This window comes from Pseudomonas sp. BC42 (assembly GCF_021560055.1).
Classification (GTDB): Bacteria; Pseudomonadota; Gammaproteobacteria; order Pseudomonadales; family Pseudomonadaceae; genus Aquipseudomonas.
The window spans coordinates 4,349,017-4,462,919 of record NZ_CP091067.1; the positions used below are offsets into that span (position 1 = coordinate 4,349,017).

Consider the following 113,903-nt stretch of genomic DNA (forward strand, 5'->3'; position numbering starts at 1 on the left):
ATGGTGATGCAGGCGGGAGTCGAGGCGGAAAAAATTCATGGCGCATCCTGCCACGCGACCCAAGTGCCTGACAAGCCGCCCAATCATCCGGCACTCGCCGACGAAGAGGCCTGTGGGTCCTGCTGCGCTCTCAAGGACGCCTTCGCTGGCAAGCCAGCGCCTACGGCAGCCAGGAACACCTCAGCGCCCAATCGTAGGAGCCGGCTGGCCGGCGAACAGGACCGCAAGCCTTGCATCGTCCTGACGGACGCCTTCGCTGGCAAGCCAGCTCCTACGGCAGGCAGGAACACCTCAGCACCCAACCGTAGGAGCCGGCTGGCCGGCGAACAGGACCGCAAGCCTTGCATCGCCCTGACGGACGCCTTCGCTGGCAAGCCAGCTCCTACAACGGGCAGGCCCTTGGGGTTACAGCGGCCTTTTCAGGCAGCGCTGGTAGCGTTCATCCACGCGCTTGGCGAACCAGGCGGTGGTCAACTGGCGGGTGATCTTCGGGCTCTTGAGTTCGATGCCCGGCAACTGCTGGCGTGGCACGGGCCGGCCGGCGGCTCGATCGGCCAGGGCAAACACCTGGCGGTACAGCTCGGTCTGGGCGAAGTCCTGGCGGTCGCCCTGTTCCAACTGCTCACGGATCTGCGGGTTACGCAGCCCCAGTTGCTTGCCCAGGGTGCGCACCGCCAGTTCGGTACTGCCGGGCAGGAGCGAGTCGTAACGGATCAGGTCGCCGTCCAGGGCCAACTTGATCCCGCTGAGGCGGCTGACCGCAGCCTGGAAGGCAGCGTTGCGGCTGGCGTACCAGCCGGCGTTGAAGTCGGCGAAGCGGTACAGCGGTTGCGGGTAGTCCACCGGGTAGCCCAAAAGGTGGGCGATGCCGAAGTACAGGCCGCCACGGCGACTGAAGACTTCCTGGCGAATGGTGCCCTGCACCGGGTAGGGATAGCCCTGGGCATGCTGCTGGGCAAACTCGATGCTGACCTGCATCGGCCCGCCGGTGTGCACCGGGTTGAAACGGCCGAACAGGGTCTGGCCCAGGGGCACCTGGCCGATGAAGTCGTCGAAGATCGCGCTCAGCTCCTTCTCGCTGCGGGCCCGGGCCAGGCGCTGGCTGTAGGACTGGCCGTCCGCGCCGCGCACTTGCAGGGCGGCGCTGACCAGCAACGCCGGCACATGCACCTTGGCCGCGCGGCGGTCGATTTCCTCTCGGGCAATGCGCCCCAGGCCCGGCACCGTCGGGTCGACCTGGAAGGTCGATTCCTGCTCGGTCACCGCCAGCACCGCGCACAGGTTGCTCGGGCTCGGTTCCAACCCCTGGGCGCTGAAGGCCACCTGGATGTCCCGGGCCCAGCCCTGGCGGTCGCCGACCTGGGCCGGCAGCAGGCGCATGATCCGCGCTTGGGTCTGCTCCGGGGTCAGCGTCGGTGCCTGGGGGCCACGTGGGCTGGCGCAACCGGCCAGCAGCGACAGGCCCAGGCAGCAACTGAGAAGACGAGAGGAAATCATGGGACTCCGCAAGATGGCTGGACGAGGGCCGTGCAAGTAAAGCAGCGGCTGGGGCCTTCGACCAAAGAATGCGAGCGCTGTTCCCGCCACGCCCTGTAGCCGCTGCCGCAGGCTGCGAAAGGCTGCGGACCCTGAGGCCTCTGCGTGATCGACGGGAGTTCGCCAGGCAAGGTCCTGCGGACCTTCGCGCAGCTTCGCAGGCTCAGCAGCGGCTACGGCCAATGCCGATCCGGGATTTGTGTCACCGCTGCCGGAGGCTGCGAAAGGCTGCGGACCCTGAGGCCTCTGCGCGATCGACGGGAGTTCGCCAGGCAAGGTCCTGCGGACCTTCGCGCAGCTTCGCAGGCTCAGCAGCGGCTACAGGCTAAAATCCTTCTATTGGCGGTGTGGCTGGGTGTACTTTGATGACCCCGCCCTCAATGGAGTGACACCCGGATGTTGACCCTGGATTTTCTGCTTACCAGCCTGATTGTCGTGCTGATTCCCGGCAGCGGCGTGATCCTGACCATTTCCACCGCCCTGGTGGCCGGCAAGCGCGCCAGCCTGTTCACCGCCATCGGCTGCACCGCCGGGATCGTCCCGCACCTGCTGGCCTCGATCCTCGGCCTGTCGGCGATCCTGCACACCAGCGCCCTGGCCTTCCAGGGCCTGAAGTTCGCCGGGGTCGCCTATCTGCTGTACCTGGCCTACGCCACCTGGCGTGATCGCTCGGCCTTTGCGGTGGACAGCAAGGCGGTGAGCCACGGCGCCGGCGCGCTGATGCTCAAGGCCTGCCTGCTGAACATCCTCAACCCCAAGCTGACCATTTTCTTCCTGGCCTTCCTGCCCCAGTTCATCGCCCATGACGGCAGCGACCCGATCCCGCAGATGCTGCTCCTGAGCGGCGTGTTCATGGCCATGACCTTCTTCGTGTTCGTGCTCTACGGGCTGCTGGCCAATCTGTTCCGTACTGCGGTGATCGAGTCGCCCAAAGTCCAGAACTGGTTGCGCCGCAGCTTTGCCGCAAGCTTCGCGGGGCTGGGCCTGAACCTGGCCTTCGCCCAGCGTTGACCCCGCGGCAGGCGCCGTCCGCAGTCCGATGCATAACGTTGATCTCTTAGCGAGGGCAAACACATGAACTGCAGCGACGTACTGATCATCGGCGCCGGCCCCACCGGCCTGGTGCTGGCGCTCTGGCTGCGCCGGCAGGGGATCAAGGTACGGATCATCGACAAGACCCTCGGCCCGGGCACCACCTCCCGGGCTCTGGCGGTGCAGGCCCGGACCCTGGAGCTGTACCGCCAGCTGGACCTGACCCAGGCCATCGTCGAACGCGGCCACCACGTGCCGGCGGTCAACCTCTGGGTCCGCGGCGAACGGGCCGCGCAACTGCCGTTCAACGCCATCGGCGAAGACCTGACGCCCTACCCCTTCCTGCAGATCTTTCCCCAGGACGAACACGAGCAGCTGCTGATCGAGCGCCTGGCGCTGCTGGGGGTGGAGGTCGAGCGGGGCACCGAACTGCTGGCCTTCACCGACCACGGCCACCTGATCAACGCTCGCCTGCGCGGCCCCGACGGCCGCGAGGAACACTGCCAGGCCTTCTACCTGGCCGGCTGCGACGGCGCCCGCTCCACGGTGCGCAAGACCCTGGGCAGCGGCTTTCCCGGCGGCACCTACCAGCAGGTGTTCTATGTCGCCGATGTCGAGGCCAGCGGCCCGAGCATCGACGGCCAGTTGCACGTGGACCTGGACGACGCCGACTTTCTCGCGGTGTTTCCCCTGGCCCACAGCGGCCGCGCGCGGCTGATCGGCACGGTGCGCGACGAACGGGCCGAACACCCGGAAAACCTGCGTTTCGAAGACGTCAGCCAGCGCGCCATGCGCCAGCTCAAGGTCGAGGTGAACCAGGTCAACTGGTTCTCCACCTACAAGGTGCATCACCGGGTGGCCGAGCAGTTTCGCTGCGGCCGGGTGTTCCTGCTGGGGGACGCCGCCCATGTGCACAGCCCGGCCGGCGGCCAGGGCATGAACACCGGGATCGGCGACGCCATCAACCTGGCCTGGAAACTGGCGGCGGTGCTCAGCGGCCGGAGCGCCGAAAGCCTGCTGGACAGCTATGAGATCGAACGCATGGAGTTTGCCCGGCGCCTGGTGGCCACCACCGATCGGGTGTTCAGCTTCGCCACCGCCGATGGCCCGGTCGCCTACCTGGTACGCACCCGCCTGGCGCCCCTGCTGCTGCCGAAGATCGCCGCCTTCGACAGTGCCCGGGAATTTCTCTTTCGCACCGTGTCGCAGATCACCCTCAACTACCGGGGCATGCCCCTGAGCGCCGGTGGCGTCGGCCCGGTGCACGGCGGCGACCGCCTGCCCTGGGTCCGCGACGGCGAGCACGACAACTTCGACAGCCTCGATCATCTGGGCTGGCAGGTGCACGTCTACGGCGTCACCAGCAACGCGGTACAGGACTGGTGCGCCGAACACCGGGTGCCGTTGCGCCTCTTCGACTGGCGCCCGGCCCACGCCCACGCGGGGCTGGCGCGCAACGCCCTGTACCTGCTGCGCCCGGACACCTACGTGGCCCTGGCCGAACGTTCGGCCGATCCGCGGGTGCTGGAGCGTTATTTCCGCGAACGCGAGATCTCCCCGCAGAACAGCCCGGCCGCCCTCAAACCGCGCTGATCCGCGCTCGGCGCACTGCGCAGCCGGGGCCGGGCATCGGGTTGCACATGCATGGGCGCCGCCCTCCCCCCTAGCCGCGGTTACGACGCGTCATGGCTCCGCTCGACGCCGCACCGCCCAAGGCCTGAAGCGAGCGCGCAGAAAGCCTGCCCGAGCGCCAGGGCCCTTAGAAATCGGCCTTGACCGACAGGGTGAAGTTGCGCGGGTCGCCGTAGAAGTTGCCGAAGCCTTCGGTGCCGATGGTGGTGTAGTAGCGCTTGTCCAGCAGGTTGTTGCCGTTGAGCGCCAGGGACCAGGTGTCGTCGATGCGATAGCCGATGCGCCCGTTCCAGATCGCATAGCCGGCCTGGCTGATGTGCTTGCCGCTGGTGGGCGAGACCCGGTAGTTGTCGCTTTGCGCGTTGACCCCAGCCCCCACATTGAAGCGCTCCAGGGCACCGCCCAGTTGGTAATCGCCCCAGACCCGTAGCAGGTGCCGCGGCACGTAGGAGTTGAACGACTGGCCGTTCTTGCTGCTGTCGGCATCCTCCAGGGTCTTGGTCTGGGTGTAGGTGTAGCCGGCCAGCAGTTGCAGGCGTTCGATCACCTCACCGCTGACTTCGGCCTCAAAGCCCTGGGCGCGGACCTTGCCCGAATTCAGCGAGCAGGTGCTGTCCGGGCAGGCCGGATCGTCCTGCTGCGCATCCTCCTGAATCGTGCGGAACAGGCTGAAGGCGCTGTTCAGGCGACCGTCAAACCACTCGCCCTTGATCCCCGCTTCGTAGCTCTTGCCCACCAGCGGCTTGAGAGACGCACCGTCCAGGGTCCGATAGCTGCCCTGGGGGGTGAAGATGCTGGAGTAGCTGGCGTAGGCCGTGAGGTTGTCGTTGAGGTCGTACAGCACCCCGGCGAACGGCGTGACCTCGCCGGTTTCCTTGGAACGGGCGCTGCTGGGGGTGCGGGTGTCGCGCCAGTAGGCCACGGCATCGTTCTGCGACTTGTACCAACTGACCCGGCTGCCCATGACCAGGGTCAGCGGGTCGGCCAGTTTCAGGCGCAGGGTGGAATACAGCCCCTGCTGCTGGATCCGCAGATCAGAGGGGCCGCCCCGGGTGGAATTGCTTTCGTAGTAGCTGGCATCGGGCTTGGGCAGGTGGTGATCGGGGTCCAGCACGTTCTGCCGCTGCGGCAAGCCGGCCACGGCGTAGAAGTCGTCCTTGATCGAGCGGCTGGCGTTGGCACCGACGACCAGTTCGTGCTCCCGGCCAAAGGCCTGGAAGCGGCCGTCGACATAGGCGTCAAAGCCGTAGTCCACCTGATCGTAGTCATAGGTGCTGCCCAGCATCAGGGTGCTGGAACGGTTGGCCCCCACCGGCACCGAACCGCTGGGGAAGGCGTACTCGATGTCCTGGGTGTTGCGGCTGTAGACCCCGGCCACCTTCAGCGCCCAGTCGTCGTTGAGCTGTTGCTTGAGGTCGGCGAAATAGGTCGCGCGCTTGCTGCGCGAGTTGTTCCAGGCGGTGTTCAGGCAGGTGGAACGGCCGAGCTTGAGGTCGCTGCCGTCGCTGTAGCGCGGCAGGCCGCCCCAGCACGGGCGCGAGTCGACGTCTTCATAGGCCATGCCCAGGCCCAGGGTGGTGGCGTCGCTGAGGTCGAAGTCCAGGGCGCCGTAGTAGACCTGATCCTTGCGCTCGCCCAGGTCGTAGAAATACTGCCGGGTCTGCTGGGTGACCACCGCCCGGCCACGGACGGTGCCGGCATCGTTCAACGGCCCGCCAGTGTCCACCTGGGCCCGGTAGTTGTCCCAACTGCCAGCGGACATCGTCAGCTCGGTGTGGGGCGTGGCCTGGCCGCGCTTGCGCACGAAGTTCACCGAGCCGGCGGTGCCGCCCGCACCCTTGAGCATGCCGGCGGCGCCGCGCAGGATCTCCACCCGGTCATAGAAGGCCATGTCGCTGCTGAAGCTGTCGGCCTGCACGTAGCTGCTGCCCATGTCCAGGGGCACGCCGTCGTACTGGTACTGGCCGGTCATGCGAAAGCCCCGGGAATAGAAATACTTGCCGCCCATGGGCGAGTCGTAGAGGGTGATGCCCGGGGTCTTCTCCATCACCTGGTCGATGGTGTTGAGGTTCTGGTCATCGAGCATCTTGCGAGTGATCACGGTCACCGACTGCGGGGTGTCCTTCAGCGAGTGCTGGCCCTTGCCGATGGTCACCGCGCCGGTGGTGTAGGAACCGGAGTACTCGGTGGTAGCCCCCAGCTCCTGGCCTTGCACCTGGGTGGTGCCCAGCTCCAGGGTGCCATTGCCCTTGGGCACGGGGCGCAGCACATAGCTGCCGTTACTCTGCGGTTCGGCCTGCCAGCCACTGCCGGCGAGAATCCGCGCAAAGCCTTCCTGCACCCCGTAATCCCCCTGGAGCCCCGCCGAACGCTGGCCGGCGGTCTGTCGCGCGTCGAAGGAAATCGCCGCCCCAGCAGCGCTGGCGTAACGGCTCAGCACCTCGGTCAGATTCCCTGGGGCAATGTCGAAGCGGCGCACGGCGCTCTGCTCGCTGGCCGCCAGCGCGGTCAACGGCAACAGCGTCGCCCCGTAAACCGCCAGTGCACCCCAGAGCCCGAGCTTGATTGCCCGGGCCAACGTCGACTTGTGAACATCAGACATGCTTTGCCTTCCCCGCTAACGAAAATGAATCCACTGGGGGATAAGCCGGACCAGGGCTGGCCAACCTGCAAGGATCACGAAATTTTTTTCCGACGCTTCAGCCCAGGTGGCTGTCGGAGACTCGCACCCAGTAACGGGTATAGCGCTTGATCTGCAGCGAGAAACCGCTTTCCAACGCCGCCAGGGCACGGTCGGTGTCGTCGATGGGGAAGGCCCCGGAGATCTTCAGCCCGGCGATCTGCGGATCGCACTGCAGCACCCCGCGCCGGTAGCGCGACAGGTCGGCCAGCAAGTCCCCCAGGGGCCGGTCGATGGCGATGATGCTGCCCTGGCGCCAGGCGCCCACCGAAGCATCGTTGGGCCGCAGCGCGGCAAAGCCCCGGCCGCTGAACGCCAGTTGCTGGCCGGCCTCGACCCGACGCGGCGCGCTGCCATCGCCCAGGCTGACCTGCACCGCGTGCTCCAGCACCGCCACCTGCTCCTCGCGCTCGTCGCTGCGCAGCACGAAGCGCGTCCCCAGGGCCAGCACCTCGGCGTGTCGGGTCCGCACCCGGAACGGCCGCTGCAGCGGGTCGGCACCGGTGCTCACCAGCATCTCGCCCCACAGCAGCTGGACCTTGCGCTGCTGGCCGTCGAACTGCACGTTGATCGAGGTGTTGGTATTGAGCAGCAGCGAACTGCCATCCGCCAGGCGCACTTGTCGGCGCTCGCCGATCTGCGTCCGGTAGTCCGCCAGCAACTGCTGGGCGCTGTCGCTGCGCCAGCCCAGCCAGCCCAGGGAACCGGCCGAGGCCAGCACCACCAGATTGCGCATCAGCTCGCGACGCGAGCGCCCGGCCCCGCGCAAGGTCGAACCGGCCAGGCCGCCGGGCAGCGCCGAGATCTGCTCGCCCAACTGCTGCATGCGCTCCCAGGCCTGGCGGTGCAAGGGGTCGGCGGCCAGCCACTCGCGCCAGGCCGCCTGCTCCTGCTCGGAGGCGCTGCCGGAACGCAATTGCGCGTACCAGCGCGCCGCGCCGCTGATGGCCTGACGCTCGGCGACGCTCAGTTGCAGGCCGGCAAAGCTCATGACAGCTGCATCCGCATCTGCATCAGGCAGCAGTGCTCCATGGCCTTGGCCATGTAGTTGCTCACACTGCGCACGGAAATCTGCAGGCGCTCGGCGATCTGCTCGTAGGTCAAGCCGTCGCACTGGGACAGCAGGAAGGCCTGCTTGACCTTGGGCCCCAGGCCATCCAGCAGACGGTCGATTTCCATCAGCGCCTGGAACAATACGCTCTGCTCCTCCGGCGACGGGTGCTCGCCCTCGGGCACCCGGGCCAGGGCTTCGAGGTAGGCCTGCTCCAGGGAGCGGCGGCGAAACAGATCGATCAGCAGGCCCCGGGCAATGCGCGACAGGTAGGGCCGCGGCTCACGGATGTCCTGTGCGTTGCGGGCCTTGAGCACCCGCACGAAGGTGTCCTGGGCCAGGTCGGCGGCATCGAAGCCATTGCCCAGGCGCTGGCGCAACCAGCCCTGCAACCAGCCATGGTGATGGGTGTAGAGATCGGTGACGGCGCAGCGCAGGGATAAGTCGTCGGCGGGCATGACAGTAGGGATTCATATTTGATAATGAATCGCATTGTCATGTAGAGGCGGAAGTCTTGGCAATAGCCACGAACGCCGGGCGGCGTTCGTGGAGGGACGGTTTGGCCCGGTGCGGGATCAGATCCCGGCCAGGGCCAGGTCCATGGCGAAGTAGGTGAAGATCAGGTCGGCGCCGGCGCGCTTGATCGAACCCAGGCTTTCACGCACCACCCGCTGCTCGTCGATGGCCCCGGCCTGGGCGCCGAACTTGATCATCGCGTACTCACCGCTGACCTGGTACGCCGCCACCGGCAGGCGCGAGGCCTCGCGGATGTCGCGGATGATGTCCAGGTAGGCCCCGGCGGGCTTGACCATCAGCGAGTCGGCGCCTTCCTGCTCGTCCAGCAGGGATTCGCGCACCGCTTCGCGGCGGTTCATCGGGTTCATCTGGTAGCTCTTGCGGTCGCCCTTGAGCGCACTGCCGCCCGCTTCGCGGAACGGGCCGTAGAGCGCCGAAGCGAACTTGGTGGAATAGGCCATGATCGGCGTCTGGGTGAAACCGGCGGCGTCCAGGGCGCGGCGGATGGCCTGGACCTGACCGTCCATGGCCGCCGACGGCGCGATCACGTCGGCGCCGGCACGGGCCGCAGCCACTGCCTGCTTGCCGAGGTTGATCAGGGTCTGGTCGTTGTCCACTTCATGGCCGTGCATCACGCCACAGTGGCCGTGCTCGGTGTATTCGCAGAAGCAGGTGTCGGACATCACGATCATCTCCGGCACCGCGTCCTTGGCGATGCGCGACATGCGCGACACCAGGCCGTTTTCCTTCCAGGTATCGCTGCCGTCGCAGTCCAGGTGGTGCGACACACCGAAAGTCATCACCGACTTGATCCCGGCGCGGGCGTAACGCTCGATCTCGCCGGCCAGCTTGGATTCGGGAATGCGCATCACCCCGGGCATGCTCTTGATCGGCACGAAGTCGTCGATTTCCTCCTCGACGAAAATCGGCAGCACCAGGTCATTGAGGGTGAATTCGGTTTCCTGGAACAGACTGCGCAGTTGTTCGGAGCGACGCAGGCGACGGGGACGGGCTTCTGGGAACTGGCTGGACATGATTTTTCCTAAGGCTGAGCGCGGGACAACACGAGCGATGGCGAAAAAAGGCTGAAAGCTTATGCCCAGAGCCGCCGTGGTACAAACCCGCACGGCTCAAGAGAGTCTTGCGAATCTGCTAACAATCAGCGCCAGGCCCGCTATTCATGGGCTTGGCGAGGGCCCGCGCAGGCCGGCCTGCGACCATCTGACGCAAGACAGAGGAGCAGCAACAAGCAACAAGCAACAAGCAACAAGCAACAAGCTTCGAGCGGCAAGCGGCAAGCGGCAAGCGGCAAGCTTCGAGTGGCAAGCGGCAAGCGGCAACAGCGCCGGGCTGGGCTTGGAGCTGGAAACTTGCCGCGGCTTTACCCCGCGAGAAACTTGCCTTCAATACAGGTGACGGCAGAGCCGCCGATCCACACCTCATCGCCCACCTGCTCCACATCGATGGACCCAGCGCGGCCCATGCTCAGGCCCTGGCTGACCCGATAGCGCGACGGCGCCTGCCCGGCCCCCAGCAGCCACTGGGCGATCCCGGCATTGAGGCTGCCGGTGGCCGGGTCTTCGGGCATGCCATCACCGGCGATAAAGGCCCGCACCTCGAACTGCGCATCGGTGTCATCGCGCTCGGGGTCACAGGGCGCGATCACCCCTACGGCCAGACCGATCAGTGCCGGGTAGTCCGGTTGCAGATCCAGCACCTGCTGGCGCTCGGCGAGCATCACCGCCAGCCAGCCGGCGCCGTTGTCGACCCACTGCGCCTGGACGATATCCCCGGCTTTCAGGCCCAGGCCACGGCGTACCTGCTCCAGCACCTCGGGCTCCACCGGGCCGGACTTGAGCAACGGCGGCGCGAGAAAGGCCAACTTTTCGCCCTGACGACGAATGCGCACCAGACCGACTTCACACTCCTGAATGATCTCCTCGCCCCGGGGCACCCCACCGGCTTCAAGCCAGGCGTGGCAACTGCCCAGGGTCGGGTGACCGGCAAACGGCAGCTCCTGGAGGGTGGTGAAGATCCGCAGACGGTAGTCGGCGCGGGGGTCGCGGGGCTTGAGCAGGAAGGTGGTTTCGCTGAGGTTGGTCCAGGTGGCGAACGCGGCCATGCGTTCGTCGCTGAGATTGTCGGCGTCGAACACCACGGCCAGGGGGTTGCCCTTGAGGGGGGTGGCGCTGAAGACGTCGATTTGTTTGAAGTTCAGGGCGGGCATTTAGAGGGAGCCTGGGGTCGGTGGGGGGCTGGGGGTGAAGTGTACATATTCGTTGCTGCGGGTGTGGCGGTTGGTGGTTTCGCTCTTACAGCGGTGGGTTGGGTACATCTCCGGTGCTGCGGTCAGGGCTACTTGGGGTTCCGCTCTTACAGCGAGTGGGAGGGGGTACATATCCATTCCTGCGGGTGCGGCCGCTGGCGGTTTCGCTCTTACAGCGAGTCACTTTGAAAAGCCCAAAGTAACCAAAGGCTCCTGCCCCTCCACTCGGTGCCTCGCTGGGGCTCGGCATGCCCGAACTCCGGCATTGATCCGTGGGCCGCCGCAATGGGCCATCCATGGCCCAGTGCGGCTAACCCGGCATCCCTGCCGGGTTACCCACGGCTCAATGCCTGCGTTCGGCCATCGTGTCTAAGGGGGCAGGAAGATCAAAAGCAAGATCAAAAGCAGAATCTGACGGCGGCCTGTTTCATTGCCGTTCGCGTTAATGTAGCCGCTGCCGAAGGCTGCGACCGGCTCCGCAGGAGACGCTAAACCTGCCTCCCCGATATTCCTGACCTATCGCGCCGCCTGGTTTTGCGAGCGCGAGCGCTCGTTCGCAGCCTGCGGCAGCGGCTACAGGGAACCAGCCTGCGCACCTTGGTTTTGGCTTTTGATCTTGATCTTCCGGCCCCTTCCCAGCAGGCCGAGCGTAGGCGTTGCGTAGGGGGCAGCTCGGCATGGATGCCGAGCTAGCCGCCGCCCGGCCATGGATGGCCGGTTGGCGGCGGGCCCCCGGAGCAATGCCGGAGCTCGGGCACCCCGAGCCTCAGCGAGGGGCCGTATGGAGGGGCAAGACTTTTTGCTTACTTTTGTGTCGTTTGACAAAAGTGAGTCGCCGTAAGGGCGAAACCCTAAGTGGCCGTGACCGCAGCACCGGATATGTACCCCGTCCCACTCGCTACAAGAGCAAACCCCTAAGTAGCCACACCCGCAACACCGAAGATGCCCCCCTTCGCCCCCCCCTAGAAAAACACCTCAAACCACCTTGGGAATCTCCAACCCACGAATCACCGCCGGCCGCGCCACAAACTTGGCCAGCACCCGCTGCACATCGGGGAAACTGTCGATCCCCACCAACCCACCCGCCTCATAAAACCCGATCAAATTGCGAATCCACGGAAAGGTCGCAATATCGGCAATGGTGTAGCGCTCGCCCATGATCCACTCGCGCCCTTTCAGGTGCTTGTCCAGCACCCCCAGCAAACGCTTGGCCTCATTCACGTAACGCTCCAGCGGCCGCTTGTCCTCGTAGTCCTTGCCGGCGAATTTGTGGAAGAACCCCACCTGCCCGAACATCGGCCCGATGCCGCCCATCTGGAACATCAGCCACTGGATGGTTTCATAACGCGCCGCCGATTCCTGGGCCAGCAGTTGCCCGCTCTTGTCAGCCAGGTAGATCAGGATCGCCCCCGACTCGAACAGCGCCAGGGGCCGGTCGCCCGGGCCGTGGGGGTCGAGAATCGCCGGGATCTTGTTGTTCGGGCTGACGCTGAGGAACTCAGGGGTCATCTGGTCCTGGGTCTCGAAGCTGACCCGATGCGCTTCGTACGGCAGGCCGATCTCTTCGAGCATGATCGAGACCTTGACCCCGTTGGGGGTCGGCAACGAGTACAGCTGAATCCACTCGGGGAATTGCGCAGGCCATTTCTGGGTAACGGCAAAGGCGGAAAGATCGCTCATGACAGGCTTCCAGTCTCAATCAAAGGGGGCGACGCCACAGAGGGGCAACGGCGGGAGATTATCCGCCGGGCTTTCTTAAATCGGCAACATGCGGCGCTTAAGCTGCGGGCAATCGAACCAAATGCCGTTCAGGGACTCAGAAACCACGGCCGCGACAGGCCACGTTCGATGACAGGGAACACCGGTTTGTCAGCCGCGCCCCATTGCCCCGAAGAATCGCCACGCCATGAAACTGCTCCGCCGCCTTGCCCGCTCCTTCAAGCACCGCCGCTACCTGCCGCTGCCCGCCCTGTTGCTGGGCAGCGCCCTGTGCCTGTCGCTGGAGTCCAGCGTCAGCCGCGCGCAACCGGTGGACGGCACCCAGACCCTGGTGTTCCTGCGCCATGCGGAAAAGCCCGCCGGCGGCCTCGGCCAGCTCAACTGCCAGGGCCTGAACCGGGCCCTGGACCTCGCCACGTTGCTGCCGGAAAAATTCGGCAAGGCGCAGTACGTGTTCGCCGCCGACCCGACGCGCAATGTCGAGGAAGGCGAGCTGGACAACTCCTACAGCTACATCCGCCCCCTGATGACCATCAGCCCCAGCGCCATCAAGCTCGGCCTGCCGGTGAACATCGATTTTGCCGCCAACGACACCAGCGACCTGGCGGACGAGCTGCTGCACGACCGCTACCACAACTCGATCATCTACACCGCCTGGTCCCACGGTTACCTGCCGGAGCTGATCAACAAGGTCGCCGAAGAGGCCGTGGGCCAGAAGCGCCCGATCACTGAGGACTGGGCCTCCAGCGACTTCGACTCGCTGTACGTGCTGACCCTGACCTGGCGCAACGGCAAGGCCAGCCTGCACAGCCAGAGCTACAAGCAGGGCCTGGACGGCGGCGAGCAGGATTGCCCGAGCTGATCAGCCCAGGGCGTCGAGCAACCGGTACCAGGCAATCCCCGCCCCCAGGTAGAGGCGTTGCAGGCCATGCAGCGGAATCGGCCGCACGGGCGTGAGCGGAAACGGAAAGGCCTGCCCCGCTCCCGTCAGCCGCGCCGCCAGGTGCTTGCCCAGCAGGGTCGACAAGGCAATGCCGCGCCCGTTGTAGCCCAGCAGGATCGACAGCCCCGGCGCCGGTTCGTGCAACTGCGGCAGAAAGCTCGGGGTCAGGGCCACGCGCCCGCTCCAGCGGTACTCGATGGGGGTGCCCGCCAACTGGGGAAACAGGTTCAGCAACGAGCGCTCCAGATGGTTCCAATCGGCATCCCGACGCGGCTCGGAAAACGGTCCGCGCCCGCCCAGCAGCAGGCGTCCCTGGGCGTCCTGCTTGAAATACAGCAGCAGGCGCCGGGCATCGGAACACACCTCGCCGCCCGGCAGGATGCTCTGGCGCAGCTCGGCGGGCAGTGGCCGGGTGGCGATGATGAAACTGTTGGCGGCGATCACCGTCTGGCGCAGCCCCGGCCACAAGCCGTCGGTGTAGCCATTGGTGGCCAGCAGCACCTTCGGGGCGCGCACCCGCGCGCCACAGTCGGTTTCCAGGGTCCAGCGCCCGCCGTCGCGCTGCAGTTGCCGGACCCGGCTCTGGCCGTGAATGCTCACCCCCAGCCCCATCGCCACCCGGGCCAGGCCCCGGGCGTAGTTCAGCGGGTGCAGGCTGCCGGCCCGTGGGTCGACCCAGCCGCCCAGGTACTGCGGGCTGCCGATGCGCTGGCTTACCGCCGCCTTGTCCAGCAACTCCACGGCCACGCCGCGCTGGCGCCACTGCTCGGCGCGCTGCTCCAGGGTGCGCATCGCCGCGCCGGAAAACGCCGGCTGGATCCAGCCCTTGCGCGTGGCGTCGCAGCGGATGCGGTGTTCCTTGATCAGCTCGAACACTTCATCGGCCGCCGAGCCCACGGCTTCGATCAGTGCCTCTCCCCGCACCTGGCCGAATTTGGCCAGCAGTTGCTCGGGGTCGAACTTGAGCCCGGGGATCACCTGCCCGCCATTGCGCCCGGAGGCGCCCCAGCCGGGTTCGCCGGCATCCAGCACACACACACGAGCACCGCTCTGGGCCAGGCGCAGGGCACTCACCAGCCCGGTGTAGCCGGCACCGACAATCGCCACATCGACCTCCCGGTCCTCGGTCAGCGCCGGGGTGTGCTCGGCCGGCATGGCCGTGGCCGCCCACAGCGAGGGCGGCATGCGCAGAGGCTGGGACGCACTCATGCCTGCACCTCCGCGCCCTGGTTGAGCAGACGCCGCAGGAAGTCCTGGGTGCGCGGGTGGCTCGGGGTGCTGAGCACGGTGCGCGCCGGCCCGGCCTCGACGATGCGCCCGCTGTGAAGGAAGCACACCTGGTCCGCCACGTCCTGGGCAAAACCCATTTCATGGGTGACCACGATCATGGTCATGCCCTCGTCGGCCAGCTTGCGCATCACCGCCAGCACCTCGCCCACCAGCTCCGGGTCCAGCGCTGAAGTGGGCTCGTCGAAGAGAATCGCCTCCGGGTCCATGGCCAGTGCCCGGGCAATCGCCACCCGTTGCTGCTGTCCGCCAGAGAGCTCGTCCGGGTAGGCGTGCATGCGATGGGCCAGGCCGACCTTTTCCAGCAGGGCCTCGGCCCGCAGGCGTGCTTGCCGGGGGTCCTGCTTCTTGACGTAGATCGGCCCCTCGGTGACGTTCTGCAACGCCGTGCGATGGGGGAACAGGTTGAAGCGCTGGAACACCATGGCCACCCGGGTACGCAGCTCGTGGATGCTCTTGGCCTGCCGCTCGACCCGCGCCCCGCTCACCAAGATGTCGCCCTGCTCGTAGCTTTCCAGGCCGTTGATACAGCGCAGCAGGGTCGACTTGCCGGACCCCGAGGGGCCGATCAGGCACACCACCTCGCCGCTGCGCACCTCAAGGTCGATGCCTTCGAGCACCGCCACGTTGCCAAAGCTCTTGTGTACGCCCTTGATCTGGATCATGGCTTTCTCCGGGTGCTGATGCGCGCTTCCAGGCGGCGCAGGGCAAAGGACAGCGGCAGGCTCAGGGCCAGGTAGAGCAAGGCCACCAGGGTGTAGACGGTCATGTTCTCGAAGGTCGAGGACGCAATCAGCTGCCCGGCCCGGGTCATCTCGGCCACGGTGATGGTGGACACCAGGGACGAGTCCTTGAGCATCATCACCAGGGTGTTGCCGTAGGGCGGCAAGGCGATGCGCAGGGCCTGAGGCAGCACCACCCGACGCATGATCATCGGCCCGCGCATGCCGATGGATTCGGCGGCCTCGATCTGCCCCTGGTGAATGGCCTGGATGCCGGCGCGGAAGTTTTCCGCCTGGTACGCCGAGTAGGCGATGCCCAGGCCGATCACCCCGGCCTGCATGGCGGTGAGCTGGATGCCGAAATCCGGCAGCACGAAGTAGATGTAAAACAGCTGGACGATGATCGGCAGTCCGCGAATGACGTTGACCACGCCGATGGCGAACAACGCCACCGAGCGCACCTTGGACACCATCATCAAGGCGAAGACCAGGCCGATCAGCGAACTGAGCACGAATGAGCCAACAGTGACCTGCAGGGTGACCACTGCGCCTTTCAATAGAATGGGCAGGAAGTCCAGAGCGTTCTGGAGAAACATGGAGAGACCCGTTTAATCAGCAAGAAAGGGACCCGGGCCAGGTGCCGGGCCGCGACTGGATCAGTTGAGCTTCCAGCGCTCGATGATGCGCTCCAGGGTGCCGTCGGCCTTGATCGCGGCGATCCCGCGATTGACCTCGGCCAGGGTCTGGGCATCGCCCTTGCGCACGATCAGGCACACATCGCCCATGACCACCGGCTGGTAGCCCTTGACCAGCCGCACCTTGTTCTGGGTGCCCTGGGCCAGTTGGTAGGCGAGGATCGGCCGGTCGGCGAAACCGGCCTTGATCCGCCCCAGGGCCAGGTCGCGCATCAGGTCGGGAATCGAGTCGTAGCCGCGTACTTCCTTGAAGATCCCGCGCTTGTTCAGCTCGTCGATAAACACCGTTCCGACCTGGGCGCCGACGGTTTCCCCGGCCAGGTCCTCCATGCGGCGGTAGTCGCCGGTGTCGTCGGCCTTGACGATCAGGCCCTCGCCGTAGCTGAACACCGGGTCGGAGTACTGCACCACTTTCTCGCGCACCGGGGTGCGCAGCATGGCGGCGGAGATGATGTCGATCTTGTTCGAGGTCAGGGACGGGATCAGCGCGGCGAAGGTGGTCTGCTGGATGTCCACGGCGAAACCGCCAGCCTTGCCCACGGCCCGGGCGGCATCGATCATCATGCCCTCGATGCTCTGGCTCTTGACGTCAAGAAAGGTGAAGGGAATGCCGGTGGCGGTGGCCCCGACCTTGTACAGCGGCTCGGCCTGGGCCGACAGCGAGAGGCCCAGGGCACAACAGAGTGCGAATACAGCGGGCGCAAGGACACGAGTGCGGGTATGCATGGCGAATCTCCCATTGGACGGTTTTATTGTTTGAAGTCCGTGATGGATAGCCTCTGGTGTGGAAGGCAGGAGGCATGGACCCGACTATAAACAATTTACAAAAATCGTAAAGAGATTTATAAATATCGAATATCGATATTCAAAACATGAAATAGCCAGACAGGACTGTCATGAGCGATAACAACAATTCCCTATTCAACCAGTCGCTGGAGAAAGGCCTGGCAGTGCTGCGGGCCTTCAACGCCGCGCAACGAACCATGAACCTGGCGGAAATCGCCGCGGCCGCCGACATCAACAAGAGCTCGGCGCAGCGCATGATTCACACCCTGGAACAGCTGGGCTACGTGCGTAAGCACCCGCAGACCAAACGCTTCCAGCTGACTCCGCGGGTGATGGAGATCGGCTACAACTACCTGGCTGCCGACACCCTGGTGGACGTGGCCAACCCGTTCCTCGCCGAACTGGCGCAGATCACCGGAGAAACCACCAACCTCACCGAGCCCGATGGCCTGGACATGGTCTATGTGGCGCGCTTCGTGGCGCCCAAGTTCATCCCCATCCACATGCCCATCGGCAGCCGCATCCCCATGTACTGCACCGGCTCCGGGCGCGCCTACCTCAGCGCCCTGCCCGCCGCCGAGGCCACACAGATCCTCGAAGCCAGCGAGCGCAAGGCTCATACCCGGCACACCCTGACCGAGCTTGCGGATATCCAGCGCGAGATCGAGCTCACCCAGCGCCGCGGCTACGCCCTGAACCCGGAGGAACTGTTCCTGGGTGACATGAGCATTGCCGCACCGATCCTCGGCAGCCAGGGCCTGCCGGTGGCCGCCGTGCACGTGGTGGTGCCCAGCAGCCGCTGGACCCTGGAGGAAGCCGAACGCAAGCTCGCGCCTTCAGTGATCGAATGCGCCCGGGCCATCCGCACCTCGATTCGCACCCTCTGAAAATCGCTCCCCTGTGGCCGCTGCCACAGGCTGCGAACGGCCCGCAGGGACGCGGCCTTCTCAAAACCGATGAACTCCGACGGGGGATCGCCAAGCAAGGCCCTGCGGGCCTTCGCGCAGCCTCGCTGACGCTCGGCAGCGGCTACAGTCCAATGCCGATCCGAGATGGGTGTAGCCGCTGCCGCAGGCTGCGAACGGCCCGCAGGGACGCGGCGCTCTCAAGACCGACAGAGCTCCGACACGAGATCGCCAAGCAAGGCCCTGCGGGCCTTCGCGCAGCCTCGCTGACGCTCGGCAGCGGCTACAGTCCAATGCCGGGCGAGATCGGTTCGCGGCGCACCGGCGCCAGCGGCTACAATTCGCGCTTATTGTCTTGTGCGGAATTCCCTTCATGTCCAACCTCGCCTCCACCCAGCCCACCCGCGGCTGGGCGTTCTGGTGCAAACCCCTGCTGTTCCTGCTGGTGGCCGCCATTGGCCTGTATTACGTGAAGTGGTCGCCCTACTACCTCAAGGCCTTTGTCGCCGCCGACAGCCACAGCATCGGCGCGTCGATCCTCAACGATCAGCAAAGCTCGCCCTGGAGCGCCGCCCTGGCCTATTCCCAGGTGTACTTCCTGGCCATCTGGAAAGCCGCGGTGCTGGCGGTGATCTTGGGCTCGCTGTTGCAGGTGCTGATTCCAAGGGACTGGCTGCTGCGCCTGTTCGGCCGCGCCGGTTTCGGCTCGACCCTGCGCGGCGGGCTGTTCGCCCTGCCGGGCATGATGTGTTCCTGCTGCGCCGCACCGGTGGCCGCTGGCCTGCGGCGGCAGAAGGTTTCGGTGGGCGCGGCCCTGGCGTTCTGGATCGCCAACCCGGTGCTCAACCCGGCGACCCTGGTGTTCATGGGCTTTGTTTTGGGCTGGGGGTTTTCCGCCCTGCGCCTGGTGGCGGGCATCGTCCTGGTGCTGGGCGTGTCGCTGGTGGCGCAGCGGGTCGCCGGCCCCGAGCAACTGCCGGAAGCCGCGGTGGATGCGGTGGTGGAAGCCAGCACGGTGAACGAGCAGTCGTTCCTCAGCCGCTGGGGCAAGACCCTGTGGCAACTGTTCTGGAGCACCATTCCGATCTATGTGCTGGCAGTACTGGTGTTGGGCGCGGCGCGGGTCTGGCTGTTCCCGCACATTGACGGTGCCATGAGCGACAGCCTGTGGTGGCTGGTGCCCCTGGCGATTGCCGGGACCCTGTTCGTGATCCCTACGGCGGCAGAGATTCCCATCGTCCAGACCATGATGACCCTGGGTTTGGGCACCGGTCCGGCGGTGGCGCTGTTAATGACTCTGCCGAGCATCAGCCTGCCTTCGCTGCTGATGTTGCGTAAGGATTTCGATGCCCGGGTGCTGGTGACCGTGGCCGTGCTGACCATGCTGGTGGGGATTGTCTGCGGATTGATTGGTGCGGTGTTGTTGTAGAACCCTGGTGGTCGCTGCCTCCGTTTCGGGCCCGCCCCGGATAGGCAGCGACACATCGACTCCTGGCATTGGCATCGACTGGATCTCGGCGCAATGTGCAACCTGCACAAAGCGCACCCCGGTCCTGAGCTAAAGACCGCGATACGTCGCCACGTCATCGAACAACGCAGACTCGGAGGCCTTGCTACCGTGAACAACTTGCTGCAACACAAGGGCGTCTAGAGCTCTATCGAAGTCAGCCCCGAGGATCACTGCCTCTTTGGCAGGCTCCAGTTCATCAAAGCCCTGGTGAGCTATGAAGGGCAAACCCTGGCTGAGCTGGAGGTCGCGTTCAAAGAGGCGGTCGATGACTATTTGAGCACCTGCAAACACTCGGCTGTCCCCGCTCAACTCCGTTGAGCACAGGTTTCCAATCGAAGCACCACCCCTCCGCCACAGCATCGTCTTGAAACACATTGATCAGGGAATGCCGCTCCCGAAACCAGAGTTTTCGCTTTGTTTTGTAAGGCTTGTCCGAGAGAATCGCCAACGCCTTTGAGCGGCTTGTGCCCTGGGTGTTCGTCAGGCAGTCTCCCCCGGTCGCTGCACCATCAGCGACTCGGATGTGGAAGTCCGGACATGAAGAACGTGCAACTTGCCTCAATGGGAACACCTGTATTTTTCAATATGGGTGACCTCGCTCTATGGCGGCTGTACGTGGGGCACTCTCGGGTGCGCCGGATCCTTCAGTCCCGGTCTTCCACACCTGCGTACAGCTGCCACCCTCTCATGTGGAAGTGAGTTCCGGCAGTTCTTGAACGACTGGAGGACCCAACTCATGAAAAAGCTCGTCCCCGATCCACCCCGCCCCCTGCGCGATCCCGAGCTGGATCGCGCCAACGCCAACCTGCTCGCCGCGCTGAAACCTACCCAGGCACGCCCGTTCGGCCTGCGCGATGCCCAGGGCAATGCCCTGTTCAGCGTGCAAGCCGGGGTCAACGCCGAACAGGCCTTGAGGCACGTCGCCCTGCTGCTCAAGTGCGCCGAGGAGGTGTCCGATGAAATCACCGAGCGCGCCAGCGGCATCGAGCGTGGCCTGATCTGGTCCATGGTGCATTCCGTGGAAATGGCCCGGGCCGTGGTCGAGGCCTTGCTCGACCGTCCACGCCCTGCCGGCTGAGGCCCGCGCACACCGCGCGCTCAGGTGCTGTGAGCGCGCGGATCATTGAGCGCTAGCGCGAGGGCGACTGGCGCTGGCGCAGGTAATCGAGCACCGCGCCGTGCTCGCCGCTGAACTCGATCCGCGCGCCCTTGCTCTCGCGTTGGTAGGCGTACATCGGATCGTAGTACTCGCCGAGCAAGCCTTCGATCCAGGCCCGGTGCCGTTCCACATCGCCGCTGCGGGCCTGTTCCGCCAGCGCCGCTTCCATCAGCAGGAACAGGCGCTGGTGACGCTCGCCCCCCAGGCGCTTGTGGATCTTGTTCAGGCTCTCCAGCAGGCGTTCGGCAAACAGGGCAAACCCTTCCTCGCCATGCACGGCCACGAACTCGGCGCTGAGGTTGACCACGTAATCGTCAAGGATGCGCTGTACCCGGCTGTCGAGGCGGTCTTCCAGCCAGACCATGGGCAGGCCCTGCATGCTCTGGTACAGCGGCAGCGGCAAGGCGCAGCTGCCGATCATGCGGTTTTCGTCTTCCAGGACAAAGCTCTGCACGCCGCGCTCACGCTTTTTCAGCAGGTCCACCGCCAGGCGGTTTTCGAAGTCGATGTTGCTCGGCTGCCCGGTGGCGCGGCGGCCGAAGCTGGAGCCGCGGTGGTTGGCGTGGCCTTCCAGGTCCAGGGCGTTGTCCAGCTGGCCCAGCACTTCGGTCTTGCCGGTGCCGGTCATGCCCCCCAACAGGACGAAATCACACTGCTGCAACGCCTGCTCGGTAGTGTCCAAAAGGAAGGTCCGCATGGCCTTGTAGCCGCCGCCGACCCGCGGGTAGTCGATGCCCGCTTCCCTGAGCCACTGCTGGACGATCTGCGAGCGCAGGCCGCCACGGAAGCAGTACAGCAGGCCGTTGGGGTGAGCCCGGGCGAAATCGGCCCAGGCCTGGACGCGCTGTTGCTTGATATCGCCGGACACCAGCTGATGACCCAGGACAATCGCCGCCTGCTGGCCCTGCTGCTTGTAGCAGGTGCCGACCCGCTGGCGTTCCTGGTCGGTCATCAGCGGCAGGTTGAGCACCCCGGGAAAGGCGCCCTTGGTGAATTCGATCGGCGCCCGGGTGTCCATCATCGGCCGGTCGTTGAGGAAGATCTCGCGGTAGTCGGTGCAGTCCAGAGGCATCAGAACACCTCGACCGCGTGGCTCTGTCGCTCCACCAGTTCACCGATGGGCGCCAGTTCCAGGCCCAGCTCCGCCGCCAGGGCGAGGAACTCGGCATTGCCTTCAGGCGTCACCGCCACCAGCAGGCCGCCGCTGGTCTGCGGGTCGCAGAGCACGCGCTTGTGCAGCTCCTGGACCCGGCCAATCTTCTCGGCGTAGCTGCTGTAGTTGCGCAAGGTGCCGCCGGGCACGCAGCCCTGATCCAGGTAGTACTCAACCCCTGGCAGGCGTGGCACGCGGTCGTAATGGATCTGTGCGGTGAGGCCGCTGCCATCGGCCATTTCCACCAGGTGCCCGAGCAGGCCGAAACCGGTGACGTCGGTCATCGCGGTCACCCCTTCGAGCTTGCCGAAACGGCTGCCGGGCTTGTTCAGGGTGCACATCCAGTCGCGGGCCAGGCCGATGTCCTCGCTGCGCAGCTTGCCCTTTTTCTCGGCGGTGGTGAGCACGCCGATCCCCAGGGGCTTGGTCAGGTACAGCAGGCAACCGGCGGTGGCGGTGTCGTTGCGTTTCATGAAGCGTTTTTCCACCAGCCCGGTCACCGCCAGGCCGAAGATCGGCTCCGGTGCGTCGATGGAATGGCCGCCCGCCAGGGGAATGCCCGCCGCGTCGCACACGGCGCGGCCGCCGCGGATCACTTCCCGGGCGATTTCCGGGGCCAGCACGTTCACCGGCCAGCCAAGAATGGCGATGGCCATCAGCGGGTCGCCGCCCATGGCGTAGATGTCGCTGATGGCGTTGGTGGCGGCGATGCGGCCGAAGTCGAAGGGGTCGTCAACGATGGGCATGAAAAAGTCGGTGGTGGAGACCACGCCGCGCTCTTCATCGATGGCGTAGACCGCCGCGTCATCGCGCGAAGCGTTGCCGACCCACAGCTTGGGGTCGAGGTTCTGCGCCCCGCTGCCGGCCAGGATCACCTCCAGTACCTGGGGGGAAATCTTGCAGCCGCAGCCGGCTCCGTGGCTGTACTGGGTCAGGCGAATCGGCTCGCTCATGGGGCACCTCGTCAAGTTCGGGACGCAGGATTCTAGCAGAGGGGGTCAGGCCCCGGGCCGGGGCGTGCCCTGGTGGAACAGCATCTGCCAGCGCCCTTCGCGGCAGCGCCACAGCGAACTGCGCCAGGCGCTGCCGGCCGCGCGCCCGCCGGCTGCGGCGTTATGGCACAGGTAAGTGACCTGGGCCAGGTCGGCCGCGAGAAGCTGCAACGAGAACTCGCTGATGCTGCGCTCGATGAAGTCCTGCTGGGGCAGGCTTTGCAGCACCTGGGCCTTGTTCCAGCGTCCGCCGCTGGCGCCGAACTCGAGAAAGTCGTCGGCCAGCAAGGCCTCCAGCGCCTGGCGATCGGCGCGCACTTCGGCTTGTTGCAACTGGCGTTCGAGCATCAGCAGGTGGTCGGACAATTCCATGGTCACTCCCGAGGCGGCGGATCAGTGGCGCACTCTAGCATCCGCGCCCAGCCTCTCAAGACCGGACACCTGCGGTAGCGCATGAACCAAGCAAATGGGCCGGGCTTTGGTTAGGCTTGCAGCGCCCTGCCCGGGGCACGCTTGTCCTCACCCCAACAAAAGCGCCACCCCGCCCCTCAGCCGAGGCCCGGGCAAGACGCTGAAGGAGTCCGCCATGAAATTCACCACCCAGTCCATCGCCCGCAAGCTCAAGTTCCACCAGTTGGTGGTGTTCGAGCAGGTGCTGCAAAGCGGCTCGCTGGTGCGCGCCTCCCAGGCGCTGAACCTGACTCAGCCGGCGGTGACCAAGATCATTCACGAGCTGGAGTCCTACTTCGAGGCGCCGTTGCTGGTGCGCAGCAACCGCGGGGTGACCGCCACCGAGCTGGGCCAGGTGGTGGTGCAACGGGCCAAGTCGCTGCTGGCGGAACTGCGCGCCCTGACCGATGAGGTCAACGCCTTCCAGGAAGGCACCTCGGGGCAGGTGATGGTCGGCACCCTGATCTCGGCCTCGACCTCGCTGCTGCCCCGGGCCATCCAGTTGCTCAAGCAGCGCGCGCCGGGGGTGCTGGTGTCATTGCGGGTCGGGCAGATGGACCAGCTGTTTCCGGCGCTGGCGGTGGGCGATGTAGATCTGGTGGTGGGCCGGGTGCCGGACGACTGGCACCGGCGCAGCGAGTCGCTGGAAGTCGACGTGCTGTATCGCGAGGACCTGAGCATCGTCGCCGGCGTCCATCACCCGCTGCACCAGCAGACGCCGGTCAGCCTGGCACATCTGCACGCCTACCCCTGGGTGCTGCCGACCCGCGACTCGCTGCTGCGGCGCACCGCCGACCGGCTGTTCGCCGACAACGGTCTATCGACGCCGGACAATGTTGCCGAGTCGCTGTCGATCCTCACCAACATCACCCTGATGCAGGATCAGCGCACCGTGGCCCTGATGCCCTACGAGGCCTCGTTGCAGTTCATCCAGGCCGGCATGCTCCAGGCGTTCGATCTGGGGACGCCGCTGCAGTTCGGCGACATCGGTTGCTTCTACGCCGCCCAGCGCCATCTGGGTCCGGCGGCCCGGCTGTTTCGCGAATGCCTGGACCTGGCCCGGGCAGAGACCGCCAACGGGCAAGCGCCGATCCAGGCTGTGTCCTGATATTCCAATTGTTAATAGTTAGCGGCCGATCTTTGATTATTCACTAATACCAGGCCTTCCTACACTCGCCCCGAAACCCATGTTTCGGAGGTTCAAGTGTCCACAGTCCTGCTGCGTCATTTCATCGACGGCGAGTTCGTCGCCAGCCCCGCGACCTTTGCCAATGTCTCCCCGGTCGACGGCCGTGTGCTGAGCCAGGTCTGCGAGGCCGACCGGCCCCTGGTGGACCGCGCCGTGGCGGCGGCCAAGGCGGCGCAGTCCGGCCCCTGGGCCGATTACAGTGCCAGCCAGCGCGCCGACCTGCTGCTGCGGATTGCCGAAGGTATCGAGGCCCGTTTCGAGGCGTTCGTCGCCGCCGAAGTCGCCGACACCGGGCGCCCGGTGCAGCAGGCGCGGACCCTGGACGTGGCCCGCGCGGTGCAGAATTTCCGCACCTTCGCCGAGTTGCTGCGCCAGTCCGGCGGCGAAATCTTCGAGATGCGCGGCGCCGACGGCAATGACGTGTTCAGCTACAGCGTGCGCAAGCCCCACGGCGTGGTGGCAATCATCTCGCCCTGGAACCTGCCATTGCTGCTGCTCACCTGGAAAGTCGCCCCGGCCCTGGCCTGCGGCAACTCGGTGGTGGTCAAGCCCTCCGAAGACACCCCCTCCAGCGCCACCCTGCTGGCCGAAGTGATGCGCGACGCTGGGGTGCCGGCCGGCGTGTTCAATCTGCTGCACGGCTTCGGGCCGAACTCGGCCGGGGAATTCCTCACCGCCCATCGCGAGGTCGACGCCATCACCTTCACCGGTGAGTCCCGTACCGGCGCCACCATCATGAAAGCCGCCGCCGAAGGCGTACGCGAGGTGTCCTTCGAGCTGGGCGGCAAGAACGCCGCGGTGGTGTTCGCCGACTGCGATTTCGACGCCGCGGTGGCCGGGGTGCTGCGCTCCAGCTTCACCAACGCCGGGCAGGTGTGCCTGTGCTCGGAGCGGGTCTACGTCGAGCGACCGATCTACCAGCGCTTCGTCGCCGCCCTCAAGGCCGGCGCCGAACAGTTGAAGATCGGCTACCCCGATGAAGACGGGGTGAGCATGGGCTCGCTGATTTCCCACAAGCACCGGGACAAGGTCCTGGGCTACTTCCAACTGGCCCTGGAGGAAGGCGCGACCCTGGTCAGCGGCGGCGGCATTCCGCAGTTCGGCGATGCCCGGGACCAGGGCGCCTACGTCCAGCCGACGATCTGGACCGACCTGCCGGACCACGCCCGCTGCCTGCGCGAAGAGGTGTTCGGCCCGGTCTGCCACATCGCCCCGTTCGACACAGAGGACGAAGTGCTGCGCCGGGTCAACGACAGCGCCTATGGCCTGGCCACGGCCCTGTGGACCCGCGATCTGAAGCGCGCCCATCAGCTGTCGCGGCGCTTCCGTGTGGGCATGGTCTGGGTCAACACCTGGTTCCTGCGCGACCTGCGCACGCCGTTCGGCGGCACAAGGCTTTCGGGCGTGGGGCGCGAAGGCGGCCGCCATTCCCTGGATTTCTACTCCGAGATCACCACCATCTGCGTCAACCCTTGAGGGGCACCCCGACATGCATGCAGACCTGATTGAAGCGGCGCACCAGCTGCGCCAGGCCCAGCTCAACGGCCAGCCCTGCGCCCCGGTGCGCGAGCTGATTGCCCAGGCCCGGGCCGCACAACCCCACAGCTCACTGGCCGACCTGGCCTACCAGGTGCAGCGCTACAACAACCTGGCGGCCATGGATGCCGGACGCCGCCCGGTGGGCCACAAGATCGGCCTGACCTCCCACGCCGTGCAACGGCAGTTGGGGGTGGAGCAGCCGGACTTCGGCCAGCTGTTCGCCGACATGGCCCGCGGCGACGACCAGCCCATCGCCTGGAGCGACACCTGCCAGCCCAAGGTCGAGGCCGAGATCGCCCTGGTGCTGGAACGCGACCTGCCCCACGAGCGGCACACCCTGGCCGACCTGATCCGCGCCACGGCCTTCGCCCTGCCGGCCATCGAGATTGTCGGCAGCCGCATCGCCCAGTGGGACATCCAGCTGAGCGACACCATCGCCGACAACGCCTCCAGCGGGCTGTTCGTGCTCGGCAGCCGGCCGGTGCCATTGCAACAGCTGGACCTGGTGCGCTGCGGCATGAGCCTGACCCGTGGTGGCGAGCCGGTGTCGGTGGGCGCCGGCGCCGCCTGCCTGGGCAACCCGCTGAACGCCGCCCTGTGGCTGGCCGACACCCTGGCCCGCCTGGGCACGCCGCTGCGGGCCGGCGACATCCTCCTGACCGGCGCCCTCGGGCCCATGGTCGCGGTGCAACCGGGAGATCGCTTCAGCGCACACATCCAGGGCCTGGGCAGCGTCAGCGCCAGTTTCGCCAGAACCCAATGAACCGGAGCCACTCATGAACCCAACCCTCAAGGCCGCGATCATCGGCTCGGGCAATATCGGCACCGACCTGATGCTGAAAATCCTCCGCCAGGGGCAGCACCTGAGCCTCAGCGCCATGGTCGGCATCGACCCGGCCTCCGACGGCCTGGAGCGGGCCCGGCGCCTGGGCGTGGCCACCACCCACGAAGGCGTCGAAGGCCTGCTGCGCATGCCCGAGTTCGCCGCCATCGACATCGTTTTCGACGCCACCTCGGCCAGCGCCCACCGGCACCATGAGGCGCTGCTGCGCCAGGCCAAGCCGGGCATCCGCCTGATCGACCTGACCCCGGCGGCCATCGGCCCCTACTGCATTCCGGTGGTCAACTTGGAGCAACACCTGAACAGCCTCAACCTGAACATGGTCACCTGCGGCGGCCAGGCGACCATTCCCATGGTCGCCGCGGTGTCGCGGGTGGCCCAGGTGCACTACGCCGAGATCGTCGCCTCGATTGCCAGCAAGTCCGCCGGCCCCGGCACCCGGGCCAATATCGACGAGTTCACCGAGACGACACGCCACGCCATCGAAACCCTCGGCGGCGCCACCCGGGGCAAGGCGATCATCGTCATGAACCCGGCCGAACCGCCGCTGATCATGCGCGACACGGTGCTGATGCTGTCGGCCGCCGCCGATCAGCGGGAGGTCGCCGCCTCCATCGGCGAGATGGCCGCGGCAGTGCAGGCCTATGTACCCGGCTACCGGCTCAAGCAGCAGGTGCAGTTCGAGCCGATCCCGGCCTCGGCGCCGCTGCTGATCCCGGGCCTGGGGCGTTTTTGCGGGCTCAAGACCTCGGTGTTCCTGGAGGTCGAAGGCGCCGCCCATTACCTGCCCGCCTACGCCGGCAACCTCGACATCATGACCTGCGCCGCGCTGGCCACCGCCGAGCGCATGGCCCAGTCGCTGCTCAACCGCTGAAGGAGCTTCGCCATGACTTTCAACCCCGGCAACAAGCTCTACATTTCCGACGTGACCCTGCGTGACGGCATGCACGCCATCCGCCACCGGTACAGCCTGGATCAGGTCCAGGCCATCGCCCGGGCCCTGGACGCGGCCCGGGTCGACAGCATTGAAGTGGCCCACGGCGACGGCCTGCAGGGCTCCAGTTTCAACTACGGCTTCGGCGCCCACACCGATCTGGAATGGATCGAAGCCGCGGCCGATGTGCTCGAACACGCGCGCATCGCCACCCTGCTGCTGCCCGGCATCGGCACCGTGCATGACCTCAAGGCCGCCTACCGGGCCGGCGCCCGAGTGGTGCGGGCCGCCACACATTGCACCGAGGCCGATGTCTCGCGCCAGCACATCGAATTCGCCCGGGAGCTGGGCATGGACACCGTGGGCTTTCTGATGATGAGCCACATGACCAGCCCGGAAAATCTCGCCATCCAGGCGCAGAAAATGGAAAGCTACGGCGCCACCTGCATCTACGTGGTGGACTCCGGCGGCGCGATGAACATGCAGGACATCCGCCTGCGCTTCAGGGCGCTGAAGGCCGTGCTCAAGCCGGACACCGCCACCGGCATGCACGCCCACCACAACCTCGGCCTGGGGGTGGCCAACTCCCTGGTGGCGGTGGAAGAAGGCTGCCAGCGCATCGACGCCAGCCTCGCCGGCATGGGCGCCGGGGCCGGCAATGCGCCGCTGGAAGTGTTCATCGCCGCCGCCGACAAGCTGGGCTGGAACCACGGCACCGACCTCTATCGCCTGATGGACGCCGCCGACGATCTGGTGCGCCCGCTGCAAGACCGGCCGGTGCGGGTCGACCGCGAAACCCTGGCCCTGGGCTACGCCGGGGTCTACTCCAGCTTCCTGCGCCACGCCGAACTGGCTGCTCACAAGTACGGCCTGAAAACCGTCGACATCCTGGTCGAGCTCGGCCGCCGGCGCATGGTCGGTGGCCAGGAAGACATGATCGTCGACGTCGCCCTCGACCTGCTCGCTGCCCGGGAGTCCCGCCCATGAACCTCGATCTTGCCCCCATCGCCAGCGCCCTGGATCAGGCCGCGCGCAACGCTCGCGCCCTGCCCCAGTTCAGCCGGCACACGCCCTTCAACCTGGAGCAGGCCTACCAGATCCAGCGCGCTTCCATGGCCCATCGCTACGCCGATGGCGAACGTATGATCGGCCTCAAGCTGGGCTTCACCAGCCGCGCCAAGATGCTGCAGATGGGCGTCGACAGCCTGATCTGGGGCTGGCTCACCGACGCCATGCTGGAAGAGGACGGCGGCCTGCTGAACCTGGATCGCTACATCCACCCCCGGGCCGAACCGGAGCTGTGCTTTCTCACCCGGCGCGCCATCGACCGGCCACTGACCCAGCTCGAAGCCGTGGACTACCTGGAGGCCGTGGCCCCGGCCATCGAGATCATCGACTCGCGCTACGAGGCGTTCAAATTCAGCCTCGAAGACGTGGTGGCGGACAACTGCTCCTCGGCCGGGCTGGTGGTCGGCCCCTGGTCCCGGGATTTTTCCGCCCTGGCCAACGCCGGGGTGCTGATGCGCCTGGACGGTGCCCTGGTGGAGGCCGGTTCGACTGCGGCGATCCTCGGCCATCCGCTGCGCAGCCTGGTGCACGCCTCGCAACTGCTGGCCCGGGCCGAGATCAGCCTGCCCGCCGGCAGCCTGATCATGGCCGGCGCCGCCACCGCCGCCGTAGCCCTGACACCCGGCGCGCAGCTGTCGGTGGAGATCAATGGCTACGGCGAATGCGCCTTCACCTGCACCAGCCAGGCACAGGGAGAAGGCTCATGACCGTCAATCGCGCGACCCTGGTGCCGGGCAAGGCCAAGCCCCGGGGCCGCTTCCCCCATATCAAGCGTGCCGGCGACCTGCTGTTCATCTCCGGCACCAGCTCGCGGCGTCCGGACAACAGCTTCGACGGTGTCGAAGTGGACGAACTGGGCACCACCTGCCTGGACATTCGCGCCCAGACCCGGGCGGTGATCGAGAACATCCGCGATATCCTCGCCAGCGAAAACGCCGGGCTGCAGGACCTGGTGGACATCAGCGCCTTCCTGGTGGATATGAACGATTTCGGCCCCTACAACCAGGTCTACGCCGAGTACTTCGACGAACAGGGGCCGACCCGCACCACCGTGGCCGTGCATCAGTTGCCACACCCGCACCTGCGCATCGAAATCAAGGCGGTGGCCTACGCCCCGCTCAATCGCCGAGAACAATAACAATGGACAAGCACCACTACAGCGCACCGCTGAACTTCAACCGTTGGCTGGATGAACATGCCCATCTGCTGCAACCGCCGGTGGGCAACCGTCAGGTGTGGCAGGACGCCGACTTCATGGTCACCGTGGTCGGCGGCCCCAACCAGCGCACCGACTTTCACGACGACCCCATGGAAGAGTTCTTCTATCAGTTCAAGGGCAATGCCTACCTGAACATCTGGGACCGCGGCCGCTACGAACGCATCGACCTGCGCGAGGGCGACATCTACCTGATGGCGCCCCACGTCATCCATTCCCCGCAACGCCCGGAGCCCGGCAGCCTGTGCCTGGTGGTGGAGCGCCAGCGGCCCGTGGGCCTGCTGGACGCCCTGCAATGGTCCTGCGCCCGCTGCGGCACGCTGATCCAGCGCTATGAAATGCAGCTGCAGAGCATCGTCAACGACCTGCCGCCGGTCTACGAAGAGTTCTACGCCACCAGCCAGGAGCAGCGGCGTTGCAGCGGCTGCGGCGAAATCCATCCGGGCCGCGACTGGCAGACCTGGCACCACACCCTCAAGGCGGCGACCCCCTTATGAAAATCGACATGCATTCGCACTTCTTCCCCGACATCAGCCAGGCCGAGGCCGCACGCCTGGACCCGGTGCGCGCGCCCTGGCTGCACAAGGACGGCGCCCGGGGCCAGATCATGGTCGGCGACAAAGCCTTTCGTCCGGTGCACGACGTGCTCTGGGACCCGGCGCGACGTGTCGAGCACCTGGACGAGCAAGGCCTGGACCTGCAGATCATGTGCGCCACGCCGGTGATGTTCGCCTACGACGCGCCCATCGAACGGGCCCTGCCCTGGGCCCAGTTGATGAACGATCGGGCCATGGCCATGACCGCCGGCCACGAACCCCGGCTCAAGGTCCTGGCCCAAGTGCCACTGCAGGACCTGGACGCCGCCTGCGCCGAAGCCAGCCGGGCCCAGGCCATCGGCCACGTCGGCGTGCAGATCGGCAACCACGTGGGCAATCACGACCTGGACCACGATCATCTGGTGACCTTTCTCGATCACTGCGCCCGTAACCAGATCCCGGTGCTGGTGCACCCCTGGGACATGATGGGCGGCGAGCGCATGCGCAAATGGATGCTGCCGTGGCTGGTGGCGATGCCGGCGGAAACCCAGCTGGGGATTCTGTCGCTGATCCTCTCCGGGGCCTTCGAGCGCCTGCCCGAATCCCTGCGCATCTGCTTCGCCCACGGCGGTGGCGGCTTCGCCTTTCTCCTGGGCCGGGTGGACAACGCCTGGCGTCACCGCGACATCGTCCGCGAAGACTGCCCGCAGTTGCCGTCCAGCTACGTCAAACGCTTCTTTGTCGACTCGGCGGTGTTCGATCCCGGCGCCCTGAAACTGCTGGTGGAAGTGATGGGCAGTGAACGGGTGATGCTGGGTTCGGACTCACCCTTCCCCCTCGGCGAACAGCGTATCGGCAGCGGCATCGCCGACCACCCGACCCTGGCCGAAGCCGACAAGGCACGCCTGCTCGGCAGCAACGCCCAGGCCTTTTTCAACCTGTACTGAGTGCCCGCACTCGGCCCCCCATCCCCCTCGCTGCACCCGTCACCGTGGTCATCCGGCGGGCACCCCATGCCCGCCTCGAACAAAACCTATAAGGAGCCACCCATGTACGAGCGAACGCAACACCTGAGCGAGCTCATCGACCGCAGTCCATTGTCACCCCTGCAAATGCGGGTGCTATTGCTGTGCTTCCTGATCGTGCTGCTGGACGGTTTCGACACGGCCGCCATCGGCTACATCGCCCCGGAGTTGATCCAGCACTGGAACATCGAGCGGGCACAACTGGCCCCGGCCTTTGGCGCCGGGTTGTTCGGCATGCTCCTGGGCAGCTTCTGCTTTGGCCCCCTGGCCGACCGCCACGGACGCAAGGCCGTGCTGCTGACCTGCGTGGCGATCTTCGGCCTGGGCACCCTGGCTTCGGCCCTCTCGCCCAACATCGAAGTGCTGAGCCTGCTGCGCTTTGTCACCGGCATCGGCCTGGGCGGCGTGCTGCCCAACTGCATCACCCTCAGCTCGGAATACTCCCCGGCGCGGCGGCGCATGCTGCTGGTGACCCTGAGCTATTCCGGCTTCACCCTGGGCCTGGCCCTGGGGGGCGCGGTGGCCGGCGAACTGCTGCCCCGGGTGGGCTGGCAGGGCCTGCTGCTGATCGGCGGCCTGGCACCCCTGCTGCTCTTGCCGGTGCTGTACCTGGCGCTGCCGGAGTCGGTGTGCTTCATGGCCAACAGCCCGCGCCACACCGCCACCTTGCGCCGCATCGTTACCCGCATCAGCGGCCAGTCCGACTGGGAACGGGGGCGACTGGTGGGCGATAGCGGCGAGACCGGCGCACGCTCGCCGCTTTCAGCGTTGTTCAGCCCCGGCCAACTGGCCCGCACCCTGCTGCTGTGGCTGACGTTCTTCTGCTGCCTGTTCGTGTTCTACCTGCTGACCAACTGGCTGCCCACGGTGCTGCGGGCCAGCGGCTACGACACCGGCGGCGCGGCACGGATCAGCGCCATGATCCCCTTTGGCGGCGTACTCGGCGGCATCGCCATGGCCCTGCTGATGGACCGCATCGGCGCCCTGCGCATCCTGCCCTGGCTGTGCCTGATCGCCGCCTGCGCCCTGGCCCTGACCGGCAGCCAACTGCACAGCGCCGCCGGCACCCTGGCGATCGTGTTCCTGGCCGGCTTCAGCCTCACCGGCGCCCTGAACAACCTCAGCGTGGTCGCCGCCACCCTCTACCCCACCGCCTCCCGGGCCACCGGCGTGGCCTGGGCCCTGGCGGCCGGCCGCGCCGGCTCCATCGTCGGCTCGCTGCTCGGTGGCTGGCTGTTCAACCACGCTGGCGACCTGCAGCACTTCTTCGCCTGGATCGCGGTGCCGGTGGTGTTGGCGGGGGTGGCGCTGGGTACGATGCAACGTCTGCAGCAAAGGTTGCAGGCAGAACCCGAAGCGGCGCTGTAACCCTACTCCATGGCCGGCTCGGCGAGCCGGCCAGTCTGCGTCTTTCAAGCCGCTCGCAGCGCAGTGCAGCGCAGTGCACAGCACCGGCTCTCAGGTGACATTTCTACGCAGGATTAGAGAAATTCCTTATTTAAAAATCGATTGCGCTCAAGGAAAATCGCCCGGCTGTTTCAGGGCGACCTGAACAACGAGGCGCGTCATCGCCGTTGATTTTGCGTCGCGTTGACCTTCCACAACGTCAAAGCACTCGGTGCTTTTCCGTGTTTCAACGGTTTCAAAGACCTGCCGAGGATCATGGCAGCATCGTTCAGTAATGGAGTACGCATGCAGAGCAAGAGGTTTCAGAAGTCCCTCATCGCCTTGATGGTGGGAGCGGTAGGCACACAGGCCGCGGCCGTTGAATTCAATCTGGGGTCGGGGCAGAACAGCTGGACAGGCGGATCATTCAGCGAGTCGGTGACCTTGACCGGACAGGTCACCAAGACAGAGCCCCCCGCACCACAGGTGCCAGGGGGTGTTGCGGGAGCGACGTTCACCAGAACCGATATTCAAGGCTCGCTGATCAACCAGGCGGACATCACTTTCGACGGCGTGACCAACGCTCGTGGCCTTGAGATAGACAGCTTTGTCGCCAATCCCATTGCAACGGGTGGTTCCATCTCAGGAGATGTCAGGCAGGACGGCAAGCTGACCTTTATCAATGCGCACAATGTCAACGGCTTCGAAATCGGCGGCGTGACGATCGGCGCAAGCGTCATAAACTCCGGTTCGATCACGATTACCGCTCAAGACAATCCGGCTTTCACGCCGAATCTCGAAGGCATGTTCGTCAACAGGGCAAGGGTGATGGGCGACATTGCCAATACCGGGACCATTGATGTTTCCGGCGATGACGCCGTTGGGTTGATACTTGATGCCTCAGAAATGCAACCCATATTCATCGGCGGCAAGTTGCTCAACTCCGGCAGCATTCGTGTCAACGGCGCTGAATCCAACGCGATGGATATAGAAACCAAGACCAGCGCCCTGAAGATCGAAAACAGCGGCCTGATGTCAGCCACGGGTAGGGACGCTTCTTCGATTATTTTTTATGACGGCACCGTCGACTACCTGCTCAACACCGGCACGATTGAAGGCAAAGGCACAAACGCAGCAGCCATCGACCTCAGAGGCGCCACCTTTACCCAGACCTCCGCCGCGGGAGCCCGGGGCATCATCAACCGCGGCACAATCCTGGCTGACGGCGTCGCTATTTCCGTGAGCGCAACGGAGCAAACCTCGCCCCTGGAAATCAATCAGCAGGCGGGCGAGATTCGCAGCACCAGCGGTATCGCGATCAATGGCGCCAATGTGGCGCTACTGAACTGGACCGGCGGCCAGATTACCGGCGACCTGCTTGACCTCACGAGCATCAATGTTGCCGGACAGGCAAACTTCAACGGCCAGCGGATTGTCGGGCCGCTGTCGATCAGCTCGGGTTCCTTGAACCTCGCCGCCCAAGGCACCACCCTCACCGGCGATCTGTCGGTCAGCAGCGGCGCCGGTATCGATATGCGCCTGGCTGACAGTGTGCTGCCGGGTACGCCCTATCTGAATGTCAGCGGCACCGCGACCTTCGCCCAAGACTCGAAGCTGACGCTGAGCGCCAACCCCGGCGAATTCCAGGCCACTGCCGCAGGGACCCGGTACACCCTGCTCAAAGCCGGCAGCGTGCAAGACAACGGCCTGAGCGTGGCCAGCCAGTCGGCACTGCTGGACGTACTCAGCTATGCCTCGGATACCCAGACCGTCTCGGCCGTGGTGGGCTTGAAAAGCGACCAACAGATTCAACAGGCCCTGCTCGCCCAAGGTGCAGACCCGACCACGGCGGCGGTGGTGAACACGCTGAAGAACCAGATCCTGGGGCGGCTGAGCGAAAGCGATCCGGTGTTTCAAGCTCTGGCGACCCAGTCCAACGCGGCTGGCCTCGCCGCACAGGGCGAACGGCTGAAACCCGATGTGAATCGCGGTGTGCTGGATACAGCCGTGGAGGCGCAGAATCAGGTCAACAGTGCCATTTTCAACCGCCTGGATCACCAGCGCAGCGACGTGCTCGACAGCGCCCCAAGTCATGATCGCGGCGTCTGGGTACAAGGGCTGAGCAGCGACCTGGAGCAGGATCGCCGCGACCAGCGCAACGGTTACTCCGCCAACAGCAGCGGCGTGGTGGTCGGCGTCGATGGCCGGGTCAGTCCCACCACCACCCTGGGGGTCGCCTACGCCTACCACAATGCCAATATCCATTCGGACCTGAACAACAAGACCAATGCACAGGGCAATGCCCTCACGCTGTATGGCAACTGGGCGCTGCAGAACTGGTTCGTGGACGGCAGCCTGAGCTATGGCCAAAACGAGAACGACAGCAAACGTCATGTCGCCGGCACCACTGCCAAAGGCAGCTATGACAGCAACTTGCTGTCCATGAGCCTGCTCGGTGGCTACACCTTCACACTCAGCGACAACGCGCTGCTGGAACCTCGTGTGGCGGCTCGTTATGCCAACGTACGCATGCAAGGTTTCAAGGAGCATGGCTCCTCTGCCGCTCTTGATAACGACTCCCAACGTTATGAAATCGGCGAACTGGGGGCCGGCCTGCGCCTGGCCGGCAGTTGGCCGTTGGCCCAGGGGCGGCTTGAGCCCGAAGCCAGTCTGATGACCTACCACGACGTGATCGGCGACCGTGTCGCCCAGACTTCCAGCTTCGTGTTGGGAAGCTCATCCTTCACCGTGACCGGAGCCTCGGTGGCTCGTGACCGTTATGAAGCAGCGGTTGGCCTGAACTACGCCGTGTCGTCTCTGGTGATTGGCGCCAGCTACAACTATCAGGCCCGCAGCGGTTTCGACTCGAACGGCATGACCTTGAAGGCCAGCTACGCGTTTTAAACGACAAGCGCCGGGCCACCGTTCAGGTGGCCCGGCGCCCCTGCCCACTCGACGGGCCATGGCCTGGTTTCAGCTTGGCACCCTGCCCGAGCACGCGCACTCCAGACCGCCACCCGCTCAAAAGATATCGATCGGGTAATCGGTAATCAGCCGGAACTCATCGATATTGCCCTCGCCCTGCGCCACATTGGCCCGGTGCCAGGTCTGGCGCAGGCGAAAGCTCAGGTCCTTGAGCGGGCCGTTCTGCACCACATAGCGCGCTTCGAAGTTGATCTCGCGGTGCACGCCATCCCGGCCATACATCCCGGCGTAGGCGCTGCCTGCCGGAGTGTGCGTGCCGTCGATGCCGGAGCCGCGCAGGTAGCGGGTCATCAGGTTCCAGCCGGGCATGCCGTAGCCGGCCAATGACAGGTCGTAGCGCAGTTGCCAGGAGCGTTCGTTGGGGCCGTTGAAGTCCGAGTACTGCACCGAGTTGGGCAGGTAGATCGAGGCGCCCTGGTCGCGGCCATTGCGGCCGTTGCGGTCCAGGTCGCCCACCCCCAGGTAGTCGAACGGGGTGTTGCCGTCGACGTTCTGCAGCGCCAGGGTCAGGCGATGGGCGCCCAGGCCATAGAACACCGAGGCACCCAGGGTGGTGTTGTCGATGGCGCCGGCTCTGGCCCGGCCGGTGTCGAGGGTGCGGTAGAGGTTCAGGTCGAAACCGGCCTGCTGGCCCTGCCCCAGGTCGGTACGGCCATTGAGGTTGGCGTAGTACTGGTTCCAGATGTCGGCGAAACGCGCCGCATAGAAGCTGGCGCCCCAGTCAGGCGTGAACCGGTACTGGCCGCCCAGGTAATCCACCGAGGGTGTGGTGACGCCAGCATAGAAGGCCCAGAGATCGCCGTTGCTGTTGGTGGTGACGTGACCGGTGGCCGAGGTGAAATGCCCGGCCTGCAGCTTGAGTTTGTCCAGTTCCTGGCTGTCCAGGGCAAAGCCGGTGGCGGTTTCCGGAATCAGCCGGTTGTGGCCGACGGCGAACACCGGGGTGTCCACCGACTGTTCGCCGAAACGCAGCACGCTGTTGGAAACCTTCAATTTCAGCGCGGCCCCGGCCTTGGAATATTCGTCCGCCGGCTTGCCGTTGTCGTGAATCGGCAGGTTGTAGGTGCCGGTCTTGCCCCCGGAGGCATCCAGCTTGAGCCCGAGGGTGGCGAAGGCATCCACGCCGACGCCGACCGTGCCCTGGGTGAACCCGGATTCGAAGCGGCCGATAAAGCCCTGGGTCCAGTCCTTGCGGTCGGCACGGCCGTCCTGAACGCTGCGGTTGAGGTAGTAGTTGCGGGCTTGGATGCGCAGATGGCTGTCCTCGATGAAACCGGCCGGCTCCTCCTCGGCCCCGTGGACGGTCCAGGGCAGGCAACCCAGCAGCGGCAACAGCAAAAGCGGTGAACGGCGCATTACGTCAGACATGGCAAAACCCTTGTGGATTATTGTTTTTGTAGAAGTGGCGACAGGGATCGGCAGGGGTCCAAAGGTCCCGTAGGTGCCGGCAAGCCGGCGAAGGCGATCACACGGACCGCTTCGCCGACCAGACGGCTCCCGCGAACGAGGTGGTCCGGGACTCAGGGTTGGATCGGCAGCGGCTTGGGCGCCGCGGCGTCCAGCGGGCGCTTACCGCGAAAGCGCAGGTAGTAGATGAGCAGGATCAGCGCCAGGAACGGCAGCCCGCAGACCAGGGTCAGGAAGAACTGCTCGGTGAACAGCGTGGTGATCATCACCGCCAGCATCAGCAACAGCCCTCCCAGGCTGGTCCAGGGGTAACCCCAGAGCTTGAACGCCAGGGGTTCGGGGCCCTGTTGCCGGCGAAAGAACAGGTGGGTGAGGAAGATCCCGGCCCAGGTGAACATGGCGCCGAACATGGCGATCGACATCATCAGAGTGAAGGCCTGGTCGGCGTAGGCCAGGTACAGCAAGGTGGCCAGGGCAATCCCCAGGGACGACAGCAGCAGCGCCGCCAGGGGCACGCCGTTGCGGCTCAGGCGCCCGAACAGCGCCGGAGCCTGGCCGGCCCGGGACAGGCTGAACATCAGGCGCGTGGTGATGTACAGCTGGCTGTTCATCGCCGACAGCGCCGCCACCAGGATCACCGCATTGATCACCCCGCCGGCATAGGGAATGCCGGTGGCCGCCATGACCATGACGAAGGGGCTTTCGCCACCGGTGTTGCGGCTCCAGGGCACGATGGCCAGGACCAGGGCGATGGTCAGCAGGTAGAACACCACCAGGCGCACCACGGTGATGCGAAAGGCCCGGGTCACCGCACGTTCCGGGTCCTTGGCCTCGCCCGCGGCCACGGCGATCATCTCGATGCTCAGGTAACTGAAGAAGGCCACGATCACCGCCACCCAGGTGCCCCAGGCGCCATGGGGAAAGAAGCCGCCGTCGTTGCTGTAGTTGGCAAAACCGATGCCCGAGCCGGGCGCCGCGCCGTACACCACCCAGGCCCCGAGCAGGATGAACACCAGGATGGCGCACAGCTTGAGCAGCGAGAACACATACTCGATGCCGCCGAACACCTTGACGCTGAAGGCGTTGGCCAGGATCAGCGCCAGGGAGAAACCCAGCATCCAGTAACCGCCGGGGACGTCCGGGTACCAGTACTTCATGTACATCGCCGCGGCGGTGATTTCCGTGCCCACGGCAAACACGATGGAGGCCCAGTAGGCGTAGCGGATGGCAAAGCCGAACCAGGGCGCCACATAGAATTCGGCGAATGAACCGAACGAGCCGGACGTCGGATGGCGCACGGTCATTTCCGCCAGACAGCCCATCAGCAGCAGCGCGATCACCGCGCCGATGGCGTAGCTCACCAGCACGCTGGGGCCGGCAAAGCCGATGGCGAAACTGCTGCCCAGGAACAGCCCGGTGCCGATCGCCCCGCCGATGGCGATCATCGACAGCTGGCCACTGCTCAGGCTTTGCTTGAGTCCTTGTTCACGGTCTGCCACTTGTTTGAAGGTGCGTATTGTTTTTGTCATGACACTCTTGCTCCAAGGCTGGGCACGGGGTTCAGGTCACCGCTTTGCGGGCCAGGAACTGCGGCTGGTTCCACTCCTCGCTGACGAGGATCTCCCGCAGCGCGCCGACGCAGGCCCAGATGTCTTCAAAGCGGTTGTACAGCGGGGCAAAACCGAAACGCAGGAGGTCCGGCGCGCGGAAGTCGCCGACGATGCCCCGGGCGATCAGGGCCTGCATCACCGGGTAGGCCTGGGGGTGGCTCAGCGACACCTGGCTACCGCGCTGCTCGGCATCGCGCGGGGTCTGCAACTGCACGCCCAGCCCGGCCAGTTGCTCGTCACACAGGCGGATGAACAGCTCGGACAAGGCCAGGCTCTTGCTGCGCAAGGCCTGCAGGTCGATGCCGTCGAACACCTCCAGCGCCGCTTCCAGGGCCAGCACACCCAACTGGGGCGCGGTGCCCACCAGCATCCGGTCGAGGCTCGGGTGCGGCTGGTAGTCATGGCTGAAATCAAAGGGGCTGGCGTGCCCGTGCCAACCGGTCAGCGGCTGGCGCACTTGGGCGATGTGACGCTCGGCGACAAACACGAAGGCCGGCGCGCCGGGGCCGCCATTGAGGTACTTGTAGCCGCAACCCACGGCAAAGTCCGCGCCGGCCGCGTTCAGCTCCACCGGCATGGCACCGGCCGAGTGGCACAGGTCCCAGACCACCAGCACACCCAGCTCGTGGGCCCGCGCTGTGATCGCCGCCATGTCGTAGCGGCGGCCGGTCTTGTAGTTGACGTGGGTCAGGGAGAGGATCGCCACCTGGTCGCTGAGGGTGTCGAGGATCTGCTCCGGATCAACGCACTGCAGCCGGCAGCCGGTCAGTTCCGCGACGCCCTGGGCGATGTACACGTCGGTGGGAAAGTTGCCGTTTTCCGCCAGGATCACCCGGCGCGACGGCTGCATGCGCAGGGCCGCCACCAGCACCTTGAACAGGTTGATCGAGGTGGAATCGGCCACTATCACTTCGTGCCCCTGGGCCCCGATCAGTCCGGCGATGCGCGCCCCGGTGCGCTGTGGCGCGGGGTACCAGTCGGCGTCGTTCCAGGAGTTGATCAGGCCCTGGGCCCACTCCACCTTGAGCACCTGCTCCAGGCGCGCCGGCACGTGGGCCGGCATCGCCCCCAGGGAGTTGCCGTCGAGGTAGACCTTGTGTTGCGGCAAGGTAAAACGCTGGCGACAGAAGGCCAGCGGGTCGGACTGATCCAACAGCTGGATCTGCTCCCGGGTACAGGGCGCAAAATGGTGCATGACGATCCCTCGGTGTCGATGGTTGGGGCGCCGGGGCCGCAGCAAACGGCCGCCAGCGAGTCCGGATCCTAGCCAGGGTCGTCATTACTGGATAATAGAAAATACCGCCCTTTGTATTCCCATAGGTAATAGCCAATCCGATTCGCTCCCCAGGTTCTGACGGGGCTGCGCCCTGCTGTCCTCACCCCGGGGCCGCACTCACCACGCCCCGCCTTTCCCGGGCTGTTCGGAACTTTTGCATTCAAGGGTTATTTCAACTTGGTACGCCCTATGCAAACGTTTGCGAGTGGTAATTTTGTGGGTGTTCGCCACTTTCCTCCGCAGAGGGCGAACACCAGGGACTTCACACAACGGGAACAGGGACTTTCATGCACAACCCTCTGCGACGCCACGCGGCCCGCCGCGCCTTGGCCGTTTCGATATGGCTGGCCAGCGTTACCGGACTACCCAGCGCCTTGGCCCAGCCCCCCGCCGCCCCCATGGACGACTCCGCCCAGGGCGAAAGCCTGAGCGCCGATGTGCAACCGGGCAAAAACGGCGCCTACCTGTCCGACTGGTACAACCAGGACCTGATGCTGATCGGCAGCAAGGACATCAGCTTCGGCCCGCGCCCGGCGGACGACGTCTACCTGGAATACGAATACTTCGGGCGCAAGGGCCCCTTCGAGCTGTACGGCTACATCGACCTGCCGAAGATCCTCGACATCGGCAACAGCCACGACAAGGGCATCTGGGACCACGGCTCGCCGCTGTTCATGGAGCACGAACCGCGGATCTCCATCGATTACCTGGCCGGTCGCAGCCTGGCCATCGGCCCGTTCAAGGAGTGGTATGTGGCCTTCGACTGGATCTACGACCACGGCAGCCGCACCGCCAACCGCGCCAACACCCTGTACAGCGGCCTGGGCACCGACATCGACACCCATTCGCGGGTCAACCTCTCGGCCAACTTCTACGGCCGCTACCAGTGGGAAAACTACGGCGCCAGCAACGAGTATTCCTGGGACGGCTACCGCGCCCAGCTCAAATACATCGTGCCCATCGACACCTTCAGCAACGGCGCCTCGCTGACCTACATCGGCTTCACCAATTTCGATTTCGGCTCCGACCTGCACCAGGACAACCCGGCGCGCACCGCCAATGCCACGGTGGCCACCAACGTGCTGCTCTACTCCTTCACCCACCTGCGCTTCACCCTGGTGGGCCGCTACTTTCACAACGGCGGCAACTGGGAGGACGGCAGCGTGCTGAATTTCGGCGATGGCGAGTTTCGCGCCCGCTCCAACGGCTGGGGCTATTACGCGGGGGTCGGTTATCAGTTCTAGAGGCAGCGGCAAGCTTTGAGCGGCAAGCGGCAAGCGCCGTCTGTTTGTAGCTTGAGGCTTGTAGCTTGAGGCTTGATATTTCTGAAGATGAAGGAGGTTGTATGCGTGGGATTAAAACCGTTTCGTGGGTCTTGGGTTTGAGCGCGCTGATGGTCAGCGGGGCCTGGGCCGGCGAGGCACCAATCAGGCCCAAGGTGGTGCTGATCAGCATGTTCGCGCCGGAAGCGCAGCACTGGATCGAGCGCCTGGAGCTCAAGCGCGAGATCCGCGTGCCGGGGCTGGCGGCGGAGTATCCGGTCATTCGTTGCAACGACCGGGACGTGTGCCTGTTGACCACCGGCATGGGCCAGGCCAATGCCGCGGCGTCGACCCTGGCCCTGGCCCTGTCGCCGAAGTTCGACCTGCGCAAAAGCTATTTCCTGATTGCAGGGATCGCCGGCATCAGCCCGCACCAGGGCACCCTCGGCACCGCCGCCTGGGCCCATTACCTGGTGGAATTCGGCACCCAGTGGGAACTCGACTCCCGGGATGCACCCAAGGACTGGCCCACCGGCTACCTGGGGATCAACACCAAGGGGCCGAACGAAAAACCGCCCCTGGACTACAAGACCGAGGTCTTTGAGCTGAACCCGAAACTGCAAGCCAAGGCCTTCGCCCTGAGCCAGCGGGTGAGCTTGAGCGAAAGCCCGCAATCGGCGGCCTGGCGCCTGAAATACCCCAAGGCCCCGGCCAACCAGCCGCCGGTGGTGACCCGCTGCGACACCCTGGCCGGCAACACCTGGTTTTCCGGCACTCGCCTCAGCGAACGGGCCGAGGTCTGGACCCGCCTGCTGACCGACAACAAAGGCACCTACTGCACCACCCAGCAGGAAGACAACTCCACCTACGAAGCCTTGCTGCGGGCCAGCCGCGAGGGCCTGGTGGACATCCAGCGCCTGGCGGTACTGCGCGCCGGCTCCGACTTCGACCGCCCGGCGCCGGGGGCCAGTGAAGTGGACAACCTGCTCAAGTACGCCGACCAGGGCGGCTTTGTCCCGGCCCTGGAGAACCTCTACCGGGCCGGCAATCCGCTGGTGCAGGACATTCTCGACAACTGGTCGGCCTGGGAAACAGGCGTCCCCGAAGCCTGATCCCATGCCCCATAACCCGTAGGAGCCGGCTTGCCGGCGAAAGCAATCTCAAGCCCCACAACCCGTAGGAGCCGGCTTGCCGGCGAAGGCGCTCTCAGGGGCCTCTTCGCTGGCAAGCCAGCTCCTACGGGGCGCAGCTGCAGCGTGGGCGCTCAGGGGATGAGGATGACTTTCTCGCCACGCCCCTGGTTCACTTCGGCGTAGCGCTCCAGCCCTTGCTCCAGGGGCGATTCGACCAAGCCTTCCGGCAGCGGCAGCAGGCCTTCATCGAAGTAGCGGCCGAACTGCTCCAGCATCGCCGCGCACGCCTCTACGCCATACAACAGCGAGTTGATCCCCACCACCGAGCCGCCCTTGCGGTACAGGGCCAGGGCCGGCAGTTGCACATGCCCGTCCACCGGCGCGGCAATGATGGCGATGCGGCCAAAGGCGGCCAGGGCCGGCACTGCCGCCGGCAGCCAGAAGCCGGTGGTGTCGAAGATCACTTCGGCGCCGCCGGGATGCACCGCCTCCACCTGGGCCGCCAGGGTTTCCGGTTGTTGCAGGTGCAGGGTCGGATAGCCCTGGGCCGAAAGCGCCTGGACCTGCTCGGCCCGGCGCGCCGCCGCCAGCACCCGGGCCCCGCGCACCTTGGCCAGGGCCAGGGCCGCCGTGGCCACTGCACCGCCGCCGATCACCAGCAGCCGCGTACCGGCCGTCACGCCGCTGCGCTCCAGGGCATCCCAGGCGGTGGTGTACGGCACCCCGAGGCTCGCGGCCTGGGCAAAGCTCAGGTGCCGTGGCTTGCGGGCCACGCCCTGGGCGGACAGCACCACGTACTGGGCATGGCTGCCGTCGGCGAAAAAACCCAGCTCCTTGCCGGTGCCCCAGACCTCCTGGCCGATCAGCTCGGCCGGCCCCTGCTCCACCACCCCGGCGAAATCCCGCCCGGGAATCCGCGGCAGCGTGGTGTAGGGAAAGCGTCCGAGCACGTTCTTCACGTCGCTGGGGTTGAGGCCAGCGGCCTGGATGCGCACCAGCACCTGGCCGGCGCCCGGCAGCGGCGTGGGAAGGTCCACCACGTGCAGGGCAGCGAGGTCGCCGGTAGCGGAAAATTGCAGTGCTTTCATCATCGGTTCCATGGGTCAGGGGTTAAAAAGCGCGTGTTCAGGACAGCCAACTGCTCAACAACTGGCGCCCCAGCGGCCACAACTGCTCACCGCCGAGCATGCCCAGCAGGCCCACCAGGGCAATCGCCGGCGGCGCCGGGGAACGCACCTGCAAGGCGCCGTAAAGCAGGCCGACCAGCAGGCCGGCGGCCAGGGAGATCAGGTAATTCATATGGCGCTCCAGAAGCCGTGGCGTCCGTGCCGGGGTGATGTGGCGTGTGCGACAAAGTCTAGGTGGCGAGCGCTAGCGGCATCGGCCAAGTGCTTCAGGATTTCGGCCAAGACCGTAACCTGTAGCCGCTGCCGCAGGCTGCGAACGGGCCCGAAGGGCACGCTGGGCGGCCGCCGCGTTGTTTCAGTGAGGGATGAGAGGGCCTCTGCGCCGACGGCGTCGGCGGTCGCAGCCTCGCAGGCTCGGCAGCGGCTACAGGGTTGCCGGGGGCTCGCGGTTTATGTAGCCGCTGCCGCAGGCTGCGAACGGGACCGAAGGGCACGCTGGGCAGGCGCCGCGTTATTTCAGTGAGGGATGAGGGGCCTTTGCGCCGACGGCGTCGGCGGGCGCAGCCTCGCAGGCTCGGCAGCGGCTACAGGGTTGCCGAGGGCTCGCGGTTTGTGTAGCCGCTGCCGCAGGCTGCGAACGGGCCCGAAGGGCACGCTGGGCGGCCGCCGCGTTGTTTCAGTGAGGGATGAGGGACCTTTGCGCCGACGGCGTCGGCGGGCGCAGTCTCGCAGGCTCGGCAGCGGCTACAGGGTTGCCGAGGGCTCGCGGTTTATGTAGCCGCTACCGCAGGCTGCGAACGGGCCCGAAGGGCACGCTGGGCAGGCGCCGCTACCCCAGGTTGGCGCTGGCGTACTGGGAAGGCGCAACACCCAGTTCGCGACGGAACATGTCGCTGAAGCTGCTGGGGGAATAGCCCAGTTCGAGGGCAATGCGGCTCACCGGTACCCCCTGGATCAGCTCCGCGGCAGCGGTGGCCAGTTGCACCTGGCGCCGCCATTCGGCAAAGCCCAGGCCCAACTGTTCCTTGAACAGCCGCGCCAGGGTGCGCACGCTGGCCCCTGCAGCGTCGGCGTGCTGTTCAAAGGAAATGGCCAGGGACGGTGCCGCCATCACCGCTTGGCACAGGCTGCTCAGGCGCCGGTCGGAAGCGTCCGGCAGGGCGATCTTCAGCAGCGAGCGGCGGGCCCGTTGCAGCTCCAGCAAAGCCAGCGCGACCAGCGCCTCGTAGTACTCCGGCTGCGGCGGGTCGAGCTCCACCAGGCGCACGATCAGCTCCCGCAGCAGGTTGTCCACCTGCAGCACCTGGACGCTGGGGTCCAGGGTCGCCGCCAGGGACGGACGCAAGTAGATATTGCGCATCTGCAAGTCGCTGACCACACGAATCCCGTGCCGTACCCCGGGCGGCAGCCACACGGCCCGCTGCGGCGGCACCACCAGGGCCTCGGTGGGCGTCTCGACCCACATCACTCCGCTCATGGCGTACAGCAACTGGCCCCAGGCGTGTTCGTGGGGCTCGATGAACAACCCGCGCGGATAGGTGCGAGCCAGGGGTTGCACGGGGATCGCGGGGTCGCTCAGATCGGGAGGGGTGGCCAGGGCCATGACAAGCTCGCAACGGGTCGGCGGGGGCTCATGGTAACCAGCGTCTGCAGCGCCCGCCAGCCGCCGGAAAGCACCCCGGGAACAGGCAGCTTTCAGGGGCCCGGCGGCATCGCCTCGGCCTTGGGCCGGTCCACGCCCGGGCAACGACCGTTGGCGCCAGAGTCGGACAATCAAAGTGAATTTTTTGGTGCCCGCAGGATCACTCAAGAATCACAGGGAGGAAGAACGGCTCTATGAACAACGCAAAACTCTTCGTCATCGAATACACCCTTCACGGCGCGCCCAAGTCCTTCATCATCCGCCAGGACAAGATGGACAACGCCGAGGCCTGGCACTGGGCCAGTTGCGATGCCGGTGTCGGACGCATCGGCCGCTTCGGCCGGGAACGGGTAAAGAAAACCAGCAAGCCCATGGCCGAGAAGTTCGGCATCGAGAACGTCACCTGGCGCCCTTCGGTCTAGGCGCCGCCGATGCGGGTGGGGCCCTGTGGCTCCACCCGCCCTGCCCGCTTCAGCCGTGGGCGCCCTTGGCGCATTTGCAGCCGTCGGTGGAGGCACAAGGTTCACCGTGGGCGTGGTGATCGGCGCACGCCTGACAGCAGTAGTGCTTACCGTGACGGACGATCGGGTGGGCGCCGAGCTTGCAGGTGCAAGCCGGACAGGCACAGGTTTCATTGGACATGGCTGGGTTCCTCTTTCGGATGAGACTCGATCAGCGCAGCGCCTGAAACGGCGGCGCTCAGCGCAGGGTTCGAGTACTTGGAAAGGTTAGGTCAATCCGCTGCGCTTACCCGGCCACAAGCGACTAAAGTGGTGCAGCCAGCGCCAGCGCAGACGGACGGACACCAGACCCGCTGATAGCCCTGTCGCGACCTGATAAAAATCACTCAAGGTCCTTCGCCGCCATGACCATGCTCTACGACGAACGCCTCGACGGCGCCCTGCCCGAGGTCGACCGCCAGGCCCTGATCCAGGTGCTGCGCCAACAGCTTCCGGAGCTCGAGCTGCTGGACCAGGAGCAGCAGCTCAAGCCCTACGAGTGCGATGGCCTCAGCGCCTACCGCAGCACGCCGATGCTGGTGGCCCTGCCCCGGCACCTGGACCAGGTGCAGCGCATCCTGCAGATCTGCCATGTGCACCGTGTGCCGGTGGTGGCCCGGGGCGCCGGCACCGGCCTGTCCGGCGGCGCCCTGCCCCTGGAAAACGGCCTGTTGCTGGTGATGGCGCGCTTCAAGGACATCCTGCAGATCGACCCCGCCGCGCGTTGTGCCAGGCTCCAGCCCGGGGTGCGCAACCTGGCCATCTCCCAGGCCGCCGCGCCCTTCGGCCTGTACTACGCCCCCGACCCGTCTTCGCAGATCGCCTGTTCGATTGGCGGCAACGTCGCGGAAAACGCCGGCGGCGTGCACTGCCTGAAATACGGCCTGACCGTGCACAACCTGCTCAAGGTCCAGATGCTCAGCGTCGAGGGCCAGCCCCTGACCCTGGGCAGCGACGCCCTGGATTCGCCGGGCTTCGACCTGCTGGCGCTGTTCACCGGCTCCGAGGGCCTGCTGGGGGTGATCACCGAGGTCACGGTCAAGCTGCTGCCCAAGCCGCAGATCGCCAAGGTGCTGCTGGCGGCCTTCGATTCGGTGGAAGCCGCCGGCCGCGCCGTGGCCGAGATCATTGCCGCGGGGATCATCCCCGGCGGCCTGGAGATGATGGACAACCTGGCGATCCGCGCCGCCGAGGACTTCATCCACGCCGGCTACCCGGTGGACGCCGAGGCCATCCTGCTGTGCGAACTGGACGGCGTGGAAGCCGATGTCCACGACGACTGCGAGCGGGTGCGCCAGGTGCTGGAACGCGCCGGCGCCAGCGAGGTGCGCCTGGCCCGCGACGAAGCCGAGCGCGTGCGCTTCTGGGCCGGGCGCAAGAACGCCTTCCCGGCGGTGGGGCGCCTGGCGCCGGACTACTACTGCATGGACGGCACCATTCCCCGCCGGCAGTTGCCGAGGGTGCTGCGGGGCATCGCCCGCCTGGCCGAGGAGCACCAGCTGCGGGTGGCCAATGTGTTCCATGCCGGCGACGGCAACATGCACCCGCTGATCCTGTTCGACGCCAACCAGCCCGGCGAGCTGCAACGGGCCGAGGCCCTGGGCGGCAAGATCCTCGAACTGTGCGTGGCGGTGGGCGGCAGCATCACCGGTGAACACGGCGTGGGCCGGGAAAAAATCAACCAGATGTGCGCCCAGTTCAACCACCACGAACTGCACCTGTTCCACGCCATCAAGGCGGCCTTCGACCCCGGCGGCCTGCTCAACCCCGGGAAGAACATCCCGACCCTGCAACGCTGCGCGGAATTCGGCGCCATGCACATCCATCACGGGCAACTGCCCTTCCCCGAACTGGAGCGGTTCTGATGAGCACGGACAGCGATTTCGATGCCACCGAGGCGTGGCTGGAACAGGTGCGCGACGCCCTGCAGAGCCATACGCCGCTGCGCATCCAGGGCTCCAACAGCAAGGCCTTTCTCGGCCGCGAGTGCGCCGGGGAAATCCTCGACACCCGCAGCCATCGCGGCATCGTCAGCTATGACCCCACGGAGCTGGTGATCAGTGCCCGGGCCGGCACCCCGCTCAGTGAATTGCACGCCACCCTGGACGCCGCCGGGCAGATGCTGCCCTGCGAGCCGCCGTCCTTCGGCGCCGGCGCGACCCTGGGCGGCATGCTCGCCAGTGGCCTGTCCGGGCCGCGTCGACCCTGGGCCGGCGCGGTACGGGATTTCGTCCTCGGCACCCGGATCATCAGCGGCGGCGGCCAGCACCTGCGCTTTGGCGGCGAGGTGATGAAGAACGTCGCCGGTTACGACCTGTCGCGGCTGATGGCCGGCAGCTACGGCTGCCTGGGGCTGATCACCGAAGTCTCGTTGAAGGTCCTGCCCAAGCCCCGGCAATGCCTGAGCCTGAGCCTGGAAATGGACCGCCGGCGCGCCCTCGCGCAACTGGCCGAATGGGGCCAGCAGCCCTTGCCGATCAGCGCCGCCTGCCATGACGGCGAGCGCCTGCACCTGCGCCTGGAAGGCGGCGAAGGCTCGGTGGCGGCGGCCCATGAGCGCCTGGGCGGCGAGCCTCTGGATTCCGGCTACTGGAGCCAGCTCAATGAACAGCAGCTGGACTTCTTCAACCCCGGCCTGCCGCTGTGGCGCCTGTCGCTGCCGCACAACACGCCGCTGCTGGCACTGCCCGGCGAACAACTGCTGGACTGGGGCGGCGCCCAGCGCTGGCTGAAGACCGAGGCCACGGCCGCCGAGATCCGCGCCGCCGTCAGCGCCGTCGGCGGCCACGCCAGCTGCTACAGCCACGGCCTGCAAGACAGCCCGTTCCAGCCCCTGGCGCCGACCCTGCTGCACTACCACCAGCGGCTCAAGGCGCAGCTGGACCCGCAAGGGATCTTCAACCCCGGCCGACTCTACGCGGAGCTCTAGACCATGCAGACCACCCTCAGCCCCGAGGCCCGGCAACTGCCCCGGGCCGCCGAAGCCGAGCGCATCCTGCGCAGCTGCGTGCATTGCGGCTTCTGCAACGCCACCTGCCCCACCTACCAGTTGCTGGGCGACGAGCTGGACGGCCCCCGCGGGCGCATCTACCTGATCAAGCAGGTGCTCGAAGGCGCCCCGGCCACCGCCCAGGCCCAGCAGCACCTGGACCGCTGCCTGTCGTGCCGCAACTGCGAGAGCACCTGCCCGTCCGGGGTCGACTACCACAACCTGCTGGACATCGGCCGCGCCGTGGTCGATGCCGCCCTGCCCCGGCCCGTCGGCCAGCAGCTGCTGCGCCGCGGGCTGCGAGCCCTTAGCGCCAACCCGCGGCTGTTCAAGGCCCTGATCCAGGGCGGCAGCCGCCTGCGTCCGCTGCTGCCCCAGGCGCTGCAGGACAAGCTGCCGCGCCAGTTGCCCACAGCCAAGCCGCGCCCCGCCCCGCGCCATTCGCGGCGCGTGCTGTTGCTCGAAGGCTGCGTGCAGCCGGGGCTGTCGCCCAACACCAATGCCGCGGCGGCGCGGGTCCTGGATCGCCTGGGCATCAGCGTGCAGCCGGTCGCCGAGGCCGGCTGCTGCGGCGCCGTGGACTATCACCTGGACGCCCAGGCAGCCGGCCTGCAGCGCGCCCGACGCAACATCGACGCCTGGTGGCCGCACCTGCAACAGGGCGCCGAGGCGATCATCCAGACCGCCAGCGGCTGCGGCGCCTTCATCAAGGAGTACCAGCAGTTGCTGGCCCACGACCCGGCCTACCGCGACAAGGCCCGGCAGGTCAGCGCCCTGGCCCGGGACCTGGTGGAGGTGCTGCACAACGAACCCGTGGAACAGCTCGGCGCCCACAGCGAACAGCGTCTGGCCTTCCATTGCCCCTGTACCCTGCAGCACGCGCAGAAGCTCGGCGGCGCCGTGGAAAGCCTGCTGCAGCGCCTGGGCTTCAACCTCACCGCGGTGCCCGACAGCCACCTGTGCTGCGGCTCGGCGGGCACCTATTCACTGACCCAGCCGGCGCTGGCGCGGCAACTGCGGGACGACAAGCTGCGGGCCCTGGAAAGCGGCGGGCCGGAGCTTATCGTCACAGCTAATATCGGCTGCCAGACCCACCTCGATGGCGCCGGCCGCACCCCGGTCCGCCACTGGATCGAGGTGCTGGAGGATTCGCTTCGCTCATAAGCTGCAAGCTGCAAGCTTCAAGCTTCAAGCTTCAAGCTTCAAGCTTCAAGCTTCAAGCTTGCGGCTTGCGGCTTGCGGCTTGCGGCTTATGGCCGCGCATTGCTGCGGTACATGAACAGCAGCGCCAGGGCCAGGCACAGCATTGCCAGCAGGCGGCTGGAGGACAGCTCGATGGCCGGGTTGCCGAACCAGCCGAAGTTGTCGATCAGCATGCCCATGCCCAACTGCCCGAGAATCACCGCCACCGTGGCCACCGCGGTGCCCACCCGCGGCACCGCGCCGACCATCACCAGCATGTAGACCACGCCGAACAGCGCGCCGGTCAGTTGCCATTTCGGCGCCTGAAGCAAGGTCATGGCCTGGGGCGGCTGGAAAAACACGATCAACAGACCGGTGATCAAGGCGCCCACGGCAAAGGTCAGCAGGCTGCTGCGCAGCACCCCGACGCTTTCTCCCAGGCGGCCATTGATCGCCGCCTGCACACTGAGCACCGCACCCGCAGCCACCACCAGGACCAGCAAAAGAATCAGGTTCATGTTCAACCTCGGGCGATCAGGATCAGGGCCACGACAATCAGCACCAGGGCCAGCCAGCGTTCGCCATTGACCGGCTTGCGGGCACTGCCGAACCAGCCGTAATGGTCGATCAGCACGCTCTTGCCCACTTGCCCGGAGAGGATCGCGATCATGGTCATGGCAATGCCGATATGGGGCGTGGCCAGGGTCAGCACCACCACGTAGATCGGCCCCAGCACCCCGCCGAGCAGCTGCCAGCGCGGCAACTGGCTGAAGGCCGGCCCCGGCTGCGGGCCGCTGAACAACAGCAGCAGCAACAACAGCGCCGCGCCCACGCCGAAGATGCTCAGGGTGGCCCACAGATGCCCGACCTGGGCGCCCAGCGGGCCGAGCAAGCCGGCCTCCACCGACAGGCCCATGCCGGCCAGGATCACCAGCGGCAACAGTATCAGGCGCTGCCAGCCGGCAGCGGGCGCGGCGCCCGCCATCGGCTTCGGCAGCGGTGTATCTAGAGCTTCAGAGGACATGCGACACCTGCTCGACATCAAGGAATGGCCGGCATTATCGATTGCACGAGCTTTGCGATAAATGCCAGCATGCCGACAACTCTTTTGCGCAAAACGCACAGCAGGACGCCCCCATGCAAGGCTTCAACGATCTCGGTTTCAAGGCCCTGCGCCTGTTCATCGCGGTGCTCGACCAGGGCAGTTTCTCGTCCGTGGCACGCCGCGAGGGGCTGGCGCCCTCGTCCATCTCGCGGCAGATCCTGCTGATGGAACAGGCCCTGGGCCAGCAGTTGCTCTATCGCCACACCCGCGCCGTCAGCCCCACCGAGGCCGGGCGCCTGCTGGGCCATCATGCGCGGCGGGTGCTGGCGCAGTGGGAAGAAGCCGAACAGGCGCTGCAGGAACAGCAGGACGAACCGGCCGGGCTGGTGCGGATCAACGCCCCGGTGGTGTTCGGCCAGCGTCACCTGTCGCCCTGGCTTGGCGAGCTGCTGGGCCGCTACCCCAAGCTGCAACTGGAGATCCAGCAGACCGACAACTACATCGATCCCTTGCAGGACGGCACCGACCTGCTGTTTCGCATCGGCACCCTGGAAGACTCCTCGATGCAGGCCCGCCTGCTGGCCCCGCAGCGCTACCGGGTGGCGGCCAGCCCGGCCTACCTGGCCCGGCATGGCACACCGCACCACCCGCAGCAGTTGCAGCAGCACCAGTGCCTGGCCTACAAGGGCGAAACCGGCCAGCAACGCTGGTTCTTCCGCCAGGGCCGGGGCGACTGGGCGCCCTACAGCGTCAAGGGCCCGCTGACCGGCAACCACGCCGACACCCTGACCCAGGCCGCCGAACAGGGCCTGGGGCTGGTGATGTTTCCTTCCTGGCTGATTGGCGAGGCCCTGCACCAGGGCCGTCTGGTGGCGCTGTTCGAAGGCTTCGAAGTGGCCACCAGCCTCGAACCGCAACAGATCGCCGCCCTGTGGCCCGGTAGCCGACGGCTGTCAGTGAAAGTGCGCACCGTGATCGACTTCTTCGTCGAGAAATTCGGCCCGGAGCCCTATTGGGATCGCTAGCGCCACCGCCACCCGCGCACCCGCCCCGTAACCGTAGGAGCTGGCTTGCCAGCGAAGGCGTCGGCAAGACCGGCACCCGACTCAGCGGCCCCTTCGCCGGCAAGCCGGCTCCTACAAGACCATCGCATTCCCCCGTAGGAGCTGACTTGCCAGCGAAAGCGTCGGCAAGACCGGCACCCGACTCAGCGGCCTCTTCGCCGACAAGCCGGCTCCTACAAGACCATCGCATTCCCCCGTAGGAGCTGGCTTGCCAGCGAAAGCGTCGGCAAGACCGGCACAAGACTCAGCGGCCCCTTCGCCGGCAAGCCGGCTCCTACAAGACCATCGCATTCCCCCGTAGGAGCTGGCTTGCCAGCGAAGGCGTCGGCAAGACCTGCACAAGACTCAGCGGCCTCTTCGCCGGCAAGCCGGCTCCTACAAAACCATCGCATTCCCCCGTAGGAGCTGGCTTGCCAGCGAAAGCGTCGGCAAGACCGGCACAAGACTCAGCGACCCCTTCGCCGGCAAGCCGGCTCCTACAGGAAGAGTTGGGCAATCAGCCAGGCGTTGGCGGCGCTGATGATGGCAAACAGGCTCCAGGCGAGGATCCGGGTCGGCCAGCGGTTGACGAATTCGCCCATCAGGCGCCGGTCGTTGGTCATGCGGATCAGCGGGTACAGGGCGAACGGCAACTGCAGGCTGAGCACCACCTGGCTCAGCACCAGCAACTGGCCCACTGCGCCGTCGCCCAGCAGCCAGACACCGATGAACGCCGGGATCAGCGCCAGCCCGCGGGTGATCAGGCGCCGTTGCCAGCAGGGAATCCGCAGGTTCAGGTAACCCTCCATGATCACCTGCCCGGCAATGGTCCCGGTGAAGGTCGAGCTCTGCCCCGAGGCCAGCAGCGCCACGCCGAACAGCACGCTGGCCAGGGCCCCGCCCACCAGCGGATCGAGCAGATGGTAGGCATCCTGGATCTCCACCACGTCGCTGTGGCCGGTGTTGTGGAAGGCCGCGGCGGCGAGGATCAGGATCGCCGCGTTCACCAGCAGCGCCAGGGCCAGGGAGCCGATGGTGTCGATGCGCGCCAGCTTGATGGCGTCGGCGCGGCTGGCCCGGTCCTGGCCGATCAAGCGGGTCTGCACCACCGAGGTGTGCAGGTAGAGGTTGTGGGGCATCACCGTGGCGCCGAGGATGCCAATCGCCAGGTACAGCGGTGCGGCGTCGCTGATGGCCGAGAGCGACGGGGTGAAGCCCCGGGCCACGTCCGGCCAATAGGGTTTGATCAGCAGCAGTTCAATGAAGAAACACACGCCGATGGTCGCCACCAGCGCCAGCATGATCGCCTCCAGCCGGCGAAAACCGCGGTTCTGCAAGGCCAGCACCAGCAAGGTGTCAAAGGCGGTGATGACGATCCCGGTGCTCAGCGACACCCCCAGCAACAGGTGGAACGCCAGGGCGCAGCCCAGCACTTCGGCAAGGTCGGTGGCGATGATCGACACCTCGGCCGCCAGCCATTGGGCCCGGGCCGAACGGCGGCTGTAGCGCTCCCGGCACAGCTGCGCCAGATCGCGCCCCGTGGCAATGCCCAGGCGCGAGCACAGGCATTGCACCGCCATGCCGGCCAGGCTCGCCAGCAGCACCACGAACAGCAGGTTGTAGCCATAGCGCGAGCCGGCCTCGATGGCCGTGGCCCAGTTGCCGGGGTCCATGTAGCCGATGGAGATCAGCAGCCCGGGGCCGGCAAAGCGCAGCAGGCGCTTGAACAACGAGGCACGGGGATCGACGGATACGGAACCCGCCACTTCCGGCGGACAAAAGGGCGCTGTGGCGATTTTCGGCAGGCTGAATTTCACGGGGATTTCCACGACGGATTGGAGCAAGAGCCCAGCTTAGAGGTTTCAGCCCGGGCACCCAAGCCTGAATATTGACCTTGAAGGGGCGTATGCTGCTGCCTTTGCAGCGCCTGGCGGCCCCTGCCGCAGGCTTCGATAGCACGCCCAAGGTGGCCCCCGTGAACAGCCCTGCGACCGATCCCCGCCCCGACACCCTGCCCCCCTTCCTGCACCCCGGCGACCGGGTCCTGCTGTTCGACGGGGTGTGCAAGCTGTGCAATGCCTCGGTGCAGTTCGTGATCCGCCACGACCGCCAGCGGCGGATCAAGCTGGCGTCGATGCAATCGCCCCAGGGCCAGGCCTTGCTGAAGTGGTTCGGCCAGCCCACGGATCAGTTCGACACGGTCCTGCTGATCGAAGACCGAGGCCTGTCCCAACGTTCCGAGGCCTTTATCCGCCTGATGGCACAACTGCCCACACCCTGGCGCTGGCTGCGCCTGCTGCGCTGGATCCCGCGGCCGCTGCGGGACTGGGCCTACGACCGGATCGCCGGCAATCGCTACCGCTGGTTCGGCCGGAATGAGGTGTGCCTGCTGCCGAGCCCCGAGCATCGCGGACGCTTTCTCGACGACCCGTCCTGAGGCACGGGTCGAGCGCCGTCAGTTGGGCTGGCGGCGGAAGAACAGGCTGACCTGCCCCAGCTCGAAGCCGAACTTGGTCATGTAGGAGCGATTGGCCAGGGTGTTTTCGTCCAACAGGTACATCCAGTCGTCGAAGTGCACCTGGTAGGTCTTGCCGTCCACCGGCAGGTTGAGCACGTAGCGCCAGCGCAGGGCATTGCCGGACACCTCGCCCAGGGCCTCGCCGACCACATCGTCGGCGGTGCCGCGCCACAGCCCGGGCCCCGCCGGGACCAGGGTCCAGACCCGGGTCTGGCGGGTGCCGTCGCTGTAGGTGAAGTCCTCGTGCATGATGAATTTCTCGCCCTCGCTGCGGCTGTCGATCTGCACATGGAAGCGTTTGATCACCTCGCCGGAGCGCTTCTGAAACAGGCCCCAGGCCTCGACCCGGCCAGTGAAGAACTGGCGCAGTTCCAGCTCGGGTTTCTGCTCGCGGTACTGCTTGACGTCGGTGTCGCTGCAGGCGACCAGGCCCAGGCACAGCAACAGCAGGTATTTCTTGAACATGGCACATCTCCTGTGCTGCGCCGGCTATTGGCCCAGCAGTTGTGCGCGCAGCTGCGGATTGCGCGTGCGCGGGTCGAGCCAGATGGCGAAGAACGCGCGGGCGAAGGCCTCGTCCTCCACCCTGTACTGCAAGTACTGGTCGACAAAGAACTCCACCCCGCGTCCCGGCAGAAACACCCCGGTGATGCGCTGGCCCGGTTCGACATCGACGAAGGCACGCTGCATCTGCGCCTGCCAATCCTTGAGTTGCGCCGGGCTGACCGCGCTGCCGGACAAGCGTTGGATCTCGTCGAGGCTGGTCTGCACCAGCTCGTCGCGGCGGATCGTGCGCCGGTAGGTCAGCTCCAGGGCGAAGGGGCTGTCGTCCGTCAGCGGCAACACCCTGCCCCAGAGCCGCGCGTGGTAGACCTTGAAGCCGAACCAGCTGAATTCGCCACTGCCCAGCAGCCGGGCCTCGGGCAGCGACGCCTGCCAGTCGGCGCTGGCCGTGGCGCTGAGCAGCACCAGCAGCCACAACCAGCGCCTCAACGGAACACGTTCGGCGCGGTTCATTCAGGAACGCCTGGGCAGCAATTGGAGAAACTCCTGGCGGGTGCTGCTGCAGTCGCGAAAGGCCCCGAGCATCACCGAGGTGTTCATCATGGAGTTCTGCTTCTCCACCCCGCGCATCATCATGCACATGTGCCGCGCCTGGATGACCACCGCCACCCCGGCGGCCCGGGTCACTTCCTGGATCGCCTCGGCGATCTGCCGGGTGAGGTTCTCCTGGATCTGCAGGCGCCGCGCGTACATGTCGACGATCCGCGCCACCTTGGACAGCCCCAGCACCTTGCCGGTGGGGATGTAAGCCACATGGGCCTGACCGATGAAGGGCAGCAGGTGGTGTTCGCACAGGGAATACAGCTCGATGTCCTGGACAATCACCATCTCGTCGCTGCTGGAGCTGAACAGCGCGCCGTTGACCAACTCGTCAAGGCGGGTGTCGTAACCGTGACACAGATAGCGCAAGGCCTTTGCCGCCCGCTGCGGGGTGTCCCGCAGGCCCTCGCGCGAGGGGTCTTCACCCAAGCCCTGGAGAATGCCGTGAAAGTGCTGAGAAAGAGGATCGTGCATGGCGCATGGGTTCCGAAAAGCTGGCGAGGCGGGCAATTCCTTGCACGTGCCAAGGAAAAAAAAGAGCCCCGAGGTGGCCGACCACACAACTGACCCAGCCCCGGTTCCACCCGGGCCTGACCTCGGAGCCCCAAAAGCGTGAAGAGCGAGCGACTGCTCCTGAAAGGACTGAGCAGGCATCGGCACATTTCACCCTTAAAAACCTATACGACAAATTAATTTTTGTACAATTTTTATCGATAAAAAACGCCATAAACGCCTTAATACTTGTACAAAACCGCATTTAATCGATTCAAAAGCTTTTCGCTGTACAAGAAAAATCGACGCCGCACTTCACTCCCGGCCGCCTCCCTGCCAGCAGATACGCGCCAAATGCCGCGCTGGATGCTAGCGTGGCGCACCGTTCATCCACTGAGTGCACGCATGCTGCTGTTAAAACTGCTGACGGTTCCCGGATTCCTCTGGTTGATCTCCCTGGCGAGCAGGCGCTGGGGACCGAACGTCGCCGGCTGGCTGGCGGGGTTTCCGGTGGTGGTGGGACCGATCCTGCTGTTTCTGGCGCTGGAGCAAGGCACGGCATTCGCCACCCACGCGGCGGGGGCCGCCCTCTCGGCGTTGCTGGCGATGATCGCCTTCAGCGTCGCCTACACCCATGCCGCACAGCGTCTTTCCTGGCCCGGGGCCCTGGCCGTGGCCACGCTGGTCTGGGCCGTGCTGGCCGCAGCCATTACCCAGGTGCCGGCCTCACTGGGCTTGTCCGTGGCCTGCGCCGCCAGCGCCCTGCTCCTGGCGCCGCGCCTGTTTCCCCGGGTGAGCGCTGTGCCCGCCGCCCCCGCGCAGCGCTCCGACAAACTGCCTTACCGGATGCTTGCCGGGGCCTTGCTGACCCTGGCAGTCACCCTGCTGGCCAGCACCGTTGGCGAACGCTGGAGCGGCATGCTCGCGGTGTTTCCGGTGCTCGGCAGCGTGCTGGCGGTGTTCTCCCACCAGAGCCACGGCGTGGCCTTCACCACCGTGCTGTTACGCTCCTTGACCACCGGCCTGTATTCCTTTGCGGCGTTCTGCCTGGTACTGGCCCTGGCCCTGCCCGCGGTGGGAATGCTCGCCTTTGGATTGGCAGTGGCGGTGTCGATGCTGGTGCTGGGTTTGAGCAAGCGCCTGTTGGCGCGAAACACGATCGGTAGCGTTGCCAGGCAACATCATTGAAGCGCAAATAAACCGGCATAAGGCCTCGGTATTCAGAGACTGGCGCCGAACTCGAGCACTCATGCATCATGCGTTGTCTGTCTTATGGAAGAGCGTGATGAGCAACATAGAAACCCCAAAGGCTTCATTGGCCTTGCGATCCTACTCCGGCCAGGTTGAGCTGCATGACCACGATTATCACCAGATCGTGCTGCCGCAATCTGGCGCCATGGAGATAGAGGTCGATGGCCGTGGCGGCAAAGTCGACTGGAGCCAGGGCGTGATCATCCCGGCAGGTTGCCCTCATACCTTTTCCGCCAGCACCGCCAACACTTTCCTGGTTCTTGATGTACCGCTTTCATCGCCCCGTACCCAAAAGTTCGAAGCTGAAACCATCAAGCGACTCAACGAAAAAAGCTTCTTTCCGGTAAGACCGGAGATTCGCCACCTGCTTGACTACGCAACCCGCAGCGTTCCATTGCTGACCAACTCACCTGAGGTGGCTCAATCCTGGAGTACCTTGCTGATGTCGGCCCTGGTCCAGCCCCACAGCCACACCCCTGACCACGGACAATTCACCCTGGCACGGGCCCTGACCCATATCGAAAACAACCTGGACACTCATCTGACCGCCTCTGAAATAGCCCGAATTTCAGGCACCAGCGAACGACGCTTGTACATACTCTTCGAGCAGCACCTGAAAACCACGCCTTTTGCCCATATCACCCGCCTGCGCCTGGACCTGGCCATGGACCTGCTACGCGACACACGACTGTCGATCACGGAGATTGCCCATCGCGTGGGTTATGCCGATCAGAGCGCCTTGAATCACGCACTGAAAAAGAACCGCAACCTGACCCCCGCATCAGCCCGAAGGTGCACCAGAACCGGCTGAAAACGTGCAGCCTGGAACAAGTATTAGGCAGCACACGCCAATACCCGACCGATCGTCCTTCCTATCATCCCCGCTTCGAAACGCTCATCGGGCGGGACCCATGACACAAGCAACGACGCCTACCAAAACGCTCTCGGCCTCAAGATCCACCGCCTCGGCAACCGCCATTGGGGTGATTGCCGTGTTTCTGTGGTCCTGCCTGGCCTTGCTCACCACCCTGACGTCAGGCATCCCGCCTTTTGAGTTGCTGGCTTTGAGCTTTGCCGTAGCCTTTCTGGCCAGCCTGTTCATTCTCGGGCTGCGCGGTGCTGAGGGCTTTCAAGGGTGGCGTCAGCCATGGAAGGTGTGGGCCACAGGCTTTCTGGGAATCTTCGGCTATCACGCGCTGTATTTCTTCGCCCTCAAGGCCGCCCCCCCGGCCGAGGCCAGCCTGATTGCCTACCTCTGGCCCCTGCTGATCGTCTTGCTGGCCGGTGTCAGTGGCGGCCAGCGACTGCGCCCGCGACAACTGCTGGGAGCACTCCTGGGGCTCGCCGGTACGGCGTTCATCATGCAGCAACGCTCACAGTCCGGCGTGGCCAGCATGCCGATCGCTGGCTATGCGGCTGCCTTGCTCTGTGCCTTGGTCTGGTCGGGTTACTCGGTGATCAATCGACGCTTCAGCAACGTTCCCAGCAGCATCATCGGGGCAATCTGCGGCCTGGTGGCCGTGGCCGGAACGCTTTGTCACCTGGCGTTCGAAACCACGGTTCAGCCTGACTACGGGCAATGGGCGGCGATCATCGGCCTCGGGCTGGGCCCGGTTGGCCTGGCGTTCTTTGCATGGGACCACGCGACCAAACACGGCAACCTGGCGAGTCTCGGCGCTCTTTCCTATCTCGCCCCACTGTTTTCCACCCTGTTGCTGATCCTGGTCGGCCAGACCCACGCCAACCCGATCCTGCTCATACCGGCGCTACTCATCATCGCTGGAGCGGTGATCGCGACCTCACGTCGACGCACCTCCGGCGCCTGATTCTCTGTACCAACAAGGAACTCAAAAAATGCATCTGATTGCCTCCCAAGGGGCTGAGAGGCTCGATCGTACCGGCCCGTTTTTTTCGGTAGCCCCCACCAGAGCGACCCTGCAGCATCTGGGGCTCCCCTCCCGAACGACCAGCCATAGCGCCACACGCCGCCGCTCCCATGGCGAAGCCCCAAGAGTGCTGTTATTCGTTCCGCCCTACACGCGCTTGGTCGAACCGGCACCGAAAGACAGCGCATTCACCCAAATCGGCATCGATACCTTTGAGGTGATGAAGCGTGCAGGTACTCCCATCGGCCTGCTGCGTATCGCCACAGTGGCCAGGCGCGCGGGGTACGACGTACAGATCATCGACGCCCCCTTCGCTGGCTGGGAACAGGAGTCTCCCCTGGTGCAAGTCGATCAGGGACACTTGCTGCGCTACGGCCTGAGCGATGAGCAGATGCGCACCATCATCGAGACTGCGCAGCCCGATATCGTCGGTATCCAGTGCAACTACACCGTGCAATGGGGTAACGCTCGGGCGCTGGCGGATCTGGTCAAGTCCATCGATCCCAACCTGGTATTGGTGACTGGAGGCGCGCACTCCAGCGGCGATTGGCAGAACGCGCTGCTGGACTCGGCATTTGATTTTGTCCTGATCAATGAGGCCGACCGTGCCTTTACCCTGTTGCTCGACGCCTTGAGCCATGGCGGCGCCGACATTCATGCAGTTCCGGGGGTTGCCTATCGTGGCCAGCAGGGACAACTGGTTCGCCCTTCGCGCAAATCCAACTACTTGAGCATTGTGCCTAGCCGCCAGGGTCTGGAGGAACGTCTCGGGGTCATGCCCTTGCCCGACTTCAGTTTCCTGAACATGAACCACTATCTGCAGCCCTATCACTCCTCTGGCGCTCGGGTGCACAAACACGGCGCCTGGGCGCAGATCTTCTCCACCATCGGCTGCAACGTGAACTGCAACTTCTGCTACATCCCCAAGATCAACGGCCCATGGCGTGCCTTGGGACTGGATTGGTTCGACCTGCACCTGGCGGATCTGGTCAATCAGGGCGTGACCGAGGTACTGATCGAGGACGACCATCTGATGCACGATCCGCTGTACGCCATGGAAGTGGGGCGCCTGCTGAAAAAGCACAACTTGCCCTGGGTCGAAGAAGGTGGCCTGAGCCTGTTCAATCTGGTGCTGCTGCACAAAGGCGAGCGTTTCCTCGCTGAGCTGGATGATCAGGAACTGAAAAATCCGCAGTACCGCAACGTCATCGCCGCGATCAAGGGCGGACTGACAGCCCGGCAGTTCATCCGCTCGATTGCCGAAAACGGCTGCTACAACATTTACCTTGCGGTGGAAAGTGCCAACGAGGAAAGCCTGATCAACTCCAACAAGTCGCGCTTCAACGCCATTCAGCAAGCTACCTTTGAACTCATCGAGATATTCACTGAGCACGGCATTCAAGTCACTGGCGGTTTCATGCTGGGTTTTGTCAATCCGCCCGCCACTGCGGGCGCCAAGCCCTTTATCGAAAGCCTGGAATTGATCGAAAGAACCACCGACTACGCGGTAAGCCTAATGGGCGCAGGCATGGCCTATGCAAACCCGTTTATCGTGACCCCCATTCCTGGCACCGCCATGTGGGAATACCAGCAGCAATATGTGGTACGTCACTACGACAATGGCTGGTCCCGCGAAAAAGCCACGATGGCAACCGAGCTCTGGAGCGCGGAGGACATCGAAAAGGCCAGGCTGGAGCTTTTAGTCCGCGCCAACGGTGCAGATCGAGTCAAAGAGATGGTTCGGCGCGGCACATGGCCGGTCGATACGTAACCAGCCCAGCGAGAAGTCGAGGCCCGATTGCCACTCTTCGGTGTCTTATGAACCTCAAGAACCGAAACAGCTGGCGGTCATTGGTCCACCACGAAAAATCCTTCTGGAGCCTTCTGTGACGACCATGGGATGATGCGCCCCCCTGATCCCATGCCCGGAGATTGTGCATGTCATCCTTCGCTAGAAAAGCCCTGGTCCTGGTGTTCGCCGCGGTGGCGGGCTTTGGTGCGCTGAACGCGCTCGCGGCCGGCAAGTCCACGGCCAAGCAGGCGCCAGGGGAAAAGGTCTCGATGCTTGGCGGCAAGCTCGCCTTCACCCTGCCCAAGGGCTTCAGCGCCTCGGCCCTGCCGGCCGGCAGCGAGGCCGACGGCACCGCGGGCGCCAGCGGCACTCTGTATTCCAATGCCACCACCCGCACCGTGGTGATCGCCGCGCAGAACAGCATTCCCAACGGCACTCAGGTCAAGGACAACGACAGCGCCTTTCTCGATGCCGCGGTCAGCAGTTTTCTCTCGCAACAGGCCGCCGCCCTGCCGGACTTCAGCAAGCAGAGTGAAAAGAGCATGACCCTCAAGGGCCTGGGGGTGCGGCAGATCGACAGCACCGCGACCCAGGGCGGCGGCCAGACCCTGAACTCGACCCTGATCGCCGGTTCCGGCTCGCGCATGGCGGTGGTGCAGGTGATTTCCCGGGCCGCCGACAAGGCCGGCCATGCGGCGCTGATGAAGCAGATCCTCGGTCAGTAAAACCCGCTTCGGCTCAGGGGTTGAGCCCCTGCAGCCAAGCCTTGAGGTCTTCGATCTCGGCTTCGCTGATGCTGTGCCCCAATCCCGGGTAGGCATGGAACTGCGGTTGCAGCGAGGCTCCACGGAGCAGGCGATTGGCCTGCTCCCCGTCGCTGTAGGGCAGGCGCCGATCGTCGGTGCCGTGGCCGATGAAGATGCCCAGGCGCTGCAGGTCGGGGCTGTCTTTCACCTGGGCGGCCAGCAGCGGCAGGATCTTCCCGCTCAGGGCGGCAATGCCGCGCACCGACTGCGGATGACGCAGCCCCACTTCATAGGCCATGACCGCGCCCTGGCTGAACCCCACCAGCACCACCTTGTCCGGCTGGGTGTGATACTTGGCCACCGCGCCGCGGACAAACTGGCCAATCAGCTCGGCGCTGCCGGCCAGTTCCTCGGTCACGCCGTCATAGGCGCCCTGGCCCTTGCGCTGGAACCACTGGTAACTGCCCTGCTCCAGGGTCTGCGGCGCCCTGGCCGAAAGGTAGGTGTAGGTCACCGGCAGGCGCTCATGCAGGCCGAACAGGTCGGCCTCGTTGCTGCCGTAGCCATGCAGGAAGATCACCAGCGGCTGGTTGCGGGTGTCCGCGGGGGCCTGCTCCAGGTAGCGCAACGGCAGATCGTCGCGCAGCGTCGGTTCGGCGTGGGCCAGGGGCGCGGCCAAGGCGAGCAATAGCGCCAGGTTGCGGATCATGTGCGGCTCCTTGTGCTTGAGGGATGGTCAGAAAATCAGTGCCGGAGCCTAGCATCGCCGGGCCCGCAGGTTCATCTGTCGGGCGGCGCCAGCCCCCGCCAGCCCAAAGGCAGCAGCACCAGCACCGCCAGCCCGAACCCCACCTGGGACAGGTAGAAGGTTTCCAGCCACTGGCCGTGGGCCGCCACATAAAAACTGTTGTGCACGACATCCAGCACGATGATCGCCAGGGTCAGCAACAACCCCCAGCGCGGGCGCAGCCACAGCAGCAACGCCGCCAGCGGGTCGAAAAAGCTCAGGGAACCCCAGAACGCCCGGCTGGCCAAGGGCGTGTCGACGCCATAGCCATAGTCCCAGAGCAACCCGTGGTCCATTGCGGCGCGCAGGTGATTGAAGGTGGCCGCAAGCAGGCACAGGGTGAACAGCAGGCGGATAGACAGGGACACTCGCGACACGGACACCTCTAGTGCAGGAACCGGCTAGCCGGCGAAGGGCGCGCTGGCGCGTCGAGGACCAACGCACCGCCGCTTTCCCTGGCCAGCCAGTGCCCGCGCCTCGTCGGCCTCGCCCCTGGCGGTTCAGTCGTTGATCAGTTTGCCGGCGCGAATCGCCTCGCGACCGGCCACCTTGGCCAACCAGATGCCCGGCTGGGTGTAGCGTCCGCGGTCCAGGGCAAAGAGCACCCCGCTGGTGCCGGCCCGCACGGTGCTGACGGTGTCGTGCAGCGGGTCGACCACTTCGAACAGGGCATCGCCGCGCTCCACCCACTCGCCGGCCTCGCGCAGGAAGCTGACCACGCCATGGTGCGGGGCAAACAGGTATTCGGTGCCTTCGAAGGGCATGCCTTCGCAGCACTGTTGCGGTGCGGCGGGCCAGTCACCGCTGATCAGGCCCTGTTCGGCGAGAAAGCCGAGGATGGCCTCGGCGTTGGCCCGGGCCTGCTCGACCCGGGTGTCGCCCATGCTGCCCAGCTCCAGGGTGGTGGCCAGGTTGGCCGGGGGAATGGCCGCCCGGGGAAAATCCCGAGCCAGGCGCAGCCAGGGCGCGGAACAGGACTCGTCGAAGGAGCTGCCGCCGGAGTCTTCACAGAGCAGCGCCACCCCGGCCTTGAGCCGCGCCGCCAGGGACTGCCACTGCGGCCAGTGCTGGGGCAAGGCGTAGAGGTGGATCGCCGCTTCGAAATCGCAGTGCAGATCCAGGGTGATATCGGCGTCACAGGCATGGCGCAGCAGCAATCGGTGCAAGGCCTCCAGTTGCGAGGCCGGCGGCGGCAGTTCGTCCAGTACCTGGAGCATGGCGCCGCGGATCAAGGCGATATTGGCGGTGGCATCGCTGCCCAGCTGCTTGCCGATCAGGTCGCCCACCGGGCCGCTGAGTTCGACGAAGGCGCGGTTGAAGTTCTTGCCGCTGCCCAGTTCGAAACGCCCCAGGTGGCTGCCCTGCACCTGCTGATCCAGGCCGATGGGGTTGGCCACCGGCACCAGCTCGATCACCCCCTCAAGGCGGCCCTGGCGTTCCAGCTCGGCCAGACGCTGCTTGAGCTCCCAGGCGGTGCGCATGCCCGGCAATTCATCGGCGTGCAGGCTGGCCTGGATGTACACCTTGCGCGTGCCGCTGCCAAAGCGGAACACGCTGAGCTGGCGCTGGGTGCCCAGGTGGCCCCAGGGCAGGGAATGGTCGATGCGTTGCATGCTGGCTCCAGGGTTCAAGAAAAAGCGCGGTGCAGAATAAAACAGCCGCGCAGAAAAAAGGTGGCGACCGAGTTGCGGCCGCCACCTTTTTTTACCTCATGTATCGAGCCGACGGCTTACTCGCCGTAGACGTCGAAATCGAAGTACTTGTCTTGCACTTGCTTGTACTTGCCGTTGGCGCGGATCTCGGTGATGGCGCTGTTGAATTTCTCCGCCAGCTCCTTGTCGCCCTTGCGCACGGCAATGCCGGCACCGCCACCGAAGTACTTCGGATCGTTGTACTCGGGACCGACGAAGGCGAAGCCCTTGCCGGCGTCGGTTTTCAGGAAGCCGTCATCGAGGTTGACCGAGTCGGCCAGCAGCGCATCGACACGACCGGAGACCATGTCCAGGTTGGCTTCCTGCTGGGAGCCGTAGCGCACCAGGTCGATGCCCGCCGGCACCAGCACTTCGGTGGCGAAGCGGTCGTGGGTACTGGCACGCAGCACGCCGACTTTCTTGCCCTTGAGCTCGGTCAGCGGGTCCTTGATGGCGGTGCCGGCCTTCATCACGAAGCGCGCCGGGGTGTGGTAGTACTTGATGGTGAAATCGACGTTCTTCTTGCGGTCGTCGGTGATGGTCATGGACGACAGGATGGCGTCGATCTTCTTCACCTTCAGCGCCGGGATCAGGCCATCGAACTCCTGCTCGACCCAGGTGCATTTGACTTTCATCTGCTCGCACAGGGCGTCGCCCAGGTCCACGTCGAAACCGGTGAGCTTGCCGTCGGGGGTCTTCATCGAGAACGGCGGGTAGCCGGCTTCGATGCCGATACGGATCGGCTTGGCCTCGTCGGCCGAAGCGGTGAAGGAAAACAGCGACAGTGCCAGGGCACCAAACAGCGCAAACTTGTTCATTTATAACTCCAGGAGACGGAGACTTTTATTGGCTGGTTTCGATTATGGGCAAATCGAAGTGGCCAGCAGTCTAGAGCGGCTCTGAAGCGGCAAATTGTGTTTATGCGACAAATACTTACAAAAACCCTGCGCCTGCGTCCGCGTGCCTCTGCCAGCGCCCCGACACCGTGCATTTTCGTTGAACAACCCGACATTCGCCGCACAACGGTGCATGTTCACCGCCACATCCCGCCGTCGAAGCAGACGCGATGAGCGCACGCCACGGCCCTTCGCCGGCAACGCTGGGCACCGCTCGCTGTAGCGGTCGCCGGCTTGGCGGCTTGGCGGCTTGGCGGCTTGGCGGCCCAGGATGCGCTGCCAGGCCGGCGGCTAGGGCTCCGGTTTACGCAGCAGGTAGGTGTCCATGATCCAGCCATGGGTCTCCCGCGCCTGGCGCCGGACCCGCTGGATCTGGTCGGCGACCTCGTCGAGCCGACCGGAAATGAGGATCTCGTCCGCGGTGCCCAGGTAGGCGCCCCAGTAGATGTCCAGATCCTGATTGCGCAGTTGGCAATAGGCATCCTCGGCATCCAACATCACCACCCGGCTGTCGGCCGTTCCGGCCTGCCCCGCCGCCAGACGGCGGCCGGTGGTGATTTCCAGCGAGCGGCCGATGCGGTTGAGCGGCACCTTGTGCTGGGCGGCCAGGGCCTGGACGCTGGTGATGCCGGGGATCACCTGATAGTCGAACTGCGCCGCGCCACTGGCCAGGATCTGCTCCAGGATGCGCAAGGTGCTGTCATACAGCCCGGGATCGCCCCAGACCAGGAAGGCCCCGGTCTGCCCCGGTTCCAGTTCCTCGTTGATCAGGCGTTCGAAGATCCGCTGCTTGTCACGGTTCAGCGCCTGCACGCTGGCCGGGTAGTCCACGTCGCCACGCTGACGCTCCGGCGTCTGTGCTTCGACGAAGCGATAAGGGCGCTCGGTGAGGTAGCGTTGGCACAGCTCGCGGCGCAGATCGAGCAGTGAATCCTTGCTCGGGCCCTTGTCCATCAGAAACACCAGGTCGCAGCGGTTCAGCGCCTTGATCGCCTGGATGGTGATGAAATCGGGGTTGCCGGCACCGATGCCGATGACCAGAAGGGTTTTCATGGGGTCGGGTTCTCGCTGTTGAGCCTGGGGACAGTATGGGCGGTGCGGCGCGACCGAGAAATGCGCCGCCGGGCCCGGCGCTCAGTCACGGCCATCCAGGCGCAGGCGCCAGCGCCCGGCGTGGCTCAGGTCGAGGCGGCCCAAAGGCTCGATGTCCAGCAGGTTGAAACTGCTCAGGGGCGCCTGCAGCACCTGGAGCATGGCCGCGCGGATCACCATGGGATGGGTCACTGCCAGCCAGTGCCCGGGTTGCTGGGCCATCTGCTCCAGCCACTGCGCCACGCGCCGGCACAATTGGACCCGCGATTCTCCCCCCGGCGGCGCGCACTGCGGGTCTTCGAGCCAGGCCTGCAAGGCCTGGGGCTCTCGCGCTTGCAATTCGGCAAGGCGCAGCCCCTGCCAGGCGCCGAAACCACAGTCGCGCAGGGCCTCCTGCACCTGCGGCGCGGCGCTGAACAACGCAGCGGTCTGCCGGGTGCGCTGCTCCGGTCCGCAGAGCACCCGCAGCCCGGGCTTGAAGGCCGTCGCCCGACTCAGGGCCTGGGCCTGCCAGTCGATGTCCAGGGCTTCGTCCAGGGGCAGGCGCGCCTGCTTCTGGGCGGCGGTACGGGCATGGCAGATCAGGGTCAGGCGGGTGGCCGGCAATGGGGCAATCTCGACACAGGACAAGCGGGGCTGAAACGGGGTTGTAGCACGATGACCGGGGAAAAAACCAACGGCGAACACTGGAAAGCTCTCATAAAAATCAAGAATAAACTCCCCCCAAAAAAAGAATCAGCTGATAGGCCACCCAGGCACCGCAATCTTATCCTCCAGCCCTCCTCCACGTTTCGATCCAACCAGGCACCTAGACAACCATGCACAGCGGTATCTGGGAGCACCTCTCCCTCGACCTGGCGCTCAACACGTCGCTCCTGCCGATCATCCTCCTGCAATACGTGGCCATGGTAGGGATCTTCAGCACCCTGCTGATGCTGCGCGAGGACGCCCAGCGCCTGATCCAGTCGAAGAAAGTGCTGCTGGGGTCGATCCTCGGTGCCAGCAACGTCGCGTTGATCGCCCTGGCCTCGCAGTTCATGCAAGCCCCGATGAAAGTGTTCCTGAGCAACGACATGCTGTTTCTTGCCGGCTTGCTGGGCGGCTGGTGGGGCGGCCTGACCTGCCTGGCACTGGTGGCGCTGGCGCGCTTCTGGATTGCCGGCGCCGAACTGTTTGCCGAAGCCCTGTTCAGTTTCAGCATGATGACCCTGGGCGGCGTGCTGCTGCATCGCTGGTTCGAGTCGCGCAACCTGCGGTCCCTGCGCCTCAAGGACATGACCCCGGTGGTGCTGATGCGGATCGGCGCGGCCATTGTGCCGATACAGCTGATCGACTGGTTCGGCAACGTCGATTCCGCCGTCACCGCACAGTTGCTGTCCCTGCGCATCAGTTCGACCCTGCTCTCCCTGCCGCTGATCATCCTGATTCTCGCCATGCTGCGCCGCGAGACCCGCTACCAGCAGGCGCAGCAGCGTCTGCTGCAACAGGCGCTGACCGATTCGACCACGCAACTGCCCAATCGCCGGGCCCTGAGCATCTACCTGGAACGACTGCTGCAGCGCAACGGGCACAGGCTCGGGCAGCACACCCTGCTGGTGATCAAGATCGGCAACCTCAAGGATCTGGTGGCCATCCACGGTCACGACTGGACCGATCAGTTGCTGGTCGGTCTGGCGCAGCAGTTCAGGGACGGAGCGGCCCGGCATGTCCTGCAGGCCGCCACCGAGCCCAGCCCCTTCATGTTTTCCGACTTGAGCCTGGCCCTGGCCCTGCCGGACTGCTCCATCCACCAGGTCGAGGAGTCGGCGCTGCTGGCCACCCTGCAGATGACCCTGCAGGCCAGCCTGCCCGGCGACGGCGGGCTGTCGCCCACACTGCAGTTCTGCGTGATCGATGCCTGCGCCGGCGGCAGCCCCAACATCACCTTGCGCAACATCAGCCTGGCGCTGGAGGACAGCCGCCAGCCGGTGCGCTACCTGCACCAGTCGCTGATCGAACAGGCCCAGAACAACGAACGCATCCGCCAGCAACTGCTGGAATGGGTCCGCTCCAACCACCCGCCTCTGCACTACCAGCCGAAGTTCTGCCTGAACCGGCGCACGGTGATCGGCGCCGAAGCGCTGCTGCGGGCCCGGGATGAAAAGGGTGAGAGCATTTCCCCGCTGCTGATTCTGGAGGTGATCCGCCATCACGACCTGCTGCATGCCTTCGAATGGGCGACCATCGAAACGGTGATCCGCGATGCCCGGCGCTACATCGACGCCGGCTTGCCGGGGCCCCTGGCGGTGAACGTCTCGGCCTCGACCCTGAGCGATGCCAACTTTGCCGTGCTGCTGATACGGCGCCTCAAGGAGAGCGGCCTGCCCGGCCACCGCCTGGCCCTGGAACTGACCGAAAACACCCTGCTGCAGGACACCCGCCAAGTGGCCCACAACATGCTCCTGCTCAAGGACCATGGTGTGACCCTGTCCCTGGACGACTTTGGCACCGGCTATTCGGCGCTGAGCATTCTGGCCAAATACCCCTTTGCGGAAGTGAAGATCGACCACTCGATGATCTCGCTGCTGCATTACGAACGGATGCGCACCGCGGTCACCATCGCCCAGGAAAGCGCCCGCCTGTACCAGGCGACGCTGACCGCCGAAGGGGTCGAGACCCAGGAGCAGATCGATATTCTGCGGAGCATTGGCATTGGCTGTGCCCAGGGGTATTTCTTCTCGCCGGCGGTGCCTCTGGAGCAATTGATTGAACTGGGGATCGAGTGTGAGCGCGGGCAGGGTGAAAGGCGGGGGCAGTGATGGGGGGTTGCCTTTTGCGCTGGTGGGATGGGGGGCATATCCGTTGCTGCGGGTGCGACCACCTGGGGGGCGCTCTTTCAGCTAGTGGGACGGGGTACATATCCGTTGCTGCGGGTGCGACTACTTAGGGTTTCGCTCTTACAGCGAGTGGGACGGGGTACATATCCATTTCTGCGGTCACGGCCGCTTAGGGTTTCGCTCTTACAGCGAGTCACTTTGAAACCCGGAATGCCGGTCAGCCCAAAGTAACCAAAGGCTCCTGCCCCTCCACTCGGTGCCTCGCATAGCGAGGCATGCCCGAACGAAGGCATCGTGTCTAAAGGGGCAGGAAGATCAAAAGCCAGATCAAAAACAAAAACAAAATCTGAATGCGGCCTGCCGGCCAACCTGTTTCATCGCCGTTCGCATTACATGTAGCCGCTGCCGCAGGCTGCGAACGGCTCCGCAGGAGACGCTAAACCTGCATACCCACTGTTCCTGAACCACCGCGCCGCCTGGTTTTGCGAGCGCGAGCGCTCGTTCGCAGCCTGCGGCAGCGGCTACAAGGAACCAGCCTGCGCACCTGGGTTTTGGCGTTGGCTTTTGATCTTGATCTTCAGGCCCCTTCCCAGCAGGCCGAGCGCAGGCGTTGCGTAGGGGGCAGCTCGGCAGGGATGCCGAGCTAGCCGCCGCCCGGCCATGGATGGCCGGTTGGCGGCGGGCCCCCGGAGCAATGCCGGAGCTCGGGCACCCCGAGCCTCAGCGAGGGGCCGTATGGAGGGGCAAGACTTTTTGCTTACTTTTGTGTCGTTTGACAAAAGTGAGTCGCCGTAAGGGCGAAACCCTAAGTGGCCGCACCCGCAGCAACGGATATGTACCCCGTGGCACAGCCCCCAAAGGACGAAACCACCAGCAGCCACACCCTCAGCAACGGATGTACCCCCCATCCCACCCACTGCAAGAGCGCCCCACTGCCCCAACCCCCAACCCCCTGCCCCCTGCCCCCTGCCCCCACCCACGCCCCATTTCAGGGCATTTTGCTATCAAGCAACTTTTCACTAGACATGTAGCGTCCATTACATAAATATCAATTTCACCTTTTCATGAAATAAAACCGACATCACGTTCCAAGGCACCCGATGCCCTCTCTCAAAGACCTGATCACCGACTCGGCCCTCGACCTGACGCCCGCGGAGCGCAAGGTGGTGCGTGCACTGCTCGACCACTACCCGCGCAACGGCCTGGGGCCGATGTCGCGCCTGGCGGAACACGCCGGGGTCAGTGACCCGACCATAGTGCGGCTGGTGAAGAAGCTCGGTTTCAGCGGCTACGGCGAGTTCCAGGAAGCCCTGCTCAGTGACATGGACGACCGCCTGCGGTCCCCCAGCACCCTGCTCCGCCCCCGGGCGCAAGTGGCCCAGGGCGACACCTGGGGCCGCTACCTGGCGGACAGCCAGCGCGCCCTGCAGGACACCCAGGCCCTGACCCAGCCCGAAGACGTGCGCGTCCTCGTGGACTGGCTGCAGGACAGCCGCCACGCGGTGTACTGCTTCGGTGGACGCTTCAGCAGCTTCCTCGCCCACTACCTGCTCAACCACCTGCGCCTGATGCGCCCCGGCTGCCTGTTGCTGGAAGACAATGCGCAACTGCCGGACCGTCTGTTCGATATCCAGCGCCAGGACCTGGTGCTGCTGTTCGACTACCGCCGCTATCAGTCCCAGGCCCTGCGGGTGGCCAGCGCGGCCAAGGCGCGCCATGCCCGGGTGGTGCTGTTCACCGACATCTATGCCTCGCCGCTGCGCGAGCTGGCCGACCTGATCATCAGCGCCCCGGTGGAGTCCCTGTCGCCATTCGACACCCTGGTGCCGGCGCTGGCCCAGGTCGAGGCGCTGATCGCCTGCCTGACCCCGCGCAGCGCCCATCTTGATCAACGCCTGGAGGGCATCGATGCCCTGCGGGCGCAATTCGATACCCATGTGCTGGAGGAAAAATAAGGATGTTCAGCCTGCCCCACCGTTCGCCCCGGGACCTGCCCTTCGTTGTCGATCACACCGCCCTGCTCCTGGTGGACATGCAGCGGGCGTGGCTGGAGCCGCAGTTCGACCCGCACTTGCAGGAGCCCGAGGGCCAAGCCTTTTTGCAGCGCGCCCGGCAACAGGTGATTCCCAACCAGCAACGCCTCCTGGCCGCGGTACGCGAAGCGCGGCAGAACGTGCTGCACACCCTTATCGAAAGCCTGACCGCCGACGGCCGTGACCGCTCCCTGGATCACAAGCTGTCGAACATGCACCTGCCCAAGGGCAGCCCCCAGGCGGCAATCATCGACGAGCTGACGCCGGTGGAAAACGAGATTGTCCTGCCCAAGACCTCCTCCGGGGTGTTCAACTCCACCAACATCGACTACGTGCTGCGCAACCTGGAAACCCGCCACCTGATCGTCGCCGGGATCGTCACCGATCAGTGCGTGGACATGGCGGTGCGCGACGCCGCCGACCGCGGCTACCTGGTGACCCTGGTGGAAGACGCCTGTGCCACCTACAGCGACGCCCGGCACCAGGCCTGCCTCAACGCGATCAAGGGCTACTGCTGGATCACCGACACCGACACCGTGCTCGGCCGCCTGCGGGAGATCCGCGGATGAGCCGCGGCCAGGGCATCGAGGCCCTGACGCCCGTGGCCATGACCAGCATCGTCACCACCGACCTGATCGGCGTCACCCGGGGCCGTTCCTTTCCCAGCGACGAGCTGGAGCGCTACCGCCTCGGCGGCTGCGGCTGGGTGCCGGCCAACAGCGCGCTGACGCCCCAGGACCTGATCGCCGAGGACAACCCCTGGGGCGCCTACGGCGACCTGCGGCTGATTCCCGACCTGGACAGCCGGGTCACTGTCAGTGCCGGACCGGATGCCACGTCGGCGCCCCTGGACTTCATTCACGCCGACATCTGCGAGACCGATGGCCGGCCCTGGGCCGCCTGCCCGCGCACCCTGCTGCGCAACGAGGTGGCACGTTACCGTGAACTGGGCATCCAGATCACCGCCGCCTTCGAGCACGAGTTCAACCTCGACAGCGGCAGCGCTCAGCGCGAGCACCTGGCCTTCTCCCTGGAAGCCCAGCGCCAGGGCGCGGCCTTCGGTGGCTGGCTGCTGTCGGCATTGCGGGCGGCCGGGGTCGAACCGGAAATGTTCCTCCCCGAATACGGCAAGCAGCAATACGAGATCACCTGCCGCCCGACCCAGGGCCTGGCCGCCGCCGACCGCGCGGTGAACGTGCGCGAGATCACCCGGGAAATCGCCCGGCAGCTGGGGCAGCGGGTCAGCTTCGCCCCCAAGACCGCCGCCGACGCGGTGTGCAACGGCGTGCACCTGCACCTGAGCCTGCAGGACCTGGACGGCACCCCGCTGCTCTACGATCCCCAGGCGGTCAGCGGCGACGACCTGTCGCGGCTGGGCCAGCACTGGGCCGCCGGGGTGCTCAAGCACCTGCCGGCACTGTGCGCCTTCACCGCGCCGACGCCGCTGTCCTACGAGCGCCTGCAGCCCCATCACTGGAGCGCCTCCTACGCTTGCCTGGGCCTGCGCAACCGCGAAGCCTCACTGCGCATCTGCCCCACCGTGGACATCGGCGGCAAGCCCCTGGCGCCGCAGTACAACCTGGAATTCCGTGCCCTGGACGCCACCGCCTCGCCACACCTGGCCATGGCGGTGATCCTGATCGCCGGACGCCTGGGCATTGAACAGAAGCTGCCCCTCAATGCGGTGACCGACAAGGTCCCCGATGAGCTGAGCGCCGAACAGCGCCTGGCCAGCGGCATCGTGCCCCTGCCGGGCAGCCTGCCCCAGGCCCTGGATTACCTGCGCAGCAACACGGAGTTGCTGCAGGCTCTGCCGGAACCGCTGCTGAGCACCTACTTCGCCGTCAAACAAAAGGAAGTGTCCCTGACCGAGCACCTGACCGCTGCCGAACTCTGTGAGCACTATGGACACCTGTACTAAATCCGCCGAGCACGGTTTCTACACCGAGCCGGCCTACCGCCTGCTGCGGGAAGACTCCGAGCATCCGCTGATCCTGGTGTGTGAGCACGCCAGCCACTACATTCCACCGCCCCTGCATGACCTGGGCCTGGACAAGGTGGCGGCCCGCGAGCACATCGCCTGGGACCCGGGCGCCCTGGAACTGGCCCAGAGCCTGTCCCAGGCCCTGGGCGCGACCCTGATCGCGGCCAACTATTCGCGCCTGCTGATCGACCTCAACCGGCCGCGCCACGCCCCCGACAGCATCCCGCTGCAGAGCGAGATCTATCAGGTGCCGGGCAACCAGCACCTGGACGAGGCGACCCGCGAATACCGCCGCCAGCAGCTGTTCACGCCGTTTCACCAGCGTCTGCAGCGCATCATCGACCGGCGCCTGGCCGCCGGCCGCGAAGTGCGGGTGGTGGGGATCCACAGCTTCACGCCGATCTACTACAGCCAGCCGCGCTCACTGGAAGTCGGCGTGCTGTATGGCAACGCCACCGCCTACGCCGCGCGAATACTGGAAGGTTTGTGGACCCTGCCGATAAAGGTGGCGGGCAACCAGCCTTATGAAATCGACCCCTTGAGCGACATGACCGTGCCGGTGCACGGTGATGCCCGGGGCCTGGAATCGGTGCTGATCGAGGTGCGCAACGATCTGCTGCGCAGCCCCGAGGCCGTGCAGTGCTGGAGCGACCGCCTGGCACCGCTGCTGTAACCCGGATAGCAAGAGGATTGAACGCAACCAAGACCGTTTGCCGGACGGCAACGACAACAAGAAAACAAGCTGTGGTGTGTCTTTAACCCTGCCAGGTTCAAACACAGTCCGGCGCACGAGGTGTCCATGACGACCCTCGGCGCCGACTTCGTCCACTTACATTGGCTACAAGGAGAACCGCTTCATGGAGATTGAAGAATTCGGCTACAAACAGGAACTCAAGCGCGGGCTGAGCCTGCGTGACCTGGTGGTCTACGGGATGATTTTCATGATCCCGATCGCCCCGTTCGGGGTCTACGGCTACGTCAACCAGGAAGCCCCGGGCATGGTGCCCCTGGCGTACATCATCGGCATGGTGGCGATGGTCTTCACCGCCCTGAGCTACGGCGCCATGGCCCGCGCCTTTCCCATTGCCGGCTCGGTGTATTCCTACGCCCAGCGCGGCCTCAACCCGCATGTCGGCTTTCTCGCCGGCTGGCTGATGCTGCTGGACTACCTGCTGATCCCGCCGCTGCTCTACGTCTACGCCGCCATGGCGCTCAACCACCTGTACCCGGAAGTGCCCAAGGTCGGTTTCATCCTGGCGTTCCTGGTCAGCGCCACCTTCGTCAACCTGCGGGGCATCACCTTCACCGCGCGGATGAACATCCTGTTCCTGCTGGCGCAGCTGGTGGTCCTGGGGATCTTCCTGTTCTACGCCTGGAACGCCCTGCACGGGGGTGCCGGCAACGGCCAGCTGACCCTGGCGCCGCTGTACAGCCCGGACCACTTCCACTTCGGCATGCTGATGCAGGGCGTGTCGATCGCGGTGCTGTCGTTCCTGGGCTTCGACGCCATCTCGACGCTCGCCGAAGAGGTCAAGGGCGATCCCGGCCGCAGCGTCGGTCGCGCCGCGCTGATCACCCTAGTGGTGATGGGCGCGATCTTCGTGGTGCAGACCTGGATCGCCACGGACCTGGCCGCCGGCATGGGCTTCAAGTCCGCCGACACCGCCTTCTATGAGATCGCCGAACTGGCCGCCGGCAGCTGGCTGGCGACCCTCACCGGGGTGGCCACGGCGCTGGCCTGGGGCGTGGCGGTGGCCATCACCTCGCAAGCCGCGGTGTCGCGCCTGCTGTTCGGCATGGCGCGGGACGGCAAGCTGCCCAAGGTGCTGGCCAAGGTGCACCCGAAACACAACACCCCGCACATCAGCATCTACCTGGTGGCGGTGCTGTCGCTGCTGATCTGCTACCTGTTCATCAACTCGGTGGACACCCTGACGTCGCTGGTCAACTTCGGCGCCCTGAGTGGCTTCATGCTGCTGCACATCACGGTGATCAACTTCTACTGGCGCCGGCAGAAATCCGGCCAGGTGCTGCGTCACCTGGTCTGCCCGGTGATCGGCTTCGTGATCGTCTGCGCCATCATGTACAACATGGGCGTGGACGCGCAGAAACTCGGCGCCATCTGGATCCTCGCCGGGCTGGTCTACCTGTTCCTTTTGAACAAGCTGGGCAGCGCCGCGGCCCTGCCCGATCCGCTCAAGCCATAAGCCCCCAGCGCGGCGCCGGATGGCGTCGCGCGCCCCCGAGAGCCGCCGTCAAGAGCGGCCCGGGGACCGGCCGCCGGATGCCGCGGCCGTGCAACTGCGTGGTCACCGACAGTGATGTCTGGCCGATGTTCGCCCCGGGCGAACGGCCCTTGATACAGGAGTACACCCATGCTGGCCTTGCGTCCGGTGGCGTTATCCGATCTGCCTCAATTGCTGCGTCTGGCCGGCGCACGCCTGCTGGGCGTGACTTCGCTGGTGGATGACGAAACCTGCCTGCGGGAGAAGATCCTCGACTCCCTGGCGTCCTTCGCCAAGGTCGAGGCCCGCCAGGGTCCGGAAAACTACTTTCTAGTGCTCGAGGACCAGGACAGCGGCCAACTGCACGGCTGCTCGGACATCCTCGCCACCGCCGGCTTTGCCACGCCCTTCTACAGCCTGCGCAACCGCCCCTTCATCAGCAGCTCGCGAGAGCTGAACATCGAACACGCCGTGCCGACCCTGTCGCTGTGCCAGGACCTCAGCGAACAGACCCTGCTGCGCAGCTTCCATGTCGATCCGGCGCTGGCGGGCACGCCCCAGGCGCAACTGACCTCCCGCGCGCGCCTGCTGTTCATCGCCGCGCATCCCTGGCGCTTTGCCGACAGTTGCATCAGCGAGATCGTCGGCTACAGCGACGCCGCCGGCCAATCGCCCTTCTGGGCAGCGGTGGGCCAGCACTTCTTCGACCTGCCCTATGTCGAGGCCGAACGCCTGTGCGCCTTGCAGGGCCGCGGCTTTCTCGCCGAACTCATGCCCCAGTACCCGCTGTACATCCCGATGCTGCCGCAGCCGGCCCAGGACTGCATCGGACGCATTCACCCAGCAGCCCGGGAGGCCTGCGACATCCTCGTCGACGAAGGCTTCGCGCCCACCCAGTACGTCGACCTGTTCGATGCCGGCCCGACCCTGCAGGCCCGCAACAACCAGCTACGCTCGATCATTCAGAGCCGGGTCGCGGTCAGTTACCTGAGCCCGCAGAGCGGCCAGGGCCGCCACTGGCTGCTGAGCAACGACCGGCTGCAGGGCTTTCGCGCGATTGTCGTGCCCCTCGACGAGGCCCCGGGCGACGTGGTCGGCCTGGATCACTCGATGTTCCAGGCCCTGCAATTGACACCGGGCGAGCCGGTGCGCGGGGTGGCGTTATGAGCCGGCCCCGGTTTTACCGCTGCCCCCGGCAGCGCCAAGGAGCGGTGCCATGATCGTCCGTCCGGTGCGCGTCAGCGATCTGCAAGCGCTGCTGAAGCTGCTGCAGGGCAGCTGTCGCGAGTTGAACAACCTCTCCACCGATCCCGAGCGCCTGGCTCATCGGCTGCGCTGGGCCCAGCGCACCTTCGCCAACCAGGTGGAACGGGCCGATGCCGACTACCTGTTCGTGCTCGAGGACGACGACCAGCAAGTGATCGGCGTCTGTGCCCTGAGCGGCGCCATCGGCCTGCGCGAGCCCAGCTACAACTACCGGCTGGGCATCACCCGCGGCCGCGCCCCGGAGCTGGGCATCGACAAAGAGATTCCGACCCTGTTCCTGTGCAACGAGATGACCGGGCAATCCCTGCTCTGCTCGCTGTACCTGCGCCACGACCAGCGCCAGGGCTACACCGGGCGCCTGCTGTCCACCGCGCGCCTGCTGTTCGTCGCCGAATACCCGCAGCTGTTCGGCGACAAACTGGTGGCCGAGCTGCGGGGCCAGCTCGACAGCCAGGGCCGTTCGCCGTTCTGGGACAGCCTGGGGCGGCACTTCTTCAAGATGGACTTCCAGCAGGCCAATCGCCTGTCCAGCCAGGGCGGCAAGTCCTTCATCTCCGAACTCATGCCGCGCCAGCCGCTGTACACCTGCCTGCTCAGCCCCGACGCCCAGGCCGCCATCGGCCAGGCCCACCACAGCACCGAACAGGCGGTGAGCATCCTGCGGGACGAAGGCTTCAACCATCAGGGCTGCATCGACATCTTCGACGGCGGGCCGCTGATCGAGGCCGAGGTGACGAAGATCCGCAGCGTGCGTGAAAGCCAGACCCTGCCCCTGCTGGTGGGCACCCCGGACGCGCAGGCGCCGATGTGGCTGATCCACAACCGGCGCCTGGAGAACTGCCGCATCACCGCCGCTCCCGGGCGCCTGGTGTCCGGTTGCCTGCTGGTGGACCGCCTGACCGCCAAGCGCCTGCAATTGCAGCCCGGCGACACCGTCAGGGCGGTGCAAGCGGCAAGCTCCAAGCGGCAAGCTCCAAGCAACAGCTTCTAGATCGCAGCTTTTATCTTGCAGCTTGCCGCTTGCCGCTTGGAGCTCGCCGCTTTGCTGCGTAACATGCCGTCCAGTTTCAGGTGCCTCATGCCGCCGTGCATGAGGTGAAACGGGAAACCGGTGCGCCCCTTCAGGGCTAGTCCGGTGCTGCCCCCGCAACGGTAAGCGAGTGCTGCATTCAACACGCCACTGTACCCAAGGTATGGGAAGGCGAATGCCGCCACACTCGTCAGCCCGGAGACCGGCCTGAAACCTGTGTTTGGCAATCCTGCGGTGGGCGGGCATGGGCCGGTAAGGTCGCGTGCCCGTGGCCGATACCTTCTCCTGCGTGCTTCCCGAAGACACTTTCGAGAAGACCAAGAATGACAACACCTGACACCTTCCGCGTGCGCCCCTTGGCCACGCGTCGCCGCACGCCATGCGGTGCCTTGCTCGGCTGCCTGTTCAGCCCCCTGCTGCTGGCGGACGACACGCCGCTGACACTGGAGCCGCAGTCGATTTCTGCCCCTTCGGTGGAGTCTACCGCCGTGGCTGAAATGGCCCGCTACGGCAGCAAGCTGGAGATCATCGATCGCCAGCAGATCGAACGCGCCGGCCCCAGCAGCGACATCACCCGGGTCCTGCAGATGTACGTGCCCGGGCTATACGTGGCGCCCAAGAATGGCCCGTTCGACTACGGCACCTATTCCCTGCTGGGGGGGCGCAACGACGACACCCTGATCCTGCTGGACGGCGTGCGCCTGAACAACCGCCTGTACGGCGGCCTGTACCTGGACACCCTGCCGGCCAACGCCATCGAGCGCATCGAGGTGCTCAAGGGCGGCCAGAGCCTGCTGTTCGGCACCCAGGCGGTGTCCGGGGTGATCAACATCGTCACCCGCAGCCCGCAGACCCGTGACGTCTCCGGCGAGGTCAACCTGGGCCTGGACAGCTTCATGGGCAGAAGCGGCGATGCCCGCGCCGAACGCATCGTCAGCAACGGCCTGGGCGACCTGGGCCTCTTGGCCTATGTCAGCCACAACGTCTCCGACGGCTACCAGCCATTTCGCAACAGCGCCTACAGCCCCAGCACCCGGGACAAGAAACGCGGCTATGAAGTGACCACCTTCGGCGCCAAGGCGATCCAGGGCTTTGCCGACGACTCGCGGCTGGAGCTGTTCTACCAGTACAGCGACGCCAACCTGGATTTCGCCCGCCCGCTGAACAACAAGAAGACCACCAACGACCGCATCCAGCAGATCGCCACCGCGACCTTCGAGCAGCGCCTGGACCAGCGCTTCAGCTACTTCGTCAAGGGACATGTCAACGACTGGGACACCCGCTACACCCGCATCAACAGCACCACCAGCGGCGCCACCCAGGTGATCAACCACAACGACTACTGGGGCTTCACCGACTGGGGTCTGCAGGCCGAGGGCAAGGCCGAACTGGACGGCGGCCATGTGCTGGTGTTCGGCAGCGACAACCAGTGGTTCAAGGGCCAGGACGACGTGCTCAAGATCGACGACAACAGCGCCCAGGCCAACGCCCTCTACGCCCAGTTGCGCCCGGTCGTGGCAGCCCTGCCCGACTGGCACCCGAGCATCGGCGTGCGGCACGAGAAGATCAGCGGCGGCGAAAGCGCCACGGTGGGCATGCTCACCTCGCTGTATGACCTCTCGCCCCACTGGCAACTGCGCGGCCAGTTCGGCAGTGCCTTCAAGCTGCCCAACGCCGAGCAACTGTTCGCCAATGAGGAGGATGAAAAAGGCAACCGCCAGCTCAAGCCGGAAAAGAGCGTGAATGCCGAGCTGGGCCTGGACTACAAGGGCAGCCTGCTGGCCGGCGACTTCAACGCCAGCGGCACGCTGTTCCAGCGCAAGATCGACGACCTGATCGCCCTCGACGGCATCGACTGGGTCAATGGCGACGGACGGATCAAGGTCCGCGGCATCGAGGTCGATGGGCGCTGGCAGTTCAGCCCGCAATGGACCCTCTCGGCGGACATGACCCGCAACCTGGTGCAGTCGCGCAACGGCGTGACCCTGAGCAACATCCCCGGCTTCTTTGCCCGCTCGCGGCTGGGCTTCGAGTCCCTGGACCGTATGTGGGGCGTGGGCGGGGCAATCCGCTACATCGGCCAGATCGACAGCCCGAAGCAGATCGACTACGGCCACTACTCGGTGGTCGACGCCGATGCCTATCGCTACCTCGACCCGGCCCAGCAGCATCGCCTGAGCCTGCTGGTGGAAAACCTCTTCGACCGCGATTACAGCACCAGCATCGCCAGCAACAACCCGCGGGTGGATAACCTGGGGCGACCCTTGACCACCGAGCTGCGCTACACCTACCGCTTCTGAGGACGACGACCATGCACAAGGATTATCAACGCGTGCTGTTCGTCGGCCCCGGCCTGAACAGCGGGGCCCTGGGCGAGGCGTTTCGCCGCGAGCTTGCGCTGCTGCGGGGCATTGACGCCGGCACCCGGGTGATCGACACCCTGGACGGCTTCGACAGCCTCTGGGCCGCCATTGACGAGCCCTTGCACGAGAACGGCGCGGCGCTGCTGGTGGTGGACCTGGAGCCCAGCTCCGACAGCGCCTACCTGGATTGGCTGCGCGACGAACTGGGGCGCCTGGCCCGCGCCCACCCGCAAGCGCCGCGACTGTGGGTCACCGCCCAGGCCCTGGGCCGCCGCGGCCTGGACGCCGCCCTGGCCTGCGCCAGCATCGACCAGCGCGAGCGCCATCTGCCCTGCGACAAGGTCAACGCGGTGCCCAGCGACCCGGACTGGTCGCGGGTGCCGCCCCATGCCCGCCAGGTATTCCTCTGCACTGGCCCGCGCTGCGTGCGGCGCGGCGCCCTGGCGTTATGGAAAACCCTGCGCCGCGAACTGCTGCGCCTGGAGCACCTGGAGACACCCGGTGGCGTGCTGCTGACCCGTACCGCCTGCCAGTTCCCCTGCAACCTGGGGCCAGTGTTGACGGTGCACCCGGATGGCTGCTGGTACCGGGTCGCCGACGACGCCCAAGTGCTGCGCCTGGTGCAGGAACACCTACTGGCAGGCGCGCCGGTGGCGGACCTGCTGATTCCCTCGCCTTACGCAGGCGAGACAGATGCCTAGAACGACCACCATCGCCCCGCTGCTCGGCCTCCTGCTTGGTCTGGCCGGCACGCCAGCCCTGGCGACCCCCTATGAAAACTGCGGCCAGCGCTGGGAAATCGCCGCGCCGCCCCAACGCATCGTCGCCCTCAACCAGCACAGCGCCGACCTGCTGCTGGCCCTGGGCGCCGGGCCGTCGCTGATCGGCGTGGCCTACCTGGACGACGATGCCGGCGCCGACGGGCACTACCACGGCGTACCGGTGATCGCCCGGCAGTACCCGTCGGCGGAGGTGCTCTACAGCCTCAAGCCCGACCTGGTGGTGGGCGGCTTTGCCTCGGCGTTCCCCGAGTCCTTCAGTTCCCGGCGGCGCCTGGGTGCTATCGGCGTGGCCAGCTACCTGCTGGAGTCGGCCTGCGCCGGGCACAACGAGGACTACTTCGGGCATATCCGTCACGACCTGCTGACCCTGGGCCGGCTGTTGCACCAGGACGCCCGGGCCGCGCAACTGATCGCCGAGCAGCAGGCCGACCTCGACGCGGCGGCCCTGTATCAGGGGCGCGGCAGGCCTGCGGTGTTCTACCTCGACAGCGAGGTCAACGGCCTGGCCAGCCAGGGCCAGCGCGGTTTTGTCGGGGTATTGCTGCAGGCCGCCGGCGCGCGCAACAGCTTCGCTGCCATCGACCGCCCGCGCCTGACGGTCGACAGCGAAACCCTGCTGAGCAACGACCCGGACGTGCTGCTCCTGGCGGACGCCCTGTGGTCACCGGCCACGCGCAAACGCCAGCTGCTGCAGCGTGACCCGGTGCTGTCGCGGCTGCGGGCGGTGCGCGAGGACCGGCTGATCGACATCCCCTTCAGCCAACTGGTGCCGGGCATCGCCAGCGGCCGCAGCGCCCTGGAGCTGGCCCGGCGCCTGCACCCCGCCCCGTAGGCGCCGACTTGCCGGCGAAGCGAGCACCGCCAACCCCGCGACGCGCCACCCGACGCCTTCGCGGGCAAGCCCGCTCCTACAAGCCGGCTTGCCGGCGAACGGAACAGCGCCAATCACACGGCTTGCCTGCCGACGCTTTCGCCGGCAAGCCCGACAAGAGGCAGGTATTACAGAGGATTCAACACCCTGCGCGATGGCTGTTCCGGCCGATGGCAGTTGACGTTGTTGCGACCGCCGCTCTTGGCCACGTACAAGGCCTGATCGGCATCGTTGAGCCAGTCCATGGCTTCGCCATGCCCGGGACTGAAGGCCGCCAGGCCAATGCTCAGGCTGACCTGCAAGGCCGGGCTCTGTTCATCCCCCAGGCTCGCAAAACGTCCGCGCAAGGCCTCCATCCGTTCGGCGGCCTGCTCCAGGGGCACATCCGGGAGGATCACGCAGAACTCATCGCCGCCATAACGCCCGGCCTGATCGCTGGCCCGCAGGTTCTGCCTGAGGATCTTGCTCAACTGGCGCAGCACCCCATCCCCGGCCACATGGCCGTAGGTGTCGTTGATGGCCTTGAAGTGATCGATGTCGATCAAGGCGATGGCGCCGCCGCGCCCCTGGCGCTTGCAGCGCTGGAACTCGATTTCCAGCTGGTCCTTCCAGGCCCCGTGATTGAGCAGCCCGGTCAGGCTGTCGGTGCGACTCAGGGCCAGCAGCTCGCGCTTGTGCCGCCCCAGGGTGGCCGCCTGGCGGTAGCAGATGTAACCCAGGGTCATGGGGTACAGGGTCAGCATCGGCAGACAGGCGTACAGCTGCAGCGGCGTGGTCTGGGCGACGAAGGACAGGCCGAACAGCCACAGGCCCAGGCCAACGCCCAGGGCCTGGGCCAGGCTGCCGGCGAGAAAGAAGCGCACCCCGCCCAGGGCGATGTTGTTCATCGCCATCATCCCCAGGGTGGTGGCCAGCGGCAGCGGATTGAAGTGCATGGCCGCGACCCAGAACCCGCCGAGCAAGGAGTCCACCAGCAGGTTGCGGTACTCGGCGCGAAACGGCACCCGCGACCAGCGCGCCCACTGATAGGCCAGGTGCGGCCAGACCAAGGCGTTGCACAGCATCAGCCCCCAGACCCAGGGCGCCGGTTGCAGCGGCCACATCCCGGCGGCCACGCACACCAAGCCCAGGCTCAGGCCCAGAATCCGCGATTTATACAGCCTCCTGGCCAATGACAGTCCCTTTCCTCTGGTGTACTGCGCAGGGGCCAAGTTGCCTCCGTCCAGCGATGGGAAAGATGCGCGAGCGATAGCGGCGGGATCGACCGGTGCAAGTCTAGACACACGGTTTCAAAACGCCATCAGTGTACACAGCCTGCCCGCTCCGGTCGGGCCCGCTGAGCGGGAATCTGCCCGCCCACCCCGACAAGCGCTGCGAGCCAGCGGCCCCATGCATTCGTTTGCAGAATGAAGTTCAGAGGAAACTTCGTTTGTCAGCCCCGGCACCGGCCAGCAGAATCGAGGCCGATCCGTACCTCTCTCGCTTCGATATCCACTGCCACGGGAACCCTGTCCATGAGCAACCAGCGCTTCGTCAGTCCTGACCTGATCCGCCAGGGATTTTCCCGGGCGATGTCGGATATGTACCGCGAGGAGGTGCCGCTCTACGGCGCCCTGATGACCCTGGTGGCCCAGGTCAATGCCCAGGTCCTGGAGCAGCAGCCGGCGATCGCCCAACACCTGCGGCGCAGCGGCGAACTGCAGCGCCTGGACCTGGAGCGCCACGGCGCCATCCGCGTCGGCACCGCCGCGGAGCTGGCGACCCTGGCCCGGTTGTTTGCGGTGATGGGCATGCAGCCGGTGGGCTACTACGACCTGACCCCGGCCGGGGTGCCGGTGCATTCCACGGCCTTTCGCGCGGTCCACGAAGAAGCCCTGCAGGTCAGCCCGTTCCGGGTCTTCACCTCGCTGCTGCGCCTGGAACTGATCGACAACCTCGAACTGCGAGGCTTTGCCCAACAGGTGCTGTCCCAGCGCCAGATCTTCACCCCCAAGGTGCTGGAGCTGATTGAACAGGCCCAGGCCGAAGGCGGACTGGATGAAGACGACGCCCAGCGCTTCATCCAGGAAGCCCTGGAAACCTTCCGCTGGCACCACCACGCCACGGTGACCGCCGCCCAGTACGCCAGCCTCAGCGCCCAGCACCGGCTGATCGCCGACGTGGTGGCGTTCAAGGGCCCGCACATCAATCACCTGACCCCGCGCACCCTGGACATCGATGAAGTGCAACGGCTGATGCCCGCGCACGGCATCACCCCCAAGGCGGTGATCGAGGGCCCGCCGCGCCGGGACTGCCCGATCCTGCTGCGCCAGACCAGTTTCAAGGCCCTGGAGGAACCCGTGGCCTTCAGCGACCAGGCCGACACCCAGGGCAGCCACAGCGCGCGTTTTGGCGAGATCGAACAGCGCGGCGCGGCGCTGACTCCCAAGGGCCGCGAGCTCTACGACCGCCTGCTGAACGCCGCCCGCGACGCCCTCGGCGACTTCCCCAACGAAGCCAACGCCCAGCGCTACAACCAGCTGATGCAAGAGCACTTCAGGGCGTTTCCCGACAGCCACCCGGCCATGCGCGAACAGGGCCTGGCGTACTTTCGCTACTTCGTCAGCGAAGCCGGGCTCGCGGCCCGCGCCGAGCCCCAGCGCCCCACCACCCTGCCGGCCCTGCTGGCAGCCGGCCACCTGGGCTTCGAGCCCCTGGTCTATGAGGATTTCCTGCCGGTGAGCGCCGCCGGGATCTTCCAGTCCAACCTGGGTGACGACAGCCAGAGCCACTACGCCGAGCACTCCAACCGCCAGGCCTTTGAAAACGCCCTGGGCCGCGCCACCCTCGACGAGCTGCAGCTGTATGCCCAGACCCAGCAACGCTCCCTGGAGCAGTGCGCCGCCACCCTCGGTCTGCCGACGCTGTAAGCCGCGCCCGGCATCGACCCAGGGGTCGATGCCGCCCTCCTCCCTGCGCGTTCGCCCATGGTCACGGACCCGCCGCGGCGTTATTCTGCCGCCATTTGCGCCCCTCCGGCGGCGCGCCACCACCAGGGATGGACACGGCGAATGAGATTCGCGATCGGCCTGTTTTTATGCGCGGCACTCTGCAATGCACTCACCACCCACGCCGCAGAAACCGTCAACGACATCACCCAGCTCAACCCCATCGTGGTCGATCAGGTGGTGCGCCCCACCACCCTGGAGCAGATCGTCAAGCAGGTGGCCGAGCACCCCGGGCCCATCGCCATCGGCGGCGGGCGCTACAGCATGGGCGGCCAGACCGCCACCGAGCACGCCCTGCAGATCGACATGCGCGGCTTCAACCAAGTGCTCGACTTCTCCAAAGAGCGCAAGGAAATCACCGTGCAGCCGGGCATCACCTGGCGCGCCGTGCAGGACTACATCGACCCCCACGACCTGTCCGTGAGCATCATGCAGAGCTACGCCAACTTCACCGTCGGAGGCGCCCTGAGCGTCAACGCCCATGGCCGCTACATCGGCTACGGCCCGCTGGTGAGCTCGGTGAAAGCCATCAAGCTGGTGCTGGCCGACGGCCAAGTGATGGACGCCAGCCCGCAGCACAACAGTGAGCTGTTCTACGGCGCCATCGGCGGCTACGGCGGCCTGGGGGTGATCGTCCAAGCCACCCTGCAACTGAGCGACAACGTGCGCCTGCTGCGCAGCGTCGACGAAATGCCCCTCGGCGACTACCGGCGCTACTTCCAGACCCAGATCCACAACAACCCCAAGGTCATCCTGCACAACGCGGTGCTCTACCCCGACCGGTACCAGACCCTGCGCGCGGTGTCCTACAGCCAGACCGAGCTGCCGGTCACGGTCAAGGAACGCCTCACGCCCCTGGACCAGAACTACTGGAAAGAACAGAAGGCCCTGAAAGTGGTGAGCCAGTGGCCCGGCGGCAAGACCCTGCGCCAGGAAGTGATCGACCCCCTGGTGCTGAAGAAACCGCAAGTGTCCTGGCGCAACCACGAAGCCAGCCTCGACGTACGCGAACTGGAACCCGAGTCCCGGGCCCAGCGCACCTACGTGCTGCAGGAATACTTCGTGCCCCCCGACCAGTTGGAAAGCTTCATCCAGGAGATGGGCGCGACCCTGCGGGCGCACAAGGTCAACGTGATCAACCTGTCGATCCGCCACGCCAAGGCCGACCCTGGCACCCTGCTGGCCTGGGCCAAGACCGAAGTCTTCGCCCTGGTGCTGTACTACCAGCAGAGCACCGCGCCAGAGGAACGGGAAAAAGTCGGCGAATGGACCCGCGTCCTGGTGGACAGCGCCATCCAGCACGGCGGCAGCTACTACCTGCCGTACCAGATCCACGCCACGGTGCAGCAGTTTCGCGCGGCCTATCCACGGGCCGGGGAGTTTCTCGCGTTGAAAGCCCGGGTCGATCCGCAGAACAAGTTCCGCAACAAGTTGTGGGATGCGTATGGGGTGGGGGCGCGGCCTTGAGCTCTTGAGTGCAAGCACGCTGTTCAATCATCAGCCGCGTCCAGGGTAGAAGCCTGCAAACACAAGGCGTCATACAATAGCGCGCCAACGCCGTTGCAGCGGATCAGCCCGCCCGCTTTCCTTCGCCCGCCGCTGCACAATCAGCGGCCGGGCCTGGAAACCCGCAAGTGCAAAAGGCGCTACAGCAGCGCCCAGACCATCAACTGCAGGCGCTTTTTTTGTGCCCGCGTTCTTGAGTCATGGCGGCTGTACGTGGGAGACCTTCGGGTCTGCCGGGTTCCTTTTGCCTCGGTTTTCCAGCCCGCGTACAGCTGCCACCCTTTCGCCTGGAAACGAAAACGGCAGCGTCTTCTAGCAAAAGGAGCCACGCCATGTACGTATTCCATCGACACCAACCTCAGCACCCGCAGCAAACCGCCGGAGGTGCCCAATGACCGCCTCCGTCAAAACCCTCGGCATCGTCACCTTCGCCCCCTGCGGCGACAAAGACAAAAGCCTGTTCAAGGTCAACCCGGACATACCCGTGGGCGAAGCCCTGGAACATGCGTCCAACCTGTTCCATTACGCCAAGAAACTCATGCTGGACGCGGCCATGGAACCCCAGGGCGAGCGCTACGCCTGGCCGGCCTACTACCTGTGCGAAATGGGCAAGGCGGTGGTGGATGATCTGTCCCAGGCACTGTTGCCCGAGGCCACCGTACAGTTAGAACGAAGCTGACTCAGCTTGCTTGGGGCGGTGTATGGGCCGCCCTTTTTTCGGTGGCGTCTCCCGCTAAATTCGTTCCCTTAACACGTTTGGGGGCTCCTTCCTCCAGCCCTTTCTCTGTCATAAGCACTCTATATTTTTCAGAGCTAGCAGCAACCCTCTTCTTATTCTCCAGCCCCCAATAACTATCAGACAAGTTACTTAGCACAGCCAAACGCACCATCTTTATCACAAGCTACATACGGAGCAACTTCCCTGAGGTTATCTATATAGACTACTTCACAGGGCACTTGGACCAGTTTCGAATCAGTCGCATCAGACACAACAACCCCAGCAGAGGTCTTGACTACGCCCTTTTCCTCGCCATCAAAATGACTATAAACGCCATACTTGTAAGAACCTACAGAAAAGGCCAACTCTCTATAAGAAACCTGATAACGAAAGTAATAATTAAATGCAAACCCTTTAAAACCAAATCCATCCGCTGGAAAAATTATTTCTTTTCGGCTTGCTCGCCCAAATCGATATTGAATCCCCGACAGCACATCATTCGCATACTTAGAACATACCGCAAGATTTTTCCCCTTTCGTACCTCGCATTGAAAAACCACTTTTTTAGTACCGCACATATCTTCCTTAGAAGCCCCTGCAGAAGTAGCACACAACATAAACATTACAAAAAAAGCAAATACAGCAGCACGGCTCTCACCGCCCATCCCCACCCCTCTCAAGCCAATATCACGTATACCTCACTGACCTAATTATATATCTACACACCAAGCCAACCTTGAACCGCACGAGAATCTAATAGATCGTCACAGGCAACATAAAATAGCTGTAGCGCTTATCACCACGCTTCGAAACTCCTTCTCCTTTAAACCCATCACCATAAGCAACCCCCGAAAAAACGGCACGAGCTTCTTTCGTTCCACGTGCATATTCTGACAAACTCATAATATCTGCTGTTATACAACCTCTAATATCTATCACATCCGAGATCCCCTCAAGCCTATAGCTACCCTGACTCTGACAACCATCTAACGTCAGATCAGTCCTAAACAAAGTAGATGGAGAAATAAGCCCAGAGCAAGACACTCTCTTTTCTAATAACACTGCGCAGTTCGAATAGCATGCCATTCGAAACAGATCTGGCTCGTCACTACCCCCCCCAAAAAATAAGACGCTGTACCTTCCTGCTTGGACTTTCTATAAACAGTTGCCGTGACAAAAAGACTTCCAGAAATAGAAGGCGGACTAATCACTGTCGCCGAATCCAGCGAGCCTCCCTCTAAATCACCGCATGCACCTTTGATAGCCACTCACTCAAAGTCAGTCCTACTTGGCGAGTCAAATGCATACCCTCTCCTCGGAATTCATAGGCACGCCATAAAGGTCCAGCTGAAATAGTCATATCTTTTAAAAAAACGTAAACCCTGTCTAGAGCAACCTTTCCACCACGATAATAAAATGATGTGAACTGCTGGGTTTTGGCGGGAGAATAGCTCTTGACCTCCATCACATACATGTCATGAAGCTTGTACAAGGAACTGCTATATAACGTACCACTGGCCTCTGACAAATCAAAAACCCTCCGTTGTGCGACAACATCAAAAACATACCCTTCCGAATCGATGAGAACATCGCAAACAGTATTATTTTTTTGGCCTTCCACGTACAACATGCGTTCATCCGACAACAAATCAGCAACTACATATCTTGAAAAATCAAGATCACTGCCAAGAATGAAAATTTCATATTTTCACCCTCAACAAAATACTCTCAAACCTTTATCGTTGATAACTTTAATGGCATACCAGAATCGAAATAGAACCAACAACACATACCAAAAAGAGACTGGCAATTATTTATTTTCATCAGCAGTGTTTTCTCTTATAAACACAGACCATTAAGAGTTACTCGGACGCACCTTCATATCTCTGAGAGTCGCGATTGAAGCTCCAGACATAAGACTTAGTCAACGCCTCCCCTCCCTTATATACAACACTTCCATCCTTATCTCTCTGATACGAGTACACCTCAATATCTTTATATTTACTCTCACCATCACGGGAGACATCTAAAACTTTAACACCTGCAAAATAGTCCCCACCAACAAATTTCAAATACCCTCGACACTGAATAAAGAAACCATAAACCCTGTCCTTACTTGACCCTTCACTACCAGAAGAAGAAAAAATAAAGTCCTTCATCCCATCACCATTAAGATCATCATTATAGATAACCCTACCTTCTTGAACAGAGAACTTCACCCCATCAACTCTTGAAAGAACCTGAACAGGATCACCATCTTCTGCCCACTGTGAAATAAAATGTTTGGGACCATTGGCATCACAAACTTCTACTGCTGCAGCACAAGCAATCGGTGAAAGCAGAAAAAGAGCTAGGATATATTTCATATTCACTCATCCAGAATAAAGGTATTACGGCCAGTTCGGACTGCGCCCTGGGGCTGGGTAGAACCAAAAGCTATGCTGGTCGTTATAGTGGAGTTTACAACTGCGGCCGCAGATAGAAGCCCTCTAGACAAGGCAGCTTCATGTGCATCGCCCCAGTTTGATACCGGTAATTGCCAATTCACCGTAGCTGTTTCATTTATTGTTTGCTGAATGATTGGCACGATTCTTTGATAGTCATCATGAACTACATGTGACGGCCGGTATACGTGCCATCTCAAAAGTATTGCAACACTCTTCTCTGAGGTAAAAACGCCACCCAGGGTACTAATTACAGTCGTAGCGCCAACACGAAACTGAACTTCCTTAGCCAAAAGATCCCTAACCCTGACTTTGGCCATAGACCACATCGCCTCCCTATAGCCCGATAAGGTTCGACCTGCCATGCTCAGCCGATAAAACCAATGCCAAGTCTTTAAGTAATGGGCTTCCTCTTTAGTTCTCAGCAAATCATTAAATTCACTCTCGGCATGTACCTGCTGAACAGGAACATATGTATCATTTGTTAACCTCACCCATCCAGAATATGTTTTCAGATCCTCAGCATACAACCTCGAATCCCCCCAATCATATTTTGGATAAATCCCAAAATCACCAAAGACCTTCCTAAAAATTTCGTTATTTCTTTGTTTTAGGTAAGAAATAAAACCAACAAATTCACCCCTCCCGTATTGACCACTATCGAACAACCCCATAGTCCAGTGGCATGGCCCTGCAGACACGAGTGCATTATCCCATGCATTGAGCACATCAAAACGCCCAAAGCATTCTGCTTCAGCCACCACTCGAACAGTACGATAAGTTGATAGAGCCGGACTATTAAGTTGTGCGGGATTGACTGGTGATCCGGTTATATTTTGCACCGTCATTTCAGCCTCTGGCGACCAACTATGTCCTTTACTCGCGTTAGGCCCACCAAAACCTCGAGACTCGTAATAACCTACAACATGATAATGGTTTTGCGCTCGCCCAGCAGGAAAATCAAAATAACTTGAAAAATCTCTAACAAAAACTCTCGGCGCCCCCTCAGTAAAGCTATCATGCGCCCAAATATTGCATCCGGATGCAGCAATATCACTCCTGACGCCATGGACCATTTTCCAAGCCTCAAGGACTACCGGACATCTATAGTCATTCTCCAGCCAGTGGTCTATCGCCAATCTGGTTTGTGCATTCATAACCCCACTTATAGGGCCAGAGTACCGAGCCGAGTTAGCAACCGACTGCAAACTATCGACATAGTAACTAACCGGACCTGCGGTTGTTCCGCCCACAACTGCTGCTTTTCCTGCTTTGGCCAAAATCGCTGCCGAACCGTCAAAATATACGTCTAGATTATCTACCTTTACAGGGGAGCCAGTTTGATCTAATAAGAGCAAGCCCTTTTTATCTTGCCTAACACATGCTACTTGAGCCATGGATGCGTAAATTTGAAACTCTCTAACACCCCAACCAGTACGAACCCCAAACGCGCCGTCTGGCTTTCCAACTACAGAGAACCCTAAAAAAGCCAAATCTTCCTGAAGCTTTCTTACATGTTCATAAACAGCTAAAGCTGCACTATTACCTGAAGGTGAAATAGCTGTTTCAGCAGAAATATTGGAAAGGTTCGGATTGTCCACGCCTCCCCATCGCGGAGGTAAATTCTGCGCTGGTTTACCATCATGATCTCCAAAAAAAAGATCGAAGCCCCCATAATTCATCACTCTTTTCCTTACGAAATATGTTGTTCTTCCAACCGTTTTACATCATTCACAGACAGGTAATCTTTATCTGCCAGCCCACATGAACGTTGGAAGCAGCGAGTGGCATACTTTGTTTTTTGACCGTTTTTACCATCAACTTTTCCATGATAAAAACCGAGATTCCTCAGCCGTGACTGAAGCCCCTTGACATCCGACGCAACTGGTTGCGAGTTTAAATCGAGTTCCCATATCCACGGCTGTGCCTCAATCCCAAAGGCGTAGAAGGTTAACTTTCCTTTTTTAGCCTTTAGCGGAACAGGTTGATCTACAAACCCGTCAGCAGATGTTGTTCCCTTATAAGTCACACCATCGGCTTCCAATATATAAGGCTGCCCAGAGATGCCTTTCTTGTCATAGGGGCGTTTCATTTGAATTCGAAAGCTTTTGCGAAGGTTTTCTGATGGTGAGGGTTGCGGCGCATTCACCAACGCCCTTTCCATCAAACTCCCCGCTCTATCCCGATCCGCCGCCCCCGGCTGCAACGGCGCCTTGATGGCGATCCCGCTGCCACTGCCCGGGGCGCCGCCGGCGTTCTGTTTCACCAGCGGTCCGACGATAGTCACGCCGCCGGGGTCGAGCTTGATAAAGCTGCCGCCAGCCTTGAGGGTCATTTCCAGGGCCGCTTCGATGACGATCTTGTCCCCGGCCTTGAGGTGGATTTCCTGGCCGGCCTGGGTCAGTTGCGCCACGCCGAGCTTGATGTGCTGGGTGTCGGCCACGGTGAGGTGGTCGTCGGCGCGGATTTCGGTCTTGCGCGCGCCGTGGGTGGTGCGGTGTTCCTCGGCCTTGAATTCGCTGTAGGCGTTTTGCTCCACGCTGTCGTGACGTTGGTGGCCGATGCGGATCTTCTGGTCGTGCTGGATGTTCTGGTCCCAGTCGCGCTGGGCGTGGACGAAGATCTGTTCGGCGCCCTTCTTGTCTTCGATGCGCAGTTCGTTGAAACCGCCGCCACCCGGCGAGCTCAGGGTCTTGAAGACGCTGCGGGTCTTGTGCGCTGGCAGCGTGTAGGGCACTTCGTGTTCCTTGTGGTACAGGCAGCCGCTGACCAGGGGTTGGTCGGGGTCGCCTTCGAGAAAGCTCACCAGCACTTCCATGCCGATGCGCGGGATGACCAGGGCGCCGTAGCGGTCGCCGGCCCAGCCGGAGGCCACACGCAGCCAGCAACTGCTCTTGTCGTCGCCCTGGCCCTCGCGGTCCCAATGAAACTGCACCTTGACCCGGCCGTACTGATCGCAGTGGATCTCCTCCCCCGCCGGGCCGGTGACCACCGCGGTCTGGCTGCCCAGCACCTGGGGCTTGGGGTGCTTGAGCGGCGGTCGGTAGAACACGTCCCAGGGGGTGGCCAGAAAGCGGTTGCGGTAGCCCTGCTGGAAGCCGTCCTCGGCCCGGGTATCGCTGGTGATGGACTCTTCCAGCACCTGGGGCTGCTTGCCTTCGTGGGTCACCTGGGTCAGCAGCCAGAGGTCGTTCCATTCCCGGCGCGGGTGCTCGGACAATTGCAGAAAATGCCCGCTGACCAGCCGTGGTTCATCGCCCCAGCCCTCGGCCTGCCGATAGTCGGCGCGGTGGCGTTCCAGGGCGCGCTGGCTGAGCAACTTGCCCCGGGCACGGTCAGTGAAGCGTCCAGGGTAGTCATAGTCCTCCAGGTCCGGTTCCGGGTTTCGGGCCTCGGGCCGGTAGGCGGCCTCCAGTTGCAGGCGCGGTTTCTCGAAGTCGTAATCGCGGCGGCTAGTGCGACTGGTGCGCGACTCCAGGCGCACTTCGAAGCCCTTGATCACCGGCTCGTCGGCCACCAATCCGCTGCCGCGCACATAGGCGGTGGGCCGGCCGAGCTTGGGGAACGCGGTCTGATTGTCGGCAAACACCAGCAGGTGGCCGCCACGACTGTGCTGGAAGTGGTAATGCAGGCCTTCCTCTTCGCACATACGCTGGATGAAGTGCAGGTCGCTCTCGTCGTACTGCACGCAGTAGTCGCGCTCCGGGCACGGATGCTCGATCTGGAACCGATAGGCGTCGGCGAGGATGCCGTGCTCTTCGAGAATCGCGGCGATGATGGTCGGCACCGCCCGTTGCTGGAAGATCCGCTGGTTGATGCGGTGGCGCAGGTAGTCCAGGCGTGGCACCAGGGACAGCTGGTAATGGGTCAGGCGCTGGCCGGAGTCGCCCTGGGCCACGCGCCGGATCTGGCCATGAATGCCATGGCCCTGGGGATCGAAGGCGAGAAAGGCCTGCTTGTGCAGCAGCCCTTCCAGGTCCAGGGCCGGGTTGTCGCTGACCAGTTGCAGGTCGAAGCGAAAGGGTTGGCTGATGCCTTCGGTGCCCTTGAATCCCAGCACCTGCAAGTCATTGGCAAAGTCTTCGACGCTCAGGCTGAAGTGGGTTTCACTGGCCGAGTTGAACATGTGCTGCTCCTTGTTCGCTGTTCATGGTTCATGCCGCTGCAACCAGCCGCCCAGCCAGCCGCCCCTGGGGGCAAAGGCATCCCGCAGTTCATCGACGCCGATGGCCCGCTCCGCGGCATTCAGCGCCAGGGCCGTGCGCAGCGCCGGCCAGCAGTACTCCGGCAGTTGTCGCGGGCGTTGCAGTTGCAGGTCCAGCTGCTGGTCCCGGGCCTGGGTCGAGGGCAGGCGGCGATAAGGGTGCTTGCCGCTGACCAGTTCGTGGATCACGCAGGCCACGGCGAACAGATCCGCCGCTGCCGACAGCGGCGCGCCTTCCAGCAGCTCCGGGGCTGCGTAGCTGGGAGTCCAGGCGGCGAAACGCTGGCGGTTGAGCCCTGGCAGGCCCGGCAACTGACCCTGGGCGGCGCGGCTCAGACCGAAGTCGAACAGGCGCAGGCCGTCATCGCCGAGCATCAGGTTGCCGGGCTTGAGGTCGCCGTGCAGCACCCCGCGGCCATGGCAGTAAGCCAGGGCCTCCAGCAATGCCAGAATCACCTCCCGCGACTGCGCCCAGGGCAACCCCAGGGGCCACTGGCAGAGCAGTTGGTCCAGGGGCATGCCGCGCAGCTGTTCCATGGTGATAAAGGCGCAGGCATGCCCGGTGTCCACATCGAAGCCGTGCACCCGCACGATGTGCCGATGGTGCAGGCGCCGGGTCAGGGCGAATTCGCCGTAGAGCAAGGCGCTGGCATCCGGCGCATCGGCGAAGGCTTCGCTGAGCAGCTTCAGCGCCACATAAGGTTCCGGGTCGCCGAACTGTTCATGCAGCAGGTCCCGGGCGCGGTACACCACGCCCATGCCGCCGGCCCCCAGCAAGCGCTCCAGCCGGTAGCGCCCGGCCAGCACCTGGGGCAGCCCGCCCTGGGGGTCGAGCGCCTTGAGCGGCGGGCCGATCGGCAAGCGCCGTTTGCCGCAACCCCGGGCCTTGCCGCGCCCCTTGGAGCCTTTGCCGCGCCCCTTGACCGGCCGCGGCTGCGTTGCCGCAGCCGCCACCACCCGGGTCAGTTCGCCCGGCGCCGGCGAGGGTGAATGCGGGTGCAACAGCGGCAGGTTCATTGGCGCACCACCACCGCGGTCAGGTTGTCCCGCGCCTCGCCGTCCAGGGCGTCCTCGAACAAACGCTGCAAGGCCACTTGCGGCGCCGCCAAGCTCAAGGCACGGCACAAGGCGTTGCGAGTCAACTCCTGGTACAGGCCGTCGCTGCACAGCAGGAATACGTCGTCGGGATAGACCTGCAGTTCCAGCACTTCCAGGCTCAGGCGCTCGCTGGCGCCCACCGCCCGGGTCAGGGCGTTGGCCGCCGGGTGCGAGCGGGCCTGTTCGACGCTCATCTGCTGCTCGTCGATGAGTTTCTGCATCAGCGAATGATCCCGCGACAGCTGGTACAGGCGCTGCTCGCGCCACAGGTAGCAGCGGCTGTCACCGGCCCAGACGCAGGCGGCGCGATCGCCCTGCAGCAACAGCGCGACCACGGTGCTGCCCATGATGCTGTCGCGCCGTCCGGCGGTAACCGTCAGTTCCTGGCCCAGGCGCCGGTTGAGCCAGTGCAGGCACTGGCGCACGCCGGCCAGGCGGGCCTCGAAGCTGTCCTCGGTCGGCAGCTCGGCGAGGCTGCTGATGATCAGCCGGCTGGCGATGTCGCCGCCCTGGTGCCCGCCCATGCCGTCGGCCACCACCCACAGGCCGCGCTCCGGGCAGTCGAGAAAGGCATCCTCGTTGCGCCGGCGAACCTTGCCCGGGTCGGTACGGGCCGCGCTGCGCCAGGTCCCGGCAGCGTTCATCAGAGCTGCACCGGCAGGCGGAAGCTGCGCAGCACGCCCATGTCGAAGGGGTTGGGGGTGCGCTGGCTGTGCAGCAGGTAATTGGCCCGCAATCCGCCCAGGTCGGCCTTGATCACCATCACGTCGCGTCCGCTCAGGTATTCGTTCTGCATCAGGTCGAACAGGCGGAACAGCGACCAGGGACCGCTGTTCTTCTCGATACCGATGGGCCGGCCGGCGAGTTTTTCCAGGACCAGGCTGGTGCGGCCGTTTTCCGCATCGGTGGGCCATTTGAAGGCCATGGGCACGATCGGACCATGGCGGTACTCGATCTGCTGGTCGCCGAAGCGGAACTCGGCGCGGCTGACGCTGGGGTCCAGGGTGTAGGGTTCCAGGCGGAACTGCACCTGGGGCTCGGCCGGGTTCTCGGCGAAGAAGCTCTGGCGGATGACCTGGGCCGCGGCCATCTGGTCCAGGTAGACCCGGGACACCGGCAGGCTGTAGCCGTCGATGTTGCGCAGCCGGTAATTGCCCGGATCGCCCACCACGAAGGGCCGCAGGTAGGTGTCGAAGAAGCGCTCGGCCAGGCCCTGGGCCTTGAAGAACTCGCGGAAGTCGCCGATGGCCACCTCGCTGCTGCTGTGGGCATCGAACGGATAGCGCTGCTTGATGGCCTTGCCGTAAAAGCCGTAGAGCTCGCCCTGATAGCGCTGGTTGAGGTACTGGTACGCGTCGTTGAGCACCAGGCGCCAGGTGTCCTCGGCCAGCAGGTTGAACCAGGCGCTGACCGGCCGCGGCAGGCGCCCGGAGCTGGTGCGCAGGGTGCTCAGGGCATCGCGCTGGCCACTCATGCGGGTCTTGGCCATTTCAAAGGCCGCCTGCTCGGGATTGCCGGAGCGGGCCAGAAACGCCAGTTGCAGCTGCAGTTCGTTGAGCGCCTGCAGGGCCGGGGCCAGGTCCGCGGTGGGGCCGTTGTTGTCGTCGAGCAAACGGTGCAGCGGCTCGAAGCGGCTTTGCAGGGATTTGCGCGCGGTGTCCGGGAGTTTTTTCAGCAACCCGTCCTTGGCCTTGCCCGCGGCCGCCGCCGCGACCTTGCCCAAGGCGCCGCCACCGACCAGCTGGTCGGCGGCCTCGCTCAGCTCTGCGGCGGGCTCGGCCAGCACCGGAAAGCGCGTGTTCTCCCGCACTTCCACCAGCAGTTGCAAGATCGGCGAGTTGGCCGAGGTCAGGCCGGCCACTTGCTCGGCCCCTTCGCTGGCATCGTTGATCGGCTGCAGGGCCACCCGGCCCACCGCCTCGCCCCAGTGGTTGGCGTAGTCGCGAAAGTACAGCTGCTCCAGCTTGACCATCAGTTGGCGCAGGTCCATGCCGCTGATGTCGCTGCCCTCCCCCAGCACCCAGTTGTCCTGGAGGATGTCGCTCACCAGGCTGGCGCCCTGGATCGAGAAATACTGCTGATAGCCCTGCTGGGTGTAGAAGCCCGGGATCACATAATCGGCGCCCAGCAGCAGGTGGCCCTGGGGCCCCAGGTGCTGGCTCAGGCGATAGTCCGGCAGGCTCCGGGCCTGCTCACGCAGCACCCGGTAGATCACGTCGGCCAGCGACTCGCTGCGCAGCACCTGGCGCGCCTGGGCCACCAGCGGCTCATTGAGCGGGTAGCTGAAGGGTTGCTGCAACAGGCGCTCGAAGTGACGGTTGAGGCCGTTCTGCACCGCGCTGTTGCCGGGGTAGCGCCGCGACCAGTCGGCCGCCACCCAGTCCCGCAGCCAACTGGGGTCGCGGCGCTCCTTGAGGTTGAGCATCAGGTAGGCGCGCAGGCTGTTGAGCAGGCGCTCGCGGTCCTTGAGGTTGCTGCGGATCTGCCCTTCGAGCATCTGCGCCACCTTCGGCAGCAGCTGCTCTTGCAACTCGCGCTCATAGGCGGCGCGCAGCAGCGGGTTGCTGGCCTCGCCCTGGTACAGACCGCCGCGCTCATGCAGCGACACCTGGCCCTTGGGCGGAAACACCCGGGTCGCCTGGTCGCTCAGGTCCAGGCTCTTGAGCGCGGCCATGGCGTCGCTCCGGTCACTCAGGGTGGCGCGTTGCTGGGTCCATTCCCGGGCCAGTTCGCGCAGTTGCTCCAGGCGTCCATGGTTGGCGGAAAAGCCACTGGCCCATACCAGCCCGAACAGCCCCAGGGAACCCAGCGCCCCCACATAGAGGGCGCGCTGGCCCCAATCGATGCGCCGGCGCTCGCCCTTCTCCAGGCCCGCCAGTTCGGCTTCGGGGAAGATCACCTGACTGAGCAGGTGATGAATGAATCGCGCCCGCCCGCTGTGCAGGTTCGGCAACAGGCTGCTCGGCAGGCCCAGGTTGGCGCCGATCCCGGCCGTGTCGGGGTCCAGTGACTGGCTCAGGTGCGGCGCGCTGGTGAGGTAGAAACCACGCAACAGGCTGGCGCGCTGGTAGCGGTTGCCGGTGAAGGCCATGTCGACGAACAGGCACAGGCGCTCGCCGATCAGTCCCAACTGGTGCGGAAAATCCAGTATCCGCCCGCGACGCTGGGTGTCGCGCTCCTGGTGCATGCGCATGATCATCTGGCTGTTGAGGCGCCGCAGCAGGTCTTCGAACTCATCGCGCAGCACCGCCACATCGGTGCCGTCCTGCTCGCGACGGAAGCTGACACCCAGCACCTGTTCGCTCTCTTCACGGCTCAGTTGATCGAAGAACTCGTCGAACCCCAGCAGTTGGTCGGCCTTGCTCAGCACCAGGTACACCGGCACCTCCACATGCAGTTTTTGCCGCACTTCCTGCAGGCGACTGCGCACCTGGCGCGCAAAAAGCTCCAGGGCCTGTTCGTCGCCGCCCTGCAACACGTCCACCGGCAGCGCCAGGAGCACGCCATTGAGCGGCCGATTGCGCCGACGGCTGCGCAGCAGGCCGAGCAAGGTGCTCCAGGCGTGGCTGTCGGCCTCGGGATCGGGCTGGGTCAGGTAACGCCCGGCCGTATCGATCAGCACCCCGTGTTCAGCGAAGTACCAGTCGCAGTGGGCACTGCCCTGGGTGTCGCGGGTCAGCTTGCGATCAATGCGATTGAGGGGAAATTCCAGCCCGGAAAAATCCAGCAGGCTGGTCTTGCCGGCGCCCTTGGGCCCGAGCAGCAGGTACCAGGGCAGGTCCTGGCGCCAGCGCTCGCTGCGGCCGCGATACAGGCTGGAAGTCTTGAGGGTGCGCAGCGCTTCCTTGAAGCGACTGCGCAGTTCTTTCTCCTCGTCATCCATGCGTTGTTCGCGCTCCAGGCTCTGCCGGCCTTCCTCGCTGTCCTCCAGGGCGGTCTTGCGCACCCCGGCGCGCCAGTTGACGAACACCATGCTCAGGCCCCAGATCAGGCACAAGCCGCTGATGGTCGACAGCCGCGCGGTGGTGCTGGCCCAGAACCGATAGTCATCCACCGCCAGCAAGGGCCCGACGAACCACACCAGCAACGCCATCAACAGCACCAGTACCAGGGTCCAGACCCAGGTCCTGGCGAGGAACAGACCGACTTTCTTCAACAGAGTCTTCATCACAGTTTCCCGTCTTGCGGCGCACTCACGGACGCCGCCGAATCAAGCTGACGATAAGGTTGCAACACGCTCTCGCGCTGCTGCGCCAGAACCCAGGCAAACCCGGAATACATCACCGCCAGGCTCACCAGGGTGAACAGCGCCACCGTCCACCAGGGCACGATCCGCACCAGGTCCGGGCGCTGATCGCCAAAGCCCTGCCACTGCGGCGACAACTCCCGGGGCACGTCGCCGCGCAATTGGCGGATCTGCCGATACAGGGCATCGCGGATGCCTTCCAGCTCCAGCATGCCGCGGGGCGCGACCCGGTACTTGCCCTCGAACCCCAGGGACAGGCACAGGTAGATGAGCTCCAGCATCGGCAGGTGGCGCAGCGGATTGCGGGTCAGTTGCTCCAGCAGCTGAAAGACCTTTTCACCGCCGAAGGTCTCGTTGTGAAAGCTGCTCAGCAGGCTCATCTGCGACCATTGGCTCTCATTGCCCCAGGGGGTGCTCACCACCGCCTCGTCCGCCACCGTGCACAGCACATAGCGGGCGCTGCGCACCTGGCCGGCCTCGGCACCGTCGTGCAGCGCCCGGGCCTCGAACCGCCGGATGGCGGCGCTCAGTTGCTGGTTGAGCGCGCCCAGGTCTTCGCGCACCACGCTGTGCTTGAGCCGCACCACTTCCGAAAGCAGCTCGGACGCCGCGGCCACCAGGGCGTTGAGGCTGACGTTGAAGGCCTGGGCCGGTTGCAGGCGCGCGGCATAGATCATCCGCTGCTCCAGTTGCTCGATACGCGGCGGCGCGACGGAGTCCGTCAGCGGGCCGCTGCCGGCGTGGGGCTCGTGGCGATCGACGAGGACGGTCTTGTCGTCCTGCGGGTATTCACTGTCCTTGGTCATGGCAGTCAGTTCCTGATGGCCCAGAATTTCAGCTCAAGCTCGGAGAACTCCCCGGAAACGTGGAAGGCAAAGCCCCCGGAGCGTTCCAGTTGGGTCAGCTCCTGGGGGCTGAATTCGAGGATGAAATAGGTCTTGCTGGAGTGGAACGGGATCTGGCGCGGCGCCACCGAGAGCGGTTTGACCTTGATCCCCGGCAGGTGCAGGTTGACCAGCTGGCGGATGTTCTCCACCGGGCCGACCTTGAGGTGCGCCGGCAGGCGATGCCGCAACTCTTCGGCGTCGCAGTTGGCGCTGGCGGCCAGGACGAACGAGGCCGACTCCAGCAACGAGTGATCGTGCAGGGCCGCCACCAGGATGCCGTACTGGCGCTCCTGCAAGGCCAGCTCCATGGCGTGCTGCTCCAGGACCATGGACAGCACCTGGCGGATGGCGTCCATCAGGCTGCGAAAACTCGCCCCCTGGTCGCTGTGCTGGTAGCGGGTGTCCAGGCGCGGGCGCTTGCTCTCGCTGGAGAAGGTCGACAGGTCGCCCAGCATGCCGAGCAAGGTGCGATACAGCTCCTCCGGGTGCACCTGCTCCAGGTCCAGGTAGTGACGCAGCACCACTTCGCTGCGGTTGATCAGCTGCAGCATCATGAAATCGCCGACCTCGGCGCCACCGACCTTGCCATTGGAGCGGATGCGCTCGGCGATGGTGTCGCCACGGTGGGCGAGCATGCTGATCACCTCCTTCAGGCACGACAGCAGGTAGGCCGAGGCGTGGGTCTGGATGAAGGTCGGGAAGAACTCCTGATCGAGGTTGATCACCCCTTCGGCGTTGCTGCCCTGCACCTCGCAGACCTTGAGCTTGACGTAGGCCTGGTCGCTTTGCTGCTCCCCCAGCAACAGGCGAAAGTCCGGTCGCCCGCAGCTGATCTGGCTGCTGGAGTCGTCGTCGGCATTGGAGTCGGCGATCTGCGCTTCGTAGGTGATGTAGCGCGCCAGCACATCGGACTGCTCGGCGCGCCGGGCTTCGATGTGGTTGCCGGTGACCAGGGGCAGCGCCAGGTACACCGAGGTCTTGCCGGTGTTGGCCGGCACGTCCAGGGCCAGGGGCTCGCTGCTCTCTCCCAGGGCGAACAGGCTGCCGTCCGGCAGGATCCCCGAGGCCCGGCTGATCACCAGCTTGCCCATGTTCAGGTACTGCAGGTCGATCTCCAGGCCGAGAAAGCCCCAGGTGTAGCTGCCCAGCAGCTGGGTGCGGGTCTTGAGCTGATGGTCGAAATAGCGGTCGTTGTGCTGGAAGTGCTGGGGCCGCAGCAACATGCCTTCCTGCCAGATGACTTTATGTTCGTTCATGGCTGTTCATCCGCCCGGGCCAGAGGTTGCAGACGGTTGCGAATGCCCGCCTGGTCGAGGATCAGCTCACTGCGGGTGACCTCCATCGCGGTGATCGGAATCACATAGCGCCAGCGGGTTTCCGGCAGGTCGCGGTAGGCCGCCAACACCCCGACATAACGGCTGTCACGCTCGACGCTGAGCTTGAGCTCCAGGCTCTGCCCGGGGCGCAGTTCCAGTTCCTCGCTGGCCACCAGGTCCGGGGCCAGGGACTCCTTGGCCCGCTCGTAGAGGCTGAAGAAATCGGCGTTTTCAAAGGCCACCGGGTGCTTGAGCTCCAGCAGCCGCACCACGATGGGCGACGGCCGGCCGTTGAGGTCGGGGTTCAACTGGTCACTGGCGCTGAGCCTGAGGTCGAGCTTGGTCAGGCTCGAATACGGCGACATCGAGGCGCAGGCGCCGAGCAGCGACAGCGCCAGCAGGGTCGCGGCGCGCATCAACAAAACCTTGCAGCGAAGCATGGGGATCATCCTTGGTGAGCGTGGGTGTTGAGGGTGGAAATCAGCCGGTGCTGCTCCTCGTAGGCCTGGGCAAAGTCCCGGGCCAGCAGGCGTTCGCTCCAGTCGTCGTCCAGGCGCAGGTTCTGGTGGTAGCGGGTATAGGCCCGCCAGTGACGCCCGGCGGTGGCCAGCCAGGGGCGCTTGCCGTCGCGCTCGAAACGCAGGGTCAACTGCTGCGGCGAGAAGTGCTCCAGGGTGCTGCGCAGTGCGGCCCGGCTGGCGGCGAGCAAGGCCACCTGATGCGCCTGCAAATCGCCGAAGGCCCGGGCAATGGCCTGGGGCCCGGACAACTGCCCGGGCTTGTCGTCCAGCAGCAGCCGCTCAAGGGCCTCGCTGGCGTTCGGGGCAAAGCGCAGCGGGTTCTTGCCGGCGCTCTGGACCTGGGTCTGCCCCAGGCGCAGTTCGTTCTTCAGTTCGCTACGGGTGCGCAGGCTCTGCTGCAAGCTGGCAACACTCTGCTTGAGCAGGCGCGCCGCCTTGAGCGCCAGGGCCTCCCGGGCCGGCGGATCGAGGTCCTTGAGTTCAACGCCCAGGGCCTCGGCAAACTGCTCCCAGAACGACTCCCCAGGGCCCTGGAGCGGCGATACCGGGCTCGCTGGCGGGAGCGGCGTGGGCGCCACCAGCTCGGGCACCAGCAGGTGCTCGGTGTCGATCCGTGCGTAGTCGGCGAAGGGCTCCAGGGCCTGGGGCGGGCTGTCGAGCAGCGCCAGAGGATCGTCCGTCAGCTCGCCCTGCTCCTCCATCGCCAGGGCCTTGAGCGGGTCCGGATCGAGAAAGGCGTCATCGGGAATGATGCTGCCCGCGGCCAGCGGCCGGCCGCCGTCCAGCGCCAGGGGCGCGCTCGCCGGCATCAGCCGCGCGCGCATCACGAAGCCCCCCAGCACATAGGTGCTGCCCTGCTCGATGCGCAACGGCGTGCCCTTGGGCAGGCGCGCGCCGCTGTCCTTGAGGACGATGCCGTTGCTGCTGGTATCGGTGAGGAAGAACGCACCGTCCCGATAGCTGACCTGCGCGTGGTGGTTGGACAGGTGCCGCTGGCGGTCGGGAATCACCCAGTGGCAATCGGCGCCGCGGCCGATCCGTCCCCCGCCCTGCCCGAAGGTCTTGCTGACGCTTGCGGCCGGCAGGCGCTGAGGGCTGTCGAGCATTTCAAAAACCAGTTCCATGGTGCTGCTCCTTGCGCTCACTTGCCGCGGTTGACCGTCTGCGGGTCACCTAGCGGGCGGTAGCTGGGGTCATTGAATTTGTAATTGCCGCTGCAAGCGCCCAGGTGGCCGAAAACCACCAGCAACAGCAGGACAAGGGGCCAGGGACGAACGGACATCAGCGGTTCTCCGGATCAAGGTAAGGGGCGCGGCGTCCAAGGAATCGGGCGCCGCCGGTCAGCGACAAGCACAGCCACAGCGCGCTCATGAGCAGGACGCCTCGGGTTCCAGGGGCTGGATCTGCAAGCGCGCCAGGCGGTAATGCAGGGCCCGCCGCGACATGCCCAGCTCGCGGGCGGCGTGGGTGCGATTGCCGCCGTGCTTGTGCAGGCACTCCAGCAACAGGCCGCGCTCGATCTGCTCCATGCGCAGCCGCAGGTTCAGGGTCGGCGAGCCCTCCGGCGCCGCGCGCTGCAGCAGCAAGTGCTCGGGCAGCAGCTCGCGGCCTTCGCACAGCAGCACCGCCCGCTCCACCAGGCCCTTGAGCTCGCGCACGTTGCCGGGAAAGGCGTAGCCGCCAAGCAGTTGCAGCGCCGAGTCGGACCACTGCAGCGCTTCGCGCTGGAGAAAGGTGCAGGTCTTGTCGCAGAAGTAGCGCGCCAGTTGCGCCACATCCCCCGCACGCTGGCGCAGGGGTGGCAGTTCGATGGGGAACTGGCCAAGGCGGTAATAGAGGTCCTCGCGAAACTCGCCGCTGCTCACCAGGGTCGGCAAGTCGCGGTGGGTGGCAGCGATGATGCGCACATCGATCTGGCGCGGCTCGTTGCTGCCCAAGGGGCGGATTTCGCTTTCCTGCAACACCCGCAGCAACTTGGCCTGCAGCACCAGCGGCATGTCGCCGATTTCATCCAGCAGCAGCGTGCCGCCCTGCGCCGCCTCGAACAGGCCGATGCGATCGCTGTCGGCGCCGGTGAACGCGCCTTTGCGATAGCCGAACAATTCGCTCTCCAGCAAGTGCTCGGGCAAAGCCGCGCAGTTCTGCACGATAAAGGGCCGCGAGCGGCGCGGACCGTAATCGTGGATGGCCCGCGCCACCACCTCCTTGCCGGTGCCGGTCTCGCCCTGGAGCAGCACCGTGTAGGGGCTGTGCAGCACCTTGCTGATCAGCTGGCAGGTCTGGCGCATGGCCGGGCTGCTACCGATCAGCCCGTAGTCGCCGGCCCGGCGCGGGGCCTCGGGCTCGGTCGGCAGCGTGGCCGCCGCGCGCCGCCAGTGTTGCCGCAGGCTGCGCTGGGCCAGCAGGAAGCTGCCCGACAGGCGCAACGAGCCGGCGAATCCCTGCAACCGGGCAGGCCCGCGGCTGGCGCACAGCAGCAGCCCTTGCACCGCACCCTGGGGGCTGGCCAGGGGCACGCACAGCAGCGAGCGCCAGGCACCGCCCGCCTCCGGCAGGAAGTCGGTCTGGTACAGGCCACTGCCCAGGTCGGCGAGGAACAGCACGCGGTCCTGGCACAGTGAGAACTGCAACAGCTGCTCGCCGTTGTAGTCCGCCGGCAGCTCGGCCACTGGCCGCGGCCGTGTGGCGTCGCTCAGGCACTCGGCGCAGAGCTCCAGGCGGGTGTGGGTGGCGTCCAACAGGTACAGCTGGGTCAACTGGCAACCGCTGAGCCGGGCGACGGCAGCCACGAAGTCCGCCAGCAGGCTGGCCTCGTCGCCGCTCCGGGCCAGCTCGCAGTACATCCCCAGCAGGGATTCGGCATAGGCCAGCGGTTGGGCAATCTGGGTAAACATCCGGGTGCCCTCAAGCAAACTCGCAGACCACGCCGCCGTCGCCATCCACCGTGGCGTGCACCTGCACGAGGGACTCGCCGCTGGCCATGGCCTGCAGCAAACGATCGGCCACCCGGGGCAGCAGATGCGCTTCCAGCAGGTGATCGATCAGCCGTGCACCGCTGTCGCTCTGCCCGCAGCGCCGGGCCAGTTGCGTCACCAACTGCTGGCAATGGCTGAACTGCAAGTGCCGGCGCGCCAGGCGCTTGCCCAGGCGCTGCAGCTTGATCTCGATCAGTTCCCGCAGCACCGCAGCGTCCACCGGGTAGAACGGCACCACCCGCATGCGGGCCAGCAGCGCCGGCTTGAAGTGGGCGCTGAGGACCGGGCGGATCGCCCGCTCCAGGTCCTCAGTGCTGGGACGCTGCGAGCCCTGGCACAGGGCGTCGATGCGTTCGCTGGCGAGGTTCGAGGTCATCAGGATCAGGGTGTTGCGAAAATCGATCGCGCGCCCTTCGCCATCGTTGGCCAGGCCCTTGTCGAAGATCTGGTAGAACAGGTTGAGCACGTCCGGATCGGCCTTCTCCACCTCGTCCAGCAGCACCACCGAATAGGGTTTCTGGCGTACCGCTTCGGTGAGCATGCCGCCCTCGCCGTAACCGACGTAACCCGGCGGCGCGCCGATCAGCCGCGAGAGGCTGTGTTTCTCCTGAAACTCGGACATGTTGATGGTGGTCAGGAAGCGCTCGCCGCCGTACAGCAGGTCCGCCAGGGCCAGGGCGGTTTCCGTCTTGCCGACACCGCTGGGGCCCACCAGCAGGAACACCCCCACCGGCGCGTCGGGCTGGTTCAGGCCCGCGGCGACCGCGCGCATGCAACGGTCGAGGGCCTGCACCGCCTGTTCCTGGCCGCGGATCCGCGCCCGCAGATCGTCGGCGAAACTGGCGACCCGGGCGTTGTGCTCCCGGGCCAGTTGCTCCTGGGGCACACCGGTCCAGGCGCTGATCACTTGCGCCACCAACCGCGGGCACACCTCGAAACTCACCAGGCGCTCCTCGGCCTGGGCGTTGCTGAGCGCGCCGTGGACCGCCACCAGTTCGGCCTGCAACGCCTGCAGGTGCGCCTGCGGCTCGCTGTCCCGAGCATCCTCAGCCGGCGCTTGCCGGTCCTCGGAAGTGGCCACCAGCGCTTCCCGCGCCAGGGCCAGCTCCTGGCGCAGAGCGAGCAGGCGCTCGGCCTGCTGGCGCTGCTCGATCCAGCGCTGCTCCAAGGCCAGTTGCTCGCGCTCGGCATCCTGCAAGCGTTGCTCCAGAAGCTGCAAAGCCTCTTGGTCGATGTCCAGCCCTGCCTCGGCATCGCGGCGCAGGGCCTGGCGCTGGCGAGCGCCTTCCGCCAGTTCGGCGCGCAAGCGTTCCAGGCTTTGCGGCGCCGCGGCGAGGCTGATGCGCACCCGGGCGCAGGCGGTATCCAGGACGTCGATGGCCTTGTCCGGCAACTGCCGACCCGCCAGGTAGCGGGCCGACAACTGCGCTGCCGCCACCACCGCGTCATCGCGCAGGTAAATGCCGTGGCTCTTTTCATAGATCGGGGCCAGGCCGCGCAGGATGGTCACCGCCTCGTCGACGCTGGGCTCATGCAACTGCACCGGCTGGAAACGCCGGGCCAGGGCCGGGTCCTTTTCGAAGTATTTCTTGTACTCGCTCCAGGTGGTGGCGGCGATGGTGCGCAGCTCGCCCCGGGCCAGGGCCGGCTTGAGCAGGTTGGCGGCGTCGCCACCGCCGGCGTTGCCACCGGCCCCGATCAGGGTATGGGCCTCGTCGATGAACACGATGATCGGCTGAGGCGCGGCCTTGACCTCATCGATCACCCCTTTGAGCCGGCGCTCGAACTCGCCCTTGACGCTGGCCCCGGCCTGCAGCAAGCCCATGTCCAGGACCAGCAACTCGACGCCCTGCAACGCCTGGGGCACTTCACCGGCGGCAATGCGCGACGCCAGCCCCTCCACCACCGCGGTCTTGCCGACCCCGGCTTCGCCGACAATGATCGGGTTGTTCTTGCGCCGCCGGGCGAGGATATCCACCATCTGGCGCAGCGCTTCGTCGCGGCACAGCACCGGGTCGAGCCGGCCGTCCCGGGCCTGCTGGGTGAGGTTGTGGGTAAAGCGCTGCAACAGCGATTCGCCGCCGGCCAGCGGCTGGCCCGGGGCCCCGGGATCCCCCTGCTGGGCCAGGGCGAAGTCCTTCAGGCGCTGGCTGTTGAGCCGCGCCAGCAATGGCTGGTAGCGGCTGCCGGCATAGCGCAGCGGGTTGCGCAGCAAGGCCAGGAGCAACGCCGCCTGCTGCACCTGGGTCTGCCCCAACTCCAGGCTGGCCACCAGCAAGGCATCCTGCAGCCATTGCACCAGCTCCGGCGCAAACACCGGGTTGCGTGAAGCACTGTGCTCGGTACCCGGTTGCAGCACCGCCACCAGCTCGGCGGCCTCGATCCCGGCATCCTGCAGGGCCCGGGCGAGCAGCCCCTGGGGCCGCTCCAGCAGTTCCAGCAGCAGGTCCTCCACCAGGATCTTGCTGCCGCCACGGGCCACGCAACGCTCGGCGCAGCGCTCCAGGTCGCGGCGGGTATCGGCATCCAGTGCCTGGATCAGTTGTTGCAAATCGACGTTGATCATCGGTCTCGTCCTTAATGAGAGAGGCTGCCCAGGGTCACCACGCCATCGGCGCGTTCACGTCCCAGCCAGCTGGTCCAGCCCAGGCGGCAAGCGTTCTGCTCGCCGATGCACAGTTCACGGATTTCCTCCTGGCGCAGTACCAGGCGGATGTCGTAGTCCAACGGGTCGCGCAAGGTGAAACGCACCAGGGCGCAAAGCGGTTGATAGCCGAAGCCAATCGGCAGGAATTCATGGAAGCGCTGCCAGTCGAGCTCGCGGATGTGGATGCGGAACTTGCCGCTGCGATCGCGCACCCGCTCCCCCAGCACCAGGTCCTCGCCGAGCACGCTGTTGCCCAGGCCCAGGCGGTTGCGCTGCTCGTCGAGAATCTGCACCCGACGCTCGATGCACTGCTCGATCACCAGCTGCGCATGCTTGAAGTAGTAACGCAGCACCGCCTCGATCAGCGCCGCCGAGTGGGCCCGCAGGCTCAAGAGCCCGAGGTAGGGCAGCAGGCGTTTCCAGTTCAGTTCCCGGGCCTGGCGAATCTCCACGCCGCCCAGGCCGATCAAGGCGAACAACTGGCTGGAGAACGGATCCAGGGCACCGCTGGAGAAGCTCGCGCGATAGCGGTACTTGCGCCAGATCGGCAGCATCAGCCGTTGCAGGCGATGGTGGAACAGATCGAGAAAATGCCGGGTCGGGTTGCCCTCCTCGGTGTCGCCCAGGGCCTGCTCGCCATAGAAGGCCGGCAGCGGCGAGCCGGAGCCGAACAGGCCGATCAGGTTCAGGCGCAGGCGCGCATGCAACAGTCCGTGCTCTTCGAAGAACTCCACGCGATCGACATCGCTGCCGGGAAATCCCAGGCTCGGGTTGGCCTGGAACTCCAGCTGATCGTAGAGCTCGTCGTCGTTCATCTGGGGGTGAGCATCGCGCAGTCGATCGACCACCAGCATCACCGCCTGGAACAGCGAGTACTCCCGTATGCCCCGGGACAACTCGCTCAAAGCAGGGGCTGCAAGCCCATGCGTGGCGTCCATTGGTACACCTCTCCTTGTGTACTGTTTACCCGCAGCTCGTGGTACGAATTGAGGCTGGCGTAAAGAGCGAAAAACTCGTTGAGCACGGAAGCGAAAATGAACAGGTCGCCTTCACCGATATAGCCTTGCGGGTCGATGGTCAGCTCGGTGCGCAGGCCCCGCAGTGGCAGGCCGCGGTGCAGGCGGTCGACGTGTTCGTGACGAATCGACTTGAGCCCCCCCAGCAAACGTTTGCTGACCCGCTCGGCGTGCTGGTCGTAGTAGCGCGGCAGGTCGTAGGTTTCGAGAATCACCTTGAGCGCATCGACGTTGGCCAGGGACAGGTAGTTGAGGGACATGTTGCTGATCAGCTTCCACAGGAAGTCGCGACTCAGCGGCGGCGCGTAGCTGGACGTGGCCGCGGTGATGTTGCGAAAGCGCAGAAAGTCCGGGGTGTCCTCGCAAGGCTGATCGATGTCGCCGAGCTTGAGCTGACGGGGCAGGTTCTGGTTGGTGCAGGTCAGCTCGATGGACAGGGTTTCCTGGGCCTCGGTGTGGCGGATGGCGAAGCTCAGGTAGGTGTCCAGGCCATCGTGGAGCAGGGATGAACGCTGGCGGATGCTGTAGTGCGGACGGCTCTGGGGCACGTCGAAACTGGGGTCGTGCTCGAAGGACTCGAACGGCACATAGTCCTGGTAGCCCACCCCGCCCGGCGCCCAGCCGGTGACTGAATCCACCGAGAACACCCCGCAGTTTTCCAGGTCGTATTCCGCCGGCAGCAGCAGGTACTCGTCCTGCTTGCCGTCGAGGCGGATCGGCAGCGCGTCGTGCTTGAACAGATTGACGATGGGCGTGCAGTACAGCTTGACGTTGTCCAGGGTCGGCCGCAGGCGCTGGATACCGCTCTTGCGGATATCGAAGCGCAGCTCCAGGCCGCACACCTGCTTGAGGCTGTCCTCCGGCAGCGTCCGCAACACCTCCAGGCCGCCGAGGTCGACAAACAGGAACTTGTCCTGGAAGGAGAAATACTCCTGCAGGTAGCGGTAGCCGCGGAAGGTGTTCAGCGGATAGGGAATCAACGCCTCTTCCTCGGCAAAGCCCACCGGCTGCACCTTGTTGCCCGGGATCCGCAACGCCAGCGGATCGCCGTTGGCTGCGCGCAACGGCTCGCCACTGGCACGCAGCGGCACCAGCTCGATCCCGGCCAGGTTGCGCAACAGGCTCAGGTAGAGCATCTGGCTGATGTAGCGCTCGCCGGCCAGATGCAGGCGCAGGCGCCCCAGCTCCAACTCGCCCAGATGCCCGTCGCAGGTCATCTCCAGGCGCAAACTGAGCAAGGCCCCATCGCCCTTGACCGAATAGGTCAACCCGCAAAGCGCCAGGGGCAGCACCTCGGTGGGATAGCAGGTGCGGAACCGGCAGTGCACCTCGTTGATCGGCCGGCTTTCCACCGGCGTGTCCCGAGGCACGCCGACCGCCGGCCCCGAACGTTGCAACGGATCGAACTGCAGGATGCTGAACGCCGGCAACGGCCGCATGTAGTTGGGCCACAACAGATGCATCAACGAATGGCTGAGCTCCGGCAGCTCGTCATCGAGCTTCTGCCGCAAACGCCCGGTGAGAAAGGCAAAGCCCTCCAGCAACCGCTCCACATCCGGGTCCCGCCCGGCCTGCCCGAGAAACGGAGCCAGGGCCGGACTACGCTCGGCGAAACGCCGCCCCAACTGGCGCAGCGCGGTCAGTTCGCTTTGGTAGTAGTGGTTGAAGGACATGGTTTACCTGCCTGGGGTGAGTGAAATGGGCGAACAATGGAAACTTCTTAGTTCAGGGTTGTGTTTGAGTACTCGTTGTTAGGTGGCAAACAGTTGTTCCAGGGCTGCACGCAGAACTATTGCGGCAATACTCAAAGAACCACCCCGCACGCAGCTGCCTGAATCAAGCTCCTTTTTCAAGAGTCAGATCATCACCTGCATTACCCAGTAGTAAAAAAGCGGTTAGCAACATGCATACGGGCGCCCATAGCATGATCTTGAAATACTTTGCGCAAGCCATTTCAAGCCTCTATCGTTTCTTACGACTTCAAGAGAATCTCGCCCGAATCAAAACTCCTGCTTAACGACACTCCGTGACAGTCCACCCCTCCCAGCCCTCGGACCCAGGATATAGCGCGGAAGCACCATTAAATTCCGGAGCAATATTTTCACTTCCTTCTCTCATCCATAAATACCATTCCGACGTTCTAAGCATCTCCCCCTCCTTGGTATAAACCCGATAAAAATTCTTGCTGCTGAACAATGCAAAAACGCGCCCAACCAACCCCATCGATCGATATTCCGGGATATATGTTGCTATGTAGCATTTGCCCGACTCGTTCCAATCCTTCGCTCTGGGCTGAGCCAGCCACGCACCTCTTAACTTGAGCCCTAGGGTGAGCAACAGTAGAAGCACAACTACCGAAACAATGAAAACCACTAACCCTCTTTTAGTTTTCAGCATGACTCACTCTATGAAAGCCTTCTCTGAATACCAAAATCCTCAACGACACTCTGTAACCGTCCAGTACTCCCAACCCTCAGTTCCCGGGTAAAGCACAGTAGCGCCAGAAAATTCGGGGGCAACCTGCTCATTTCCCTCCCTCATCCAGAAAAACCATTCGGATGTCCTAAGCAGTTCATCATCTTTGGTATAGACACGATAAAAATACCGACTACTCAATAACTCCAGCCCCCATATCTATATCAGGCTGTGAAATAGAACGAGCCAGCATGCCGTGCAACGGTACATATGACACGCCAATTGCAACATAGAAAAAACGCTTACTGCGGAACGGACATTCATTCCCTTCAAGCTCCTTGCCTGCTATCGCATCCTTGGGCCGAAACCAAAAAAGCACCCAACCTAATTTTTAAAATGGGTATAAGGCGTATTACTTACAAATATATTCATCCCGTGCTCTTCCCATTCCGGCATGGAAATAACAAACAGCTTTTTCTGCCAATCAAACTTTATCCAGTAAATCCCGACCTCATGATCATTTTCAAATACCCGCATATCCAAAGACTGCGTGTCATACAAAGGTGTGCGGTAGACTGTTTCAGGCGCCCGTGTATCAATTACTCGAAGATAAGCCATTCTCCGCAGAAAAAAAATTCCATCGACACGCACATTCTCCATTATGAATCGGCCTGACGGACTTACCTGCGTAGTACTCGCGGGATAACCGAGCATTACATTGACGATGTATATCAATGCCGCACCCAACACAATAGCTACTAGAGCTGCTCGACGAAGCCATTTACTCCGAAGCAAATTCATCATTGTGCCCCACCGCCAGCATCTGTCTCAGTTAAAAATGCGAAAAAAATAATACACATGCTGTATTTTCCGCACACGAACGTTCATCCCCATAATGCAATAACAACAAGAGGGACACTCTCATATAAAACATCTGAAAAAACCTGAAAATCGCCGCCCTTGCCTGTTCGTCGTCTATAGGCAACAAAATGCGAATTATTAACATAGAAATAACGCGCTTCAGCAATTTCCTTGTACATACGATCCGCAGCAGCGTCTCCAGGCGCTTGCATCGCTAAAGCACCCTGGGCCTCTGCCAGGCCAATATTGGTAGCGTTTGCAGCGAATGCTCCTTCAATGCCATCAAAATTCCAAAAACCCAGAGGCTGACTAAAAAAACTGTTAGGGGCGTCATTAAAGTCATAGGCATCCTCAACATAAAAGCCTATGCGACTTACTAAAAGCCGTACCTTATCCTTGGTGACAGCAACCTCTCCCTCGGGGAAGACTCGGATATTAAAATCAGCCAAGGCTGCCCTTAACTCGTTTACCTCATCGACCAATGCAAAATTTACCGATCGAGTATTGCAGTAACCAAAATTTTCTACCGATCTCGCCTCCCCGTTAAACTGAAACGGGTATACACCAGGAGTCCGACCCTTGAATTTCGGCAATATTTTTTCCCGCATCTGCTCTTGAGCTGGCCCATTATTCCAAGCCGCTCGCAGAACATTCAGTACCTTATTGGCGCGTTCAAACTTGACAAGCCAATTCATCTTGACAATTGAACTATCGAAATAGGGTGCTGGAGCAAGGGCAATATGTTCCTTGACTTCGTTCGACATTGCGCCATCTATCGTCGACCACGGTTTGCCATCAAACCAGTACTGCATCAGGTCGGCAGCGACATTCCAATTCATTTTTCTCATGGCCGCTGGAATATCACTCACTCCGAAAAGACGAATTGCCAAGGTCTTTTCGGCCTTTTGACTCGCAGGACTCAAACTGGATGTCGCTACTATTTCCATCACCTAGCCCCCCATTTGCGTGCAAGAGCGGGATCGCCGCCGATTCTTCTTCAACACCCTCGACCACGGTCAAGCAATCACCACTTCACGCTGCCGTTGAATAATCAGTTCATACGTCTCAGCGTCCGAAGATGATATTTTTTCGGTCTTGCCATCTGCTCCAGTCACGCCACTGAAGATCTTTCCAGTCGCCGTTTTGACGGTGTAGGCAATTCCCGCCAATGGTTTCCCAGTCTCCTGGCACTCAATCACATAGTGTTCGCTGAACGGCCAATTGATCTGCACCGGCAACGGCGCCACAAACGGTGCCGGGACATGGGTATCGCCAATGATCACCGTCCCTGATCCGCCTATCACCGTGTTGCCATGACTGCCCAGCGACCCCAGGGTGGCGGCTGGCCGACCATTGATGAACACGGTGCTGCTCAAGGCGCCGCTCAGGGCACCGCCACAGGCCGACACGTCACCTTGGCGAGCCGCCGGCAGGCCGTCGAACAGCACATCCGCCGAGCCACTGGCGATGGGATTGACCCCATGCCCGGGAATCGGACAGGCCGTTGGGTCGCTGAGCCGTGCCGCAGGTTTTCCAGACATCCTTGTTCACTCCTTACTTGACCCGTACCTGCCCACTGCCATCCAGCCGCGCGGCGAAGCTCACCTGGCGCCTGACCCCTTCCACCTCCAGCAGGCCTTCGATGCTGAAGGCCAGCTTGAGGGGATCGTGGTCCCGGGGCAGTGGCTTGACTCGCACGTTGGACAGCCTGGGCTCATAGGTCTCGATAAAGCCTTCGATGGCCTCTCGCGCCTGACTCAGCGCGTCGTGCAGGCTCAGGCGCATGTCGTTGAGATCCGGCAGCCCGTAGTCGGACAGTGTCTGCACACTGCCCGCCCGGGTGCTGAGCATCTTCGCCAGATGGGCAGCCACCGACGCCATGGCGGCCACTTCGCGACTCCAGCCGACGCGTTGTTCGGCCTCGCCACCGAGGCGTTCGAAAAGGCTGCCGTATCGACGCATGGCTCGGCTCCTGCCCTATTCCTTGTCCAGCTTGCCCACCAGCGACAGGGTGAAGTCCGCCCCCATGTACTTGAAATGCGGCCGCACGTTGAGGCTGACCCGGTACCAGCCCGGTTCGCCCTCGACGTCGCTGACGATGATCTGCGCCGCACGCAGCGGACGCCGGCCACGCACTTCGCTGCTGGGGTTCTCCTGGTCGGCCACGTACTGGCGGATCCACTTGTTGAGTTCCAGCTCCAGGTCGGTGCGTTCCTTCCAGGAGCCCAGCTGCTCGCGCTGCAGCACCTTCAGGTAATGGGCCAGGCGGTTGACGATCATCATGTAGGGCAGCTGGGTGCCGAGCTTGTAGTTGAGCTCCGCGGCCTTGCCCTCGGCGCTGATGCCGAAGAACTTGGGTTTCTGCACCGAACTGGCGGAGAAGAACGCGGCGTTGTCGCTGCCCTTGCGCATGGTCAGGGAGATGAAGCCCTCCTCCGCCAGCTCGTACTCGCGCCGGTCGGATACCA

Annotated in this window: 100 protein-coding genes, 1 pseudogene and 1 riboswitch (1 of these 102 running past the window's edge); of the genes and pseudogenes, 45 read left to right on the forward strand and 56 right to left on the reverse strand. The window is 64.6% G+C overall.

The window, feature by feature from the left end; translation table 11 throughout:
- Positions 1-405: 405 nt before the first annotated feature.
- Positions 406-1,497: a DUF1615 domain-containing protein gene (locus tag L1O02_RS19435; protein ID WP_235758534.1), complete on the reverse strand. Its 1,092-nt coding sequence runs from the start codon at positions 1,495-1,497 to the stop codon at positions 406-408.
- A 435-nt stretch (positions 1,498-1,932) separates the two neighbouring features.
- On the opposite strand from L1O02_RS19435, the gene L1O02_RS19440 reads away from it, so the two are divergent.
- Both L1O02_RS19440 and L1O02_RS19445 read left to right on the forward strand, forming a co-directional pair.
- A complete protein-coding gene (locus L1O02_RS19440; RefSeq protein ID WP_235758535.1) occupies positions 1,933-2,547 on the forward strand; it encodes a LysE family translocator in 615 nt (204 codons plus the stop codon).
- 63 nt (positions 2,548-2,610) lie between these two features.
- Positions 2,611-4,161, forward strand: coding sequence for an FAD-dependent oxidoreductase (locus L1O02_RS19445; protein WP_235758536.1), 1,551 nt, complete (start codon positions 2,611-2,613; stop codon positions 4,159-4,161).
- A 166-nt stretch (positions 4,162-4,327) separates the two neighbouring features.
- On the opposite strand, the gene L1O02_RS19450 is transcribed toward L1O02_RS19445, so the two are convergent.
- From L1O02_RS19450 to L1O02_RS19475, 6 genes are all read right to left on the reverse strand, one after another.
- A complete protein-coding gene (locus tag L1O02_RS19450; RefSeq protein WP_235758537.1) occupies positions 4,328-6,802 on the reverse strand; it encodes a TonB-dependent receptor in 2,475 nt (824 codons plus the stop codon).
- 97 nt (positions 6,803-6,899) lie between these two features.
- Positions 6,900-7,871: a FecR family protein gene (locus L1O02_RS19455; protein ID WP_235758538.1), complete on the reverse strand. Its 972-nt coding sequence runs from the start codon at positions 7,869-7,871 to the stop codon at positions 6,900-6,902.
- A complete protein-coding gene (locus L1O02_RS19460; protein WP_060838618.1) occupies positions 7,868-8,389 on the reverse strand; it encodes a sigma-70 family RNA polymerase sigma factor in 522 nt (173 codons plus the stop codon). Before L1O02_RS19460 ends, L1O02_RS19455 begins: the two co-directional genes overlap by 4 nt.
- Before the next feature lie 117 nt (positions 8,390-8,506).
- Entirely contained in the window at positions 8,507-9,481 is a 975-nt protein-coding gene (gene hemB / locus L1O02_RS19465; RefSeq protein ID WP_016962997.1) for a porphobilinogen synthase, read from the reverse strand.
- A 347-nt stretch (positions 9,482-9,828) separates the two neighbouring features.
- Positions 9,829-10,674 carry a PhzF family phenazine biosynthesis protein gene (locus L1O02_RS19470; RefSeq protein WP_235758539.1) on the reverse strand — a complete coding sequence of 282 codons (846 nt, stop codon included), beginning with the start codon at positions 10,672-10,674 and terminating at the stop codon, positions 9,829-9,831.
- Between the two features lie 1,014 nt (positions 10,675-11,688).
- On the reverse strand, positions 11,689-12,393 hold the full coding sequence (locus tag L1O02_RS19475) for a glutathione binding-like protein (protein ID WP_060843146.1): 705 nt from the start codon (positions 12,391-12,393) through the stop codon (positions 11,689-11,691).
- Positions 12,394-12,619: 226 nt separating this feature from the next.
- Between L1O02_RS19475 and L1O02_RS19480 the strand changes: the two genes are divergently transcribed.
- On the forward strand, positions 12,620-13,294 hold the full coding sequence (locus tag L1O02_RS19480) for a hypothetical protein (RefSeq protein ID WP_060843145.1): 675 nt from the start codon (positions 12,620-12,622) through the stop codon (positions 13,292-13,294).
- On the opposite strand, the gene L1O02_RS19485 is transcribed toward L1O02_RS19480, so the two are convergent.
- The 4 genes from L1O02_RS19485 to L1O02_RS19500 are packed head-to-tail and all read right to left on the reverse strand — an operon-like array spanning position 13,295 to position 16,805.
- On the reverse strand, positions 13,295-14,584 hold the full coding sequence (locus L1O02_RS19485) for an FAD-binding oxidoreductase (protein ID WP_060843144.1): 1,290 nt from the start codon (positions 14,582-14,584) through the stop codon (positions 13,295-13,297).
- Positions 14,581-15,327, reverse strand: a complete 747-nt coding sequence (locus tag L1O02_RS19490; RefSeq protein WP_060838613.1) for an amino acid ABC transporter ATP-binding protein — start codon at positions 15,325-15,327, stop codon at positions 14,581-14,583. Before L1O02_RS19490 ends, L1O02_RS19485 begins: the two co-directional genes overlap by 4 nt.
- Complete coding sequence (locus L1O02_RS19495) at positions 15,324-15,980, reverse strand: amino acid ABC transporter permease (protein WP_011060581.1); 657 nt, start codon at positions 15,978-15,980, stop codon at positions 15,324-15,326. Before L1O02_RS19495 ends, L1O02_RS19490 begins: the two co-directional genes overlap by 4 nt.
- 60 nt (positions 15,981-16,040) lie before the next feature.
- On the reverse strand, positions 16,041-16,805 hold the full coding sequence (locus L1O02_RS19500) for an ABC transporter substrate-binding protein (protein ID WP_060843143.1): 765 nt from the start codon (positions 16,803-16,805) through the stop codon (positions 16,041-16,043).
- A 170-nt stretch (positions 16,806-16,975) separates the two neighbouring features.
- Here L1O02_RS19500 and L1O02_RS19505 point away from each other — a divergent pair, with 170 nt between their 5' ends.
- The 4 genes and pseudogenes from L1O02_RS19505 (at position 16,976) to L1O02_RS19515 (ending at position 20,358) form a co-directional block, all read left to right on the forward strand.
- Positions 16,976-17,752, forward strand: a complete 777-nt coding sequence (locus tag L1O02_RS19505; protein WP_060838611.1) for an IclR family transcriptional regulator — start codon at positions 16,976-16,978, stop codon at positions 17,750-17,752.
- Positions 17,753-18,143: 391 nt separating this feature from the next.
- Complete coding sequence (locus L1O02_RS19510; protein ID WP_235758540.1) at positions 18,144-19,199, forward strand: permease; 1,056 nt, start codon at positions 18,144-18,146, stop codon at positions 19,197-19,199.
- 228 nt (positions 19,200-19,427) lie between these two features.
- Positions 19,428-19,576 (forward strand): annotated as a pseudogene (locus L1O02_RS31175) (type II toxin-antitoxin system HicB family antitoxin); the annotation flags it as partial.
- A 440-nt stretch (positions 19,577-20,016) separates the two neighbouring features.
- Complete coding sequence (locus L1O02_RS19515) at positions 20,017-20,358, forward strand: DUF3077 domain-containing protein (protein ID WP_060838609.1); 342 nt, start codon at positions 20,017-20,019, stop codon at positions 20,356-20,358.
- Positions 20,359-20,410: 52 nt separating this feature from the next.
- On the opposite strand, the gene mnmH is transcribed toward L1O02_RS19515, so the two are convergent.
- The 3 genes from mnmH to L1O02_RS19530 are packed head-to-tail and all read right to left on the reverse strand — an operon-like array spanning position 20,411 to position 22,956.
- Positions 20,411-21,511, reverse strand: a complete 1,101-nt coding sequence (gene mnmH, locus L1O02_RS19520) for a tRNA 2-selenouridine(34) synthase MnmH (protein ID WP_060838608.1) — start codon at positions 21,509-21,511, stop codon at positions 20,411-20,413.
- The gene (selD, locus tag L1O02_RS19525; protein WP_108542800.1) at positions 21,511-22,545 is read right to left on the reverse strand and encodes a selenide, water dikinase SelD; all 1,035 of its coding nucleotides are present in this window, start codon (positions 22,543-22,545) and stop codon (positions 21,511-21,513) included. The genes mnmH and selD overlap by 1 nt, the downstream gene beginning before the upstream one ends.
- A 45-nt stretch (positions 22,546-22,590) precedes the next feature.
- The gene (locus L1O02_RS19530; protein WP_108542798.1) at positions 22,591-22,956 is read right to left on the reverse strand and encodes a nuclear transport factor 2 family protein; all 366 of its coding nucleotides are present in this window, start codon (positions 22,954-22,956) and stop codon (positions 22,591-22,593) included.
- 214 nt (positions 22,957-23,170) lie between these two features.
- Between L1O02_RS19530 and L1O02_RS19535 the strand changes: the two genes are divergently transcribed.
- The 11 genes from L1O02_RS19535 (at position 23,171) to L1O02_RS19585 (ending at position 35,672) form a co-directional block, all read left to right on the forward strand.
- Positions 23,171-24,142: a LysR substrate-binding domain-containing protein gene (locus tag L1O02_RS19535; protein WP_102864150.1), complete on the forward strand. Its 972-nt coding sequence runs from the start codon at positions 23,171-23,173 to the stop codon at positions 24,140-24,142.
- A gap of 96 nt (positions 24,143-24,238) precedes the next feature.
- Positions 24,239-25,699: a 2-hydroxymuconic semialdehyde dehydrogenase gene (locus tag L1O02_RS19540; protein WP_235758541.1), complete on the forward strand. Its 1,461-nt coding sequence runs from the start codon at positions 24,239-24,241 to the stop codon at positions 25,697-25,699.
- Positions 25,700-25,712: 13 nt separating this feature from the next.
- Entirely contained in the window at positions 25,713-26,525 is an 813-nt protein-coding gene (locus tag L1O02_RS19545) for a fumarylacetoacetate hydrolase family protein (RefSeq protein ID WP_060838603.1), read from the forward strand.
- A 13-nt stretch (positions 26,526-26,538) separates the two neighbouring features.
- Positions 26,539-27,477: an acetaldehyde dehydrogenase (acetylating) gene (locus L1O02_RS19550; RefSeq protein ID WP_060843137.1), complete on the forward strand. Its 939-nt coding sequence runs from the start codon at positions 26,539-26,541 to the stop codon at positions 27,475-27,477.
- Between the two features lie 12 nt (positions 27,478-27,489).
- Positions 27,490-28,524 carry a 4-hydroxy-2-oxovalerate aldolase gene (gene dmpG / locus L1O02_RS19555; protein ID WP_235758542.1) on the forward strand — a complete coding sequence of 345 codons (1,035 nt, stop codon included), beginning with the start codon at positions 27,490-27,492 and terminating at the stop codon, positions 28,522-28,524.
- Complete coding sequence (locus tag L1O02_RS19560) at positions 28,521-29,312, forward strand: fumarylacetoacetate hydrolase family protein (RefSeq protein ID WP_102864145.1); 792 nt, start codon at positions 28,521-28,523, stop codon at positions 29,310-29,312. Before dmpG ends, L1O02_RS19560 begins: the two co-directional genes overlap by 4 nt.
- Entirely contained in the window at positions 29,309-29,743 is a 435-nt protein-coding gene (locus L1O02_RS19565; protein ID WP_060838599.1) for a RidA family protein, read from the forward strand. Before L1O02_RS19560 ends, L1O02_RS19565 begins: the two co-directional genes overlap by 4 nt.
- Positions 29,744-29,745: 2 nt before the next feature.
- Positions 29,746-30,318, forward strand: coding sequence for a 3-hydroxyanthranilate 3,4-dioxygenase (locus L1O02_RS19570; RefSeq protein ID WP_060838598.1), 573 nt, complete (start codon positions 29,746-29,748; stop codon positions 30,316-30,318).
- Positions 30,315-31,304: an amidohydrolase family protein gene (locus L1O02_RS19575; RefSeq protein ID WP_235758543.1), complete on the forward strand. Its 990-nt coding sequence runs from the start codon at positions 30,315-30,317 to the stop codon at positions 31,302-31,304. Before L1O02_RS19570 ends, L1O02_RS19575 begins: the two co-directional genes overlap by 4 nt.
- Positions 31,305-31,406: 102 nt before the next feature.
- Positions 31,407-32,750: an MFS transporter gene (locus tag L1O02_RS19580; protein WP_235758544.1), complete on the forward strand. Its 1,344-nt coding sequence runs from the start codon at positions 31,407-31,409 to the stop codon at positions 32,748-32,750.
- A gap of 324 nt (positions 32,751-33,074) precedes the next feature.
- Positions 33,075-35,672 carry an autotransporter outer membrane beta-barrel domain-containing protein gene (locus tag L1O02_RS19585; RefSeq protein WP_235760262.1) on the forward strand — a complete coding sequence of 866 codons (2,598 nt, stop codon included), beginning with the start codon at positions 33,075-33,077 and terminating at the stop codon, positions 35,670-35,672.
- Between the two features lie 117 nt (positions 35,673-35,789).
- Here L1O02_RS19585 and L1O02_RS19590 read toward each other — a convergent pair whose 3' ends face one another.
- The 3 genes from L1O02_RS19590 to kynU form a co-directional block, all read right to left on the reverse strand.
- On the reverse strand, positions 35,790-37,121 hold the full coding sequence (locus L1O02_RS19590) for an OprD family porin (RefSeq protein WP_235758545.1): 1,332 nt from the start codon (positions 37,119-37,121) through the stop codon (positions 35,790-35,792).
- A gap of 152 nt (positions 37,122-37,273) precedes the next feature.
- Positions 37,274-38,689, reverse strand: coding sequence for an amino acid permease (locus L1O02_RS19595; protein WP_060843131.1), 1,416 nt, complete (start codon positions 38,687-38,689; stop codon positions 37,274-37,276).
- A 31-nt stretch (positions 38,690-38,720) separates the two neighbouring features.
- On the reverse strand, positions 38,721-39,965 hold the full coding sequence (gene kynU, locus L1O02_RS19600) for a kynureninase (RefSeq protein WP_108542778.1): 1,245 nt from the start codon (positions 39,963-39,965) through the stop codon (positions 38,721-38,723).
- 368 nt (positions 39,966-40,333) lie between these two features.
- On the opposite strand from kynU, the gene L1O02_RS19605 reads away from it, so the two are divergent.
- Together L1O02_RS19605 and L1O02_RS19610 are read left to right on the forward strand one after the other, a co-directional pair.
- On the forward strand, positions 40,334-41,290 hold the full coding sequence (locus tag L1O02_RS19605) for a nucleoside-specific channel-forming protein Tsx (protein WP_108542777.1): 957 nt from the start codon (positions 40,334-40,336) through the stop codon (positions 41,288-41,290).
- Between the two features lie 101 nt (positions 41,291-41,391).
- A complete protein-coding gene (locus L1O02_RS19610) occupies positions 41,392-42,420 on the forward strand; it encodes a purine nucleoside permease (protein WP_108542775.1) in 1,029 nt (342 codons plus the stop codon).
- 152 nt (positions 42,421-42,572) lie between these two features.
- On the opposite strand, the gene L1O02_RS19615 is transcribed toward L1O02_RS19610, so the two are convergent.
- From L1O02_RS19615 to L1O02_RS19625, 3 genes are all read right to left on the reverse strand, one after another.
- Positions 42,573-43,529 (reverse strand): zinc-binding alcohol dehydrogenase family protein, encoded by a 957-nt coding sequence (locus L1O02_RS19615; RefSeq protein ID WP_060843127.1) that lies wholly within the window; start codon positions 43,527-43,529, stop codon positions 42,573-42,575.
- Positions 43,530-43,566: 37 nt separating this feature from the next.
- A complete protein-coding gene (locus tag L1O02_RS19620) occupies positions 43,567-43,740 on the reverse strand; it encodes a DUF1427 family protein (protein ID WP_016965498.1) in 174 nt (57 codons plus the stop codon).
- A gap of 657 nt (positions 43,741-44,397) precedes the next feature.
- Positions 44,398-45,171, reverse strand: a complete 774-nt coding sequence (locus L1O02_RS19625) for a helix-turn-helix transcriptional regulator (protein WP_060838589.1) — start codon at positions 45,169-45,171, stop codon at positions 44,398-44,400.
- Between the two features lie 233 nt (positions 45,172-45,404).
- On the opposite strand from L1O02_RS19625, the gene L1O02_RS19630 reads away from it, so the two are divergent.
- The gene (locus L1O02_RS19630) at positions 45,405-45,632 is read left to right on the forward strand and encodes a DUF6555 family protein (protein WP_060838588.1); all 228 of its coding nucleotides are present in this window, start codon (positions 45,405-45,407) and stop codon (positions 45,630-45,632) included.
- A 49-nt stretch (positions 45,633-45,681) separates the two neighbouring features.
- Here L1O02_RS19630 and L1O02_RS19635 read toward each other — a convergent pair whose 3' ends face one another.
- Entirely contained in the window at positions 45,682-45,852 is a 171-nt protein-coding gene (locus L1O02_RS19635; protein WP_082729216.1) for a metallothionein, read from the reverse strand.
- Positions 45,853-46,075: 223 nt separating this feature from the next.
- On the opposite strand from L1O02_RS19635, the gene glcD reads away from it, so the two are divergent.
- Genes glcD through glcF form a run of 3 tightly spaced genes read left to right on the forward strand, consistent with a single transcriptional unit; the run spans position 46,076 to position 49,863 of the window.
- Positions 46,076-47,575: a glycolate oxidase subunit GlcD gene (glcD, locus tag L1O02_RS19640; RefSeq protein ID WP_235758546.1), complete on the forward strand. Its 1,500-nt coding sequence runs from the start codon at positions 46,076-46,078 to the stop codon at positions 47,573-47,575.
- Entirely contained in the window at positions 47,575-48,639 is a 1,065-nt protein-coding gene (gene glcE, locus L1O02_RS19645) for a glycolate oxidase subunit GlcE (protein ID WP_129406795.1), read from the forward strand. The genes glcD and glcE overlap by 1 nt, the downstream gene beginning before the upstream one ends.
- A gap of 3 nt (positions 48,640-48,642) precedes the next feature.
- Positions 48,643-49,863 carry a glycolate oxidase subunit GlcF gene (gene glcF / locus L1O02_RS19650; RefSeq protein WP_129406794.1) on the forward strand — a complete coding sequence of 407 codons (1,221 nt, stop codon included), beginning with the start codon at positions 48,643-48,645 and terminating at the stop codon, positions 49,861-49,863.
- A gap of 86 nt (positions 49,864-49,949) precedes the next feature.
- Here the strand turns inward: glcF and L1O02_RS19655 are convergent, their stop codons facing one another.
- Both L1O02_RS19655 and L1O02_RS19660 read right to left on the reverse strand, forming a co-directional pair.
- Entirely contained in the window at positions 49,950-50,399 is a 450-nt protein-coding gene (locus L1O02_RS19655) for a DMT family transporter (protein WP_060838584.1), read from the reverse strand.
- A gap of 2 nt (positions 50,400-50,401) precedes the next feature.
- Complete coding sequence (locus L1O02_RS19660) at positions 50,402-50,866, reverse strand: DMT family transporter (protein ID WP_108542768.1); 465 nt, start codon at positions 50,864-50,866, stop codon at positions 50,402-50,404.
- 152 nt (positions 50,867-51,018) lie between these two features.
- Between L1O02_RS19660 and L1O02_RS19665 the strand changes: the two genes are divergently transcribed.
- Positions 51,019-51,951 carry a LysR family transcriptional regulator gene (locus L1O02_RS19665; protein WP_235758547.1) on the forward strand — a complete coding sequence of 311 codons (933 nt, stop codon included), beginning with the start codon at positions 51,019-51,021 and terminating at the stop codon, positions 51,949-51,951.
- Positions 51,952-52,466: 515 nt separating this feature from the next.
- Here L1O02_RS19665 and L1O02_RS19670 read toward each other — a convergent pair.
- Complete coding sequence (locus L1O02_RS19670; RefSeq protein ID WP_060838581.1) at positions 52,467-53,786, reverse strand: Nramp family divalent metal transporter; 1,320 nt, start codon at positions 53,784-53,786, stop codon at positions 52,467-52,469.
- A gap of 158 nt (positions 53,787-53,944) precedes the next feature.
- Here L1O02_RS19670 and L1O02_RS19675 point away from each other — a divergent pair, with 158 nt between their 5' ends.
- A complete protein-coding gene (locus L1O02_RS19675) occupies positions 53,945-54,406 on the forward strand; it encodes a thiol-disulfide oxidoreductase DCC family protein (RefSeq protein WP_235758548.1) in 462 nt (153 codons plus the stop codon).
- A gap of 18 nt (positions 54,407-54,424) precedes the next feature.
- Here the strand turns inward: L1O02_RS19675 and L1O02_RS19680 are convergent, their stop codons facing one another.
- From L1O02_RS19680 to folE, 3 genes are read right to left on the reverse strand one after another with little or no spacing between them, the layout of a single operon-like run.
- The gene (locus L1O02_RS19680) at positions 54,425-54,952 is read right to left on the reverse strand and encodes a DUF3833 domain-containing protein (protein WP_060838580.1); all 528 of its coding nucleotides are present in this window, start codon (positions 54,950-54,952) and stop codon (positions 54,425-54,427) included.
- A gap of 24 nt (positions 54,953-54,976) precedes the next feature.
- Positions 54,977-55,504 (reverse strand): chalcone isomerase family protein, encoded by a 528-nt coding sequence (locus tag L1O02_RS19685; protein WP_235758549.1) that lies wholly within the window; start codon positions 55,502-55,504, stop codon positions 54,977-54,979.
- Positions 55,505-56,065, reverse strand: a complete 561-nt coding sequence (gene folE / locus L1O02_RS19690; protein ID WP_060838578.1) for a GTP cyclohydrolase I FolE — start codon at positions 56,063-56,065, stop codon at positions 55,505-55,507.
- A gap of 423 nt (positions 56,066-56,488) precedes the next feature.
- Between folE and L1O02_RS19695 the strand changes: the two genes are divergently transcribed.
- From L1O02_RS19695 to L1O02_RS19715, 5 genes are all read left to right on the forward strand, one after another.
- Positions 56,489-57,271 (forward strand): hypothetical protein, encoded by a 783-nt coding sequence (locus L1O02_RS19695; RefSeq protein ID WP_060838577.1) that lies wholly within the window; start codon positions 56,489-56,491, stop codon positions 57,269-57,271.
- Between the two features lie 97 nt (positions 57,272-57,368).
- Positions 57,369-58,145 (forward strand): AraC family transcriptional regulator, encoded by a 777-nt coding sequence (locus L1O02_RS19700; RefSeq protein ID WP_108542760.1) that lies wholly within the window; start codon positions 57,369-57,371, stop codon positions 58,143-58,145.
- A 100-nt stretch (positions 58,146-58,245) separates the two neighbouring features.
- The gene (locus tag L1O02_RS19705; RefSeq protein ID WP_235758550.1) at positions 58,246-59,160 is read left to right on the forward strand and encodes a DMT family transporter; all 915 of its coding nucleotides are present in this window, start codon (positions 58,246-58,248) and stop codon (positions 59,158-59,160) included.
- A 28-nt stretch (positions 59,161-59,188) separates the two neighbouring features.
- Entirely contained in the window at positions 59,189-60,991 is a 1,803-nt protein-coding gene (locus L1O02_RS19710; RefSeq protein ID WP_235758551.1) for a cobalamin-dependent protein, read from the forward strand.
- Between the two features lie 167 nt (positions 60,992-61,158).
- Positions 61,159-61,737: a hypothetical protein gene (locus tag L1O02_RS19715; RefSeq protein WP_235758552.1), complete on the forward strand. Its 579-nt coding sequence runs from the start codon at positions 61,159-61,161 to the stop codon at positions 61,735-61,737.
- 13 nt (positions 61,738-61,750) lie between these two features.
- Here L1O02_RS19715 and L1O02_RS19720 read toward each other — a convergent pair whose 3' ends face one another.
- The 6 genes from L1O02_RS19720 to L1O02_RS19745 form a co-directional block, all read right to left on the reverse strand.
- Positions 61,751-62,467: a dienelactone hydrolase family protein gene (locus tag L1O02_RS19720; protein WP_235758553.1), complete on the reverse strand. Its 717-nt coding sequence runs from the start codon at positions 62,465-62,467 to the stop codon at positions 61,751-61,753.
- 71 nt (positions 62,468-62,538) lie between these two features.
- Positions 62,539-62,928: a hypothetical protein gene (locus L1O02_RS19725; protein ID WP_235758554.1), complete on the reverse strand. Its 390-nt coding sequence runs from the start codon at positions 62,926-62,928 to the stop codon at positions 62,539-62,541.
- A 117-nt stretch (positions 62,929-63,045) separates the two neighbouring features.
- A complete protein-coding gene (locus L1O02_RS19730; RefSeq protein WP_235758555.1) occupies positions 63,046-64,158 on the reverse strand; it encodes a succinylglutamate desuccinylase/aspartoacylase family protein in 1,113 nt (370 codons plus the stop codon).
- Between the two features lie 116 nt (positions 64,159-64,274).
- Complete coding sequence (locus L1O02_RS19735) at positions 64,275-65,054, reverse strand: ABC transporter substrate-binding protein (RefSeq protein WP_235758556.1); 780 nt, start codon at positions 65,052-65,054, stop codon at positions 64,275-64,277.
- 369 nt (positions 65,055-65,423) lie between these two features.
- Positions 65,424-66,185, reverse strand: coding sequence for a precorrin-6A synthase (deacetylating) (cobF, locus tag L1O02_RS19740; RefSeq protein ID WP_108542748.1), 762 nt, complete (start codon positions 66,183-66,185; stop codon positions 65,424-65,426).
- 81 nt (positions 66,186-66,266) lie between these two features.
- Positions 66,267-66,830: a histidine phosphatase family protein gene (locus tag L1O02_RS19745; RefSeq protein WP_235758557.1), complete on the reverse strand. Its 564-nt coding sequence runs from the start codon at positions 66,828-66,830 to the stop codon at positions 66,267-66,269.
- Between the two features lie 212 nt (positions 66,831-67,042).
- On the opposite strand from L1O02_RS19745, the gene L1O02_RS19750 reads away from it, so the two are divergent.
- From L1O02_RS19750 to L1O02_RS19800, 11 genes are all read left to right on the forward strand, one after another.
- A complete protein-coding gene (locus L1O02_RS19750; RefSeq protein ID WP_108542744.1) occupies positions 67,043-69,022 on the forward strand; it encodes a GGDEF domain-containing phosphodiesterase in 1,980 nt (659 codons plus the stop codon).
- 1,118 nt (positions 69,023-70,140) lie between these two features.
- Positions 70,141-70,995 carry a MurR/RpiR family transcriptional regulator gene (locus L1O02_RS19755; RefSeq protein WP_060838565.1) on the forward strand — a complete coding sequence of 285 codons (855 nt, stop codon included), beginning with the start codon at positions 70,141-70,143 and terminating at the stop codon, positions 70,993-70,995.
- Between the two features lie 2 nt (positions 70,996-70,997).
- Complete coding sequence (locus L1O02_RS19760; protein WP_060838564.1) at positions 70,998-71,642, forward strand: isochorismatase family cysteine hydrolase; 645 nt, start codon at positions 70,998-71,000, stop codon at positions 71,640-71,642.
- On the forward strand, positions 71,639-72,994 hold the full coding sequence (locus L1O02_RS19765; protein WP_235758558.1) for a glutamine synthetase family protein: 1,356 nt from the start codon (positions 71,639-71,641) through the stop codon (positions 72,992-72,994). The genes L1O02_RS19760 and L1O02_RS19765 overlap by 4 nt, the downstream gene beginning before the upstream one ends.
- Entirely contained in the window at positions 72,978-73,730 is a 753-nt protein-coding gene (locus L1O02_RS19770) for an N-formylglutamate amidohydrolase (protein WP_060838562.1), read from the forward strand. The genes L1O02_RS19765 and L1O02_RS19770 overlap by 17 nt, the downstream gene beginning before the upstream one ends.
- A gap of 184 nt (positions 73,731-73,914) precedes the next feature.
- Positions 73,915-75,264 (forward strand): APC family permease, encoded by a 1,350-nt coding sequence (locus tag L1O02_RS19775; protein WP_129406777.1) that lies wholly within the window; start codon positions 73,915-73,917, stop codon positions 75,262-75,264.
- A 168-nt stretch (positions 75,265-75,432) separates the two neighbouring features.
- Positions 75,433-76,449, forward strand: coding sequence for an arginine N-succinyltransferase (locus L1O02_RS19780; RefSeq protein WP_235758559.1), 1,017 nt, complete (start codon positions 75,433-75,435; stop codon positions 76,447-76,449).
- A gap of 49 nt (positions 76,450-76,498) precedes the next feature.
- Complete coding sequence (locus L1O02_RS19785) at positions 76,499-77,539, forward strand: arginine N-succinyltransferase (RefSeq protein WP_060838559.1); 1,041 nt, start codon at positions 76,499-76,501, stop codon at positions 77,537-77,539.
- A 61-nt stretch (positions 77,540-77,600) separates the two neighbouring features.
- A riboswitch (cobalamin riboswitch) is annotated at positions 77,601-77,804 on the forward strand.
- 97 nt (positions 77,805-77,901) lie between these two features.
- Positions 77,902-79,878: a TonB-dependent receptor gene (locus L1O02_RS19790; RefSeq protein ID WP_082729843.1), complete on the forward strand. Its 1,977-nt coding sequence runs from the start codon at positions 77,902-77,904 to the stop codon at positions 79,876-79,878.
- A gap of 11 nt (positions 79,879-79,889) precedes the next feature.
- Positions 79,890-80,642 (forward strand): (2Fe-2S) ferredoxin domain-containing protein, encoded by a 753-nt coding sequence (locus tag L1O02_RS19795; protein ID WP_235758560.1) that lies wholly within the window; start codon positions 79,890-79,892, stop codon positions 80,640-80,642.
- Positions 80,635-81,555, forward strand: coding sequence for an ABC transporter substrate-binding protein (locus L1O02_RS19800; RefSeq protein ID WP_235758561.1), 921 nt, complete (start codon positions 80,635-80,637; stop codon positions 81,553-81,555). Before L1O02_RS19795 ends, L1O02_RS19800 begins: the two co-directional genes overlap by 8 nt.
- Positions 81,556-81,722: 167 nt before the next feature.
- On the opposite strand, the gene L1O02_RS19805 is transcribed toward L1O02_RS19800, so the two are convergent.
- Positions 81,723-82,805, reverse strand: coding sequence for a diguanylate cyclase (locus tag L1O02_RS19805; RefSeq protein WP_235758562.1), 1,083 nt, complete (start codon positions 82,803-82,805; stop codon positions 81,723-81,725).
- Positions 82,806-83,108: 303 nt separating this feature from the next.
- Between L1O02_RS19805 and L1O02_RS19810 the strand changes: the two genes are divergently transcribed.
- The 3 genes from L1O02_RS19810 to L1O02_RS19820 all read left to right on the forward strand — a co-directional run bounded on the left by L1O02_RS19810 (position 83,109) and on the right by L1O02_RS19820 (position 86,766).
- Positions 83,109-84,503, forward strand: a complete 1,395-nt coding sequence (locus L1O02_RS19810) for a VOC family protein (protein WP_181321545.1) — start codon at positions 83,109-83,111, stop codon at positions 84,501-84,503.
- A 141-nt stretch (positions 84,504-84,644) separates the two neighbouring features.
- Positions 84,645-86,048 carry an FAD-binding oxidoreductase gene (locus L1O02_RS19815; protein WP_108542728.1) on the forward strand — a complete coding sequence of 468 codons (1,404 nt, stop codon included), beginning with the start codon at positions 84,645-84,647 and terminating at the stop codon, positions 86,046-86,048.
- A gap of 430 nt (positions 86,049-86,478) precedes the next feature.
- Positions 86,479-86,766 carry a DUF3077 domain-containing protein gene (locus L1O02_RS19820; RefSeq protein WP_235758563.1) on the forward strand — a complete coding sequence of 96 codons (288 nt, stop codon included), beginning with the start codon at positions 86,479-86,481 and terminating at the stop codon, positions 86,764-86,766.
- A gap of 185 nt (positions 86,767-86,951) precedes the next feature.
- Here the strand turns inward: L1O02_RS19820 and L1O02_RS19825 are convergent, their stop codons facing one another.
- The 22 genes from L1O02_RS19825 to tssC all read right to left on the reverse strand — a co-directional run.
- Positions 86,952-87,470 (reverse strand): hypothetical protein, encoded by a 519-nt coding sequence (locus L1O02_RS19825; RefSeq protein WP_146189162.1) that lies wholly within the window; start codon positions 87,468-87,470, stop codon positions 86,952-86,954.
- A gap of 572 nt (positions 87,471-88,042) precedes the next feature.
- Entirely contained in the window at positions 88,043-88,435 is a 393-nt protein-coding gene (locus L1O02_RS19830; protein ID WP_146189161.1) for a hypothetical protein, read from the reverse strand.
- A gap of 232 nt (positions 88,436-88,667) precedes the next feature.
- Positions 88,668-89,171: a hypothetical protein gene (locus L1O02_RS19835; RefSeq protein WP_108542725.1), complete on the reverse strand. Its 504-nt coding sequence runs from the start codon at positions 89,169-89,171 to the stop codon at positions 88,668-88,670.
- Between the two features lie 2 nt (positions 89,172-89,173).
- Positions 89,174-90,931: a peptidoglycan-binding protein gene (locus tag L1O02_RS19840; RefSeq protein ID WP_108542724.1), complete on the reverse strand. Its 1,758-nt coding sequence runs from the start codon at positions 90,929-90,931 to the stop codon at positions 89,174-89,176.
- 11 nt (positions 90,932-90,942) lie between these two features.
- Positions 90,943-93,375 carry a type VI secretion system tip protein TssI/VgrG gene (gene tssI, locus L1O02_RS19845; RefSeq protein ID WP_108542723.1) on the reverse strand — a complete coding sequence of 811 codons (2,433 nt, stop codon included), beginning with the start codon at positions 93,373-93,375 and terminating at the stop codon, positions 90,943-90,945.
- Positions 93,376-93,396: 21 nt separating this feature from the next.
- Entirely contained in the window at positions 93,397-94,470 is a 1,074-nt protein-coding gene (locus L1O02_RS19850) for a serine/threonine-protein kinase (protein ID WP_108542722.1), read from the reverse strand.
- A complete protein-coding gene (locus tag L1O02_RS19855) occupies positions 94,467-95,195 on the reverse strand; it encodes a PP2C family serine/threonine-protein phosphatase (protein ID WP_235758564.1) in 729 nt (242 codons plus the stop codon). The genes L1O02_RS19850 and L1O02_RS19855 overlap by 4 nt, the downstream gene beginning before the upstream one ends.
- Positions 95,195-98,719 (reverse strand): type VI secretion system membrane subunit TssM, encoded by a 3,525-nt coding sequence (gene tssM / locus L1O02_RS19860; protein ID WP_108542720.1) that lies wholly within the window; start codon positions 98,717-98,719, stop codon positions 95,195-95,197. Before tssM ends, L1O02_RS19855 begins: the two co-directional genes overlap by 1 nt.
- Positions 98,719-99,603 (reverse strand): type IVB secretion system protein IcmH/DotU, encoded by an 885-nt coding sequence (gene icmH, locus L1O02_RS19865; RefSeq protein WP_108542719.1) that lies wholly within the window; start codon positions 99,601-99,603, stop codon positions 98,719-98,721. The genes tssM and icmH overlap by 1 nt, the downstream gene beginning before the upstream one ends.
- A gap of 5 nt (positions 99,604-99,608) precedes the next feature.
- The gene (tssK, locus tag L1O02_RS19870; RefSeq protein ID WP_016964839.1) at positions 99,609-100,940 is read right to left on the reverse strand and encodes a type VI secretion system baseplate subunit TssK; all 1,332 of its coding nucleotides are present in this window, start codon (positions 100,938-100,940) and stop codon (positions 99,609-99,611) included.
- Positions 100,937-101,440 carry a type VI secretion system lipoprotein TssJ gene (tssJ, locus tag L1O02_RS19875; protein ID WP_060843097.1) on the reverse strand — a complete coding sequence of 168 codons (504 nt, stop codon included), beginning with the start codon at positions 101,438-101,440 and terminating at the stop codon, positions 100,937-100,939. Before tssJ ends, tssK begins: the two co-directional genes overlap by 4 nt.
- A 5-nt stretch (positions 101,441-101,445) precedes the next feature.
- Complete coding sequence (gene tagH / locus L1O02_RS19880; RefSeq protein WP_108542718.1) at positions 101,446-102,645, reverse strand: type VI secretion system-associated FHA domain protein TagH; 1,200 nt, start codon at positions 102,643-102,645, stop codon at positions 101,446-101,448.
- A 17-nt stretch (positions 102,646-102,662) separates the two neighbouring features.
- Entirely contained in the window at positions 102,663-102,803 is a 141-nt protein-coding gene (locus tag L1O02_RS19885) for a hypothetical protein (RefSeq protein ID WP_047303353.1), read from the reverse strand.
- A gap of 85 nt (positions 102,804-102,888) precedes the next feature.
- The gene (locus tag L1O02_RS19890) at positions 102,889-104,415 is read right to left on the reverse strand and encodes a sigma 54-interacting transcriptional regulator (protein ID WP_108542717.1); all 1,527 of its coding nucleotides are present in this window, start codon (positions 104,413-104,415) and stop codon (positions 102,889-102,891) included.
- A gap of 10 nt (positions 104,416-104,425) precedes the next feature.
- Positions 104,426-107,062 (reverse strand): type VI secretion system ATPase TssH, encoded by a 2,637-nt coding sequence (gene tssH, locus L1O02_RS19895; RefSeq protein WP_235758565.1) that lies wholly within the window; start codon positions 107,060-107,062, stop codon positions 104,426-104,428.
- A gap of 11 nt (positions 107,063-107,073) precedes the next feature.
- Positions 107,074-108,081 carry a type VI secretion system baseplate subunit TssG gene (tssG, locus tag L1O02_RS19900; RefSeq protein WP_060838540.1) on the reverse strand — a complete coding sequence of 336 codons (1,008 nt, stop codon included), beginning with the start codon at positions 108,079-108,081 and terminating at the stop codon, positions 107,074-107,076.
- Positions 108,045-109,832: a type VI secretion system baseplate subunit TssF gene (gene tssF / locus L1O02_RS19905; protein ID WP_235758566.1), complete on the reverse strand. Its 1,788-nt coding sequence runs from the start codon at positions 109,830-109,832 to the stop codon at positions 108,045-108,047. Before tssF ends, tssG begins: the two co-directional genes overlap by 37 nt.
- A gap of 1,126 nt (positions 109,833-110,958) precedes the next feature.
- Positions 110,959-111,378: a hypothetical protein gene (locus L1O02_RS19910; RefSeq protein ID WP_129406783.1), complete on the reverse strand. Its 420-nt coding sequence runs from the start codon at positions 111,376-111,378 to the stop codon at positions 110,959-110,961.
- Positions 111,379-111,458: 80 nt separating this feature from the next.
- On the reverse strand, positions 111,459-112,382 hold the full coding sequence (locus L1O02_RS19915; protein ID WP_108542712.1) for a DUF6402 family protein: 924 nt from the start codon (positions 112,380-112,382) through the stop codon (positions 111,459-111,461).
- A 69-nt stretch (positions 112,383-112,451) separates the two neighbouring features.
- Positions 112,452-112,976: a PAAR domain-containing protein gene (locus tag L1O02_RS19920; RefSeq protein ID WP_108542711.1), complete on the reverse strand. Its 525-nt coding sequence runs from the start codon at positions 112,974-112,976 to the stop codon at positions 112,452-112,454.
- 13 nt (positions 112,977-112,989) lie between these two features.
- Positions 112,990-113,397, reverse strand: coding sequence for a type VI secretion system baseplate subunit TssE (tssE, locus tag L1O02_RS19925; protein ID WP_060838535.1), 408 nt, complete (start codon positions 113,395-113,397; stop codon positions 112,990-112,992).
- 15 nt (positions 113,398-113,412) lie between these two features.
- Positions 113,413-113,903, reverse strand: partial view of a type VI secretion system contractile sheath large subunit gene (gene tssC, locus L1O02_RS19930; protein ID WP_016965107.1) — the end only. 985 nt of this gene lie beyond the right edge of the window; the window shows 491 of its 1,476 coding nt (coding positions 986-1,476); its start codon lies off the right edge, out of view — the gene reads right to left on this strand; it ends in the stop codon at positions 113,413-113,415.

What these genes read in the sequence shown, in the direction of transcription:
- L1O02_RS19660 (WP_108542768.1), bottom strand. Translation starts at nt 50,866, where the DNA reads ATGGCGGGCGCCGCGCCCGCTGCCGGCTGGCAGCGCCTGATACTGTTG.
- L1O02_RS19790 (WP_082729843.1), top strand. Translation starts at nt 77,902, where the DNA reads ATGACAACACCTGACACCTTCCGCGTGCGCCCCTTGGCCACGCGTCGC.
- L1O02_RS19470 (WP_235758539.1), bottom strand. Translation starts at nt 10,674, where the DNA reads ATGCCCGCCCTGAACTTCAAACAAATCGACGTCTTCAGCGCCACCCCC.
- glcE (WP_129406795.1), top strand. Translation starts at nt 47,575, where the DNA reads ATGAGCACGGACAGCGATTTCGATGCCACCGAGGCGTGGCTGGAACAG.
- L1O02_RS19735 (WP_235758556.1), bottom strand. Translation starts at nt 65,054, where the DNA reads ATGAACAAGTTTGCGCTGTTTGGTGCCCTGGCACTGTCGCTGTTTTCC.
- L1O02_RS19575 (WP_235758543.1), top strand. Translation starts at nt 30,315, where the DNA reads ATGAAAATCGACATGCATTCGCACTTCTTCCCCGACATCAGCCAGGCC.
- L1O02_RS19820 (WP_235758563.1), top strand. Translation starts at nt 86,479, where the DNA reads ATGACCGCCTCCGTCAAAACCCTCGGCATCGTCACCTTCGCCCCCTGC.
- L1O02_RS19850 (WP_108542722.1), bottom strand. Translation starts at nt 94,470, where the DNA reads ATGAACCTGCCGCTGTTGCACCCGCATTCACCCTCGCCGGCGCCGGGC.
- L1O02_RS19885 (WP_047303353.1), bottom strand. Translation starts at nt 102,803, where the DNA reads ATGTCCGTTCGTCCCTGGCCCCTTGTCCTGCTGTTGCTGGTGGTTTTC.
- L1O02_RS19570 (WP_060838598.1), top strand. Translation starts at nt 29,746, where the DNA reads ATGGACAAGCACCACTACAGCGCACCGCTGAACTTCAACCGTTGGCTG.
- L1O02_RS19440 (WP_235758535.1), top strand. Translation starts at nt 1,933, where the DNA reads ATGTTGACCCTGGATTTTCTGCTTACCAGCCTGATTGTCGTGCTGATT.
- L1O02_RS19695 (WP_060838577.1), top strand. Translation starts at nt 56,489, where the DNA reads ATGCTGCTGTTAAAACTGCTGACGGTTCCCGGATTCCTCTGGTTGATC.
- cobF (WP_108542748.1), bottom strand. Translation starts at nt 66,185, where the DNA reads ATGAAAACCCTTCTGGTCATCGGCATCGGTGCCGGCAACCCCGATTTC.
- L1O02_RS19515 (WP_060838609.1), top strand. Translation starts at nt 20,017, where the DNA reads ATGAAAAAGCTCGTCCCCGATCCACCCCGCCCCCTGCGCGATCCCGAG.
- L1O02_RS19810 (WP_181321545.1), top strand. Translation starts at nt 83,109, where the DNA reads ATGAGCAACCAGCGCTTCGTCAGTCCTGACCTGATCCGCCAGGGATTT.
- L1O02_RS19800 (WP_235758561.1), top strand. Translation starts at nt 80,635, where the DNA reads ATGCCTAGAACGACCACCATCGCCCCGCTGCTCGGCCTCCTGCTTGGT.
- L1O02_RS19700 (WP_108542760.1), top strand. Translation starts at nt 57,369, where the DNA reads ATGAGCAACATAGAAACCCCAAAGGCTTCATTGGCCTTGCGATCCTAC.
- L1O02_RS19535 (WP_102864150.1), top strand. Translation starts at nt 23,171, where the DNA reads ATGAAATTCACCACCCAGTCCATCGCCCGCAAGCTCAAGTTCCACCAG.
- L1O02_RS19730 (WP_235758555.1), bottom strand. Translation starts at nt 64,158, where the DNA reads ATGCAACGCATCGACCATTCCCTGCCCTGGGGCCACCTGGGCACCCAG.
- glcD (WP_235758546.1), top strand. Translation starts at nt 46,076, where the DNA reads ATGACCATGCTCTACGACGAACGCCTCGACGGCGCCCTGCCCGAGGTC.
- selD (WP_108542800.1), bottom strand. Translation starts at nt 22,545, where the DNA reads ATGAGCGAGCCGATTCGCCTGACCCAGTACAGCCACGGAGCCGGCTGC.
- L1O02_RS19500 (WP_060843143.1), bottom strand. Translation starts at nt 16,805, where the DNA reads ATGCATACCCGCACTCGTGTCCTTGCGCCCGCTGTATTCGCACTCTGT.
- tssK (WP_016964839.1), bottom strand. Translation starts at nt 100,940, where the DNA reads ATGAACGAACATAAAGTCATCTGGCAGGAAGGCATGTTGCTGCGGCCC.
- L1O02_RS19545 (WP_060838603.1), top strand. Translation starts at nt 25,713, where the DNA reads ATGCATGCAGACCTGATTGAAGCGGCGCACCAGCTGCGCCAGGCCCAG.
- L1O02_RS19715 (WP_235758552.1), top strand. Translation starts at nt 61,159, where the DNA reads ATGTCATCCTTCGCTAGAAAAGCCCTGGTCCTGGTGTTCGCCGCGGTG.
- L1O02_RS19720 (WP_235758553.1), bottom strand. Translation starts at nt 62,467, where the DNA reads ATGATCCGCAACCTGGCGCTATTGCTCGCCTTGGCCGCGCCCCTGGCC.
- L1O02_RS19765 (WP_235758558.1), top strand. Translation starts at nt 71,639, where the DNA reads ATGAGCCGCGGCCAGGGCATCGAGGCCCTGACGCCCGTGGCCATGACC.
- folE (WP_060838578.1), bottom strand. Translation starts at nt 56,065, where the DNA reads ATGCACGATCCTCTTTCTCAGCACTTTCACGGCATTCTCCAGGGCTTG.
- L1O02_RS19705 (WP_235758550.1), top strand. Translation starts at nt 58,246, where the DNA reads ATGACACAAGCAACGACGCCTACCAAAACGCTCTCGGCCTCAAGATCC.
- L1O02_RS19485 (WP_060843144.1), bottom strand. Translation starts at nt 14,584, where the DNA reads ATGAGTGCGTCCCAGCCTCTGCGCATGCCGCCCTCGCTGTGGGCGGCC.
- L1O02_RS19475 (WP_060843146.1), bottom strand. Translation starts at nt 12,393, where the DNA reads ATGAGCGATCTTTCCGCCTTTGCCGTTACCCAGAAATGGCCTGCGCAA.
- L1O02_RS19450 (WP_235758537.1), bottom strand. Translation starts at nt 6,802, where the DNA reads ATGTCTGATGTTCACAAGTCGACGTTGGCCCGGGCAATCAAGCTCGGG.
- tssI (WP_108542723.1), bottom strand. Translation starts at nt 93,375, where the DNA reads ATGTTCAACTCGGCCAGTGAAACCCACTTCAGCCTGAGCGTCGAAGAC.
- L1O02_RS19915 (WP_108542712.1), bottom strand. Translation starts at nt 112,382, where the DNA reads ATGGAAATAGTAGCGACATCCAGTTTGAGTCCTGCGAGTCAAAAGGCC.
- L1O02_RS19815 (WP_108542728.1), top strand. Translation starts at nt 84,645, where the DNA reads ATGAGATTCGCGATCGGCCTGTTTTTATGCGCGGCACTCTGCAATGCA.
- mnmH (WP_060838608.1), bottom strand. Translation starts at nt 21,511, where the DNA reads ATGCCTCTGGACTGCACCGACTACCGCGAGATCTTCCTCAACGACCGG.
- kynU (WP_108542778.1), bottom strand. Translation starts at nt 39,965, where the DNA reads ATGCACCATTTTGCGCCCTGTACCCGGGAGCAGATCCAGCTGTTGGAT.
- L1O02_RS19680 (WP_060838580.1), bottom strand. Translation starts at nt 54,952, where the DNA reads ATGTTCAAGAAATACCTGCTGTTGCTGTGCCTGGGCCTGGTCGCCTGC.
- tssH (WP_235758565.1), bottom strand. Translation starts at nt 107,062, where the DNA reads ATGATCAACGTCGATTTGCAACAACTGATCCAGGCACTGGATGCCGAT.
- L1O02_RS19770 (WP_060838562.1), top strand. Translation starts at nt 72,978, where the DNA reads ATGGACACCTGTACTAAATCCGCCGAGCACGGTTTCTACACCGAGCCG.
- L1O02_RS19595 (WP_060843131.1), bottom strand. Translation starts at nt 38,689, where the DNA reads ATGACAAAAACAATACGCACCTTCAAACAAGTGGCAGACCGTGAACAA.
- L1O02_RS19585 (WP_235760262.1), top strand. Translation starts at nt 33,075, where the DNA reads ATGCAGAGCAAGAGGTTTCAGAAGTCCCTCATCGCCTTGATGGTGGGA.
- icmH (WP_108542719.1), bottom strand. Translation starts at nt 99,603, where the DNA reads ATGACCAAGGACAGTGAATACCCGCAGGACGACAAGACCGTCCTCGTC.
- L1O02_RS19565 (WP_060838599.1), top strand. Translation starts at nt 29,309, where the DNA reads ATGACCGTCAATCGCGCGACCCTGGTGCCGGGCAAGGCCAAGCCCCGG.
- L1O02_RS19795 (WP_235758560.1), top strand. Translation starts at nt 79,890, where the DNA reads ATGCACAAGGATTATCAACGCGTGCTGTTCGTCGGCCCCGGCCTGAAC.
- L1O02_RS19505 (WP_060838611.1), top strand. Translation starts at nt 16,976, where the DNA reads ATGAGCGATAACAACAATTCCCTATTCAACCAGTCGCTGGAGAAAGGC.
- L1O02_RS19605 (WP_108542777.1), top strand. Translation starts at nt 40,334, where the DNA reads ATGCACAACCCTCTGCGACGCCACGCGGCCCGCCGCGCCTTGGCCGTT.
- L1O02_RS19460 (WP_060838618.1), bottom strand. Translation starts at nt 8,389, where the DNA reads ATGCCCGCCGACGACTTATCCCTGCGCTGCGCCGTCACCGATCTCTAC.
- L1O02_RS19560 (WP_102864145.1), top strand. Translation starts at nt 28,521, where the DNA reads ATGAACCTCGATCTTGCCCCCATCGCCAGCGCCCTGGATCAGGCCGCG.
- L1O02_RS19840 (WP_108542724.1), bottom strand. Translation starts at nt 90,931, where the DNA reads ATGAATTATGGGGGCTTCGATCTTTTTTTTGGAGATCATGATGGTAAA.
- L1O02_RS19710 (WP_235758551.1), top strand. Translation starts at nt 59,189, where the DNA reads ATGCATCTGATTGCCTCCCAAGGGGCTGAGAGGCTCGATCGTACCGGC.
- L1O02_RS19625 (WP_060838589.1), bottom strand. Translation starts at nt 45,171, where the DNA reads ATGGCCCTGGCCACCCCTCCCGATCTGAGCGACCCCGCGATCCCCGTG.
- tagH (WP_108542718.1), bottom strand. Translation starts at nt 102,645, where the DNA reads ATGGAACTGGTTTTTGAAATGCTCGACAGCCCTCAGCGCCTGCCGGCC.
- L1O02_RS19910 (WP_129406783.1), bottom strand. Translation starts at nt 111,378, where the DNA reads ATGATGAATTTGCTTCGGAGTAAATGGCTTCGTCGAGCAGCTCTAGTA.
- L1O02_RS19480 (WP_060843145.1), top strand. Translation starts at nt 12,620, where the DNA reads ATGAAACTGCTCCGCCGCCTTGCCCGCTCCTTCAAGCACCGCCGCTAC.
- L1O02_RS19615 (WP_060843127.1), bottom strand. Translation starts at nt 43,529, where the DNA reads ATGAAAGCACTGCAATTTTCCGCTACCGGCGACCTCGCTGCCCTGCAC.
- dmpG (WP_235758542.1), top strand. Translation starts at nt 27,490, where the DNA reads ATGACTTTCAACCCCGGCAACAAGCTCTACATTTCCGACGTGACCCTG.
- L1O02_RS19775 (WP_129406777.1), top strand. Translation starts at nt 73,915, where the DNA reads ATGGAGATTGAAGAATTCGGCTACAAACAGGAACTCAAGCGCGGGCTG.
- L1O02_RS19550 (WP_060843137.1), top strand. Translation starts at nt 26,539, where the DNA reads ATGAACCCAACCCTCAAGGCCGCGATCATCGGCTCGGGCAATATCGGC.
- tssE (WP_060838535.1), bottom strand. Translation starts at nt 113,397, where the DNA reads ATGCGTCGATACGGCAGCCTTTTCGAACGCCTCGGTGGCGAGGCCGAA.
- L1O02_RS19755 (WP_060838565.1), top strand. Translation starts at nt 70,141, where the DNA reads ATGCCCTCTCTCAAAGACCTGATCACCGACTCGGCCCTCGACCTGACG.
- tssM (WP_108542720.1), bottom strand. Translation starts at nt 98,719, where the DNA reads ATGAAGACTCTGTTGAAGAAAGTCGGTCTGTTCCTCGCCAGGACCTGG.
- L1O02_RS19750 (WP_108542744.1), top strand. Translation starts at nt 67,043, where the DNA reads ATGCACAGCGGTATCTGGGAGCACCTCTCCCTCGACCTGGCGCTCAAC.
- tssG (WP_060838540.1), bottom strand. Translation starts at nt 108,081, where the DNA reads ATGGACGCCACGCATGGGCTTGCAGCCCCTGCTTTGAGCGAGTTGTCC.
- L1O02_RS19620 (WP_016965498.1), bottom strand. Translation starts at nt 43,740, where the DNA reads ATGAATTACCTGATCTCCCTGGCCGCCGGCCTGCTGGTCGGCCTGCTT.
- L1O02_RS19635 (WP_082729216.1), bottom strand. Translation starts at nt 45,852, where the DNA reads ATGTCCAATGAAACCTGTGCCTGTCCGGCTTGCACCTGCAAGCTCGGC.
- L1O02_RS19445 (WP_235758536.1), top strand. Translation starts at nt 2,611, where the DNA reads ATGAACTGCAGCGACGTACTGATCATCGGCGCCGGCCCCACCGGCCTG.
- hemB (WP_016962997.1), bottom strand. Translation starts at nt 9,481, where the DNA reads ATGTCCAGCCAGTTCCCAGAAGCCCGTCCCCGTCGCCTGCGTCGCTCC.
- L1O02_RS19510 (WP_235758540.1), top strand. Translation starts at nt 18,144, where the DNA reads ATGTCCAACCTCGCCTCCACCCAGCCCACCCGCGGCTGGGCGTTCTGG.
- L1O02_RS19855 (WP_235758564.1), bottom strand. Translation starts at nt 95,195, where the DNA reads ATGAACGCTGCCGGGACCTGGCGCAGCGCGGCCCGTACCGACCCGGGC.
- L1O02_RS19920 (WP_108542711.1), bottom strand. Translation starts at nt 112,976, where the DNA reads ATGTCTGGAAAACCTGCGGCACGGCTCAGCGACCCAACGGCCTGTCCG.
- L1O02_RS19825 (WP_146189162.1), bottom strand. Translation starts at nt 87,470, where the DNA reads ATGGGCGGTGAGAGCCGTGCTGCTGTATTTGCTTTTTTTGTAATGTTT.
- L1O02_RS19830 (WP_146189161.1), bottom strand. Translation starts at nt 88,435, where the DNA reads ATGTTGTACGTGGAAGGCCAAAAAAATAATACTGTTTGCGATGTTCTC.
- L1O02_RS19655 (WP_060838584.1), bottom strand. Translation starts at nt 50,399, where the DNA reads ATGAACCTGATTCTTTTGCTGGTCCTGGTGGTGGCTGCGGGTGCGGTG.
- L1O02_RS19760 (WP_060838564.1), top strand. Translation starts at nt 70,998, where the DNA reads ATGTTCAGCCTGCCCCACCGTTCGCCCCGGGACCTGCCCTTCGTTGTC.
- tssF (WP_235758566.1), bottom strand. Translation starts at nt 109,832, where the DNA reads ATGTCCTTCAACCACTACTACCAAAGCGAACTGACCGCGCTGCGCCAG.
- L1O02_RS19630 (WP_060838588.1), top strand. Translation starts at nt 45,405, where the DNA reads ATGAACAACGCAAAACTCTTCGTCATCGAATACACCCTTCACGGCGCG.
- L1O02_RS19610 (WP_108542775.1), top strand. Translation starts at nt 41,392, where the DNA reads ATGCGTGGGATTAAAACCGTTTCGTGGGTCTTGGGTTTGAGCGCGCTG.
- tssJ (WP_060843097.1), bottom strand. Translation starts at nt 101,440, where the DNA reads ATGCTTCGCTGCAAGGTTTTGTTGATGCGCGCCGCGACCCTGCTGGCG.
- L1O02_RS19780 (WP_235758559.1), top strand. Translation starts at nt 75,433, where the DNA reads ATGCTGGCCTTGCGTCCGGTGGCGTTATCCGATCTGCCTCAATTGCTG.
- L1O02_RS19785 (WP_060838559.1), top strand. Translation starts at nt 76,499, where the DNA reads ATGATCGTCCGTCCGGTGCGCGTCAGCGATCTGCAAGCGCTGCTGAAG.
- L1O02_RS19435 (WP_235758534.1), bottom strand. Translation starts at nt 1,497, where the DNA reads ATGATTTCCTCTCGTCTTCTCAGTTGCTGCCTGGGCCTGTCGCTGCTG.
- L1O02_RS19490 (WP_060838613.1), bottom strand. Translation starts at nt 15,327, where the DNA reads ATGATCCAGATCAAGGGCGTACACAAGAGCTTTGGCAACGTGGCGGTG.
- L1O02_RS19590 (WP_235758545.1), bottom strand. Translation starts at nt 37,121, where the DNA reads ATGTCTGACGTAATGCGCCGTTCACCGCTTTTGCTGTTGCCGCTGCTG.
- L1O02_RS19495 (WP_011060581.1), bottom strand. Translation starts at nt 15,980, where the DNA reads ATGTTTCTCCAGAACGCTCTGGACTTCCTGCCCATTCTATTGAAAGGC.
- L1O02_RS19580 (WP_235758544.1), top strand. Translation starts at nt 31,407, where the DNA reads ATGTACGAGCGAACGCAACACCTGAGCGAGCTCATCGACCGCAGTCCA.
- L1O02_RS19890 (WP_108542717.1), bottom strand. Translation starts at nt 104,415, where the DNA reads ATGTTTACCCAGATTGCCCAACCGCTGGCCTATGCCGAATCCCTGCTG.
- L1O02_RS19685 (WP_235758549.1), bottom strand. Translation starts at nt 55,504, where the DNA reads ATGAACCGCGCCGAACGTGTTCCGTTGAGGCGCTGGTTGTGGCTGCTG.
- L1O02_RS19665 (WP_235758547.1), top strand. Translation starts at nt 51,019, where the DNA reads ATGCAAGGCTTCAACGATCTCGGTTTCAAGGCCCTGCGCCTGTTCATC.
- L1O02_RS19455 (WP_235758538.1), bottom strand. Translation starts at nt 7,871, where the DNA reads ATGAGCTTTGCCGGCCTGCAACTGAGCGTCGCCGAGCGTCAGGCCATC.
- L1O02_RS19530 (WP_108542798.1), bottom strand. Translation starts at nt 22,956, where the DNA reads ATGGAATTGTCCGACCACCTGCTGATGCTCGAACGCCAGTTGCAACAA.
- glcF (WP_129406794.1), top strand. Translation starts at nt 48,643, where the DNA reads ATGCAGACCACCCTCAGCCCCGAGGCCCGGCAACTGCCCCGGGCCGCC.
- L1O02_RS19835 (WP_108542725.1), bottom strand. Translation starts at nt 89,171, where the DNA reads ATGAAATATATCCTAGCTCTTTTTCTGCTTTCACCGATTGCTTGTGCT.